Source organism: Paraburkholderia flava, from assembly GCF_004359985.1.
Lineage (GTDB): Bacteria > Pseudomonadota > Gammaproteobacteria > Burkholderiales > Burkholderiaceae > Paraburkholderia > Paraburkholderia flava.
The window spans coordinates 2130709-2246051 of record NZ_SMRO01000001.1 but is presented as its reverse complement, the minus strand read 5'-3'; the positions used below and the strand labels follow the sequence as shown (position 1 = coordinate 2246051).

Here is a 115343-nt window from a genome sequence, read left to right as displayed (position 1 = left end):
CGGCCGCAACGCTTAGCGTGGTCGCTCTGGAGGTGCCGGTTTGGGCGATGTTCGTCGGCTGGATTGCATTCTTTACGCGCGGGCTGAATCTGAAGCAGGGCGCCATCAACCTCGCCTGCGTGCTGATCGGTGTAGGCCTCGGCATCGGTGCAGCACACGCGATGTCGGCGCTGACACCGCATCTGGGCAGCTATGCGATCAGCGCAGTCGTGTTCGCCATCACGGTCATCGTGTTATCGCTCGCGAAAGCACCGATCTTCAATAACCTGCTCGGCGTCTTCCTGGGTCTCGTGGCTTACTTCGCGATGCATCAACCGCCGTCGTTCGAGATCTTCGGAACGCTGGCCATCGCTACGACGCTGGGTGCAATCGCCGCTTTTATGGCCCATGCGTTGCAAAAACGCATTAACCAGAAAGCCGCGCATTAATGCTTGATGCACTGATGCACGACCGGCGATATGAGGAGCACATCGCATGTATGCCATGTGCTCCTCTCGCTGCGAGTTAACCCCGCTCGACAATAAACGCCGACATCGCAGCCGACAGTGTCCGCGCCTGTTCGCGCAAACTCCCCGACGCCGACGCAACCCCCTTCACGTTTTCGACGTTGCCCGCGAGCGCCACGTCCATTTCCTCGACGCCCTGGCTGAAGCGGTCCACATCGTGACTCTGCGCTTCGCTGGCGGAACTGATCCGCTCGATCAGTCGCGCGACATCCTCGACATGCCCGACGACCGCCTGCATCGTGTCGCCCGCACGCGTCGCGAGCACCGAGCCCAGTTCGACCCGCTGCAACGAATCCGCGATCAGTTGCCGGATCTCGCGCGCGGCAGTCGCGCTTCTTTGCGCAAGCGTGCGCACTTCGTCGGCGACGACGGCAAAGCCGCGTCCCTCGTTCCCCGCGCGCGCCGCCTCGACCGACGCGTTCAACGCGAGAATGTTGGTCTGAAACGCGATCCCTTCGATCGTCGAGATCATCTCACCCATCCGATGCACGGCCACATCGATCTCGCCCATCTTGCTAACCACTTCGCTGACGGCCTCGCCGCTCTGCTGCGCGACGGCGGACGTCTTCCGCGATAGCGAATTGGCTGTTGCAGCGTGTCCGGCGTTTTCGCGAATCCGCTGCGCGATCTGCGCCATCGTCACGCTCGTCGCCTTCAGGCCATCCGCCTGTGCGGCGATCTGTTCCAGCAAGGTCTGGTTGCCGGTCGCGATATGCTCCGACGACGAGGTCATCCGGTCGGTCGTGTGGGTGATTTCGCGCAGCGCGTGGTGAATCGCGTCGAGCGTCCCCTTGAACGTGCGGCTGCTCGCGCCTTCAAGCGTGATCTGCGGCAACCGCAGATCGAACTTCCCTGCTTCGCGCGACAGGCTTTCTCCAAGCAGCGCGAGTTCGATGCCGGCCTGCGCATCGGCTCGCATGTGCCGCGCGATGTAGATCAACAACCCGGCCTGAGCGACCACGTACGCCGCATGAATCAGCACGGTCGACAACGCCGGCTGCGTGAAGCAGAACACGCCGAACCCCGCGAGCTGCAGATAGTTGAACGTCAGATGGTGCACTGCGATCACGACTGCGGCAAACGCGATCGGTCGCCAGTCGCGGTACGCGAGCAGAAAAGACAACAGCACGAAGATGCCAAAGTGCAGTTCGGTCAATCCATGAGCTTGATGAATCTGTAGCGCTGAGAAGGTCATCAAACTGGCGGCAAGAAACAGCCGCGTCAACAGCGTGCCCGGGCGCCACCACACCAGCGCCGACGCGACGAGCGCGGTCGGCAGCCCGATCCACTGCACGGCCTCCCAGTTGTAGTCGCGGATCGCGAGCACGCATGAGATGCCGAACAGGCACCACACGACGGCGATCATCAGCCGGTCCGCTTTTGCATAGATGCCATGCAACAACTCGTTGCTCGAATTCATGTCGACCCTCGTTCTCTCGTATGTCGTTATCGTCAGGCGGACGGTGCGCCTGCAATTTTTTCGACTGCCATTGCCCGTTTACGGCAATTTCGCCCGTCGACTTTAGAAGTCGCCGCTCTAGTACCGCGTCCGTAAAAACACACACGACCACCGTGCGGAATGCATAGACGCGCGTGTACGCGCGTAAACAAATAGTTAAAGCAGATGGAACAGTGATGGCACGACGGCGGGAATGATCTTTAGAGAAGCATCGGCGATCATCGTTTGAATGTTCCCACCCACCTGGAGATCTTCGATGACCGTAGCAAAAAAACCGCGCGTTGCACTCGTTACCGGTGCGTCGCGCGGTATCGGCGCCACCATCGCGCGTCGTCTGGTACGCGACGGCTTTGCGGTCGCAGTGAACTACGCGGCCAGCTCGTCGGAAGCGGACGAACTCGTGACCGAGTTGACGCGCAACGGCGGCAAGGCGATCGCGGTGCGTGCCGACGTGTCGAAGAGCGACGAGGTTGGCCCACTGTACGAAACGGTCGAGCAGCAGCTCGGCAACATCGACGTCGTCGTCAACAACGCCGGCATCCTGAAGACGGCGCCGCTCGCACAGACCAGCGACGAACTATTCGCTCAGACGTTCGCGATCAACGTCGGCGGCGTGTTCAACATGCTGCGCGAAGCCGCGACGCGCGTGAACGAAGGCGGCCGGATCATCAATCTGTCGAGCACCACGCTCGCGCTGAATCTGCCCGGCTATGCGGTCTACAACGGCACGAAAGCCGCAGTCGAAGCGTTCTCGCGCGTATTCGCGAAGGAACTGCGCGGCCGTCGCATCACGGTGAACTGCGTGGCGCCCGGGCCGGTCGCGACCGAACTGTTTCTCAACGGCAAGACCGACGAACAGATCAGGCAATTCGCGCAGATGCCGCCGCTCGAACGACTCGGTCAGCCCGAGGACATCTCGGGCGCGGTCGCTTTTCTCGCTGGGCCGGATGGAGCGTGGATCAACGGCCAGGTGCTGCGCGCGAACGGCGGTGTCGCATGAGTTGAGGTTGTCGATCAAACGAAATTCAGACAGACGCCAACGCACAAAGGAAAACAACAGCATGAGCAAAGTCATTCTTATCACCGGTGCTTCGAGCGGATTCGGCCGCCTGACTGCGGAAGCCCTCGCGAAAGCCGGACACATCGTTTATGCGTCGATGCGCAACACGACTGGCCGCAATGCGGCAAACGTCGCGGAGATGATGGAATTCGCGCGGACGCATAACGTCGATCTGCGCGTCGTCGAGCTGGACGTGCAGTCGCAGGAATCCGCCGATGCCGCCGCGCAGCACGTGATGAGCGAAGCGGGCCATATCGACGTGCTCGTCCACAACGCCGGTCACATGGCATTCGGTCCTGCCGAAGCATTCACGCCGGAACAATACGCCCATCTCTACGACGTCAACGTGCTCAGCACGCAGCGCGTGAACCGCGCGGTGCTGCCGTATCTGCGCCGTCAGGGACAGGGCTTGCTGCTGTGGGTATCGAGCAGCAGTTCGGCCGGCGGCACACCGCCTTACCTCGCACCGTATTTCGCGGCCAAGGCCGCGATGGATGCGCTCGCGGTGCAATACGCACGTGAGGTGTCGCGCTGGGGCATCGAGACGTCGATCGTCGTGCCCGGTGCGTTCACGAGCGGCACCAATCATTTCGCGCATTCGGGATCGCCGGCCGATACCGCACGGGTCGCCGAATACGAAGCGGGTCCGTACAAGGACTTCGGCAAGCAGGTGCTCGAAGCATTCGCGGCCATCGTGCCGCCCGATGCCGATGTCGCGACGGTAAGCGACGCGATCGTCAGGATCGTCGATACGCCGTTTGGGCAGCGGCCGTTCCGCGTGCATGTGGACCCGACGCAGGACGGTGCCGACGTCGGCTTCACCGTGCTCGACCGGATGCGCACCGACATGCTGCATCGCGTGGGTCTGAGCGATCTGCTCAAGCCGCGCGTTCTGAAATAGCCGGGGCGAACCGGTTCGCACGACATCGAAGCTTAACGTTCAATACGAGGTGAACGTCGAAAAGTTGTGCAGCGGCGTATGTGATGGCGGCACAGACCGGGCGTGATTCGCTTGGGCTGTGATGCCGGATTGAAACAGGAGCATGCAACCTGCTCCGTGAATGAGCTGTGATGCCGCGGCTTTTGAATAAAGCGGCAATAAGACCGAATAAAAAACGCAACCCATCCTGCCAGAACAGGCACATACGGACCCTGCACAAACAGGAGACGCTCAGATGCAGACATATGAGCACGAAGATTCACAACTCCATTCCGCTCCACGAGGAAACCATTCCCGAAGCGCCTGGCGCGTGGCCGCTGCTGGGTCACATGGTGCCGATGCTGCGCCGGCCGCTCGCATTCCTACCCGCCATTGCCGCGCATGGCGACATCGTCAAGGTGCGGTTCGGGCGAATGCCGGTGTACGTGGTCACGCATCCGGGTGCGGTGCGCGAAGTGCTCGTGCCGGGCGATCGCGACTACAAGCGCGGGCGCATCTTCGAGAAACTGGAACCCGCGCTGGGTAAAGGCATCGCGACGGTGTCCGGCGACGAGCACCGTCGTCAGCGCAGATTGCTGCAACCGGTTTTCACGCGTGAGCGGATTGCGCAGTACGCCGCAATCATGCGAACCGCCGCCGAAGAAACCGTCGCCACGTGGCGCGACGGTGATGTGCTCGCCGTCGACGAAGCGATGAACGATCTCGCGTTGACCGCGCTCACACGCAGCCTGTTCCGGCTCACCGTGCAGGCCGACACCGCCGATGCAATCAAGCAGGGCATGCAGGCGCTCACACGCGGACTGCTGTTGCGCACCGTGTTGCCGAGCGCATGGGAACGCGTGCCGACGCCTGGCAATCTGCGTTTCGATCGCGCGATGGCACGCATGCATCGGGCCATCGACAACGTCATTGCCGCCTATCGCGAGGCCAGCGAGGATCGCGGCGACGTGCTGTCCGCGCTGCTCGCGGTACGCGACGACGACGGCTCGGCGTTGTCCGATGAAGAAATCCACGCACAGGTGATGACGCTCGCGCTGACCGGCATCGAAGCGCCCGGTGCGGCGCTCGGCTGGGTGATGTACGAGATCGGGCGTAACCCGGAAGTCGCGAGCAGGGTCTACGCGGAGATCGATGCGGTGCTCGGCGAACGCGCGCCGCAGTACGAAGACCTGCCTGCGCTCGAGTACCTGAGCCGCGTGATTACCGAAGTGCTGCGCCTGCGCACGCCGCTCGTGTTCACGCGACGCACGCTGAGCGCGGTACGCGTCGGCCGCTACACGATTCCTGCCGATTCGGAAGTGATCTACAGCCCGTACCTGATGCATCACGACGCACGCTGGTTCGACGACCCGCTGCGTTTCGATCCCGACCGCTGGCTGCCGGAGAACCGGCAGAGCATGGATTGGGAAAACTTCGTCATGTCGAGCGCGATGGTGTCGTGTGGGCGACGTTTGCGAAAGACACGCCGGATTTCGAAACGTATTTCGACGACGCCCTGCCAGGAATCGATCGTCTGTTTGCGCGCAAGGTCCGCGTGCTCGGCTACCAGCGGCAGATGCTGCCGTGCAACTGGAAGTTGTATATCGAGAACCTGCGCGATCCGTACCACGCCACGCTGTTGCACACGTTCTACGTGACGTTCGGCCTGCTGCGTGCCGGCAATTCGTTCAGCCTCGGCACCGCTGCGGGCGGTGCGCATTCGATCACGGTGACGCAGAACACCGGTCAACAGAGCAAGGACACCACCGGGGAAATTCAACGCTTTGGCGATCGTCTGACGCTCGAGGACATGGCGACCGTGGTGCCTGTTCCCGAGTTCGCGGACGGTAAGGTCGGAGGCGGCACGCCGCATCCGGGCATCGTCATGCATCAACAGGCCAACAGCCTCGCGATCCGTCATCTCGTTCCGAAAGGACCGGGACATACCGAACTGATCTGGACATTCTTCGGCTATGAGGACGACAGCGACGAGATGAAGCTGCGCCGGATCAAGCATGCGAATCTGTTTGGGCCAGCCGGCCTCGTTTCCGTCGACGACAGCGAGGTGCCGAAGTTCGTCCAGAAGACTGCCATGAGCTACCAGGAGAACGAAGGCTATTTCGAACTGGGCGGCCGCGATACGGGGGACGTCGAGCATATGCTCAGCGAGAGCCAGATTCGTGCGTTCTATGAGTTTTATAGAGGCGTGATGGCGGTGTAGCGGGAGCGGCCATCCTCCGAACCTATTATTGACATAAATGTCTAAAATCGGTAGCGTTGCACTACCCGACATATCCGCTAACCGCCCTTTCTATTTTTCCGATCCCATGGCACGCACTCGCGAATTCGATGAAGAGGAAGCCTTCGAGAAGGCCCTCGAAGTTTTCTGGCTCAAGGGTTTTCGCGGCACCACGATGCTGGATCTGGCGGAGGCAACGGGCGTTCAGCGCGGGTCGCTGTACCACGCGTATGGCGACAAGGAAGAAGTGTTCGTGCAGGCATTCGAGCGATACGCAGCGGCCTTTCTTGCTAGCGTGACCAAGGCGCTCACCCAACCCGATCTGACCGACGCGTTAAATGCCTTCTTCGACGTATCGATTCGCACGATCACAAAGGGCACCCCGGCGCGAGGATGCCTGTCCACGAGAACGGCTTTCGACCTCGACGCCGCTTCACCACGCGTCACGGAATCGCTCAAGGCGCTGCTCGACAAACTGTCGGCCATCATAATGATCACGCTCGATACCGACGAGAGAAAAGCCCAGCTCAGCGTGTCCCCGAAAGAAGCGACGAGTCTGATCGTCGCGATGACGCGTGGGCTCGGTGTGCTCGAACGCGTGTATGCCGACAAAAAGGCGCTGCGAAATACCGCGTCGGCACTGGTCAAGGCACTCGTGCGCGCTTGACGTCGCCACGCGAATCGCCGTCAACGAACGAGGCGGTCCAGTTGCCGCTGATCGAGCCCGTGCTCTTCGTAATGAGCACGGGCCGCCGCGAGCTTCGTGAACACATCCTCATAGCCCGTGATCCGGTCGCCATCCAGGTAGATATAGCCGGCGACCGAATGAAACCACGTGATCATCTCTGTCACGTCGCGAGGCACGACGAGCGTGTGAATCTCGCCCGGCGGTTCCATCACGAATGAGCCCTCGGTATACATCTCCTTGTGCTCCATGTAGAACCAGCGCCCCTTGAGTACGTGCGCATGAACGGCGCCCAGATGCCGGTGACACGACAGCACACCCGACTTGCGCACGCGCAGCAGATTGACCCAATACCCCTGCGTCACACCGAAACAAAGCGGCAGAAACTCCACGCCTTCAGCCTGCCGGATCCACATCGACTCATCGATTTCGCGAACGTCCTGGAAAAAGATATCCGGCTGCGCGTCCGGCGGCAGAGGATCGCGTGCTGGCTGGACGCCCAGCGGGTTATCGAAGTCTCGCGAATACTGCTGCATGGTTGTCTCCTGGGGCTTTGTCTCTTACGTCTTTTATTTCTCAAGACCGTCTTCGATTGTTCGGACGGTTTCCAGCCGGCGTCCGGGACCACCTTCATCCCAGGCGCCGCAACCCGGATCAGCTGCCGAAATAAATCGACTTGAGACCGGGGATGTCATCCGTGGCCCCTTGCCCACGCGCGCCGGATGCCGACGAACCCGCAGCACGGCCACCTACTCCGCTTGCCTTCGGTGCCTCCACGGACTGCACGCTGCCGTTCGCGACACGGCTTTCCGCTTCCATCAGTTTCGTCGGGTAGGACGCTTCGGTATCGCCGCGATAGCCGGCCTGTTGAAGTTCGGTCAATTCGGCGCGAACCTGGGCGCGCGTGATGGTGCTGTGCGATTGAGCAAACGCGATGGCCGGGGCCAACGCAAGTGCCACGACGGAAACTACGAGTCTGGTTTTCATGATGAGTACCTTTCCAAAGAGTTAAGTGCTGACGTCTGGCGATCAATCCATGTGCCGTTCGTCGTGATTCCAGTGTAGGTAGCGATGCGTCGATGTTTAAGGGCTTTGACGGACAGTGACTCTTTCAGCCGGTGCGGGTAATCGATGACCGGCATGCCCGGGGTACCACTCATGCATTTATTTCTTGACACTACTGTCAAATATTGAGAGCATGCACGCATGCCGGATAGATTCCGGTGCCTAGCAGGGACGTCTACCATGGACACCATTCAAAACATGCGACTGTTTGTTCGCGTCGTCGAAGCCGGTACATTCACGGCGGTCGCGAACGAAAACGACATGACCACCGCACAGATCTCGCGCGCGGTGTCGTCGCTGGAGAAGCAGTTGCAGGCAACACTGCTGCGCCGGACCACGCGTCATCTGGCGCCGACAGAGGCCGGCGCGCGCTATTACGAGCGTGCGCGGTCCATTCTCGCGGACGTCGACCACGCGCACGCGGAAGCACGCAGCACGGTCACCACGGCAAGCGGGCATCTGCGCGTGCATTCGTCGCCGGGGCTTGCTCAACGGTTCGTGACCGCAGCGCTCGTCGACTATCAGGCCAGTCACCCTGAGGTATCGGTCGAACTCAGCATCGCGCAGGGTGTGCCGAGTCTCGTCGAGGACGGTTTCGACGTGTCGCTGATGTGCGCGTCACAACTGCCCGATTCCAGCTACGTTGCGAGTACGCTCGGGACCACGCATTCGGTGCTCGTCGCATCGCCGGCCTATCTGGCGAAGAACGGTGTGCCCGCTCTGCCCGAGGATCTTGCGGGTCACGTGTTGTTGCGGTTCGCGAGCCCTGTCGCGCCGGCAAACGAATGGCACCTCGAAAGCGCCGATGGCGCAACGGTCGTGCCCGTCGACGCGTCGCCGTTTCAGGCCAATACGCCCGATGCGCTCGCGCATGCGCTGCGGTCAGGCCTCGGCATAGGCGCACTTGCCGTGTACAACGCGCTCGACGATCTGCGCAGCGGAGCGCTCGTCAGAGTGTTGCCGCAATACGCGCTGCGCGCATTCAACGTGTATGCGGTGCATGCGCCTGGCCGCTACCCTGACACCAAGGTCCGTACGTTGATCGAGCACCTGCGTCTCGCGGTTCCCGCGGGTCTCGCCGCCATGCAGCGCGATCTCGATGCGATGAACTCGGTGCAGTCGCTCGCACCCGCGAAGACCGGGGTACTCCGCGCGGACGGGTCGAGGCCGCTGCTCCGTGCAGTCGAGCGCAACGGCACTTACAGTGCAATAACTCATTAGGTGACGCCGATGTTCAGAATCCCCAGGCGTTACGGTCATTTTGTATTTGGAACGGTTCAGTCCGGAATCACGTGCGCCGTGGCGTCCGCGATCGCAAACGCACACTTCATTGCCGATGGAACATTCGCGTCGCACTGGCTGAGCGCCTATCTTTTCTCGTGGCTCGTGATGCTGCCGGTTGTCGTGTTCGCAGCACCCTTGATCCGTCGACTCGCCGACCGGATGACGAGCTGATCGTGCATTGCTCCGTTCGGAGCGGAATGCAGCGGCCTGTCTGCACGCGGGGCAACCGATATGGTGCTCGACAGGGAGTGGGGTTTATCGAAAACGGGGAGCGACTGCGTGCTCAAAAACGAGCGTTCGAACAGCAGTAGACAGGCAGTGTTCGGTCTGCAGAATATTGGAGGTTGCGTCCCCGAGGGAAGAGGACGCGCGGACGCGCAACCGGTTTGCCTCAGACCAGGCACCTGTCGTCAACAGGTTATTTCGCCGCCGATGCTGCCGACGCCGCGCCATCACCAAAAATCGACCGGTAATACGCAACGCCGCTATCGAGATGCGCGCCGAATCCAAAACCTTTAGCCAGCATCGACTGCATCTCGCTGCGCTCGATGCGCATCACGTAGCTTTGTTCGGTCGTGACCAGCTCGCAAGGCTCGCCGTGCGCCTCCGTCGTGCTGAACCACTTGCCTGGATCGGCGTGTCCGCTCTTGAATGCGCGGCCGGCATGTTGCACCTGCCAGCCGCCGTCGAGTAATACCCAGTACGCGTCGTCGGAAACGGTAGCACCGCATTTCGCCACCACCGCTCCGGGGTCGGCCGACCACTCGCGTGAATGGTCAATCACCCACTGCAGCTGATCCGTGGCCAGTGCGGTGAAGAACGGCGTATGCCGCAGCAAGTGCAGGTATGTCGTGGAAGGTTTCATCGTCAGCTTCTGTGAGGCGTCCGGCTCGCGGCTGCCTTCGCATGCGGTTAGCCCAAGCGCTGCGACCAGCGCCAGCGCGGAAATCCGGAGCCTGCGGCTCCATCGGACCGCGCCCGTCTGAACTGGAGCCGTTTTCATACGCCGCCCTCGCCCGACTGCCGGCCGAATGCTTCGTATAGCCAACGACCTGTCACGATGCTGCAAAAAACCGGTTGCGTTGCCGCGTCCATCGCCGACTCCTTTCTGAAGAAAGAACATGCAGCCATGGTCGCCGATCCGTCCGCAAAAATCATCCCCGGTTCTTTGCCATCACCATTCCATCAGCGTCAACTATTCGGCCGGGATCAACCACCCGGCGCGCAAATAGTTAGATGAATCGCCTTCAGAGAGTGCCTGCGCTTTCCCTCACAGCCATCAAACTCCGATGCACCTCCAGCGCGTTCCGCTCGACCCAATTGTGCTGCAACAGTCCGTCTTCGCGTACGTGCAGTACCGCGGTTCCGGTCATGTCGATGGGTGACTGGCATGGCTCAAAACCCATGAAGCCATTGTTTTTCCCCGTCACACGCCACCGGCTCACAACCCGGTCACCCGTTTCGTTCTGAAAGCTCTCGACGACATGAAACTCAAAGTCGTCGATGCTCGCCAGAAAAGCGGCCACCCACTTCTTGAAGTTGCCACGCGAACGGATTTCCACACCACCCGACGTAATGCAAAAGTCTTCCGCAACCAGATGGTCGACCGCGTCGGGGTTGCGCGATTGCCATACTTCTCGCCAGAAGTTCTCGACGATCTTCACTGAATTTTGCTTGTCCATGCTCACACTCCAATAGGTTCGATCAGATCAATACCGCTGCGGCTCGATGGGTTTAATCCGCACCTGGAAGCCGGTACGTTCATTTTCTGCCCTTGCAAACAAGAAGACCAGCGACTAATATTTATTGAATCCAGCTGTTTCCCTTCTTAATCAAAATGACGCTCGACCTCGATCTTCTACGTGCATTCATCGCCGTTGCCGAAGCGGGCAGCTTTACGGCGGCCGCGGATGTCGTCGGTCGTTCGCAATCGGCCGTCAGCCAGAAAGTGCTGCGTCTCGAAGAGAGCCTGGGGCTTCAGGTGCTGGAGCGCACAAGCCGATCGTTGAGCGTCACGCCGGATGGTGAACGCGTGCTGGTCGCCGGGCGACGTCTGCTCGCGCAATACGATGCGTTCATGCAGGAACTACGCAATCCTGAGCCGCTGGAAACGCTACGCTTAGGTGTCTCCGAGAATCTGGTCCAGACGCAGTTGCCTTTGCTGCTTGCGCGAGTGCGTGAACGCTATCCGAATCTGCAGCTCGAGCTGACCACTGCGTCGAGTCAGGATCTGTTTGCAAACCACGAAGCGGGATTGCTGGACCTGGTGCTGGCGAAGAGGAAGCGCGAAGGTTCGGCGCATCGTGGCCGGGTCATCTGGAGAGAGCCGCTGGTGTGGCTGGCGGCAAGCGGCTTTCGTAGCGACGCGAAGCGGCCCGCCAGGCTCGTGATGATGCGTCCGCCCTGCGGGTACCGCGAAGTGATGACCGAAACGCTGGACGCGGCCCGCCGCGAATGGACGACTGCGTGTACCGCGAGCAACCTGGTCGGCGTTCAGGCCGCGGTCGCGGGCGGTTTAGGCGTGACCGTGCTGGGCAGGTCTTTTCTGCAGGACGGTATGAAAATCCTGCCGACGTCCGCACAATGGCCCGCGCTGCCTGCGTCGGAAGTCGCGGTCATCGGCGAGGATTCTGTCGCGCAGCATATCGTGCAGCCGTTGATTGCATTGTTCGTCGAGGTCCTGACGGAGAGTTCCACGTCCGCGCTGGATGTGACAGCGGGCAACCGATAGCAACGGAAAGCTCAGGGGACCCGTTCAAATCCAGGCGACGCAAAGCCGCTCGTCACCGTGCCTGTCAGCGAAGCGCCCGTGCATGTCCATGTCGTACGGTCATACGAGTAGTTCGTCTTGATCCAGCGATTGCCGACGTTGTCGCCGCCCGGCACACGGAACTCCCAGCCGTTCTCGACCGTATAGTGCGCGTTGTCGGGGCCGTCCGATGCAACGTCTTTCGCATCGACGATTCTCTGACGCGTCGCGCCGCCGTCGATCGGTACGGGATCGCTCTTCGCGCCTTTGACGTCGTCCGCATGCATCTGCCGTAGTGAGTCGACGCACGCCGCGAAGCTCGAGAACGTTTTCTCCGGCAGCGGCCTGGGTGGCAACTGGCCGCTTGCATGAGCGCGTGTTACGAACAGAACCACAACGATCAACGTCGATTGCGCTACCACGCCCGCGATCCTGCGCAGCGTGGAAGAATTCCGGATGCCCTTCTTCAGCCTGAGGCTTCCGCGTTCGATCGTTATCGTCAGACTATCCATTTTGAGTGAATTGAACGTGCATGCCAGCCGACAGTCAGAAGCTTCACTTGATCGACCTCGGCGGCGTTAAACGGCACGCGATAGAATCGCGCCGGATTGTTCGCCGCTCCGCCACGACAGGCGAACCGGACCACATTGCAATGCGGCCTGCCCGATAGACGATCGAAAGGTGCGGGTACTGAACGAGCCGAACTAGAATGATAAAGTGCGTCCCCATGACGGAGGGTTTGTGATGCGCGAGAGCAAGCGCCAGCAGGTCGTGGAAAAAGCCACCGAGCTGTTTTCCAGGTATGGCTTCCACCCGGTGGGCGTGGACTGGATCATCGACGATTCGGGCGTCGCGAGAATGACGCTGTACCGGCATTTCACCGGCAAGGACGATCTTGTCCGCGAGGTACTGGAACAGCGCTATCACTTCATCATCGGCAGCATGGAGCAGAGTCTCGAAGGCGTCACCGATCCGGTCAAACAGGTGAAGGGACTCTTCGACTGGTATGGCAACTGGTTCAGAACGCCCGAATTCGCGGGATGTCTGTTTGAGCGCGCACTCGCGGAATTCGGCACAAGCTACCCGAAGATTTCCGAAGTTGCGATTCGCTACCGCGAGAAAATCGTCAGCTGGATCGCGGAGATTCTGCGAGACGTCTTACCGGAACCGGCAGCCAAACGTTTAGCGGATGTATGCATGATGCTGCTCGATGGCGCGACCGTCGAAGCGCGGGCATTCAACGACGCGTCCGCGGCTGCGAAGGCATGGCAAGCGGTTGAGGCGATGCTCGCACAGGCGACGGTGAAGGCCGCTTAAGCGACCTCAAGCGCACGTCGTTAAAGCACTTACGGAATCTTTCGATCATTCGGGCGAGCAGGTTGCCCTGCCCGCCTCGCACCAGAATCAGTTCGGCAACCACCACGGAAGCGCACTCACGCGCGGTCCACAATAGCGCGAGTTGCCAAGGCACGATGCCAGCGCCTGATCGCCAAACCACTTCTGCGTGTCCAGGTTGTAATGCACGCTGCCGTCTCCGCCGCCTAGCGCACCGCCCTGGAAAATACCGAAGCCCGGCCCCTGGCCATTCCAGTCAGGCGACTTCGATGCATCCGCGAAACTGAAGGTACGGGGATCCGCATCGACGAATCCCTCGAACACCTTTTGCATCGACGCCAGCGCGTTCGGGTTATAAGGCGCAACCGCACCGCTGACGTTGTCATAAGCCGTCGACAGCGGCTTCACGATCATCACCGGGAATTTCGTTCCCACTGCCGCAAAGAAACTGCTGAAGAGGTGCGCATAGTTCTGCGGCGCGCGCTGGATCGTCGGCGCATTACCTGAAGAATTTAGCGGCGCAGCCTCGGCCTCCCATTGATTCCACTGCAACCCCAGGATGCGCGGTTTCTTGCCGCTCGCGAGAATCTGCTTGAGCCCGAGGTACATCATCCGGCGAGCGAACGGGGCTAGCGCGTAAGTCGGTATCTGGGACGCGTTCAGCATCGGCTGCCAGAGATTGACGCCATGCACGGTCCAGCCGCAGCAACCGCTGAACGCATCGTCGGCAGCGTCGACGCCCTGGCTGCCCCAGCCGATGTGGATGATGTACAGGTCGGGCAACCGTTCACCGGCATTGATCGCGGACTGCCATGCGTAGGCCGCGAAATTGGCCGCATTACCGCTGCCGCCGTAGTAGCCAAGATTCATGTCCGCCGACGTGCTGTCCGACCAGTTCACCCACGTCACGTGCTTGATCGTCGAGATCGGTTGGGTGAACGGCGCACCCGTGCCGTCCGCGTTGCCGGCGATGTTGCCCCATCCGTCGTTACGGATGCCCCAGACGTTAGGTGCCGGCATTCCGCCCGTGCTTGCGCCCGTGTTCGATGCGCCGGTCAACACAAGGTCTGGCGGCAGGCCATTAAGGCCCGCGCTATTGCTCTGCCCCATCACGAACAGCACGGCAACTTCATCGTGGTGGAAGCGTTGCCCTCGCTCCGAGGCCGTCGACGCGGTGTCGTTCGACTGGACTAACGAGTCGGCCGCAAACGATGTCTGTGCAAAACTCGTGGCCAACACCAACGGCAGTGCAATCCGCATCAAGAGATTCTTCATGCGTGTCTCCATGGATCGTCAAAGATCGTTTATGAAGCGATGCCGGCGATAACGCGGGCATCGCTTCGCCGTAGATCGATTACTGTTTGACCGCCTGACCTAACCCGTCGATGTCGGGACCGTAGTTACCGGACAGCACCGAGAACTTGACGGTGTTCATGCCGGCTTTAAGCGGGACCGTCAGTTGAACGCTCGACAGGATCGGGAAATCCCACGTCCCTTCGCCCGGGAACTGGACCGGAATCAGCGGACCGCCGTTGATGCTGACGTTCAATGCACGCGGCGAACCGCCGCCATCGTCCGCGCTGATGTAGACGACGGGGAGCGTGTACTGGCCATCGGATGCCGCAACGATGCCGTTGAACTGCAGGCTCGAATCCGAGTTCGTGAGATTGCCGACCTTGTTGTTGCCGCTGCAGATGTTGCATGCCGCGATGGACGCGTCCTGAATCACGTTGGCGGCGCTTTCCGCTTCATAGGCGACCGGCGGCAATGCGAGCTGCGGAGCGGCAAGCAAGGTCACCTTGTCGATTTCAGGCGCGCTGCGGCCCTTGCCCGGAAGCACGAAGGTCAGCTTGTTGCTCCCCGGAGTGAACGGCATGTACAGCGTGATCGTGCCTTGCGTGTTTCTCGGCGTCACCGGAAGCGTGATCGTCGTCAGGACGCTCTCGTTGAGAATCAGCGAGACCTTCAACGCGGACGTTCCCGTGTTGCGGTAGTTGACGTCGATGTATCCGCCCGTCGTCGCAGTCAACGTATAGCGGGCAACTCCATCCGCCTGCTTCATCGGTTTCGCTTTCTGGATCTTCGACGCGTCGTCCGTGCCGGCGATCGTCAGCATCACGGAACCGCCGGCCGGCACATTGGCCGCCGTGTAGCCGGACGTCGGTGAGCCGAGATCCGTGTGCGCCCAGACATCGCGCACGCGAGCCGAAGCGGACGGGTCCAGTCCGAGGTCTTTCCAGTTCACCGTGATCGCTGCGGCGGTCCCTGTCGTGTTGAGCAGAACCACTGCACGACGACCCTGACCCGACAGCAGTTTGGCCCATACACCCAGGCCATTCTGCGGTACCGCGACGCGAATCGCCTGCAGGCCGCGTGCGTCCTGATCGATCGCGAGCACTTCGGGATTGGTCAGCGTCGCCATCGTGTCCGCGCTAACGGGGGTCGTGAAATCGGTGCCGAGGATCAGCGGTGCGCCGGAAATCGCCCACAAGCTCATATGCGTGCGATCCTGCGCAGCCGTCAGACCGAACCCTGCGAGCATCATGTCCGCATCGTTGTAGACGCCCGTGTGCTGCGCTTCCGGAAAGTAGTTGCCGTAGAAGTTCTGGTTCACGATCCGCGAGAAGTCGGGCGTGCTCTGATGGCCCGGCGTGCCGGTGTCGTACGTGATGTCCTCAGTCGTTCTCCACAGGTCCGCGATTTGCCCCCAGTCGTACGAGCGACCCGTCTTGTCGCTATGGAAACTGTTCGGGTTGATGCTGTAGACGATGCGTCGATTCACCGCCGCACCTGCGCTGTTCAGCGCATCGCGCATCTTCTGGAAGCCCGCGACCTGATCGTCGAGCGTGCCGTCCGGCGTGCACCAGTCGTACTTCACGTAATCGACGTCCCACGATGCGAATGTTTTGGCATCCTGCACTTCGTGTCCGAGACTGCCCATCGGCGTCGTGTGACCGGCATACAGGTTATTGCGCTGCGCGCAGGTTTCGAACGAAGGGACTTCGTAGATGCCGAATTTCAGGCCGCGTGCGTGAACATAGGCGGCCAGTGCTTTTATGCCGCTGGGGAAGCGCACGGGGTCGGCGACCAGGTTGCCTTGCGGATCGCGCGACGGCGCAAACCAGCAATCGTCGACGTTGATATAGCTGTAGCCCGCTTTCATCAGCGGACCGTCTTTCTTCAAACCACCGGAGATCGCATTCGCGGCCGTTTTCACCAGGTCTTCGGTGATGTTGCAGCCGTATGCGTTCCATGACGCCCAGCCCATCGGCGGGAGCGCGATCGACTGTTGAGCCGCAGTTTGCGTTGAAGGCGTTTGAGACGACGATGCGTCTGCTGCATTTGCCTCGGCGTGCAGGACGCTCGCGGCTTCGGATGAATTCTGATCGCCGCCGCACGCGGACAGACCGAACATCATCATCGCGCTGACGAATAACAGAACCACCTGTGTACGACCCAGGATCTTCATGATTTTCCTTGGTGAAAACTTGGTGAGAAATGAAAATCGGGACTTCGGGGTTAACTGCCGGACAGCGCCGGGTTGCGGCGCTGCCGTGTTTCGTTTTGCTTCGGGCGGTGAGCCCGTGGATTGCCTGGCTGACCGGTTTATCCGGTAGCGGTCGCTCAATACCCTGGCTGGAGATTGCCGTCGAATCTCATCGTGCTGCCCGCCTGCATCGCGACGGTCCGCGTGCGGTTGCCGTATTGCAGCGTCGTGCGCGTCCCGCCGACGCTCGTGAGTTTCACCGACGACAACGATCCACGGCTCCACTTGAGATCCACCGTAAAGCCGCCCTTCGCGCGCAATCCCTTCACGCTTCCGGTGCCCCATTGCGTGGGCAATGCGGGCAGCACCGTGATGCGATCCATCCGGCTTTGCAGCAGCATTTCGAGTATCGCGGCCGGACCGCCGAAGTTCGCGTCGATCTGGAATGCAGACGAATTACTCGACAACGCGTACGCGTCGAACATGTTCGCGAACGTGCCGCTGACGCCATCGTTACCCGCCGAGTAACGCAACAGCTTCGGGATCATCGAGTAGCTGGTCGCGGCGTCGTGGAAGTGTGCCCAGCATGCAATGCGCCACGCGAGGCCCCATCCGAACGAATCGAAACCGCGCGCGGTCAGCAGCGCTTTCACACCAGCCACGAGCTTCGGATCGCTGTCGAGCGTGATGCGCTCGCCTTCGAACCATCCGATCAGCGGCGACAGATGCCGGTGTCCCGTCTCGCCGACGACGCTGTCGCTCATCCACTCCTGAAGCTGCCCGGTCGTGGGGCTCACCTTCGGCAGATAGAGCTGCGATTTCATCGTCGCAATCGTCCGCGCAAAGTCTGCGTCCTTGCCGAGCAACTGGCTCGCCGTGAGGTAGTTCGTGAACAGATCCCACACGAGTTCCTGCGCGTACGTGATGCCGAGCTGCTGATGCGGTCCCTGCTCCGGCGACCAGTCCTTGTCGTCGACGAGCAGACCCGTTGCAGGATCGCGGATCAAACGCACCTGCCAGAATTCGCACGCGGACTTGATGACCGGATAGATCCTCGCCAGATACGCGCGGTCGAGTGTGAACTCGTAGTGATTCCACAGCGTGCGGCAATACCACGCGCTTGCCGGCGGACTCCAGTCCCAACCGAGCGAACCGTAGATGCCCGTCGAAATCGCCACCGTCCAGCCCGCGACGTTGCCGCTGGAATTGCTGTAATTCGCGTTCGCGGCATCGTTGAAGTGATTCTTCGTCGACTGCACCCACGACGGCAGTTGCCCGGTCACGTAATCGACGAACGGTTGCTGGCACTCCGGCAACCCGGCCCGGTCGGCGAGCCAGTAGTTCATCTGGATGTTGATGTCGGTGTGGTAATCGGCCATCCACGGCGGGTTGTTCGTCGTGCTCCACAAGCCTTGCAGATTCGCCGGCAACGAGCCGCGCGACGACGAGATCGTCAGGTAGCGTCCGAACTGCACGTACATCGCTTCGAGTTCGGGATCGGCTGCGGATGGGTTCACCTGGCGCTGCAGCAAACGCTCGGGAATCGTCAGTGCGTTTTGCGAATCGCTCGATCTGCCGAAATCGAGATCCATGCGATCGAACAGCGAACGGTAATCGCGCACATGGCGCTCGAGCAGCGCGCCGTAGCGTCGCTCCGCAGCGCTTTTCGCGTCGGCGATGGCCGACTCGCGCGGATTGATACCGGTCAGATAGTTGTCGACGTAGCGGCCGTTGTAGTCGGTGCGCGCGGCGACGATGATCGTGACCGCCGGGCAATTCCGCAGCGTGATCTGCGCATTGCCCGCGCCGAGCGACGCGCTGCCTGCGTCCGGAACAACCAGCACGTAGGCCGAATACAGTTCTCCACTGCCGCCGACCGCGCCCGAAAACGACAGTGCCTGATTCGACTCGCCGACGGTTTGCGTGCCCTGCCCGTCGAACAGCGAAACGGTGCCGTTATACGCACCGCCATGCGACGACGTCAGACGGATCACGATCACGTTGTCGGGAAAACTGCTGAAAATCTCGCGCTTGTAGGTCTTGCCGCCGACGCGGTACTGCGTGCGCACAACCGAATTGCTGATGTCGAGCGAGCGCCTGTAATTCGTCGCGCCCGCATGCGCGGGCAGATCGATGTAGAGCCTGCCCAGCGACAGATACGTACCCATGCCGCTCGTCGTGTAGGCCGGATCGACGATGTCTCGCGTGCCCGACCACAGCGTGATTTCGTTCAGGTAAAGCACTTCGCGTTCGCTCGCCCCGCCCGCCATCGCGCCCAGTCGGCCGTTCCCGACCGGCAGCCCCTGGAACAGGATGCTGGACTCTACCGCAGGCGAGTCGTACTTGAACAGCAACGCCCGATCGGCCGAAACGAGCGCGTCGGACTGCGCGGAAGAGATCGCCGAATCGAACGCTTCGGACTGGATGGCGGAGAAGTCGCCGGTCGCACCGGCTGGAGAAAGAGAGGCTGCACCGGCACGGCCTGCAACCGGAATGATGGCGGCGGCGCCACCGAGTTTAAGCAGCTTGCGACGCTTTTGATTGACGGAAATCTTCATCGTGTCTCCTGCGATTGAGTTTATGCACAATCCACCTATGAACATTTCGTTCAAATATGCATTTGCAAGGATTGGTCAGACATTAGGTTTTTCCCTTGGTACGGCAGCGCAGATAGTGGGATGGGCAGCGTTTCGCGATGTGCGCTTTTGATGAAAATAGTTAGGAAGCCATATTTTTATAAAAACGCCGCTTTTAATTGATACGGATACCTTATCTATCTATTCAATGCGATTTACCGCGGACATCTCCAAGGATTCCAATACGAAGGAAATTCGCATCACGGTGCGCAGCAAGACCGCTCTGAACCTGAAACTTCAAAACAGCCCATCGATTCCCCTGTCTTCGATCCTGGCGATCGGCATGCAAACACAGCGGCCTCACTGCCGATACGCGCTCGCTTCATTTCTCAACAAATCTCAAAATCAAGCCGTTACCCTGTCTCTCAACAATTCACAGATGTTCACATTTCTCCCGCTATTCCCTGTTTCCATTGCACCTAGGGGCCGGGTAACGCGTCCTGGTCGAACATGAAAAATGAGATAATCGGCGGCAAAAATCACCTATTCAGCATCAGGGGTCGGTATTTTCGTCATGTTGTAGCGATGGGCCACGACTATCTAGCGGACTGAAGCCCGCGAAGCCAGGAGTACGAGGACCGGAACGACCATGCGCAGGGAACCTACGCCGTTGCACAAGCTTTATGCGGAGCATCACGGCTGGCTCGTCGGCTGGCTGCGCAGGCGCCTGGGCAACTCGGACCAGGCAGCGGATCTCGCTCAGGACACGTTCGTCAAACTGGTCGGCGAGCGCGACACCCCGCCGCTCGAGCAGCCGAGAGCGTATCTGGCCACCATTGCCCGCCGGTTGCTGATCGACCAGGCGCGGCGTCAGACGCTCGAACAGATTTATCTGGAGACGTTGGCAGCGCAGCCGGTCCACCACGCGCCGTCCGAAGAAGCCAGGGCGCTGGTGCTCGAAAGTCTGCGGCAGATCGACGCGATACTTCAGAAGCTCTCGGAGCCGGTGCGCGCCGCTTTCCTGATGTCCCAGCTCGACGGTCTGACTTACGAAGAGATCGCCGGACGACTCTCCGTGTCCACGCGGACCATCAAACGTTATATGGCCACCGCATTCGAAGAATGCCTTTGCGCGATGTACGAAGTATGAGCAACGATAAACTCGACCCCCAGCTATTCCGGCAGGCAGCGCAACTGCTGACGCGCCTCCATTCCGGATCCGCCACTGACGCAGACCACGCCGCGTTCTCGCGCTGGCAAACGCAAAGCGATGCGCACCGACGCGTCGGGGAACTGGCGCAACAGTTACGTCGCCAGTTCGAAGGGGTTCCGCAGGGGCTGAGCAACGCGCTGCGGCGCGACCAGGATGTGTTGAAGACACGGCGCCAGGTCGTCAGGGCCTTGTCGATGCTGGCCGTCCTCGGTCCGACTGCATGGCTCGCGAGCAGGATGCCGTGGCAAGTATGGAGCGCCGATTACCGGACGGCCACCGGCGCGCAGCGCGACGTCCGGCTCGCGGACGGCACGCATCTGATCCTGAACACCGGTAGCGCAGTCGACGTCGTGTCGAGCACGTCGATGCAGAAGGTCGTGTTGCGCGAAGGCGAGGTTATGGTGCTCCCGGCGAGCACCGGACAAACGACGCTGTCAGTGCAGACCGTCGAAGGATCGGTCGGATCCACAGGCGCGCAGTTCAGCGTGCGTCAACTGTCGGGGCTGACGCGAGTCGCGGCATTCATCGGCGATGTGCTGCTGTCGCCCGCTTCGGGTACTCCCTCTCGACTCCGGCAAGGACAGTGCTGCACCTTCACACGCGACACCGTCACCGCGCCGCAAGCCGTCAACGAACATGACGCGCTCTGGACACGCGGACTGATCTACGCCGACAACATGCGACTCGCGGACCTGATCGCGGAACTCTCGCGCTATCGCAGTGGCGTATTGCGCTGCGCAGACGATGTTGCCAATCTGCGCGTGTCGGGCATCTACCAGGTCTCGAACACCGACGCGACACTCGCATTGATCGAGCGTGCGTACCCGGTGCATGTCCAGTCGATCACGCCGTACTGGACGAGCGTCGAAGCACGCGGCAGCGGTGCCGACGACTCGCCGAAGCCGGCTGCCACCCAACACAATACGTAGCAGCGATGAAGCGGTATCGTCGCGGCCGACCGGCTCACATCGCTACGGAGCGCGTGATGCGTGGTCGCACGATCGCAATTCATCTTGCAGTCTGTCTGCTGTTTGCCCACACGCGTGCACACGCGGATCCACCACCCACCGCCGCTACACCCGCAGCAGATACGCACGTCCTGACATTCGACATCCCGGCCGGCCCCCTCGACAGCGTGCTTGCCCGCTTCGCCACCGAAGCGGGCGTATCGCTGTCGTTCGCGCCGTCGGACGTACAGGGCAAGCGCAGCGAAGGTGTTCACGGAACCTATACGGCAGCGAATGCGCTGACCGCGCTCCTGCACAACACCGGGCTCAGCGAAACCGCCCAAACCGCGAAGGGTTATCAGTTGCTGCTCTCTCCGGTTACGTCGCCGGGCCCGCGCTCGCCGGACGCGGTAACGGAGGCGATCGTGCTTCCTCCGGTCAAGGTGTCGGGTACGGCGCCTCCTGCGGATGAATTTGCGGCCACGTCGTCGTCGACGGCGACGCGCACCGCGACGCCGCTTTTCTATACGCCGCAGTCGGTTGCCGTCGTCACGCCGGCGCTGATAAAAAGCGAGCAGCTTCAGTCAATCGACGACGCGCTGCGCGACATCAGCGGCCTCACCAGCTTCATCTCGAGTGGAGCATCCCTGCAAGATAGAACACCGTATATCCGCGGTTTCGCTGCCACGGTGATGTTGAACGGTATGCCGACGACCTCAGCCGATGCGGCACTCAACCTGCCGGTCGCGGCACTGTCGAGTATCGAGGTGGTCAAGGGGGCGAACTCGCTCATCGGGGGCTCGACCTTGCCAGGCGGTCTGCTGAATGTGACGACCAAGCAACCGCAGAGCACGCCGGTTCACGAACTGACGATGCAGGCCGGCTCGTATGGAGACTGGCTAAGCTCGCTCGATCTCGCCGGCCCGATCGGCAATAGCGGACAACTGACCTACAGGTTTGTGGTGTCCGGAGAAAATGCAGCGCGCGACTTCTTCGGACAGAGAGGGGGGAGCAATGTTTATGTTGCTCCGTCGGTGGCCTACGACAACGGCAAAACGCGACTGGTCGTCGGCTTCCAGCAACACGCGTACAACGAACCGCTGGCGCCGTACACGGTGCTCCTTCCGTCGGGTCCACTGGCATTGAACTCGCAGCCCGTCACTCCCGCGGGTCGCGTCTACAGTAACGACACGTCGTTCAGCTACGACCTCACGCAGAAGTTGGGCGACGCGCTGACCTTTCACAGTCAGGCCAGGTACAACGCAGAAAAGAACTACGGCCCCGATGCCTGGGTTCTGCTCGACGTCGAATCGTTATCGCCGCTGACGGGCCGCTATCAGCCCATCCAGTTCCGGATTCAGACCGACAATCTCACGTTGGACAACAACCTGAAGGCCACGCTTTCCACCGGGCCAGTCAAGCAAACGCTGGTATTCGGCATGGCGTACAACAGAACCGTCCAGGTGTTCAATCAAAACAGCGGCGCCGACCAGTTCGAGCCGATCCCGTGGCAAACCGCGCCGCCTCCGACGACCCCGATTACCGACGTCGCCTCCGATACGACCACCGTTTCGAACACGCTCTATCTGCAGGATCAGATCGTGTGGAACGCGCTGCACGTAACGGTCGGCATCGACCGAAGCTCGCAATGGGGCACCGGCCAGCAGCATCAGAGCGCCTGGTCGCCAAGTGCCGGCATTCTTTATCAGCTCACGGACAGTGTCGCCGCGTATGCAAATGTTCAGAAGAGCTTTTATGCGCAGCCTGTGCTTGATGTGACAGGCCACGTCGCACCGCCGGAAACTGGGCGGTCCGTCGAAACAGGTCTGAAGTTCGACGCTCCGGATGCACGCTACGCCGGGACGGTCGCGCTGTTCCGTATCGCCGCCTCCAACGTTGCGATATCCGATCCGACGAATCCGGTTTTCTACGAGTTCATCCCGTCGGGTTATGTCACCCGAGGGATCGAGGTGGATGCGACAGCGCGCCTGGTCCCGGGGTGGAAACTGTCCGCGAGCTACACGTTTACGCTGTCGTCGAATCCGCCGGGCACGAATACCCTGCAGGTGCCCAAACATGCGTTCAGTCTCTGGACCACCTACGATCTGCAGTCGGAAGGCTGGCATGGCTGGGGCGCAGGGCTCGGCATCCGGGCACGGTCGTCCTATGCGACAGAGGACAGCGCCGGCAATGCATTGTCGATCGCCGGCCAGCTCCGTACCGATGCAAGCATCTACTATCACGCGCGCGACTGGTCGATGACGCTGGGCGTGAAGAACGTATTCGATCGCCGGCTGTACGGCGATTTCGCGCAGGGGCAATTCACTGAGGTGCAGCCGACGCGCCTGTTCTATCTGACCGGCGTCTACGACTTCTGACAATTGGCGGCGATGCTTGCGCGACGACCGCGATACTGCTGATTCGTTCTCTCTACTGATACGTCATCGTGAACGTCATGATGGCGTTCGCCGTACCAGGCGTTACCGCCGCTGCCGTCTGGTAGTACGCGGCCTTCAATGAGATCGTGTAGGAGCGACTGATCGTCTTGTCGTAGCCGCTCAGTTGATATTGCGTATCGAACTTGAGTGCAGCGTTGCTGCTGTCCATCAGCTTTAGACCGATACCCGTCGCGGTGGATGCCGCGGTCAACGCAATGACGCCGTTGGCTGTATCGATCACACCGCCTGGTGCGTCGAATTCGTACTGTATTTTTTTCATGTTTGCCGGGCAGTCATCGAGCGCCACGTTGAAGCTGACGGGACTCGTTGAAGAACCTTTGCCGGTGAAGGCCGATGTCTTGTACGAACCCATCGATACCGTCAGGTCGTGTGTCGAGCAGGCCAGACCCACGAAGGTCGTGGGGGTCAAGCTGAACTGCTTTTTGGCGATATCACCCTGAACGAAAGCTGCGCCGATCAAAGGCTGAATAACCGCGGCCGCCTGGAAAAGAACGCCTCCGGATGTCGTGCCGCCTGTAATCGGGCCCGTCTTCACGAAAGCCACCGATGCTGTACCGCCATTTCGAGCACCGCGTCCCATGCTGGCGCACATCGAGTCGACCTGCAATGGACTCGTTGAAGTCGATCGGTTATGGCCCAGGTCCATCGGTCCGCTCAAGCCGCACCTATCGGCGTACGAGCTGACGCTGATTGCCACTCCGACGCCGGCGACGTTGGTATTAAAAACGGTGTACGTGGTCTTCGCATCGGATATGGTCATACTCGACGGCGTAAGATTCGTCGCCACGAATCCGACTCCGGTAGAAAATCCGAAGAGCGAGAAACAGGTGTAGTAATTGGTGACCAGCGGCGTGCTTACCCACTTACCGATAATGGTGCCCACCCTGGCATCGCGCGGCACAGTCAACTGGGTGGGCATAGTGATCGTGTACGCATCCGGACCTGCGTCCTGGCAGACACCCAAGGTCTGCGCGGACGCATGCCCCCACAGCACCAGCAACATCACGCCCGTTGCCATCCTCACCAGATACCGCAACCCGCTCCGTCTCATTCTCCATTGAAGCCTACGCATCTTCGTCGCCCTCCGCGTGCACGCCAATGCCGTCGCAGCGCTGCCGACGGGCCCATCCTGCCAACTGCGATAGCTGGCCGCGAGCGCACTTCGTAACGGTAGATGCCGAGATAGTCGGTGCTTACCGCCTCACGGTCCCGCTATTGATATGTCATCGTGAAAGTCACAATCGCGTTCGCCGCGCCGGGCGTCACCGACGTAGCGGTCTGGTAGTAAGCCGCCTGGAGCGGAATCGTGTACGTACCGCCCTTCGAGCTGTCGTAGTTGCTCAGCGGATATTGCGTATCGAACTTGAGTGCGGCGCTGCTGTTGTCCATCAGTTTCAGACCGATGCCCGTCGCGGCAGATGTCCCGCCGGTCAACGCGATCACGCCATTGGTCGAATCGATGACGCCACCCGGCGCGTCGAACTGATACTGGATTTTCGTCATACCCGCCGGGCAGCTATTGAGCGTCAAGTTGAAACTCACGGGATTGGTCGCAGAGCCCATGCCGGTGAACGCAGACGACTTGTATGTGCCCATCAATACGGTCACGTCGGGCGTCGTGCAGGCGGCTGCGATCACATTGGTTTGACTCATCGAGAACGAAAGCAGACCCGTCGGCAGCAGCGAGTACATCGCGCCCACACCACTAGCCGACGTCCCCATCGCTGCCCCCTGGAACAGCACGCCGCCCGCGATGGTACCGGCCGTGACCGGTCCAGTCTTGACAAGCGCTATCTGAACCTTTGCTCCGAGCGACATTTGCTGTCCGCTCGATATCCCTCCGTTGCACCCACTGCCTACGCCTACCCATGGACTCGGCACAGTTACATCCGGATTGGCAGGGGAGAGACCGAACCAGCTATTAAAGTTGCACTGCGTCTCGTAATCGCTCACCGCGATCGCAATTCCGACGCCGGCAACGTTCGTATTCCAGACCGTGACAAGGGGACCACCCGGCGCAACTACCCCTATACCGGATTTCGTCAGCGACAACGGCTTGAATACGAGGCCCGCAGCCCTGTCGGTCGTGACCGTGCAGTTGAAGTAATTCATGGCCTGGGAAGTCACCCAGGGTGTCAATACCGTACCGACAGGCACATCGCGCGGCACCGTGGTCGAGGCAGGCATCGAAATGGGTATTGTCTGCGCGGCGCCTGAGCAACTGACGCTCTGAGCGAGCGCAGTGTGCGAGCCGAGGCCGCACACACCGATCAACAACGCCATGATCCATACCGGCAGACGGCGCACGCCGCGACTCCGGATCCAGCCGGTCAGCATCGCAAATGCGTGCATCATCGTTTCCATATCACGTTTGGTTTGAATGGCGATCACGCCGTTGTCGCGGTGCGAACCGGTCCATGCCTGGGCACAATCGATCAGTTCTGGCATGTCGCCCCCGCATCGGTCCAGGCTTGTTTGTTGTCGTCGTGTTTGCGCGTGGGCAGCCTGTACGACAGCACGCAGCTTTCGGCCGCCGTCTCGCCCCAGCTCACGTGCAGCGTGCCCGTATCGGACTTCACGCCGCGCAGTACGATGCGACCCGCCTGAGCGACAGTGCCGACGTTCTGGCCGGCGCCGTCGACGACCTGTGCGCCAAAAGGCACCGGCGCGCCATCGCCCATCCGCGCGCGCAGGATCACTGCACGGCCGCCGCCCTCGGTCTCGAACTTCAGGCGCACCACCGCGCCTGCCGTTGGGGCGATGTGCTGCGACGTCGATTTCAGTTCGACGCTCATCGGCAGTCCCTTCGGATCGATCTCGACTTCATTCGTGGAGAACGGCGTCAGGTTCGACACGATCGCGTGCCCCCAAGGGTCGACCCGCAAGCCACTGCTGTTGGTCACGCGCGCGCCGTCCGCATCCTTCGCTTCGATGATCGCGATGGTGTCGCCCATGCTCGGCGTCAACGCCACGCCACCGCCGTAAGCCACGATGCCGCCCGCAAGCCCGCCGCCATACTGCGTATAGCCGGTGCTCCTCGAGACGTTCCCCGTGACTGTCGCAACCGGCGACAGGTATGAGACGTTGCCGCCGAGGTTGGTCGTCGCGTTGCCGTTCCCGCTGGCGCGTCCCGCGTTCACACCGTAGGAAAGCGCATTGTCGGCGCCGAATGTGCCCGTCATCGATTCCTGCATGAGCGCCGTGCCGTCGGAGTCGTGTTGCACGCTCGTCGACGAGTAGACCGTGTGCGAGCCGAGATTCAGCGGGATGCCGACGTTCAGCATCACCCGGTTGTCCCAGTTGTGCTGGGTCAGATCGTATTGACGCGAGATCGACACGCCGTAGTTCACGCGCCGGAAGCTGTTGTTGTAGCCAGCCTGAAATTGCGTGTCCCGGCCTGAGCGATTCCAGTAATCCTGTGTCGATCCCGACAGATAAAAAGAGCCGAAGCCGTCCGGCAGGCTCTGGTTTACCGTCACTTGCAACTGACCGCGCTGGATGCCGTTGGACATGAAGTCGCTCATCCCGCGCGACGCCAGATCGCGCAGCACCATCGCGTCGCGCAGCCCCAGGTAGCCGCTGCTCGAATAACGGTACGCGGCCACCGTGATGTTGGTATCGGTGGGCGCGAGCAGCTTGCTGTAGGACAGCCGCACGCTTTGACCCGTGCGGTTCGACTGGTTCTGCAGCCTCGTGCTGGCCTCAGTGACATCAAGACCGAAGGCCCCATAGCTCGTGTTGAGCGCAGCGCCGACGATGCCGGCCATATAGCCGTCGGCTGCAACGATCCCGCCGTAACCCGTCACCATGTTCGTCAGGCCGCGCTGTATGGTGGCTTCGAACAGTTTCGGTCGCGCACGCACCTGCGGATCGCGGTACTGCCCGACGGTCACACTAAAGCGCGTGATACCGGGACGTAGCGCGTTCACCGCGGCCGCATACGGCACCTGCGACACATGCTTGCTGCCGTCGGCTTCGGTTACGGTCACTTCCAGATTGCCGCCGTATCCGGTCGGGTAGAGATCGTTGATCTCGAACGGGCCGGCCGCCACGTTGGTTTCGTAAATGATGTTGCCGTTCTGGCGGACCTGCACCAACGCGTTGCTATTGGCGATACCACGGACCGTCGGCGCGTAACCACGTTGCGACTCGGGATACATCCGGTCGTCGGTGGCCAGTTGTATGCCGCGAAAACCCAGGGTGTCGAACAACGTGCCATCCGTAGAGGCATCGCCGATCACCAGCTGGCTTTTAAGCCGCGCGATGGAACGCTGCAAACTGGTCCGCAGGTCCTGGTAATGTGTGCCGCTCTGCGCGTCGTGCGTCAGATTGCCGTTATGGCGAAAACGCCAGGGGCCCAGGTTCATCCCTGCGGTCAGTCCGACATAGCCCTGCGTGGACGATGGCCCCTGGGCTTCGGCGTGATAGATGTTTGCGGTGTATTGCAACAGCGCCGCCGGGACGCCTTCGTTCCAGTACCTCGGGTCGACATAACCGCGTGCCTGGCGGCTCATTGCCGCTTGCGGCACGCTGATATCCAGACGCAACTCGCCGCTATCGAACGATGCTGTCGCGTCAGGAATAAGCTGCGGTAATGGTGCGCAGGCATCGCCGGATGCCGGACCCGTCGCGAGTAGCGTGCTCGCCTGCGTTGACAGCTTTCCGAGATCGACGCCGATTCGCTCGAGCATTGCGCGATCGAAGCAAGGCTGCACGTTACGCGTGCCGGGGCCGATCTGCTTGAGTGTGATGTCGGTTCGACCGAGCCATGCACTGTTGACATACAGATCCGATCGAAACGTGCCCGGCAAGAGCGGATTGCCCTTGTTATAGCGGCTCACGTCGATGTGCGGGGCGCCTGGCCGCTGCAGGAACAGATCGTTGAACTCCACTTCCGCGACCTGGGTTGTACTCGATGCGTCCGCTGCATACGCGCCGGCGCTCGCAAAAAAACATAACGCGGCGAGACTGCATGGGCGTAGTCGCACGGAAAAGGAGAAAGAGAATTTCTGTTGCATCGTCGTAGTACCGTGGCCGGATTTTGGGCAAACCCTCCCCCTGCCGAATCCGTGGATTGAGCGTGAAGGCCCTTCAGGAATTGCCTGCCGTTGCAGGCGTGCGTTTTACCGGTGACTACCGGCAGTGACCGGTGCTATCGGGCGGCTATTGAGTTGCAACGGACATCACTTCGAAGAAGCAGCCGTTCCCTGCCGCAATGAGACATCGCCGTTGACCGGACCACCGTAATCGTTCAATGCGGTGTAGTGCACAGTCGCTCCGTCCGCGCTGGTCACGTCGCCCTTTAGCGGGAATGTGACGGTCTCATGAGGTCCTACCATTGCGCCGTCGTCGAAGGTCGCGACTTTTTCGCCGGCATGTACCTCGATCAAGATGAGCGATACGTGATACGGCGTCGGATTACTCACCTCGATCGCCGGTTCATTGCCAGATTTCTTCAACTGCCAGCCAAGCTTTTCAGGTGCATCGTCCGCCTGCCCCTGAAGACCCGAAGGCCGGAAGAAAAGTTTGATGCGCGAGCGGAACGCAAGCTGCAGATGATTGACATCGCTTTCATCCACGCCTGGCTTCGGCGGCACCTCCAGCACGTTGAGCCAGAAGACCGACTCCTTGTCCTTAGGCAACGGCTCGCCCGTATAGATGATGCGTAGCGTCTGCCCTTTGGCTGGATCGATCCGCGAAATGGGCGGTGAAATGGTGAAGGGCACGCTGGATGTCGATGGCGACGCCTTCGGGTCGCCTGCATCGATCCATGCTTGAACCAGTGACGGAGATTTGCCTTCGTTCGACAGTTTCAATGTCGTCTCCGGCTCCCCCGCGCTATAGATCACACGTGTACCCGCTATCACAACGGATGCATTCGCAGGAGCAGGATATGCACCGACAATCCAGGCGACAGCACACCCGACCGTAACGAGACTTTTAAAGACGTTTCTAAAATTCATGACGATGACTCTGCATGGGCCGGCGGATCGGTACTCCGTGAAGCAGGCTCACGCCCCACCTCGCCGGCCCTGTCGATGCCGGGTAAAACTTATTGATAGGAAATCGTGTACATCACGCTCGAGTTCGCCGTGCCTGCCGTTGCCGCACCCGTCGCGATGTATTGCGCGTAGTAGTTCAGCGTCGCGCTACCCCCGGTAATCGGAACCGGCTTCGAGTTCTGCGATGCATCCGCCGCGCCTGCCTTGATCGGCGAGGTATCCGAGTTCAGCAGCGAGATCTCGACGTTGGTGGCGACGTTCTTGGGAACGGTGCCTGCGGCGTTGCTGGTATTGCTGCTGTCCAGAATCAGGTTGCCGGTCTGGATATCCGTCGTCGTGCCCGGTTCGAAATACGTGTGGACGTTGCCCGTTGCAGGCGTACAGTTGGTCAGCGCAATGCTGAACGACGTGCGGCCCGCGGTCTGACCGGAAGTAGCAAGCGTGCTCGACGAAACGGTCGGGAGCGTGACGGTGAAATTTTTGGCGCCCGTGCCATTGCCATTGATCGTGCAGGTCTGCGCGCTCACGGCACCGTTGAACGTAATCGTGCCGTCGCCGTTCGTCGCAGCAGCGGCGACTTGCGAAATAGCCGCCGAACCGATCAGGACAAGTGTGGAAAGAAGCTTGGTGTTCATAGCGATTATCTTTTAACCTGGTTAATTTGAATTACGAAATAAAGGCAAGATCGACGATCTTTCCCGTCCAATAACCGTCAACATACTGGCGGCTCTTCATAGCCCTATCTGGCCGAGCCCCATGCCTGTTTTTCGTTCAATTTGGACGTATGTATCGTAGCTTTCGCTTACCATTCAATTGAGAAGAATCGTTACATCGCATCGAATTTTTAATTCGGATAACTATATTTATATTGCCGTTCTTCGCGACTATGAAAATTCGTCGCGCATGACGAATATCCGCGCATGCGGATCGGTTTTTATTAAATGGGATAACAGGAAAGAAAACCGGAAGAGACAGGTGAGCCGGCACAATCGGCGCACACGCGCCGTGGTGTCAGGGCTCGTAACCTGACACCACGCGTCAACAAACTTCGGATCAACGCGATGAGATAAAACCTTCAGGCGGCCTGCTTCTGATAATCGCCTTGCTCCGGCTTTTCAGCCTCTGCATTTCCTGCGGTCAGCCTATACCCATGGGTATAGACCGAATTCAGACGCATGCCATTTTCGGGATTAAGCGCGAGCTTTCTGCGGATTCGCGAGATATGCGTGTCCATCGCTCTCGACGAACCGTCATACGCATGCCCCCACGCCAGTCCCGCGATGACGTCCCGCGAAATTACGCGTCCGACATTGCGAAACAGGATCGCCGAGAGGTCGAATTCCTTCTCGGTCAGGTCGACCGGCTGACCACGCAGGTAGATGACACGGCCCGTAAAATCGAGCGTGTAGTGACCCACCGAGAGTTCGTCCTGAGTCTTCTTCGCGGCATTCTTTCGCCGCAACAGCGCACCGACGCGCGCGGCGAGTTCGCGATGCCGGAACGGCTTCGTCACGTAATCGTCGGCGCCCGCGTCGAATGCTTCGACGATGTCGGCCTCGAGTATCCGCGACGTGAAGAAAAGCACGGAAGGCTGAGCGCCCAGATTGGCGCGGATCCAGCGCAGAATGTCGAGCCCGCTCACGCCCGGCAGCTTCCAGTCGAGAATGATCAGATCGACCGGGTTCCTCTGCAGGAAGCCGATGACCTTCGTACCATCCGCGACCCTCGACAATTCGACGCCGAGGTCTGCCAGTGCCAGCGCCGCGGCGTCGGCGTTAGGGGCGTCATCTTCTACCAGTAGGACTTTCATTCGATTCTCTCGTTATCAAGACACGTTATTAATGATGGAAAAACGTAGTCGGGCCGACCGACGAAATACCCTTGCGCATAGACCGCCGTATGGCTCGCGAGCCAGTCCAGCTGCTCACCGGTTTCGACGCCTTCCACCACGGTTCTCAGTTGAAAGTCCTCGAGCATCGCGAACGCGCCGCGCATCACGCGCGCCGTGCGCCCCGGATCGCCGGACGACTGGCCCAGCAGAAACTCTCGCGCCAGCTTGACCGAATCGACATGCGCCGACGCGAGCACCGCCAGCGACGAGTAGCCGGTACCGAAATCGTCGAGTGCGAGCCGTACACCCATGTCGCGGATCGGCGCGGTGAATTCACGCGTCACGACCAACGCCAGCGTCTCCTCGCTTTCGACGAGTTCCAGTTCAAGCGAAGACGGCTGGATGTTGTAGCGACGCGTGACCCCGTCGATCTCCGTTCGCAACCGGTCGTCGAGGAGCTGGGACGGCAGCACATTGATCGCGACGGACGGAATTTCCTGACCCGCATCGCGTTGCGCGCGAAGCTCGCGACACGCGACGTCGAGCACCAGCGCCGACATCCGGTGTGCGACGCTCCGGTCGCTCAGCGCGCGCTCGAACGCGCCGGGAAATAGCAATCCGTAGTGCGGGTGCTGCCATCGCAACAGACACTCGACGCTATCCAGCGCCCCCGACTGAGCGTGCACGATCGGCTGAAACGCCACGTGGAACTGTCCGTGGTCCAGTCCCACGTGCACCTCGTCGACGAGTTCGGCATCCAGCCGCTCCGCGACCTCCGCCGTTGCCGTTAGTGCTCCCCGACTCCTGACCCTCTTCTGCATGACATTCACCGTTCGTCCTGACCATCCGGAAGCCTTTCCGGGACATGGGTATTGCTCGCTGTACATAGGTAGGACGCGGTTGTCGCCGAAAGGGGACACAAATCGTCAAAGATTTTTGGGATCGCCGGATTGGCCGCGTTGGGATGGCCGTGAAGCGCCCACAGACAAGGCTCACCACGCGGACGGCTCGCTATCGCGCCCCCGCTAAAGACATTCATCAGACGCTTCGCCGCCACCCGCCCCCACAGCCAACCCACACCATTTGTTCCTGCCGCGCATTTCTGTTTGTCCCCTCCGGGTATTCGAGCTTCCCGCCGACGCGACTAGATTGACGTTCATCGGCATCGCCGGCGTCCGGTGGCAAACCCACCGGCCCATTGCCCGGCGAGCGAGCCGAAGCCAATCATTCGAGGTTCATCATGAGCACATCGCAAAAAGTCGTTATCGTCACGGGCGCATCGCAAGGCATCGGCGCTGAACTGGTCAAGGCGTTCCGTCAGCGCGACTATCGGGTCGTCGCCACCGCGCGCAGCATCGCGCCGTCGGACGATCCGAACGTCGTCGCCGTCCCCGGCGACATCGCCGATCCGGCCACCGCACGTCGCGTCGTCGCGGAAGCAGTCGAGCGTTTCGGTCGCGTCGATACGCTCGTCAACAACGCGGGCATCTTCATCGCGAAGCCCTTCACGAGCTACACCGCCGAGGACTACGCGGCGATCGTCGGCGTCAACGTCACGGGTTTCTTCAACATCACGCAGCTCGCCGTCGCCGAAATGGAAAAGCATTCGAGCGGCCACGTCGTCAGCATCTCGACGAGCCTGACCGATCACGCCATCGACGGCGTCCCGTCGGTCCTCGCATCGCTGACCAAGGGCGGCCTGAATGCCGCGACGAAGTCCCTCGCGATCGAATACGCGAAGCGCGGCATCCGCGCGAATGCGGTGTCGCCCGGCATCATCAAGTCGCCGATGCATCCGCAGGAAACGCACGACGCGCTCGGCGCGCTTCATCCGATGGGTCACATGGGCGAAATGAGCGACATCGTGAACGCGGTGATGTATCTGGACTCGGCGCCTTTCGTGACCGGAGAAATCCTGCACGTCGACGGCGGCCAGAGCGCGGGGCACTGAGCGCTCATTGATCGCTCATCCGCCCTCTTGCCAAACCGCTCGCCGGCCGGCCAACGGGCGACCGATTCCAGCAACGCGAGCGCCGGCCGCCTCGGCGCTTCGCGTGAGCCAACCAGCCATCGTCCTAAAGGAGAACATCATGCCCATCGTCACGATCCAGGTTACCCGCGAGGGCACCCGCCCCGACGCCACCTCGGTCACCGCCGAAGAAAAAGCGCAGTTGATCAAAGGCGTGAGCCAGGTGCTGCTCGACGTGTTGAACAAGCCACTCGAAGCCACGTTCGTCGTCATCGAGGAAGTCGACAAGCAGAACTGGGGCTGGGGCGGACTACCGGTAGACGAATACCGAAAGCAGCTCAGCGCGAAATCCGCCTGAGGCCGCCGATATCTCCGCACCACCCTGCTATGCTTCCCCGACACGATCCACCGCGCGCCCTCACGCGCGAGCGATCGAATTCATGCAACACGCCGGATAGTCGGGAAGCCATGCAGCGTCAATTTGAAGATCTCCTGCTCGGCAGCATCGAGCTGTTCTGCCTCGCCGCCGAAGCGGAGAGCTTCACGGTCGCCGCGACCGCCGCGAGCGTGACGCCCGCGGCGGTCAGCCGGGCGGTCGCGAAACTCGAACAGCGTCTCGGCGTGCGGCTGTTCGTACGCACGACGCGGCAGATCCGCTTGACCGACGAAGGCCGTCGATACTTCGAGCAATGCCGGCTCGCGCTCGGCCAGCTTGTCGATGCGGAACGCGAAGCCACCGGCCAGCAGGCGACACCGACCGGCGTCCTGCGGATCAGCATGCCGACGCCGTACGGCCACTACCGCGTGCTGCCGCTACTCGCCGAATTCCGCGCGCGCTATCCCGGCGTCGCGGTCGAGACGCATCTGAGCAACCGCAACATCGACTTCGCCGAAGAAGGCTTCGACCTCGCGATCCGCGGCCGTGCGCCGCGCGACTCCAGCCTGATCGCGCGCAAGCTCGAAGACGCCGAGCTGGTCGTCGTCGCGGCGCCGGAATATCTGCGCCGCGCCGGCCGCCCCAAAACGCCGGACGATCTCGCCCAGCACGAGTGCGTCCAGTTCGAACTGCCGAGCAGCGGCCGCCCGGTCCCGTGGCTGTTCCGCCTAAGCGGCGACGAAACCGAAGTCGTGACGCACCGCACCTATGGCGCGTCCGGCGACGTACTCGCCGGCGTCACGCTTGCACGGCACGGCGCGGGCCTGTTCCAGACCTACCGGTTCGTCGTCGAGAAAGACCTCGCGCAGGGCTCGCTCGAGGAACTGCTCATCCCCTACGGCGGCTGCTCGCGACCGTTCGTGCTGCTGTATCCGCATAGCCGGCATCTGTCGTCGCGTGTGCGCAGCTTCGTCGACTTCCTGGTCGAGCAGCTCGCGCGCTAGCGCCATCCGATTTTTTTCTCCCTCCAGCGACGGATTTCCCCGCACCCCGCGTTTAACCCCGAAACAGCGAGAAAGCGGCGCACATCCCGCGCCGCCCGCTCATTCAGGGAGTGCAGATGAAATCCTTTGCCATCAAGCGGTTACTGCTGGGTGCGGCAGTCGCGCTCGCGGCGTCGAGTGCATTCGCGCAGGTCATCGTCACCGCGCCGCCGCCGCTGCGCGCCGAAGTCCTGCCTGCGCCGCGTGCCGGCTACGTGTGGGATCGCGGCCACTGGCGCTGGGCCGGCGGACGTTACGTGTGGGTGCCGGGCCACTGGCAGGCGGTACGGGTCGGCTATCACTGGGTGCCGGGTCACTGGGTGCAGCGCGGACCGAACTGGTTCTGGGTCCGGGGGCACTGGGCATGAGCGACATCACTGTATGCGCGCCCGTCTGGAGGACTCTCCGATGAAATTCGCGAAACTACTGATAGCGATGCTCGTCACGGCGACGCTCGCCGGCTGCATCGTCGTGCCCGCGCGTCCCGCGTATTACCGGCCGGCTCCGGTCGTCGTATATTGAGCACGTCGCACCATGCAGGCGAGACTACGTCTGCCCCGCGACGGACTGGGAGCCACCGCACGTGAACGACGTTCAGCCCGCACGGGCGACGCAAGCGGCACAGGCAACATATGGCATACGCGACCGGCGGATGCCGTCGCGCGCGTCGACGGGCCGTGTGCGTTGAGCGGCCCGGACGCGCACGATCCCGACGCCGAGCTGGTCGAGCGCGTCGCCCAACGGGACCCGGCAGCCGTGCGCACGATCGTGTCGCGCAAGCTGCCGCGCCTCGTCGCGCTCGCGACGCGCATGCTCGGCGACCGGATGGAAGCCGAGGACGTCGCGCAGGAAGTCTTCATGCGAATCTGGAAACACGCGCCGAGCTGGCGGCCGGGCGAAGCCCGCTTCGATACGTGGCTGCACCGCGTCGCATTGAATCTCTGCTACGACCGGCTGCGCCGTCATCGCGAGGAACCGGTCGACGAAATGCCCGAGCAGGCAGACCCGCAAGCCGCCCCCGACGTGCAGCTCGAAGCACAGGCGAACGCCGCACGGGTGCGTGCCGCGCTCGCGACGCTGCCCGCGCGGCAACGCGAAGCACTCGTGCTCAACTATTATCAGGAGCTTTCCAACCTCGAGGCCGCAGCGTCGATGGGCATTACCGTCGACGCACTCGAAAGCCTGCTGGCCCGCGCACGCCGTAACCTGCGCGCGCAGCTGGACGGCCGCAGCAAGGACACGCCATGACACCCGAGAGATTTCGAGCCATCGTCGACGCCTACGGCGCCGATTCCCGTCGCTGGCCGGCCGATGAACGGCACGCGGCCACCGAATGGGCCGCGCAGCATCGCGACGAAGCCGACGCGCTATGCGCGCAGGCTGCCGAACTCGACGCGTGGATGTCGAGCGATGTCGTGCCGTCGCCGGACGCCGACCTGCAACGGCGCATCGTCGCATCGGCACCCAAGCCGAAGATGCCGCGCGCGCAGATCTGGTGGTCCGGCGTCGCGTTCGCGGGCGTCGGTGCGATCGGCGGTCTCGCAGGCGCACTCGCGGTGTCGTTCTTCGTGCTGTCGGGCACGCCCTCCGCGGCTCACGAGGTGTCGTACCTGACCACGAGCTTCGGCGGATCCGTCGCGGACTGGACTGGAGCAGCGAATGAATAGCCGGTCGTGGAAAATCATCGTCAGCGTATCGATCCTGCTGAACGTGTTCCTGCTCGGCGGTATCGCGGGCGGGGCGTATCGCTGGTTCGCGACGCACGAACGCCAGGCCGCCGTCGCCGCCGCGCAGAAGAACGCGCTGCGTTTTGCCGCATCGGATCTGTCGCCGGAGCGGCAGTCGGAATTCGCCGATGCGCTGAAGGAAGCACGCCGCAATGCCCGGCTGTTCGCACGCGACGCGCGCGAAGGCCGGCGCGACGTGCTCGAGTTGCTCGCCGCGCCGCAGCTCGACCGTCCGGCGCTCGACGCCGCACTCGCCCGCACGCGTGAAGCCGACAGCGCGGTGCGCGCGCACGTCGAAACCGGCGTGGCCGATTTCGCCGCATCGCTCACGACCGACGAGCGCCAGCGCTTCGCGCAGAGCCTGCGCGAACACGGTCAATGGCGGCTGCCGCGAGCCCAGTGGCCTGCACCTAAGCCATCGAACCAGTAACCGCTCACGCACATGCACGCCCACTCGCATCGATACAACAAAAACTGAAGATCCCGCGACGGATTTCCCGACGGCCCGCGTTTAACGTCCATACGTCAACACGCAACGCAAGCCGGAAGGAGCAGGTATGGTCATGACCCCTGCGGCGATCGCGCTGAACCGCTTCGGGCTCGGCGCACGACCCGACGATTCGCCGCCACACGATCCACGAGCCTGGCTCGTCGCGCAGTTCGACGCGTGGCAGCCGCTGCCGTCCGCGTGGGCCGCGCAGCCGACCAGCCTCGCGCTCGCCGCCGATGCGGCTGCACAACGTCAACAGGCAAACGTAGGCGGAGCGGCTTCGATCACGCCATCACCGTCATCGTCGATCCCAGGAACGGCCGCAAGCACGAACCCGGTCCAGACCGCACGCCGCGCGCTGATGCAAAAGCTGCGCGTCGAAGCACGCGACACCTACCGCGCGGCCGTCGATGCGCGGCTCACGAGCGCACTCGTCACGCCGACGCCGTTCATCGAACGGCTCGTGCATTTCTGGGCGAATCATTTCGCGGTATCGGTCGACAAGGGGCAGGTCGCGACGTTCGCCGGCGCGTTCGAAGTCGAAGCGATCCGCCCGCACGTGCTCGGCCGTTTCGAAGACATGCTGGTCGCCGTCGAACGTCATCCGGCAATGCAGCTGTTTCTCGACCAGACCCGTTCGATCGGCCCGGACAGCATGGCCGCGCTGCGCGCCGCGCAACGCAACCCCGAACAGAAACGCGGACTCAATGAAAACCTCGCGCGCGAAATCATGGAGCTGCATACGCTCGGTGTGCGCAGCGGCTACACGCAGGACGACGTCACCGAATTCGCGCGTGCGCTGACCGGCTGGAGCATCGCCGCCGCACGCGGCCCGCGTGCCGACGCAGCGCCGCCCGGCAGCTTCGTGTTTCGCGCGCCGCTGCACGAGCCGGGCACGCGCACGGTACTGGGTCGTCAGTACGATCAGCCGGGCGAAGAACAGGCGCTCGCGATCCTGAGCGATCTCGCGCACTCGCGCGCCTGCGCGATGCACATCGCGGACAAGCTCACGCGTCACTTCGTCTCCGATACACCGCCGCGCGCGGTCGTCGCGCGTGTCGCGGATGCGTTCGAGCGCAGCGGCGGCGATCTGCCGACCGTGTATCGCGCGCTCATCGATTCGCCCGAAGCGTGGTCGCCCGCGCCGGCCAAGTTCAAGACGCCGTGGGAATGGGCCGTGTCGTCGATGCGCGGGCTCGGCTGGCGCGACATCGGCAATCTGCAGGCCGCGCCGCTGCTCACGCAACTCGGCGAGCCGATCTGGCGGCCGGGCTCGCCGGCCGGCTACGACGACATCGCCGCGAGCTGGGCCGCGCCCGATGCGCTCGTGCGCCGCGTCGAACTCGCGCAGCGGCTCGCCGCCCGCACCGGCGACGCGCTCGATCCGCACACACTCGGCGATGCACTGCTGCCCGGCTCGCTCAGCGAAACGACACGCAGCGCGGTCATGCGTGCGGAGAGCACGACGACCGCGCTCGCGCTGCTGATCGTGTCGCCTGACTTTCAACGCAGATAAGTCCAACGGAGACAGGCATGATCTCTCGCCGTGGTTTCATCCGCTGCGCCGCTGCCGGCGCAGGCGCGATACTCGTATCGCCGCACATCGCGTTCGCGGCCGCGCGCACCGAACGTCGCTTCGTCTTCGTGATCCAGCGCGGCGCCGCCGACGGTCTGAACATCGTCGTGCCGTATGCAGAGCCCGCGTATGCAACGTTGCGCGGCGCGCTCGCCATCGATACCTCCGCCGCGACCAAACTCGACGGCACGTTCGCGCTGCATCCGTCGCTTGCCGAGACCGCGAAGCTATATGCCGCGAAGCAGGCGCTGTTCGTTCACGCGGTCGCGTCGCCGTATCGCGACCGCTCGCATTTCGATGGCCAGAACGTGCTCGAAACCGGCGGCCTGCGACCGTACAGCGTGAAGGACGGCTGGCTCAACCGGCTCGCGCAGTTGCTGCCGCCCGCACGCGATACCGCGATCGCCTTCGCGCCCACGGTACCGATGGCGCTGCGCGGTGGCGCGAACGTCGCATCGTATGCGCCGTCCGCGCTGCCCGCCGCACCCGACGATCTGCTGATGCGCGTCTCGCAGCTCTACAACGAGGATGCGCAGTTGCGTCCGTTGTGGGAATCGGCGATGACCGCGCGCGGGCTCGCGACCGATGCCGGTGCGCGTCAGGATCCGGCGAGCGTCGGCCGGCTCGCGGCGAGTTTTCTGGCACGCGACGACGGTCCGCGCATCGCGATGATCGAGACCGGTGGCTGGGACACGCACAGCGCGCAGAACCCGCGCCTCGCCGCGCAACTGAAGGCACTCGACACGATGCTCGCCGCACTACGCGACGGACTCGGCGCGCATTGGGACAACACGACCGTGCTGGTCGCGACCGAGTTCGGCCGCATGGCGGCGGCGAACGGCACCGGCGGCACCGATCACGGCACCGGCTCGGTGGCGATGCTGATCGGCGGCGCAGTCGCGGGTGGTCGCGTGGTCGCCGACTGGCCGGGTCTGCGCAACGCCGATCTCTACGAAGCACGCGATCTGAAACCGACGGCCGCACTCGACGCGCTGATCGCCGGCGCCGCGAGCGAAAGCCTGCGACTCGATCCGCAGCGCACGGCTGCAGCGTTGTTCGGCACGACGAATACGCCGCGCGCGATTGCGGGGCTCGTGCGGACTTGAGTGCGCCTGCGAGTAAATCAATCGCTCGCGGCCACACACAACATCATTCAACCAGGGAGAGTAGCGATGAAGATTCGATCGGGATGGAAAACGGTGTCGTTGATATCGTCGGCGTCATTGATATCGGTGGGGGCACTCATCACGGCATCCGCAATGTTGCTGAGTGCGTGCGTCGTCGAGCCGGTGCGGCCGCCGCAACCGGAAGCGCGTGTCGAAGTGGTGCCGGCCGCGCCCGCGCCGGGCTATCACTGGGTCAAGGGACACTACCGGTGGGAAGGCAATCACTGGCAGTGGATGCCTGGCCACTGGGCGCCTGGGTATTGACACGTCCGCACCGCGCGATATCCGCATGAGCGCGGGTATCGCCCTCTAACGCATCGCACGCACATGACTGACGCCGCTATCGCGGCGGCTCACGCCTGCTTGCAGAGACGTCGTAACACCTACGACGACGCAACCGTTGCAGCAGGTCCCACCGCCCGTGCAGCAGCCAGCGTCTTCAACCACGCCATCGTCATCGCGGGCTGCGTGACCGGCAACATGTGACCGCCGTCGACGAGTTGCAATGTCGCGTGACCCAGTTTGTGCGTCAGTGCCTCGCCGTGATACCGCCAGTCGAGAATGCGGTCGCCGCGGCCGTACAGCACGTCGACGGGCATACGCAGCGTCGCGTAACGACGCTCGAGGCCAGGAAGGTCGCCTTCCACTGCCGCCATATCGGACGACGCCGCACGAAAACTGGCGGGCCGCAGACTGAACAGTCCGCCGCCCTTCATCGCGAAGTCTTTCGGTACCGTCTCGGGCTCGAACACGACCTTCACGATCGCGGGGCCGCGCAGGATGCCAAGCGGTATCGCGAGAGTCACCGACACGATGCGGCGAACCCACGATGACCCAATCGCAAGCGAGCTGAACACGCCGGGAGGCGCCGCGAGCATGTGAGTCAGCGGCGCGATCAACGCGAGACGACCGACCGATCGCGGATGATTCACACCGAGCGCCAGCGCGATCGCCCCGCCGAGCGAATGGCCGACGATCATCGGTTCGTGCAGTCCGAGCGCTTCGATGAACCGGGCGATGGTCTGCGCCTGCGCGGCGATACCGGCCGACGACCCCGCGCCGCGCGTCGAATGACCTGAACCCGGCCGGTCCAGAACGATCACGCGATGCGTCTGCTCGAGTTCCTGGAACGGCAGGTACGCGAAGTTGCGCAGCAGTCCGTTCAAGCCGTGAATGAAGAGAATCGCCGGGCCGTTGCCGTTACCGCGTTCGACGTAGTGAATCCGGTCCGCGCCGATATCGATGAACTTGCCTTGTGCGGGCAGCGCCCGTTCGATGCGGCCCGCCACCCATGCCGAAAAAATCATGAGTCCGGCAACGACGGCAACCAGCACCGCGCCGACCACGACGACACACCACATCGCAAACGTCATGATTGCACCTCTGCAGCCTGCTCTGGATTGTCCACCGGGCGGTCACGCCGCTCGAACCGCATCGCGCCGTCGCTCAGCGTGCCGAACTTCAGCGACGCGAGATCGAGCAGATAGTTCTGATGATACTTCCACGGCCTATGCAACCCTTGCCGCGGCAGCATGCCCGCGGCACGCTGAATGTAGCCCGACGTCAGATCGACGGCGGGTAGCGTGCCGGTCTCGTCGTCGCCGGGACGCGGAACGCAGCTGTCGTAACCGTGCGACTTCATGTGATTGATCAACCGGCACACGTATTGCGCGATCAGCTCGGCCTTCAGGGTCCACGATGCATTCGTATAACCGAACGACGACGCCAGATTCGGTACGCCGCTGTACATCATGCCCTTGTACGAAATGGTGTCGGCAAGCGAGACCGTGCGCCCGTCGACGGAAATCGTCGCGCCGCCCAGCATCTTGAGCTTCAGTCCGGTCGCGGTGATCACGATATCCGCGTCGAGATGCTGGCCGCTGCGCAACTGCACACCCGTTTCGGTAAAACGCTCGATCTCGTCGGTCACGATCGACGCGAGCCCTGCCCGTACCCTCTTGAACAGGTCGCCGTTCGGCACGAGACACAGCCGCTGGTCCCACGGCTTGTATTTCGGCGTCATGTGCGTCCCGACGTCGAAGTCGGGGCCCAGTTGCCGCGCCGCCGCGTTGATGATCAGCCGCTTCGTTTCTTCCGGCTTGCGACGCGCACGGTGGTACAGATAAGTCGTCAACAGCACGTTCTTCGCGCGGATCGTGCGATGCGCGAGTTTCGCGGGCAGCCAGCGACGCAGACGGTCCGCCAGCTTGTCGCGTGCGGGCAGCGAGAAGATGTACGTCGGCGAACGCTGCAACATGGTCACGTGCGCGGCCGAAGCGGCCATCGCCGGCACCAGCGTCACCGCCGTCGCGCCGCTGCCGATCACGACGACCCGCTTGTCCGTGTACGCGAGATCGTCGGGCCAGTGCTGCGGGTGGACCACCGTCCCCTTAAACCGCTCCATGTCGGCCCAGCGCGGTGCATACGCTTCGTCGTAGTCGTAGTAGCCGCTGCACATGTAGAGGAACGAACAGGTGTAGCGGAGTTCCTCCGTCTGGCCGTCGCCGCCCCCGTCTACATCGACGCGTTGCACGCGCACGGTCCAGCACGCCGCCGACGAGTCCCAGTCCGCACCGACCACCCGATGACCAAAACGGATCGACGAATCGACGCCGCATGCGTGCGCGGTGTCCTTGATGTAGTCGAGGATCGCGCCGCCGTCGGCAATCGCCTTGTCGCCGGTCCACGGACGGAAGCTGTAGCCGAGCGTGAACATGTCCGAGTCGGAGCGTACGCCCGGATAGCGGAACAGGTCCCACGTGCCGCCCATCGTCGTGCGGCTTTCGAGAATCGCAAAGCGGGCCGACGGACAGCGGGTCTGCAGATAATGCGCGGCAGCCACGCCCGACAGCCCCGCCCCGACGATCAGCACGTCGTAGTCGACCGGTTTCGTCGAGTTCGTCGAGCGGTTCGCTGTGCGCTGCCGTTCGTCGTTCGACGAAGCCGTATGTGCGAGAGTAGCCGGCGTCATGCGATGTCCTTGCGGGAAGAGAGAACCGTAGAAGAAGAAGCCGCGCGTTTGCGGCGACTCATCATCTTGCGATGAAAGCGCAACACATAGCGCTGGTAGCCGGAACCCAACAGGCGCGCGATAAGGTCGACGCGCTTCGCGTCCTGACCGATCAGCACGCGGCGTGCATTGCGTTCGACGCCCGCCAGAATCTGGCGGGCCGCATCGTCGGGCTGTGTCCCATTGATCAGCCGGTTGGCCTGGCGCCGGTGCGCGTCCGCATCCTGTCCGGTCAGCGCCTTGATGCTGTCGTCGACGCGCGATGCGGTCGCAATATTGGTCGCGACGCCGCCCGGATGAACACAGGTCACACTGACTGGAGCGCCCTCGATTTCAAGCTCCATCCGCAACGCCTCGGTATAGCCGCGCACGGCGAACTTGCTCGCGTTGTAGGTGCTTTGCGTCGGCATCGCGATCAGACCGAACAGGCTCGACGTATTGATCACATGACCGTCGCCGGATGCACGCAGATAAGGCAGGAACGCCTGAGTGCCGTGCACCACTCCCCAGAAGTTGATGCCCATGATCCATTCGAAGTCTTCGATCTTCGCGGTCTCTGCGGGTACGGCCAGTGCGACACCCGCGTTGTTGAAAATCAGGTTGATGCGTCCATGTGTTTCGGCCGCCTGCGCGGCCCATGCGAATACGGCGGCGCGATCCGCGACGTCGAGCCGCTGGGTCGTGACGCGCACACCGTACGCGACGCACGCATGCATCGTTTCGACGAGCCCGATCTCGTTGATGTCGCTCAACGCCAGTTCGCAACCGCGCCGCGCCAGTTCGATCGCGAGACTCCGGCCCATGCCCGACCCCGCACCGGTCAGCGCCGCAACTTTTCCTTTAAAGCCCTTCATGTCGGTCCCTCTGGTCGATTCCGCCCGCAAGCATCGGCGTCGAACGACAACGCCATTGCGGCACATGGTGCGGCGGCCCCAGCAATCCCCCAATGGCGCAACGGGACAATTGCATTAGTATTTGGGCCAAAGGGTCTTCTCTACGGGTATTTCCTGATGAGCTTCTGGGACTTCACGCATGGCCCCGCGCGCAGCCGGTCGCTGGTCGACTACGGGCGGCAGCAGGGCCTGTCCGCGACCGATCTGCTGGCCGGCACCGGGATCTCGCCGGCGCAGCTCGACGACCCGAACGCCGAACTGTTCGCGGAACAGGAGTTGCGGCTGATCCGCAACCTGCTGAAACTCACCGGCGCGCCGCCGCAACTCGGCATCAAGCTGGGACTGGCCGCCCGTTTTTCCGTCTATGGTGTGTGGGGGCTGGGGTTGATCAGCAGTGCGACGATGCGCGACGCGATGCGGCTCGCGCTGCGCTTTCTCCCACTGACGTTCGCGTTCACCACGATCTCGTATCACGAGGAAGGCGACCTCGGCGTGATCACGTTCGTCGAGCCGGACCTCGACCGCGAACTGACGCGCTTCATCGTCGAAGGCGATATGGCGGGCGCCGCGATGCTGCTCGCCGAAGTCGCCGGACCGGATTTCGTCATCGAGCGGATGACGTTCAAGGCGAAGCCGACCCACGCCGACAGGGCGCGCCGTATATTCGGCGCGCTTCCCCGTTACGGCGCGCCGTCGAACAGTCTGGCCTTCCCGCTCGCCTATCTCGACCGCAAGCTGCCACAGGCGAACCCCATTACCGCCGCGCAGTGCGAACAGATGTGCGCGGATCTGATCGCGCGTCGGCGGGCGCGACCGGACCTCACGACGATCGTCCGGCAATATCTGATCGCGCCTGGCGGACCCGTTCCCGATCTCGCGTCGATGGCGCGGATCGTCAACGTCAGCGAGCGCACGCTGAAACGCCGGCTCAAGGACGAAGGCACGTCGTTCAGAACATTGCTCGCGGAGTCGCGCCGCACGATCGCGGAGGACCTGCTGAAAGATCGCACACTGAGCCTCGCGGACATCGCCGCGCAGCTCGGTTTCAGCGACGCGTCGACGTTTTCGCAGGCGTTCAAACGCTGGCAGGGTGTCGCGCCTAACGTCTACCGGCAGCGCACTGCGACACGCGTTCGCATCGACTGAAACCGCGGGCGTGCTTCGCGTGATGCGCGTTGACTTCGCTACGCGACGACTTCGACGGATGAGGCCACGTTATCGTCTGGAGACGCTCCGACGTCGTTTCTCAGCGAAATTGCACCATGCCTCTCCGCGCTCCCGTACTACGTCCTGCCGCTGCTCCATCCGCTCCGCCACCGGAAACACGCCGCCCCTCCGTACCCGGACCCATTGCCACGGCAGCGACAGCATCGCCTCGTGGTTCGATCAGCGAAGGACCGTTCGGACCGATCTCCGATCGACGACGCTCGTCGGTCGTGTCGATCGCTTCGGCGGCGTCGTCTTCGGCCACGTTGAGCGACGGGAAAATCGCACGCATCGAGGCGAGTGCGAGGGCGGAAGCGCAACGCAAGCTGACGCCCGTCGAACAAAAGATCAGCACTGAATTCGTGCTGGGCGATCACCTCAAGTCGATCGGCGCCGCCGCGAAAGCGATGGGCGTCGCGGTCAGCTTCCGGCTGGCCGGCCCGGAGACGCTCAAGCGTCTCGCCAACGGCGCGCCCGCCAAGGGACACGACATCCTCGAGAAGAGCATCAAGCCCAGCAAGCTCGAAGAAGTCTACGGCGCGGCGAATGCGCCCACACGTCTCAAGCAGATGCAGGACAACAATATCGATGGATTCGTCGGCCATTGGGGCGACAACGGCCTACTCGGTCTGTACATGACGCCGGACGCCGCAAAGAACCCGAACCTCGCCCCCTTCCTGGAGAAAACGCCCGACGGCAAGCTCTACTATCCGGTCGATCACAACAACCTCGCGGAAAGCCTCAAACCGCTGCGGCAGCACGAGCCCGACTGGGAGAAAAAAACCTACACCGGAGACTACGACCTGCACGACATGATCAATCTCCAGGGCAACCGGAGTCCGATCCTCGCGGGCAGCGACGACGAACTGCGAACCCGGCAGGCGATCAACACGGCGGTCGCGGCAACGGACCCCAACCGTCCACTCGATACACCGGAGATGGCGGTCGTTCAGCACGGACCGCAATACAACTACGTGGCGTACATGAAGGCCATCGAGAACAAGAAACCGGACGACAAAATCTCCAAACCGTCCCTTCCCGTGGCGATGTGCAATCGTGGAGAGTGGAGCATCATCTCGACGGAAAAGGAACTCACCGCGTTCTACAAACGCGTCGGCGTGAATATCAAGGACGACTGGGATGCAGGGGACACCGGCTCGCGTCGGCCGTCGCTTGCGGGATCCAGCAGCGATCAGTCGCCGGTTGGTTCGAGGCGCCCTTCGATGCAAGCGGATGGCCGCCGCGCGTCGCTGCCATTGAATCGCCTCGCGCGCCCCAATCCAGCGCACGCACAAACGCCGGTGTCCGTGCCGACTCCTATACCTGTGTCTGCGTCTGAGCCCCCGGTCGAGTTTTCCAATCCATTCGACGGTTCGTCGAACGCTCTTCAGGCGCAGCACCGCTGGATGCCGGGCGACCCTTTCGGCTCCAACGCGCCGGCACAGAGCGCTCCTCTGCGCCGTGGCTCAGCGCAGGTGGACCCGTTCGCGAGTTTTGTTCCAAGCTCGCTGAGCCAGATTGCCGCCACTCGCGAAGAAGAATCCCCGCACAACTCCGACCCGGCCCCTGCGTGAACCCGGCACACGCGGCGACGATTCGCTTGAGCCGCTTACCGCTACGCCGAATACATCCCCTCCGGCCCGTTGCGCAACGTCCGCGCGACGATCCGCAAACCGTCGCGCAGACTCTCTACCGTGCGCGCACCGCTCATGCTGATCCGCACCGCGTGCGGCGCCGAGCCGCGACCGATCACAAAGCTGTCCGCAGTCTTCACGAGCACGCCGGCCTGCCGCAGCGCCGCCGCGAATTCGGCCGCGCGCCACGGCTCTGCGAGCGGCAGCCATAAGTGCGCGCTCGCAGGATCGGTGCGATACGGAATGCCCTTGAGTTCGGTCTCGGCGAGCGCGTGTTGCGCGGCGATGCATTCGCGCTGCAACGCGATCAACCGTTCGATCTCGCCACCGTCGATCCATCGCGCGACGATCTCGGCCGCGAGCGGCGCGGTCATCCAGCAGTCGCTGCGAATCACCGCGACGATCTTGCCGACCCAATCCTGCGGCGCCTGGATATAGCCGATCCGCAGCCCCGGCGCGACCGCCTTCGAGAAACCGCTGATCGCGATCCCGTGCTCGGGCAGCAGCGCGGCGATCGGTTGCGGCGGACGATCGAGCAGCGCCGCCGGCACGAGGTCTTCGATCACCATCAGGTTGTGACGCGACGCGATCGCGGCGATCGCGTGACGCCGCGTGTCGCTCATCGTCGCGGTGGTCGGGTTGTGCAGCGTCGGCACGCAGAAGAGCGCGCGCGGCGCGAGCAGTGTGCATGCGCGTTCGAGCGCGGCGGGCACGAGCCCTTCGTCGTCGATCTCGATGCCGACCAGGTTGAGCCGCAGTTGCCGCGCCAGCGCGAGGATGCCGGGATAGCTGAGTGCTTCGGCGAAGATGGTGTCGCCGGGTCGCAGCACGGCGCGCAGCACACACGCGAGCGCATGCTGCGCGCCCTGCGTGACGAGCACGCGCTCGGCCGGTGCTGCGCTGCCCATCCGCGCGAACCACTGCGCACCCGCCTCGCGATGCGAGCGGCGTCCCGCCTCCGGCTGGTACTGCAGCAGTTCGCTCGCGAGGCGTTCGTCGGCGGCGATGTCGCGCAACGTTGCACCGAGTGCGCGCGCCTCCTGGGTCGAGACGGGCACGTTCTGGCCGAGATCGATCGGACGTGGTGTGCCCGCGTGCGGCAGCGCAGTCGATGGGTCGTCCGTGTGCCGGCCGGCTCGCCGCTCGAAGGGCTCTGCCAGCGGCGGCGTGCCGCGATCGAATTCCGCGACATACGTGCCGTCGCCGACGCGCGCGATCGCGAGACCGCTGCGCTCGAGCTCCGCATACGCGCGGCTGACCGTGCCTGTCGTCACGTTGAGTTCCCGTGCGAGCACGCGATGCGCGGGCAGCTTCTCGCCGGGCGGCAACTGGCCGTTGCAGATCGCCTGCGCGTAGGCCTGCGAGATCGCGCGGTATTTCGGCTCGTCGCTGCGCGTGAGTTTCGGCAGCCAGGTGTTCATCGGTGTCTCCTGCTTGTTCTTGCTTGCGCTGTCGCCATCGACGGCATCGCATCCGGACCCGCGATTGATATGCGCATTATGGGTGCCCAATCCCCCGAATTGAAGGCATTCATTTACTTCGATTGACTGCATTGAGTCGGTGTAATTGACCCTCTAGCATCGGTGGACGCCTCGACAGGCTTGGAGACAAACGGCGGCACGGCGCGCCAGATAACCATGAAAAACCGCATCGAACGCATCGCGATCAGTCATCACCGGCTCGAACTCGACCCGCCGTTTCCGGCGTCGTGGGACAGTCAGCCGCGTCGTCGCTTTCCCGCGACGATCGTGCGCGTCGAAGACAGCGAAGGCCGCGTCGGCATCGGCTCCGGCGACGCGATGTACGGCTTCGACGACTACCGGCATCTGTTCATCGGCACCGATCCGCTCGACCTCGCACGCCACTCCGCCGTGCTCGACAACCTCAGTTTTCATGCGGGCCGTCTGTGGCCGCTCGACGTCGCGCTGTGGGACCTCGCCGGCAAGATTCGCGGCGAGTCGTGCTGGCGCATCGCCGGTGGCCGTGCGCAGAAGGTGCGCGCGTATGCGTCGTCCGGGGTGCATCGTTCGCCCGACGATGCCGCACGCTGGGCCGAACACGTCGCCGCGCGCGGTTTCCCTGCGTTGAAGCTGCGCTTCGGTCGCCCAAAACTCGCCGACGATCTCGCCGTCCTCGCCGCCGTTCGCGCAGCAGTCGGCCATGCCGTCGACATCATGGTCGACTGCAACCAGGGCTGGCGCATGCCGTGGGACACGCAGCCCGCGTGGCAAGCCGACGACGCACTCGCCGTGATCCGCGAACTGGAAAAGTACGACGTCTACTGGGTTGAGGAGCCGCTGCATCGCGGCGACTACGCAGGCCATCGACAACTGCGCGCGCAGACCGGCATCCGCATCGCGGGCGGCGAGCTGACGCGCGACCGCCACGAATTCCAGGCGCTGCTCGATCAGGAGTGTCTCGACGTGTATCAGCCCGACGTCGTCTGCACGCTCGGTCTCGAAGGCAGCCGCAAACTCGCCGCCGACGTCGAAGCGCACGGCAAGGTTTTCACGCCGCATACGTGGGGCAACGGCATCGGGCTCGTCGCGAACCTGCACGTTGCAGCGGGCGCCTCGAATGCACCGTTCGTCGAGTACCCGTACGACCCGCCCGAATGGACTGCCGAACGTCGCGACTTTCCGCTGACGCATCCGATCGACGTCGACGCCGACGGCTGGATCGATCTCGGCGACGCGCCGGGCCTCGGCATCGCACTCGACGAAGACGTGCTCGCAGCGACGCTAGCCGAAGGCAGCCGCTACGACTGATGGTTTTACCGGCGCGCACGTCGCGTGCGAACCGGCGCAGTACAACGCATCCATACGATCAAAACAAAGGAGACAACGTCATGCGCAGCATCTCTCATCTCGTCCGCACGGCGCGCGTCGCGCTGCCGCTCGCGGTCGCGGCACTCGTCGCGCTACCCGCGCACGCGGCTGGCACCTGGTGCAGCCAGGGCAAGCCCGTCCGCTTCGCGGGCGTCACGTGGGAAAGCGGCAACTTCACCAGCGAAGTGCTGCGTTTCGTGCTGAAGAACGGCTACGGCTGTGAGACGGATACGATCCCCGGCAGCACCGCCGCGACCGAAACAGCGCTGTCGCGCAACGATCTGCAGGTCTGGTCGGAGCAATGGACCGGCCGCTCCGAAATCATCGCCGGCGCGGTGAAGAACGGCACGGTGAAGCTCGTCGGCGACACGCTGCCGGGCGGTACGAAGGAAGGCTGGTACGTGCCCGACTATGTGATCCACGGCGATCCGAAGCGCGGCATCAAGGCGTCGGCGCCGGGACTCGCGTCGGTAAGCGATCTGCCGAAGTACAAGGCGCTCTTCGTCGACGACGAGGAACCGGATCGCGGCCGCTTCCTGAACTGCCCGTCGGGCTGGGACTGCGAACGCGTGAACACGCGCCTGCTGAAACTGCTGAAGCTCGACGACAGCTACACGAACTTCCGCCCCGGCACCGGCGCCGCACTCGACGCCGCGATCGCGTCCGCGTACGAACGCGGCAAACCGATCCTCACGTACTACTGGGAACCGGCCGCGCTGATGGCGAAGTACAAATTCGTCCAGCTGAAGATGCCGCCGTTCAGCGACGCCTGCTGGAAGACACTCCGCGACGCGAACGCGACGCAGCCGTGCGCGTCGTCGTACCTGGTGTCGCATCTGAAGATCGGCGTGTCGACGCCGTTCTACCAGGCCGAGCCCGACGTGATGGCGTTCTTCTCGAAGGTCAGTTTTCCGATCGACTTTCTCGACAGCACGATTCTCGACATGACCTCGCACAAGGTCGACGCGCAAACCGAGGCCGCGCAATTCCTGAAGCAACATCCGGAAATGTGGAAGCCGTGGGTCCCCGCTGACGTCGCGGCAAAAGTACAAAAAGCGCTCGGCGCCTGATATCCGCCTGATACCCATTAACAAAAAACCCGGGCCGCCGGTAGCGGCCCATCGCATCGGAGGAGACAGCAGTGAAGAAAATGAATCTGGTCGCGGCGTTGCCGTTCGTCATCGCGGCGGGTGCCGCGCACGCGCAAAGCAGCGTCACGCTCTACGGCATCATCGATCTCGGGATCGACTACGCGAACAACGTCGAAGGCGGCAGCAACGGGCAGCTCACGCCCGGCAGCGGCGGCCGGCTCGTGCAGATGCAAAGCGGCGTGCCGGCGGGTAGCCGCTGGGGCCTCAAGGGCGCCGAAGATCTGGGCAACGGCTATCAGGCGATCTTCCGCCTCGAAAGCGGCTTCAACGCGGCGACCGGCGGACTCGGCGGCGGGCTCGCGTTCTCGCGCAATGCGTACGTCGGCGTGAAGTCGGACAAGTACGGTCAGTTGACGTTCGGCAAGCAGTGGGACGCATCCGTCGATCTGGTCGAGCCGTTCTCGCTGAACGGACAGTACGGCGGCTGGTACTTCTCGCATCCGAACGACATGGACAACCTGGACAACGGTTTCCCCATCAACAACGCGGTGAAGTACGTGAGCCCGACGATCGCGGGTTTCGTGTTCGAAGGCCACTATTCGCTCGGCGGCACGGCCGGCGCGTTCTCGACGAATTCGTCGTACAGCGCAGCCGCGCAGTACACGTTCAGCGCGTTCAGCGCGGGCGTCGGCTACCTGCGCGTGACCAACCCGATCACCGCGGTCGCCGGCTACGGCAGCGGCGGCAGCTTCGTCAACGCGGTGTACGGCAATGCGCTCGCGAACGCGCGCTATCAGGGTGTGCTGTCGGCCGGCGCGTCGTACACGCTCGGCAGTCTCAAGCTGATGGCCGACTACTCGAACGTGAACTTCGCCGCGCAGGGAGGCACGCACGACCTGCACTTCCAGAACTACGAAGTGTCGGCGACCTACCAGGCGACGCCGTCGCTGGCGCTCGGCGCGGGCTACACGTTCACGACCGGTCTCGATCACGCGAGCGATACCGAGCCGAAGTACCACCAGGTCAATGCGATCGCGCAGTACTCGCTGTCGAAGCGCACGTCCGTCTATGCGATGGGTTCTTACCAGCGCGCAGCCGGAGCGGCACAGAATGCGCAGATCGCGGGCTTCAACCCGTCGAGCTCGCAAAGCCAGGTCGTGACGCGGGTCGGTATCACGCATTCGTTCTGATGTTGCGGTCGAGCTTTATCGCTTAATCTGTTGCAGGAAGCGTCGCGCTCTCGTGCGCGACGCCGTATCGAAAGGATTGACCGTCATGCGCCGCCTTCCGTCCCTGTCGGCCCTGCGCTCGTTCGAAGAAGCGAGCCGCACCCTGAGCTTCACGAAAGCGGCACAGACGCTGCACGTCACGCAAGGCGCGATCAGTCGGCAGATCCGTCTGCTCGAGGAATACCTCGGCACCCCGCTTTTCATGCGCCATCACCACCGGTTGGAGATCACGCCGGCCGGCAAGCGGTTATTGCCCACGTTGCAGGCCGCATTCGACAGCATCGCGCACACACTCGACACGATCCGCAACGACCCGTCGAACAATCTGCTGAGCGTCAATGCAGCGCCGACGCTCGCGACGCGCTGGCTCACGCCGCGTCTGCGCGATTTTCAGCAGCGTTTTCCGGAGCTGCATATCTCGGTCACGAACGAATACGGCGCGCTGCACGGCGCCGAGCGCAACGAGGATTGCCAGATCCGTTTCGGTCTTGAGCCGCTACCCGGTGGACAAAGCACGCTGCTGATGCGCGAGCGTCACGTGCTGGTCGGCGCGGCGCGCGAATTCGCGCACGCCCCCGCCGATCCTGCCGCGTTGCGCGACGTGCTCGTTCATCATCCGTGGTTGTACATACTCGACATCGACCGGCGTCTGCTGGTGTGGGATGCGTGGCTCGACAAAGCGGCGCTTGGCGCGGATATCGCGCCGCGTGGCGAGCTGGAATTCAGCACGCTCGATCAGGTGATTCACGCGGCTGTCGCCGGGTTGGGGATCGCGGTCGCGGACCGGCACATGATCGAGCAGGAACTCGCGAACGGTAGTCTCGTTCAGTTGAGTCCGCTGGAAGTGGATGGGCCTTATGGGTACTGGCTCGATGTGCGGCCTGAAGTGCTTGATACCGCACGGGTGCAGCACTTTAGTCGGTGGTTGATAGAGAACCACGTCGATCCGGATGTTGAAGGTCGCGCCGCAAGTTAACCTGCGCGGCGCGACGCATGCACGATGGGCGCGTTACCCCAACCCACCCATCATCATGTACTTCATCTCGACATACTCATCGATCCCGTACTTCGACCCTTCACGCCCCAGCCCTGATTCCTTAACGCCACCAAACGGCGCGACCTCGGTCGACACGATGCCTTCGTTGATACCGACCATCCCGCTTTCGAGCGCACCGGCCACGCGCCATACACGACCGATATCGCGCGCGTAGAAGTACGCGGACAACCCGAACTCGGTGTCATTAGCGAGACGAATCGCTTCATCTTCGGTATCGAACCGAAACACCGCCGCGACCGGGCCGAACGTCTCTTCGTTCGCGAGCTTCATCTGAGCGTTCGCATCGACGATCACCGTAGGCTCGTAGAACGTGCCGCCAAGCGCATGCCCTCGCCCGCCGCAGACGATCTTGCCGCCCTGCTCAAGCGCATCGGCGACATGATCTTCGACCTTCGCAAGCGCCGCACGATTGATCAACGGCCCTTGGGTCGCCCCGCTCTCGAGTCCGTTGGAAACCTTCAACCGCCCGACCGCCGCGACCAGCTTCTCGACAAACGCGTCATGCACCGACGCCTGCACGAAGAACCGATTCACGCACACGCAGGTCTGCCCGGTATTGCGGAACTTCGACGCCATCGCGCCTTCGACCGCCGCATCGAGATCCGCGTCGTCGAACACGATGAACGGCGCGTTGCCGCCGAGTTCGAGCGAGACCTTCTTCACCGTGTCGGCGGCCTGGCGCATCAACAGCTTGCCGGTGCGCGTCGAGCCTGTGAACGAAATCTTGCGCACGTCGCGCGATTCCATCAACGCACCGCCGATCGCTGGTGCATCGCCCGACACGACGTTGAACGCGCCCGCAGGAATGCCCGCTTCCGCCGCGAGCGCGGCGAGGGCGAGCGCCGACAGCGGAGTTTCCTCAGACGGTTTGAGTACCATCGTGCAACCGGCTGCGAGCGCAGGACCGGCCTTGCGCGTGACCATCGCGAGCGGGAAATTCCACGGCGTGATCGCGCCGACCACACCGATCGGTTCCTTCGTCACGACGATCCGCTGACCCGGCTTCGGTGCCGGAATCACATCGCCGTACACGCGCCGCGCCTCTTCCGCGAACCACGTCAGAAAGCTCGCCGCGTAGACGACTTCGCCCATCGCCTCGGCGAGCGGCTTGCCCTGCTCGCGCGTCATGATCAGCGCGAGATCCTTCTGATGTTCGAGCATCAGCTCGCCCCAGCGACGCACCTTCGCGCCGCGCTCGGCCGCGGTGCACGCACGCCACGCGACGAACGCGCGCGTGGCCGCTGCGATCGCGCGTCGCGTGTCGTCGGCACCGGCCCGCGCGACCTGCGCAAGCGTTTCACCGTTCGCCGGATCGACGACCGCGTACGTATCGGCGGCATCGGACCACGCACCGTCGATAAAGCTCGCGGTGCGCCACAGTTGCGGATTGCGCAGGCCGTCGATCATGCCGCGATCTCCAGCACGCGAGCCGCGCGCGCCACACGCGGAATGCGTGCGCTCACGTAATCGTTGATCACGTCGCACGGCGTGTAGTTGCGTTCGAGTTCGTACAGTTCGTCAGCAGTGAGATGCGTGTCGAGCGCAGTCAGCGCGCCGTCGAACTGCTCGACCGAGTCGGCACCGACCAGCATCGACGTGATGCCTTTGCGGCCCAGCACCCACGCCTGCGCGATCTGCGCACACGACACGCCGCGCGCATGCGCGACGTCCGCGACCGAGTGCGCGATATCGCGCGACGCCGCATCGTCGTACATCTGCCCGGTGAAGAAATCGGTCTGGTTACGCACCGACTTCGGATCGCCCGACAGCAACCCGCGCGCGAGCGGACTGAACACCGACACGCCGATCCCCTGATCGATACAGAACGGGATCATCTCGCGCTCTTCCTCGCGATACGCGCAGTTCAGCTGCAGCTGCATGTTGACCGGTCGCGCGAAGCCGTAGCGCTCGCACACCTGCAGGATCTTCGCGAACTGCCACGTAAACATCGTCGACACACCGATGTAACGCGCCTTGCCCGCGCGCACGATGTCGTTCAACGCGTCCATCGTTTCTTCGACCGGCGTGTTCACGTCGAAGTAATGCAGCATGTAGACGTCGACGTAATCGGTCTGCAGACGCCGCAGCGAACCGTCGATCGCTTCCATCACGTGCTTGCGCGAATGGCCCTGGTTATTCGGACCGTTGCCGATCGGATAACCGACCTTGGTCGTCAGCACGAGTTCGTCGCGCTTCGCGATGCGCTTCACGATGCGCCCCACCACTTCTTCGCCGACACCCGTCGAATAGAAATCCGCGAGGTCGATGAAGTTCACGCCCGCTTCGAGCGCGCGCGCGACGATCGGCTCGCTTTGCTGCTCATTGAAAATCCACGGCTTCCAGTCGGGCGTACCCATGTTCATCGTGCCGAGGCACAGCCGCGACACCTTGAGCCCCGAGCGGCCCAGTTGCACGTATTCCATCGTGTTCCCCTGATTCGGTTGGCAACGCGTCACGCGGTGCCACGGTTCGCTAAGCGGCCTTGGCCTTCGGCGTATAGAACGGATTGCTGATCGCATCGCGCACGGCAGCCAGCTTGTCGAGCGCCGGCAGGCCGTTCATCGCGGCGTGAATCGCCGTGCGGCACGCGGTGTAGTTGTTCTCGTACACGGCGTCGAGGTCGTCGCACGACCAGTTCACCCAGTTCGCGGTGACGATGCACCATTCGTTTTCGGCTTCGGGCGGCAGCGTGCCGTCGAGCATCGCCTCGGTGACCGCCTTCGCGATCGCGGCCTGCGATGCGCCCCACGTCGCGTTGCCGTGCAGGTCGCCACGGATGTCGGCCTTGTTCACGTACAGCGTCATCGGCTTGACCGGCAGGTTCGGTTGCGCGACGACCATGAACGGCACGTGTCCCTGCGACGGCGACGACAGGCTGTTCGTAAACGCCTGGCCGACCGGGCCGCTGCGCGGTCCGATCATGATGTTGATGTGCGCGGCGTTCACGCCGGGGCCGGCGAACCCTTCACCGATATAGACTTCCATCGCTTTCATTTCCTGCTCCGTCTCCGTGTTGTTCAGGCGGCATGCGCCGCGGCAGATATCGCGTCGAATTGAAGCACGGCGTTTGCGCAGTCGAAAGCTATGAAAACTCATGGGGGCATGATGCGTTTTCATCCCCGCGTGAAAGTCATGCGACGGCATGAGATCAGGTAATGCGTCGATGATTATTTGTGCCTTTTGCTACCGACGACACGATCGGTACACTTAGTCGCGCAAGCAAATAGAACGCAGCGCGGCGACACGAGACACGCCGCAGCGCACAACACGAGACAACGCGGCAACCCTATGCGACGAAGCCGGAGCACCGGCCGCCGCCTGCCGCTTACAGGAGGAGAACAGTCAATGGGACGTCCGAGGTTCGCCGGCATCCGCTCAACAATCGCACGCTCACTCGTCGCGCTGGCCTGTGCCGCCGCGGCAACCGGCAGCTACGCCGCGCCGGCCTGGTGCGGCGCCGGCAAGACCGTGAAGTTCGCGCAGATCACGTGGGAAAGCGGCGCGCTGATGACCGAGATGGTCCGCACGGTGCTCGAGAAAGGCTACGGCTGCAAAACGGAACTCGTCACGGGTGCAACCGCCGCGACCGAAACCGCGCTCGCGCGCGGCGATCTGCAGATCTGGGCCGAACACTGGACGGGCCGCAGCCCGATCGTCGCGCGTGCGTTGCAGCAAGGCAGCGTGAAACTCGTCGGCGAACTGATTCCGGGCGGCGACCGTGAAGGCTGGTACGTGCCCGACTATGTGATCAACGGCGACGCGAAACGCGGCATCAAGCCGCTCGCGCCGCAACTGCATTCGATCACGCAACTGCCGCAATACAAGTCCCTGTTCACCGACGACGAAGAGCCCGATCGCGGCCGCTTCTACAACTGCCCGAGCGGCTGGGACTGCGAGCGTTTCAACACGCGGTTGTTCGACGCGTACAAGCTCGGCAACGACTATACGAACTTCCATCCGGGCACCGGCGCCGGTCTCGATGCGGCGATCGCGTCCGCGTACGAGCGCGGCAAGCCGATCCTGTTCTACTACTGGGAACCGGCTGGACTGATGGCGAAATACCATTTCATCCGGCTCGACGGCGCGCCGTATTCGGATGCATGCTGGAAGACCATCGCCGAACCGAACGCCACGCCGTGTGCGTCTGCGTTCAAGGTGTCGCATCTGACGGTCGCCGTGTCGACGCCGTTCTTCGATGCCGAACCCGATGCGGTCGCGTTCTTCCGCAAGGTCAGCGTGCCGCTCGAACTCGACGAACAGCTGGTCGCACAGATGCACGAGCGCAAGCTCGATGCGTCGACGGTGGCGAAAACGTTCTTCGAGCAGCATCCGGAAGTCTGGAAGCAGTGGGTCGATCCTGCCGTCGCGGCACGTGTGCAGGCTGCATTGCATTCGTGATCAAGCGGCACAGCAGCATCCGTCGATAGCACCCGCATCATCGCAACAGAAAGAGGTTCAACATGCATTCGCTTTTTCTTCGCCTGTCGATCGCAGACTGGGTCAACGACTGGGTCAACGCGTTCGTGCAGCGCTACGGCGACGCGTTCCACAACTTCAGCGTGCTGATGCTGCGTCACGTGCTGGTCCCGCTCGAAGGTCTGCTGCGCGCGATGCCGCCGTGGGTCGTGCTCGCGGCGGTCGGGCTGCTCGCGTGGCATGCGTCGCGACGCATCGGCGTCGCGGTGCTGTTTATCGCGCTGCTGTATCTGATCGGCTGCTTCGGTCTGTGGGACAAGCTGATGCAGACGTTCGCGCTGATGCTCGTCGCGACCGTGGTGTCGGTGGCGCTCGGCGTGCCGCTCGGCATTCTTGCTGCGGGTAGCGCGGGGTTGCGTCGTGTGCTGCTGCCGATCCTCGACATCATGCAGACGCTACCGAGCTTCGTGTACCTGATTCCGGTGCTGATGCTGTTCGGTCTCGGCAAGGTGCCGGCGATTTTTGCGACCGTGATTTATGCGTTGCCGCCGCTGATTCGTCTGACCGATCTCGGTATCCGTCACGTGGACGGCGAGATCGTCGAAGCGGCGCGCGCGTTCGGCACGACGCGCACACAGTTGCTGTTCAACGTGCAGTTGCCGCTCGCACGACCGAGCATCATGGCCGGCATCAACCAGACGACGATGATGGCGCTGTCGATGGTCGTGATCGCGTCGATGATCGGCTCGCGCGGACTCGGCGAGGACGTGCTCGCGGGCATCCAGACACTCGACGTCGGCAAGGGCACGCAGGCGGGCATCGCGATCGTGATTCTCGCGATCGTGATCGACCGGATCAGCCAGGGCTACGGCCAGGACCGCCGCACGCGGCGTCTTAAAAGCCGTTATGCACAGCCGTCGCGGATTCCGTTCCGTCGCGCGCGTGCTGCTGCGGCTTCGAACGTTGCCGCCGGCAGCAGCAACGACAACGCCACGGCCAACCCCGAACTCGCGAAGCAAGGCGCGAAGTAACTCACGCGCCCGAACGTCATAGCAAAGAGGAACCCGTCATGAGCGGCATCGAAGTCAAAAACGTGTACAAACTGTTTGGACCGCCGCACGCAGCACGCGACGCGCTCGCGATGCTGAAGAGCGGTTCAGGCAAAGCCGATGTGCTCGAACGCACGCGCTGCAACGTCGGGCTGAACGACGTCAGCCTGTCGATCGGCTCCGGACAGATTTTCGTGATCATGGGTCTGTCGGGCTCGGGCAAGTCGACGCTCGTGCGCCACTTCAACCGGCTGATCGAACCGACGGTCGGCGAGATTCTGATCGGTGGCCGCGACGTATTGAAGCTCGACGCAGGTGGACTGCGCGAGCTGCGCCGCTTCGGCGTCAGCATGGTGTTCCAGAGCTTCGGATTGCTGCCGCATCAGACCGTGCTCGACAACGCCGCGTACGCGCTCATCACGCGCGGCGAGAAAAAAGCGAAGGCGCAGGAACAGGCGAATCTGTGGCTCGAGAAAGTCGGCCTGCACGGCTACGCGAATCACTATCCGGATGAACTGTCGGGCGGCATGCGGCAGCGCGTGGGACTCGCGCGTGCGCTCGCCGCCGACACCGATGTGATCCTGATGGACGAAGCGTTCTCCGCGCTCGACCCGCTGATCCGCGCCGAGATGCAGGATCAGTTGCTGAACCTGCAGGCGATGCTGAACAAGACGATCGTCTTCATCACGCACGACCTCGACGAAGCGCTGCGGATCGGCAACCAGATCGCAATCCTGCGCGACGGCGCGCTCGTGCAATGCGGTACGCCGGACGACATCCTGCATCGTCCGGCCGATGACTACGTGCGGCGCTTTGTCGAACGGCGGGCGGGTACTCCGCACTAGGCATCGAGCGCCGGGCGCAGCCTGCGCTTTGCCCGGCGGGTTGACCGTCGGGTTGACCGTCGGGTTGCCCGTCGGGTTGCCCGTTATACTCTCGCCTTTTCACCCAGCGCCGCATGACCGCAGCGCTGCCGCGAGGAGGCGACCGTGAAGCGAAAGATGCCCGCCCTGAACGCGCTGAAAGCCTTCGAGGCGGCCGGCACGAGCGGTAGCTTTACGCGCGCCGCCGAACAGCTGAACGTCACGCAAAGCGCGGTGAGCCGCCAGGTGCGGCAACTCGAGGAACAGCTGGGCGAAGCGCTGCTCGAACGCCATCATCACCGGCTCGAACTGACCGCCGCAGGCCGCGCGCTGCTGCATACACTGCAGCAATCGTTCGATCGCATCGAACTGACCGTGCGGGCGATCCAGCAGAAGAGCGATCTGAACCGGCTGCGCGTCAACGTCCCGCCGACCTTCGCGAGCCGCTGGCTCGTGCCGCGACTCGGCAAACTGCGCGAACGCCATCCGTCGCTCGAACTGAGCCTCACCACCCGCCTGCAGGACAGCCTCGCCGATTCGACCGCGCTCGACTGCGCGATCCGTTTCGGCGACGGCGAATGGGAGGGACTCGAAAGCTCGCTGCTGATGCATGAGCAGCACGTCGCGGTGTGTTCGCCGGTGCTGGTCGAAGGCGATGCCGCGAACGGCGGCACGCTCGACCTCACGCGCCACACGCTGCTGCACGTGCTGTCCGGCGACAACCAGCGCTACCTCACGTGGCGACACTGGCTCGACGCCGCACGCATCGAGGGCGTCGATACGGCGGGCGGCTACGAATTCGATCTGCTCGATCACGCGATCCGCGCGGCCGTCGAAGGGCTCGGCGTGACGATCGCGGATCGTCATATGATCAGCCGTGAACTCGCGAGCCGGCAGCTCGTGCAGGTGCTCGACGTGCACGTCGATGGGCGGCAGTCGTACTGGTTTGTCGTGCGGCCGGAGCAGAAGGGTTCAAAGCCGCTGCAGCAGTTCAGAAAGTGGTTGATGGAGGAGATGGCTGAGGAAGAAAGCTGAAGGCCCCATCCTCCGCCCGTTCCCCTACCCTCTGGCCGGCACCTTCCCCAGCAACGGCCCCAACCCCTCCGCATAAGTCAGATGCGAGATCACCGCATCGCGGAGCTTTTGATACGGCAACCCGGCCAGTATCGCCGTCTGCATCGCCGCCATCACCTCGCCGGCTTCGGCGCCGATCATCGTGAAGCCGAGGATGCGGTCGTCGTCCGCACTGACCAGTACTTTCATGAAGCCTTGCGACTCGTCGGTTGCGAGCGTACGTAGCACGTTGTTCATCGGCAGCTTCGCAATGCGCACCGCGATGCCCTTCTGCTGCGCTTCGCGTTCGCTCAGACCCACGTGCGCGAGCGGCGGCTCGGTGAACATCGTGTATGGGATCAACCGGTCGCTTGTCTTGCGATCTCCGCCGGCCATGTTGTCGCGCACGATCCTGAAGTCGTCGACCGACACGTGCGTGAACTGCGGACTACCCGCCGCTTCGCCGATCGCCCACACGCCAGGCACAACCGTTTGCAGCCGCTCGTTCACGCGGATAAAGCCGCGCTCGTTCAACTCGATGCCGGCTGCTTCGAGCCCGATACCCGCCGTATTCGGCACACGTCCCACTGCGACGAGAAGATCGCTGCCTTCGATCGTCTGCTCGCCCGCGCTCGTGCGCAGCGCGACGCGGACGCCCGATCCCGACCGCCCTTCGACGCTTACCGTTTGCGCGCCGAGGATCACGTCGATGTCTTCGCCACGCAGAATGCGCAACATCTCTTCGGCGACGTCGTCGTCTTCGCGGGCCATCAAACGCTCGCCGCGATCGATGATCGTCACGCGACTGCCGAAGCGGCGATAGGTCTGCGCCATTTCGATGCCGATGTAACCGCCGCCGAGCACGATCAAATGTGCGGGTACGTAGCCTAGTTCGAGCGAGCCGATGTGGGTCAGTGGTTCGGCCGCGCGCAGTCCGGGAACGTCGGGAATCGCCGCATGCGTGCCCACATTGACTATCACCTGATCGCCGCTCAGCGTCCGCGTGCCGCCGTCGTTGAGTTCGACTTCGATGGTCTTCGGTCCGACGAACCGGCCGCTGCCCATGATCAGTTCGGCGCCGCTCGCCGCGTACGCATCGATATGTGCCTTCGCTTCGCGCTCGACCATGTCGCGCTTGCGGGCGCGTACCTTTTCCATATCGACGATCACCGGGCCTGTGACCGCGCCGAAGTTCGCGGCGTTGCGCGTCATGTGTGCGACGCGGGCGCTCCAGATTTCGTTCTTGCTCGGCAGACAGGCGACGGCCGGGCACGAACCGCCCACCCATTGCCGCTCGACGACGGCCACGCGTTGGCCGGATCGCCCAAGATGCCAGGCGAGAAGTTTGCCACCCTGGCCGCTGCCAAGGATCACGGTATCGAAATGTTCAGCGTGGGACATGGGTTGCTCCAACATGGGTTGCTCCAATCGGATAACGGTCGGGTGACCAGGTTCGGTACGGCCGCCGCGTGTCGCGAGACGGCCTGTGTGCGTCGCGATGTTTCGGTTACTTGACCGGAGGGAAATCGATGTCCGTATCGTTGATACGGTTGAACGTATTCGTGAAGATCGTCAGCGCGACGGCCAGCGAAATCTCCGCGAGTTGCGTATCGGTGTAGCCGGCCGCGCGAATCGCGGCGAATTCGCTGTCGCCGATCGTGCCGCTCGTCGTCTGCAGATTCAGCACGAAGCGCACGAGCGCATCGCGCTTCGCATCGCCGGTGGGCTGTCCCGCGCGAATCTGTTTGAGCGCGTCCGCCGACAGGCCGGTCATCTTGCCGAGCATCACGTGCGCCGCGACGCAGTACTCACAGCCGGTCCGTTCGCTGACCAGCACCTTGATGGTTTCGAGATCCTGTTTGCTCAGGCTGCCGGATGCCAGTGTGCCTTCGGCGGCCAGCACGGTGGACAACGTCGACGGGGCCACGTGACCGACCGCAGCGAAGAGATTCGGTACGGTGCCGCCGGCGATTTTCTTGACCTGCGCGTAGACGTCGGCGGTGGCGCCGGTGGCAGTGGCGATTGCGGGAACGGTGATGCGGCTCATGGTGGAACTCCTTCAGTGGTGGTGGTTAGGAACCTCCACTTTAGGTGTCTCGTTTGATCTTTACGATGCCATATATTGTCGATATTATGCTCAAAAGTATCAAACCACCGTGCCCATCGATATGGATCTGCTGAGTCGACTGCTGTCGTTGATACCCGTCACCGGGCGGCTCGAGTTGCGCTGTCTTTTCGGCGCGCCCTGGAAAATCGATCAGGCTGTTTCCGGCGTGCGAGAGATTCCATATCACGTGCTGCTGTCCGGCGAGGCGATTCTCGAAGACATCAATGGACCACCCGAGCGGTTGACGGCCGGCGACATCATTCTGTTTCCCGCCGGTAACGCGCACTACATCCACGACGGCAGCGGCACAACGGCGGGGCCGGAAACGCGACGGCCGAAGGCATCGCTGATCGTGTACGAAAACGAAGGAGCCGGCGAGACAGTGGATTTTCTGTGCGGGCGGTTCCTGCTCGGCGCAGTGCCGGACCGGCTGTTGCGCGACCATCTGCCAGGTCGCCTTGTGGTCCACAGTGCGTTGCCCAAACCGGAGGCCGATGCTGAAGCGCCGGCGCGGACCGTGGCGCGTACGCGGTTGCATCGCCTGATTCAATTGATGTACGAAGAAGCGAACGATCCGGGGCCCGGCAGCGAGATGTTCGTCAATCATCTGTCGGCGGCGCTGTTCGCGCTGACGTTGCGTTTCGCGACTGAGGGCACGCAGCCGCCGCATGGTCTGCTTGCGCTATCGCGGAAGCCTCGTCTGCAACCGGCCATCGACGTGATGTTCGAGGCACCCGGCGAACCGTGGACGCTGGATCAGTTATCGGCGCGCTGCCATATGTCGCGCGCGACGTTCATCCGGCAGTTTCAGGAAGCGATCGGCCGCTCTGCCGCCGATGTGCTGACCGAGGTTCGCATGACCCTCGCGGGTCGCATGCTGTTGAACACCGAAACGCCCGTCGCCGAGATCGGCGAGTCGGTGGGCTATCAATCGATGGCTGCGTTTCAGCGTGTGTTCAAGCGGCAGATCGGCGTGTCGCCGGCGCGGTGGCGTGCGTCGGGTGGGAATTTGCAGCGGGGGTAGTGCGACGCACGCCCGTATCGAATCCACGAGCGCACGTCGCATCACATCACGCTCACCACTTCCAGCCAACGCCTGCGTTGAATCCGACGTCGTGCCCGGTCGTCGAGACGCCTGCGCCGTATCCCCATCGACCGTTGCCCGACAATCCCTTGAACGTGAACGCGATCGCACCGTAGCCTTCGTAGCCGCCCATTCCGACACCGAGCGTCTGCTCGCCGGCGTTGAGCGTCGGCAGATAGGTGCCGGACATCGCCATGGCCATCGCGATCCCGGAGTACGCATGACGGGCCACGTCGTTGATATTGCCCTGCACGCCCTGCAACTGCGACAGGTTGACCGCATCGGTCGGCGCGACGCCGGGCGCGACGTTCGTGATGCGGCGCTCGTTGCCCGGCGAGCCGACCGAGACCGTGTTCGCCTGATCGGCCACCGAGCCCGCGCCCAGCGCGACCGAATTCGCGGCGGTCGCCTGTGCGTTTGCGCCGAGCGCGACCGAGTTGTCGCCTGACGCCAGCGAGTTCGCGCCGACTGCGGTCGCCGGATCGGCGATCGCCTGCGCCTGATAGCCGATCGCGACCGAACCGTCGAATTGCGCAGTAGAGCGGAAACCGATCGCCGTGCTGTTCGAGTCCTGCGCAAGCGACTGCGAACCGTACGCGGTTGCGCCGGTAGCCGTCTTCGTCGTGGTCGCGCCGTTGACGCCGGCGATCGTACCCGCGCTCGCACACAACCCGGTCGCCGTGCTGTCCACGCCGTTCGCGACGCCGCAGCCGGCCGCCTGAATGGTCTGCGTCGCGGTGTTGCCCGTGCCGCGCCCCTGCGTGGTGGCGTTGCCGTTAGTCGCGACACCGCCCGTCAGCGTGGCGCCGAGTGCCGCACCATGCGCGGCTGCGGCCGTGGATGCATCGTTTAGCGGGGCAAGCGAAGTCGACAGACTCGCGGCCACCGCGCCGCCACCGCCTCCTCCCGCACCGCTCGCCACCGAGCTGCCGATCGTGCTCAGGCTGGTGGACAGCGACGTCATGCCGGTCGACAACGAGGTCATGCCCGTGGACAGCGAGCCGATGCTCGACGATGTCGCCGTGGACAGGCTGACCACGGACGAACTCAATCCCGTCGACAGCGAACCGATGCTCGTCGAACTCGACGTGGACAACGACGTGATGCCGGTCGAAGTCGACGTCGAGAGGCTTCCCACGTTGCTATTCGTCGTGCTCAGACCGGTCGACAGCGAATTGATCGCGAACGTCACCGACGACGACAGCGAAGACAGTTGACCCACGTTGACCGCATCGGTCGGATTCGAGCCGGCGGCGACGTTGGTCAGGCGAACCGGCGCGTTGGCGCCGACGCCGCCGAGCGTGATGCTCGTGTGCGAGGGGTCGTCGTACTGAACGGAATTGGCGACGCCCGTCGACAGTGCGCTGATTCCGGTCGACAGCGAGCCGAGGCTGGAAGACGTGGTCGTCGACAGGCTGCTGACTGCGCTGCCGGTGGTGCTGAGGCCGGTGGACAGCGAGCCGACGTCGGTGGTGAGTGTGCCGAGTGCGGTCGACGTCGAGGTGGACAGGCTGCCGATGTTGCTGGTGGTCGTGCTGAGGCCTGTTGAGAGCGAGGCGACGTTGCTGTTGGTTGTGCTCAGGCCTGTTGAGAGTGATGTGACGTTGCTGGTTGTGGTGCTCAGGCCGGTGGACGTCGACGTCGACAGGCTGCCGAGGTTGCTTGCGGTTGTGCTCAGACCCGTCGATAGAGAGGTGACGTTGCTGGTCGTCGTGCTCAGGCCGGTGGAGAGGGACGTGAGGCCCGTCGATGTCGACGTCGACAAACTCGTGACGCTGCTACCTGTCGTGCTAAGACCGGTCGAGAGTGAGCCGATGCCGGTGGAGGTCGACGTCGACAAACTGCCCACGGTGCTGCTGGTCGTACTCAGTCCCGTCGAAAGCGAAGTGATGTTGCTGGTCGTAGTGCTCAGGCCTGTCGATAGTGAACCGATGCTCGTCGAGGTTGATGTCGACAACGATGCGATACCGGTCGACGCTGAGGTCGACAAACTGCCTACGCTACTGGTGGTCGTGCTCAACCCCGTTGAAAGCGACGTGAAGTTGCTGGTCGTTGTGCTCAGACCAGTCGACAGTGAACCGACACTCGTCGAGGTTGATGTCGACAACGATGCGATACCGGTCGACGCTGAGGTCGACAAACTACCTACGTTGCTGCTGGTCGTGCTCAGCCCCGTTGAAAGCGACGTGACGTTGCTGTTCGACGTGCTCAGCCCCGTCGACAGCGAACCGATGCTGGTGGAAGTCGACATCGACAGGCTACCGAGGTTGCTTGCGGTCGTGCTCAGGCCGGTGGATAAAGAAGTAACGTTACTGGTCGTCGTGCTCAGGCCTGTAGAGAGGGACGTGACGCCTGTCGATGTCGAAGTCGACAGGCTCGCGATGCTGCTACCTGTCGTGCTCAGCCCGGTCGACAACGAGGTGACGTTACTGGTCGCGGTGCTCAAGCCTGTGGAGAGCGACGTGATGCCGGTAGACGTCGAGGTCGACAGTGATGCGATGCCGGTCGATGCCGACGTTGAGAGACTGCCTACGTTGCTATTGGTCGTACTCAACCCAGTTGAAAGCGAGGTGACGTTGCTGGTCGTAGTGCTCAGACCAGTCGACAGGCTCCCGATGTTGCTTACGGTTGTACTCAGGCCACTCGACAGAGATGTGATGCCGCTGGTCGTGGTGCTAAGGCCCGTCGATAGCGAACCAATGCCGGTCGAGGCCGACGTCGACAGTGACGCGATGCCTGTCGATGCTGAAGTCGACAGACTGCCCACGTTGCTACTGGTTGTACTCAACCCCGTCGAAAGCGATGTGACGTTGCTGTTCGACGTGCTCAAGCCTGTCGACAGTGAACTGACGCCCGTGGAGGTCGACGTAGACAACGAACTAAGACTCGTAGAAACCGAACTTGAAACCGAAGTCAACTGACCGACGTTGACCGCATCCGTCGCAGCTGTACCCGCCGCAAGATTGGTGATCCGGTTGCTGTTGACCGAGACCAGTCCACTCAGCGATATCCCGCTCGGCCCATACAGCGTGATCGTGCCGGTAGCCGCATTGGCGTTACCGCCAACGAACAGGTAGGCGGAAGAGCCTGCTAACCCTCCGTCCGCGGTGCCGTTCTCCGAAATAATGACGCCACTCCGAGTGGAGCAATTCCCTTCATCCGAGCTCCAGTCGGTCGCGATACCCCAGTTGTACGACGTTCCCTCGGAAGAACTCCCCGCCTGCCCCGCCGTCCCCGTGCAATTGCCGATCGCCCCGGCCCATGCCGCGTCGGTCAGCACGCCCATTGCAAAGACAGCCATGACACCCTGAGCGATCCCCCTGACCAGTCCCGCTTTCACGCTCGCCGAAAACAGCGGAGTCGCGGCCGATGCCGTCGCCCGGCTTTTCTCCTTTCCCCGGCTCTTCGCAGCCTCGCTTACCACGCAATACCGGCCCACGCCTCTGTTCCAGATGACGCGATAAATTCTGTTCATGATCGGAGTCCTCGGTTTGTTATCCGTATAAAAAGCGCGGAAAAACAGATCGACGGAACTCGCCTCACCGTCGTTTTCCCGGCAATACATAAAACGCAGACGAACGGGATCAACGGCGTCCGGATTCATACCGGAAACTCATTGAAATCCAGGTCGATTAAATAGAGAAGAAGACGAAAGAATCGCGCCATTTCTCTGGAGCGAGAGGCACGGAACAATGGCCGCTGGGCAGTGCGACGACGTTAGCTACACGACTCCGCCGATGGCCGAAAGCGCGTGTCATCGGCTCGCCTTAATCGGACAACCCCACGATCGACGGGCACATGCTTACGTCACCGCAATACGACATGAATGCAATGAAAGCCTAACGCCTCTTGATTGACTTATTCACATATCTTCAAATTCTTTACGCTTACATCAGTCCGCCAAATTTATCCGCAGCAAAGATTTTGAGCAATCAGATATTTCTGAATTTTTATTAAGCATACTGAATAGATATATTCGTAACATTGAGAAACATTTCCCCGAATAATTACGGAGCCATTTCGCTGCGTGACGGAATGGTATGGATGCGCGTGGTTCGGGCGCCCGGAACGGCAGCGGCAACGATCGATGGGGAGTACAACGGGACGTCGCCGCGATGGACGTCGAGCAGGAAGACAGACGCCGTTCACCGTGCGACGCACGGCACAACGGGCAGGTGATGGCGATTCAACTTCAAAAACAGCACAGCAAACCGGTCGATGCGCGATCCTCGTCACGCATCGACAAAACAAACTTCAACGCGTCGCTCAGGACGAAACCGCCGCCGCTCGCGTCACGGCCCCGTCACGATCGAGCGACACAGCAGCCGCCGTCACCGGCCGTGCGGTCTCTCCTTGTTGTGCATCCTCCAGGATCATCGCCGCGCCCTTCTCCGCGACCATCATCGTCGGCGCATTCGTATTGCCGGACGTGATGTTCGGAAAGATCGACGCGTCGACGACGCGCAGTCCATCGATCCCATGCACCCGCAACCGCGCATCGACGACAGACGTGCGCGGGTCCGGACCCATCGCGCAGGTGCCGCACAGGTGATAGATCGACCCGCTCTGCTCGCGAAAATAGCGCAGCATGTCCGCGTCATCGACGACCTCTGCAGCCGGTGTCACTTCTTCGACCGTGACCTGCTGAAGCGCCTGCGCCTGCATCAGCTCACGCACCAGACGGCTACCCTGCACGACTTCGTCGCGATCCTTCTGCGTCGACAGGTAGTTGCCGCGAATCAGCGGTGCGTCCTCGACGCGGTTCGACGCGATCTCGACCGAGCCACGGCTCGTCGGCCGGCACGGATTGAACGCGACCAGAAAACCGGAGTACGGCTCGGGCGTCAGCGACGCGCGGCTCGACTTCGGAATCCGGTACGACAGCGGATTGAAGTAGATCTGCATGTTCGGCTGTGATCCGGCAGCGGAGCCCGTGCGGAAGAAACCGCCCGACTGGTTCACGCTCATCGCGAACGGTCCCGTGCGGCGCAGCAGATACTGCAACCCGAGCTTCAGCTTGCCGGTCCAGCTGCCGAACTCGTCGTTCAGCGTGCGTATGCGCGCGCGGTAGTAGAAGCTCACGCACAGATGGTCCTGCAAGTTTTGCCCAACCGCCGGTAGATCGTGCACGACATCGACGCCATGCTTCGCGAGCAACGCGCGCGGACCGACGCCCGACAGTTGCAGCAGCTTCGGCGTATCGACTGCACCGGCCGCGACGATCACTTCGCGTGTAGCGTGAAATGTCCGCTTCACGCCGCGCTGCACGATCTCGACGCCGGTTGCACGACCACCGTCGAATAGCACACGGGTTGCATGCGCGTCGTGTTCGATCGTCAGGTTGTCGCGATGGCCCGCGCGATGCAGGTACGCGACGCTGCTCGAATCGCGGCGTCCGTTGCGCGTATTCACATCGTAGATGCCGACGCCTTCGAGCCGCGCGCCATTGAAATCGTCGTTGCGCGCATAGCCAAGCTGTTCGCAGCCTTCGATAAAGCTGCGGCAGATCGGATGCTCGCCACCCTTCATCGGCGTGATGCGCACGGGGCCGTCGGCACCGTGATACTCGGTGTCGCCGAGCGGATGCGATTCGAGCTTGCGAAAATACGGCAGCACGTCGCGATACGACCAGCCCGGATTGCCGGCGGCAGCCCAGTCGTCGAAATCGCCTGCGGCGCCGCGCACGTAGATCATTGCGTTGATCGACCCGGAGCCGCCCTGCACCTTGCCGCGTGGACAGTAGATCGAGCGGTCCGCGAGTTCCGGCTCGGGCTCGCTGTAGTACATCCAGTTCCAGGTCTTGTGGTAGTACAGCTTCGCGAAGCCGACCGGAATTTTGAACCAGAACGATTTGTCCGGGCCGCCCGCTTCCAGCAGCAGCACCGAATAGCGTCCCGACGCCGACAGCCGCTCGGCGAGAATGCAGCCGGCGGAACCCGCGCCGACGATCACGTAGTCGTAGTTCATCCGCATCCCCTTGTGCCTAGCCGCGCGCCGGCGACGTGTCCTTGACGTCGGCGGGCTGCGCCTGCATCTGCAGATGCAGGCGCTTGCCGGTGTACGGCGAATGCGCGCGCACGACGTCCATGTCGAGTTCGACGCCGAGACCCGGCGCCTTCGACGGAATGATGTAGCCGTCTTCCCATTGAATCGGCTGCTTGAGAATCTGCGCGTGAAAACCATCCCACGTGCCGATGCTTTCCTGGATCAGGAAGTTCGGTGTGCACACCGCGAGCTGGATGCTCGCGGCCGCGCCGATCGGTCCGTTGTACAGATGCGGCGCGATCTGCGCGTAGTAGACCTCCGCGAGACTCGCGATCTTCTTCGCTTCGAGCAGCCCACCGACGCGCCCGACGTTCATCTGCAGGATCGACGCCGCGCGTGAATCTAGCAGCTTGAAGAATTCGTACTTGGTGGTGAGGCGTTCGCCGGCCGCAATCGGAATGCTGGTGTGCGCGGCGACTTGCGCCATCGCCTGTTCCTGGCCCGGCGGCACCGGCTCTTCGAACCACAGCGGATCGAACTTTTCGAGCCGCTTCGCGAGCCGGATCGCCGACGATGGCACCATCTGTCCATGCGTGCCGAACAGCAGATCGCAACGCGAGCCGACCGCTTCGCGCACGCTGCGGCAGAAGCGCTCGCAACGGTCGAGCACTTCAAGCGACAGCTGATGACCCGAATACGCGGTGTACGGTCCCGCCGGATCGAACTTCACCGCCGTGAAACCGAGCTTCGCGTTCTGCGCTGCGCATTCGGCTGCGAGGTCGGCGTCGTCGTAGTCGTATTCGCCGTCGCGGTTCTTCGGATACAGATACGTGTACGAGCGCAGACGTTCGTTGACGACGCCGCCCAGCAGTTCGTACACCGGCTTGTTGCAAGCCTTGCCGACGATGTCCCAGCACGCCATCTCCAGGCCGCTGACGATACCCATCATCGTCAGGTCGGGGCGTTGCGTGAAGCCGCTCGAATACGCTTCGCGCCACAGGCGCTCGACGTGATGCGGATCGCGATCGAGCAGGTAGCGTTCGAACGCATCCTCGATTGCAGGGACCATCACGTCCGGGTGAAACGTCGCGGCGTAAACCTCGCCGACGCCTTCGATCCCGCAGTCCGTCTGCAGCGTGACGAAAATCCAGTACATGCCGCCGAGATGCGGCGGCGGGACGGCGACGACGTGCGTCTGAAGAGAAACGACTTTCATGTTCTATGCAGGTTTCGAGTTCGAATGTTTCATGCGAGCCAGCGCGAGCGCAGCGACGCAGCCCAGCGCGCCGACCGACGCCACGTAGGCGAAATAGATCTGGTAGCCCATCAATCCGGCGAAACGCTGCGTGACGTAGCCGTTCACGAGCGGCAGGAAGATGTCCGATGAATAGCCGATCAACGACACGAGGCCGATCGCGAGGCCGGTGATGCGCATCGGTAGCGCGCAGTAATCGAGCAGCGTCCAGTAGAGCCCGCGGATCGCATATGTCATCGCGCCGACGAACAGCACGACGAACGCGAGCAGTCCGACGCTGCGCGCAGCCGGCAGCACGATCAGCGCGACGAGTCCGAGCACCGCAGCGAACATCGCGACGATCAGCACGCGCAGATTCGAGAAGCGGTCGCCGAGATAGCCGCCGCCGATGCCGCCGAGCGGACGCATCCACAGCTTCGCGGTCGTCACGACGCCGGCCGCGACGACGCTCAGATGCAGGTCGCCTTGTTGCAGGTACGCGGAGAAACTGTAGGTCGCCCAGAAGATCTGATAGCCGCAGAACACCACCGCCGCGACGAGCCACAGTTGCGGAATCGACGCGAGGAATGCGAGGTCGCGCCACAACTGCCCCCGGTTCTCGCGTGCGGTTTCTTTTATGTCTGCGGGCGCAGCAGGATCGCGGAAGAAACTCATCAGCGCGCCGAGGCCGATGCAGGTGAACGAGTACAGATAGATCACGTGACGCAGGCCGATCGCAGGCGTACGTCCCGATGCCGCCGCCGATGCGAACAGCGCAAGCGCGATGGTGGCGAGCAATGCCTCGACGAGGCCACGTCCGCCGTCGAGCAGACCGAAGAAGCGGCCCTGCTCGTTCGGCCCCGCGATCATCCGCACGCGCTTCAACACCGACGCCCAGAACGTGAGCCCCGTCGTGATGCCCCAGCAGCAGAAGATCACGAGCAGTACGTGAAACGACGGCGCCGTCGAATACCACAGCCCGAGTGCGCCGGTCGCGACGAGTGAGAAGCAGATCAACAGACGCGGCGCGACGCGATCCGCGAGCCAGCCGCTCGGCAGATAGCTGACGAAGAACACGATGCCAAGCACCGAGTACAGATAACCGAGCTGCGCGTTGTCGATGCCGAACACGTCGAGCATCGTCGTTTGATAGACCTGACGCAGGTAGAGGATCGGGTAGATTGCGCCGGCGGCTAGCACTAGCAGAAGCAATTGCGCGTAGCGGTGCGAGGCGGTCGAGGTTGGGGCGTCGGCGATGCGCGGCATGCCGTCGTTTAAGAGGGATTCCTGCAACTGTGTCTCCTTCACGGATCGCTGCGGCGTAGGTACACCGCAGGCCGTCGGTATTGCTATGGTGTGTTGTGGTGAATCAAAAGACGTCGAGGGACGCCGCAAACGCACACATCAAAACGGCATCACCACCAGCCGCGTCTGCGTGAACTCAAGCATCCCGTGCTTACCATCATCGCCACCGAGCCCAGACCGTTTCCAGCCCGCATGAAACCCTTGATACGGATCGGCGGGCGTGCGGTTCACGTACAGCTCGCCGGCTTCGATCTCGTTCGCGACGCGCATCGCCGTGCGATAGTTTTCGGTGTAGAGCACCGACGACAGACCGAACTGATGATCGTTGGCCATCCGCAGCGCGTCGTCGATCGTGTCGTATGCGATCACCGGCAGTACCGGTCCGAAGATCTCTTCCTGGACGATCTCCATCTGCTGACGGCAATTGCTGAGCAAAGTCGGCGGATAGAAGAAGCCGGGGCCCGTGGGCAACTCGCCGCCAGTCTCGATCGTCGCGCCCTCTTCGACCGCGCGCTGCACCATCCGGTGCACCGAGTCGCGTGCCGCTGCGTTGACGAGCGGACCCATCCGCGTGTCGTCGAGCGCGCGATCGCCGATGCGTAGCGCAGCCATCCGCTCCTTCAGCAACGCGACGAAGCGATCGTGCACGCCGCGCTGCACGTACACGCGTTCGATCGCCGTGCACAGCTGGCCGCAGTGGGTGGTCTTCGAACGGACGAGCGCGTCGGCAGCGGCTTCGAGATTCGCATCCGGCTCGATGATCGCCGGCGTCTTGCCGCCGAGTTCCAGCGACGGCTTCGCGATGTTTTCCTTGCAGTAGTCGAGCACCTTGCGGCCTGCGCCGACGCTGCCCGTCAGCGTAATCATGCCGACCGACGGCTGCGTGCACAGCACGGCGGCGGTGTCGTGATCCATCGCGAGCACATTCAGCACGCCTGCGGGTAGAACGGCCTGCTGCGCGGCGAGCGCGATCTCGAATGCGGAGCACGGCGTGTTGTTGCTCGGCCGTACGACAACAGTGTTGCCCGCGATCAGCGCAGGCGCGATCTTGCGCAGCAACGTGTAGATCGGGAAATTGAACGGAATCAGACACGCGACGACGCCGATCGGCTCGCGCATCAGAAACAGGTTTTCGTTCGGGCTGTCGCTCGGAATGATTTCGCCTTCGATGCGTCGTGCCCACTGCGCGTGATAGCGCAGGATCTCGGCTGCGTAGCGCGCTTCGGCGCTCGCGTCGGCGACGCTCTTGCCGGACTCGGCCGCGAGCGCGACGCCGATCTGCACCGCACGCTCGACGATCGCATCGGCGAAGCGGTTCAGATGCGCGGCGCGCTCGGCGGCCGGCAGCTTGCGCCACGCACGCTGCGCGGTCGCGGCGACTGCCACGGCACGCTCGACGTCGGCGCGGCTCGCGGCACTGACGTGCCCGACGGCTTCTTCGGTGGCGGGGTTGTAGACGGCGATCCGCTCGCCGCTGGACGGCACGAACTGCCCGTCGATGAAATTTCGATCTGAACGCATGGTCTCGCTGCCGACTCGTCGAACGATGCCCGCCTGGCTTGAACGGACTTGCGGCGCGATGCCGCGGGGATGTGCGGCAGTATTGTTCGGCGGGTGGGGCCGCACAAACGATTAAAAGTCGGGCGGAGCATGAGGAAAACGCATGCTTGAAAACGGGAAGATGGCGGATCGCGTGATATGGATCCGGCGCGCGGTGTGGCCGGTTTACCGGCTTCGACTGGAAGTGGGGGGAAAGCGGAGATGCGATGCCGTCCATTCGCGGACAGCGCACGCGGTATCGGACCACTCGAACGGTGCTCCGATACCGCGTTTCGAGTACTACATTAAGGCAGCGTCACCCACGCAGCGTCAGCATCGACGACAATCGCCGCCGCCGCGAACCGATACGCCATCAACGCAGCAAACCCGCGCCGCCCATCGATCGAAGCCGGCGCGCTCGTGAAGCCATGCTTAGCGATCAACGCAGCCTCGATCGCATCGGCGGCAGCCTTGCCGATCTCGATCGGTTCCATCGCTTCGCCCGCATTGCGCGCAAGACCGGCAGCCTGGGTCGCTGCAACGCCGAGCGCGTGCTGCGTACGCGCTTCATCGAGCCCGAGCAGTCGCGCAACCGCAAGCACCGCACCGAGCACGCCCAACGACGACGCGACGTTCCAGCGCGCACGATACTCACTGCTGTCGACGGCGCGCTGCACGCGCGCAGCCGCTTCGATACCGATCGCGGCCGCGGCGGCGATATCCTTTTCCGTCGCGGAGAGTCGATCGCCGAGCGTCACTGCAGCAGCGACGATAGCCGCCGATGAAGAAGCAGGCGCATCGCCGGCCAGCAGTGCGCCGAGCGTCCAGGCCTGCACACGTGCATCGTGTTGCGAGCCCTGCGTGCGCAGCAGCCGCGCGACGTCCTGCTGCGCGTCGCCTGCGTTCGCGGTGCGCGTGCGTGCATGCGCGACTGCACGTCGCGCGGACTCGAGTGCAGCGGCCGCATGCTCGGGCGCCGGACCCAGCGCGAATTTCACCAGCGCATCGGAAACAGCGGAATGGGCAACGGTGTCATGCATGATTCAATTCCTTCGAAGGGAGACAGAGTTCGAACAGAGCGCAGGGATCGGCGGCCGTTTCCAGAGCGTGCACAGCAGCGGCGATCTTGTCGGTCGTGCCGTCGCCCAGTTGCGGGTCGATCAGCAGGCGCACCTTGTCCATCAGTTCGGTGGCGGTCAGCGGTCGCGCGAAGCTGCCGCGTGCGTGCTCGACGTGATGAGAAACCGTGCTGCCGTTCGCGAGCCGTGCTTCGATGAACACTTCGTCGCGATTCACCGACGTGTCCGGCACGAGCTTCGTCTTCGCGCGCACCGTCGATACATCCGCCTGCACGACGCGCGCGTCCTCGTACTGCGCGAGGCCGACGCGCTTGTCGCACAGTGCGGCAGCGACGCCGTGGATCGCGCTAAAGCGTGCCTGCAGTCCGTCCTTCGGCTGCGGATTGCCCATCAGTTCGGGCACGAGTGGATGGCAGCGCAGCGTGATCGATTCGATCGATGCAGCGTCGTCGATCTTCTCGGACAGCGCGAGCCCCGCATCGATTGCCGGGTGCGCGACGATCCCGCACGGGTACGGCTTGTACGTGTTCGACAGCAGTTCCCAACGCTCGCCCATCGCACCGTTCATCAAGTCGAAATCGACTTTCGTCGACAGCGAATGCGAATAGCCGCCTGCCGCTTCGAACACGTCGTCGACTGCGCGCTGTCCCTGCTGCGCGAGCCGCGCGGCAGCGATGCCGTTCGACGCAGCCTTGCCCGGGTGATACGGCTTGGTCATCGTGCCGAACGCTTCGCGCTGGCCGACGAACATCGACGCGGCAATCGACACCGCCTGCGCGAGCGTCGCCTCGTCGAGACCGAGCAGCAACGAAGCCGCAACCGCGCAGCCGATCACACCACACGTACCCGTGATGTGCCAGCCGCGATCGTAGTGCTCCGGCGAGATCGACACGCCGACCCGCAATTGCGCTTCGCAACCGAGCGCGAATGCAGTGAGCGTCTGCGCGCCGGTCGGTTGCGTCGACGGTGCGAGCGCGCTCAGCACGGCAAGTACCGATGCGGCCGGATGGATCACGGTCGCAAGATGGGTGTCGTCGAAATCGTCGAGGTGGCCCGCGAAGCCGGTCGCGAGCGCCGCGAAATGCACATCGACGAGTTCAGTGCGGCCGAGCACCGGCACGGCCGGCTCGGCACCGAGATCGCGAGCGGCAGCGAGGATCGCGTCGACACCTTGATGTTTCGATGCGCCGATCGACGTGCCGATCACGTTGATCAGGGAACGGCGTGCCTCGGCGGCCACTTCGGCGGACAGCGGCCGTTGGGCCAGCGTATGGAGGCCGTGCGCGAAGGCGGCGGCAATGGAACTCATTGGGACAACTCCTCAAGACGAATGCCGTTGGTGCGAGGACCGAACGCCCCCACCATCACGACGATGACGAACATGGCCGATGAAATCAGCACGAACACAGCCGGGACACCGAAATGCTTGAGCAAGGCGGCGACCCAGAAACCGACGAAGATGGAACTGACGCGGCTCCAGCTGAACACGAAGCCGACCGCGCGGGCGCGGATTCGCGTCGGATAGAGTTCTGCCTGATACGTGTGGAAGATGCCGATCAGCCAGTTGTTCGCGATCGTCACGGCACAACCGAACAGCAGGATCGGCACCGGCTCGCGGACGAAGCCGAACAGCGTGCCTGCAACCGCCACCACGATCGCGCAGCCGACCAGCTGCCACTTGCGCTGGAAACGCTCCGCGCAGTACATCGCGCCGACCGCACCGAGCGGCGTCGCGAACGCGATCACCATCGTGTACAGCAGCGAATGCGTAAGCGTGATGCCCTTCGTGTAGAGCAGCACCGGCACCCATGAACCGAAGCCGTACACGCCGAAGGTCTGGAAGAAGTTGAAGCACGACAGCATCACAGTGCGCTTGAAGTACTGCCCCTTCCACATCTCGCCGAACGACACGTTGCCGGATGCCGGCGGCTCAGCGGCATGCACTGCGGGCGGCGCGAGCGGCTTGCCCGTTTCGGCGATCACGCGTTGCTCGATCGCATCGACGATCGCGCGGGCTTCTTCATGCCGGCCTTTGCTTTCGAGCCAGCGCGGCGACTCGGGCAGTCCGCGGCGCATGACCCAGATCAGGATCGCGCCCGCCGAGCCGATGATCATCACCCAGCGCCAGCCTTCGAGACCGAACAGCACGTGCGGCACCAGCAGGTACGACAGCACCGCGACGACCGGCACCGACGTGAGGATCACGAGAATGCTGAACGCCATGTAGCGGCCACGCGTGTGGTGCGGCGTCAGTTCGGAGATGTAGGTGTCGACAGTGATCAACTGCACGCCGATACCGATGCCCGCGATGAAGCGCCAGAAGTCCATCGCGAGCGGTCCGTTCTGGAACGCCGCGATGAACGTCGCCACTGAATAGATGAGCATCGCGCAGGTGAACACCGCGCGCCGGCCGAGCCGGTCCGTGATGCCGCCCAGCGCAACGGTGCCGATGAACATCCCCGCGAAGAACGCGCCGAGAAAGCTCGCGAAGCCGTTCACGTCGAACAGGCCATCCGTCGTCGCGCGATACAGACCGCTGTGGATCAGCCCGAGCGCGATGTACGCCGCCATGAACATTTCATAGAACTCGAACCAGCCGCCGGTCGCGATGCGCGCGACCAGGCCGCTGAAATAGCGGGTCGGCGGTAATCGGTCCAGCCGCGCCGACACGCTCGCGCCGGTGCGGGCGTGGCCGGCAATTTCCTTCTCGATAAACATGACGTCTCCTGAGTAGCCAATGGGTGTTCTTTGTCTTAGTGTCGACACTTTGGCAAAGTGTATTCGATATATCTCACTTGAAACAAGGTTAACCGCGCAAAATGTCGACAGTTTGACGTTGGGCGTCGGCTGCTTCCGGATCGGTCGCGAGGCGCCTGCTAGAATCCGCGACCGGAATGGGCGGCATGCACCGGCACAAATGCGTCGGCACCGAGGGAGAGGAATGGACGGATATGGTGAAGAAGCGGAAGGCGATGCGAACGACGCGTCGCCGGTCGCGGAAATCGTGGACTGGGTTGCGCGCGGCATCATCGAAGGGCGGCTCGCGCCAGGCGACGACCTGAATTCGGTCGATCTCGCGAAGCGCTTCAAGGTCAGCCGCACGCCGGTGCGCGAGGCGCTGTTCGTGCTGAGCCGCGAAGGGCTCGTCGACTGGTCGCCGAGACGGCGGCCGCGTGTGTCGGCGGTGAGTCTGAAGTCGGTGCGCGAGCTGTATCAGCTGCGCGCGGTGCTGTATGCGCAGGTGTCGCTCGCGATCGCCGACTGCGCGACCGACGCCGACATCGCGGCGCTATGGCAAGCGCACCAACGTCTCGCCGATGCGGCGGCGAAGCACGACGTCGACGGCTACTTCTGGGCCAACGTCGCGTTCCGTGACGAAGAGCTGCGCGTCTGCGGCAACGCGATCTTCAAGGAAGTGCTCGACTCGATGCGGATGCGGACCAATCGCCTGCGGCATTTGAGCACATCGCTACCGGGGCGGATCGAGCGTTCGTGCGCCGATCATCAACGGCTTTGCGAAGCCTACGCGGAGCGCGACGGCACGCTGGCCGCGGCGCTCAACCGTTCGATCGTGCTGAGCGCGCTGAAAGCGATCGAAGCATCGTGGCAGGGGCCCGTCTGACAGGCACCTTGCAAAGGGCCTGCTGCGCGTCGCGCGGTGTGCTTCCCTGCTAACATCCCGTGGATCGGCAGTCCCTGCTTCACTCCGCGCGCGGCCGGTGTGGCCTGTATGGCCTGTATGTCTAACCCGCCGCCCGCGCCGCCACTTTTCGATTCGTCATGTTCCTGCTTCGTCTGCTCGATCCGTGGGAGCCTTCATTCGGGCTCGTCGTCGTCTTCATTGTCACAGCCGTGCTGTACGCACGCGGCGCGCGGCGCGCGCATGTCGGTCCGGTTCGGCAGGCCGCGTTCTGGACCGGGCTCGCACTGTTCTACATCTCGCTGCACACGCGGCTCGACTACTACGCGGAACATCAGTTCTTCATGCACCGGTTGCAGCATCTGGTGCTGCACCACCTCGCCCCGCTGATCATGATGTCCGCCTATCCGGGCAGCGCGTTGCGTGCGGGGTTGCCGTTGCGCTGGCGTCAGAAGCTGCGGCGCGCGCAACGCAGCGGACCCGCGCGCGCGGTCGCCGCTGTCGTGCTGCACCCGACTTTCATTTCGCTGGCGTTCGTGGTGTCGGTGGTGTTCTGGCTGATTCCGCCGGTGCAGTTCGTCGCGATGCTCGACTGGCGCATCTATACGTTCATGAACTGGTCGGTCGCGGTGAGCGGACTGCTGTACTGGTGGATGCTGCTCGACCACCGGCCGAGTCCGCCGAGCCGCGCGCGACCCGGTCTGCGCGTGCTGTCGCCGGTAATCACGATGACGCCGCAGATTCTCGTCGGCGCGATCATCACGTTTTCGTCGCAGGATCTTTATCCGGTGTTCACGCTGTGCGGCCGCGCGTTTACGTCGTTACCGCCTGCGCTCGATCAGAGTCTGGGCGGGCTGATCATGTGGGTGCCGGCCGCCGTCATCGAGTCGATCGGCGCGATGATGGCGCTGCGCCACATGATGCGGCTGTCCGCCATGCCGCAGCGCGTGCCGCCGAAACCGCGACGCGTACCGAAGCGCGCGCGGCCTGCGCTGCAGAAGTAGCGAACGTCGTTGTTGAAACGTCGCGAACGGTGGCGGCACCGTTCGCCGCGCGGCCCGTTGCGCGTGTCCGCACGCGTGCCTCACGGATATGCGAATATCAGAGGTTGTTTCGATCGCCTGGCCGGTGCGCCTCCGACATCCCCGCTCGCACGCCGACCGCTTCCCTCACTCCCATTCGACGAGGATCACGATGAACTCACGCTGGATCGACATCAAGAGCGACGACGGACAAACCTTCTCCGGTTACCTGTCGCTGCCACCCACCGGTAACGGCCCGGCCATCGTGCTGGTCCAGGAGATCTGGGGCGTCAACGAACACATCCGCGCCGTGGCCGATCAATATGCGCTCGCCGGCTACGTCGTGCTAGCGCCGGACGTGTTCTGGCGCCTGCAACCGCGCGTCGAACTGACGTACAACGAAGCCGACACGGGCACCGCGTTCGGCCTGTACCAGAAGCTGGATTTCGTGAAAGCCGCCGACGACGTCGCAAGCGCGATCAAGACGCTGCGCACGCTGCCGGAAGTGACGGGCAAGACGGGCGTGGTCGGCTTCTGCCTGGGCGGCCAGCTCGCGTATCGCTCGGCTGCGCTGACGAAAGCGGATGCGGCGGTCGCGTACTACGGCGGCGGCATCGATCAGTATCTCGACGTCGCGAAGGACGTCACGATGCCAATCGTGTTCCACTACGCGCTGCAGGATCAGCACATTCCGCAGACCGCGGTTGCGGCCGTCAAGGAAGCGTTCGCGGGCAAGTCCAACGCGACGTTCTTCGACTATCCGAACACCGATCACGGCTTCAACTGCTGGGGTCGTCCTCAGATGTATAACCAGCATGCGGCTGCGCTGGCGCATGGCCGGACGCTCGAGTTTCTGGCGCAGCATCTGTAAGTTCGACGGATGAACGGCGGGAGCGGGTCGCACACCGCTCCCGCCTGTCATGCACATCATCAACATCGACATTCTGCATGTGGGCGGTCTTTCTGACGACCCGGCCACGCGACGTCGCAGGTTTCGGCGACCTCACGTTCCGGTGACGAGATCGAGGTCACCTGAGCGATCACCTTGCGACCGGCCGGACCTGCCCAACTCCCACACGCGTTATCCTTGCAGTCCCGACCGGCATCGCGCCGGCATCCCGATCGCCTTCATCATGTTCGAGCTTTCCACCCAGAATCCGTCGCTGTCCAAAGCCGACCACTACGCCGAACTCGTCGCGCAAGCCCGTTCGCTGCTCGCCGACGAGCACGATCTGATCGCCAACGCGGCGAACTTTTCGTCGCTGGTATTTCATTCGCTGCCCGATCTGAACTGGGCCGGCTTCTATTTCCACGACGGTCACGAACTGGTGGTCGGTCCGTTTCAGGGCAAGCCCGCGTGTGTGCGTATCGCACTGGGCCGCGGTGTGTGCGGCACGGCTGCGCAAAGCCGCACGACGCAGCTGGTGCGCGACGTGCACGCGTTCCCCGGTCACATCGCGTGTGACTCCGCATCGCAATCGGAAGTCGTGGTGCCGCTGGTCGCAGCCGATGGCACGCTCGTGGGCGTGTGGGACGTCGATAGTCCCCTGTTGAATCGCTTCGACGAAGACGACGCACGCGGCATGGAAGCGTTATGCGCCGTGTTCATCGAGCTCGCGTGGCCGCACGCCGCAGCAGGCGACGTGCGCGCGAAATAGAACTACGCGAGCTAGACGCGTTACACCAGCAGATCTTCGTAGAACGCGCCGAACGGACGCTCCCGATGCGCGATCTGGATTTCGAGTATCCACAATCCTTCGGCGGGACGCGAATCGTAGTCGCCGAGCTTGCCGGCCTTGTGAATCGCGTGCGGGAAGTCGCTCACGCGATGTCCCTTGATGTCGACGTTCAACCGCCAGCCCGCCGCTTCGGCGCGCGCCGCTGCGTAGTCGTATAGCGCCTTGCCGCCGGCGCCGGTCGTGCGCCAGTGATGCTCGACTTCATCGAACACGGTCTTGCACGCCTTCGCGCACGCGTGCATCTCCGCATCGTCGCCGACCACGTACGTGGTGCCCGCATCGCCTTCGTGACCGTCCCACACCACGCCGATATCGATGAAGAAAATATCGTTCGCGGCCAGCACCGGATCGCTCGTCGAGCGCTCCTTGAACGTGCGCAGCGTGTTCTCGCCAAACCGGACCAGCACCGGATGCCAGATCCGCTCCATGCCGATGCCCGCGAGCACCTCCTTGCCGACCGCGTTAGCCTCGGACTCGAGCATGCCCGGCTTGATGCGCTCGGCGATTGCATCGACTGCTTTCCACGTCATCGTGCGTGCGTACTTCATCGTATCCAGCGAGAAACGCTGGCCCACCGCTTCCTGTGCCACTTCGTTCACGTTCAATCCTCCAGTGATCAGGCGTCGATGTTACCGCGTGCGTGCCGGATGCGTTGCAGTCGTTGCTGCCGATGCGGCACACGGTTTGCGGGGTAATGTGTTTCATCGTCACCGGAGCCCATCATGCAGCCTCGCGAATCGAAACCGAAAGAAGACCCGCCCAACGAAGGGGTCGATGCCGGCAAGCAGCCAATACCGCGCAGCAACGAGCACCCGAAGCAGACCGCCGAAGTACCGCTCGGCACCGGCGATCATGCCGAGCCGCCGGGCGGCGGCGGACGTCCCGCGCAACGTCGCGAGAAGTGATCGGGCGACGGACATCGATACGGTGTGCTCGCATCGCATGCGCTCGCCGCGCGATACGCGCGAGCGCAGGCGAGCGCGAGACAGCTGATCGTTATCGATAGCGCTCGCGGTACAGCGCATACCACTGCCAACCGGCATGCGGACAGATAGCTGGGCCGGCACTTATGCATCGCCCGTACTCCGACTGCATGCTCAAAATTGCCGCACATTCCCGCACGCAGGATTTTTGCCGTTCGTAGAATGAACCCAGCCGCGTCGACCGCGCGGCCATTGCCATTCATTCCTCGACGGAGCGCACCATGGTATCGAGTCGTGACGAAGTAACCCGGATGATCGTCGCCGCAAAAGTGGCGAAGGGCCTGAAGTGGGCCGACGTCGCCGAGAAGATCGGCCAAAGCAAGGAATGGACGACGGCCGCGTGCCTCGGCCAGATGACCTTCAGCAAGAGCGAGGCCGAAACGGCGGGCGAAATCTTCGGGCTGTCCGACGAGGCCGTTGCGTGGCTGCAGATAGTCCCGTACAAGGGCTCGCTACCCAGTGCGGTGCCGACCGACCCGCTGATCTATCGCTGGTACGAGATCGTCAACGTGTACGGCACGACGATCAAGGAGCTGATTCACGAGGAATTCGGCGACGGGATCATGAGTGCGATCGACTTCTCGATGGACATCCAGCGCGAAGCCGATCCGAAAGGCGATCGCGTCAAGGTCATGCTGTCCGGCAAGTTCCTGCCGTACAAGCGCTACTGACACCTGACGCGTCGCCAGGCAACGATCAATCGATTAATCGCCGTACACGTCGAAGTCGAAATACTTGTCCGCGATGCGCTTGTAGGTCCCGTCCTTGATCATCGCGGCAATCGCGCCGTCGAGTTTCTCCTTCAGATCGGTATCCTCCTTGCGCAGCCCGATCGCGGTGCCGGGTCCGAAGATCGCGCTGTCGTCGAGCGTCGGACCGGCGAATGCATACGGCGCACCACGCGACGTATCGAGAAAGCCGCGCTCGGCCTGCACCGCGTTTTGCAGCGACGCGTCGAGTCGTCCGGCGAGCAGATCCACGTAGACCTGGTCCTGATCCGCATACGACACGATATTCACGCCCTTCGTGCCCCAGTGGGTCTTCGCGTAGGTCTCCTGCATCGAGCCCTGCTCCACGCCGACAGATTTGCCGGCGAGCGAACTCGCGGTCGGTTCGATGTTCGAGCCTTTCTTCGCGACGAGGCGCGTCGGCACATGGAACAGCTTCGCGGAGAACGCGATCTGTTTGACGCGCGCGGGCGTCATCGACATCGTCGACAGCACGCCGTCGAACTTGCGTGCCTTCAGGCCGGGAATCATGCCGTCGAATGCGTTCTCGACCCACACGCACTTCGCGTTCAGGCGCCGGCACAGTTCATTGCCGACATCGATATCGAAGCCGACCAGCTTGCCGTCAGCGGACTTCGATTCGAACGGCGGATAGCTCGGATCGACGCCGAAACGGATCGTCGACCAGTCCTTCGCGTGAGCCGTACCCATCGTAGCCATCGTGCCCGTCGTGACCAGCAGCACGCCCAGCACTGCCCCCAGCCATCTCTTCCATGTCGTTTTCGTTTTCATCTCGTGCTCTTCCCGACTCTCCGTGACAACGTTGAAGCCGCGCGCACGAACCGCGCGCGCATGCAGAAGGCATTATCGACGATCGGGCGGGAAGAAAGAACGGACTAGAACGGACCGCGGCTCTTTAATTGCTGGTACTGCTGCTTGAGCACATCGATGCGCTCGCGATACGCGGTGGCGAGGCAACTGCGCGACGCGCCGCAGCGGCCGCGACGCTGCAGCCAGTCGTGCTGCGCGTCCTGCATGTCGCCGCGCGTGCCCATCGCGACGAGCCCGGTCAGCATTTCGAAGCGGACCGCCATCTCGACGTCCTGCTCGCTCAACGCACGCGACGCGCAGATCGCGCGCTCGTCGGGCTGTTTCGCCTTCGTGCAGTCGAAGCTCGCGGCCCACGCCGCGCCGCCCGGCAGCACGTAGAGCATGACCGCGCACAGCGCGACGGCAACACGACGATGGCGGCATGAATTGGTACCGCTTCCGGTATCGCTTCGGAACGAATGCATACGCATGGCAACTCCGGGAGAAAAACGTGCGAGTGAGACAGGATCTGCGACGCCGGGTTCGCCATGGCAGACGCGGGACGTGAAGCGTGGAACACGGATTGCTGAACCACCATCAGGCTCAGGGAAAAAAATGGCAACGATACTGCTCGTCGAAGACGACCTCAATTTGCTCCGTGCGATGGAAACGCTGTTGAAAGGCGAAGGTTACCGCGTGCGGACTGCGCCCAACGGCGCACTCGCGATGCGCTCGGCGCGCAGCGAGCGTCCCGACGTCGTCGTGTCGGACTGGATGATGCCGGGCATGGACGGCGTCGCGCTGGTGAACGCGTTGAAATCCGTACCGCAGCTCGCCGACATTCCCGTCGTGATGACGTCCGCGATCGCGTCGCCGCCGGGCGTGCCGATCCAGGGCTTTCTGCGCAAACCGTTTCCGATCGCGAAACTGCTCGACATGGTCCATCGGGTGCTCAAGCCCTAACGGGTAACAATCAGGGGTAACGATCAGGACAACGGTCGAGATTCACCTCGATTTCGCCCCGGCTTCGCACGGCGCGAACCGTTTCTACGCGCCTTCGCGCGCCTTTTCTCTCTTTTCCCCAATTTTCCCGAACACCTGGGACAACTCCCGAGTTCATGCCGATCCCGCACGGGCTCAGGCCCGGCACGCCCGTGCCCATATAGGGGGCATATCCGACACTGAATTGTCATCGGCACGACACACGTCCCGACCAGGATCGTAACTCCCTGCGACCCTCACCGAGAGACCAAGGCCATGCCGGAACTTTCGTATCCCCAGTCGAGTGCCTCAACCGGTCGCCGTAGTATCGGCCTGCTGATCTTCCTGGTCGTGATCGCTGTTGGAGCGATTTATTGCGCGACCCATCTGATCGACGACCTCGCACCCGTGCGGCAATCGTCGATCCTGCCGTATCTGCTACTCGGTATCGCACTGCTGATCGCGCTCGGCTTCGAGTTCGTGAACGGCTTCCACGACACCGCGAACGCGGTCGCCACCGTGATCTACACGCATTCGTTGACGCCGAACCTCGCGGTCGTGTGGTCCGGTGCGTGGAATTTTCTGGGCGTGCTGACGTCGACCGGCGCGGTCGCGTTCGGCATCCTGCAACTGCTGCCCGTCGAGCTGATTCTTCAGGTCGGCAGCAGCGCGGGCTTCTCGATGGTCTTCGCACTGCTGATCGCCGCGATCATCTGGAATCTGGGCACGTGGTACTTCGGCCTGCCGTCGTCGAGCTCGCACACGCTGATCGGTTCGATCATCGGTGTCGGTCTGATGAACCAGATGCTGCACGGCTCGTCGGGCACGAGCGGCGTCGACTGGAGCCAGGCGCTCGGCGTCGGCAAGTCGCTGCTGTTCTCGCCGATCGTCGGCTTCCTGCTCGCCGCACTGCTGCTGCTCGTGCTGAAGGCGGTCATCCGGGTGCCCGCGCTGTACGCGGAGCCGACCGGCAACAAGCCGCCGCCGTTCTGGATTCGCTGCCTGCTGATCCTCACGTGTACGGGCGTGTCGTTCGCGCACGGTTCGAACGACGGTCAGAAGGGCATGGGCCTCATCATGCTGATCCTGATCGGCACGGTGCCCACCGCGTACGCGCTGAACAAGGCCGTGACGCCCGCCGAAACGCAGACCTTCATCGCCGTCGCACAGCAGGCCGCAAGCGCGCTGAGTCACTACACGAACGGCGCACCGCCGTCGACGAACGCGCGCCACGACGTCGAGACCTACGTGCAGACGCGTCAGCTGACGCCGGCCACACTGCCCGCGCTGCAGCAGCTGACGACGCAGATCAGCCAGCAGGTCGGTGCGTCGGGCTCGATGGCAAACGTGCCGCAGGACACCGTCGACAACGTGCGCAACAACATGTACGTCGCGTCGGAAGCGATCCGCCTGATCGACAAGGCGAAGCAGCCCGCGTTCTCGACGGAAGACCAGGCCGCGATCGACAACTTCAAGAAGCAGACCGACCACGCGACCAAGTTCATCCCGACGTGGGTGAAGGTGGCCGTCGCGATCGCGCTGGGCCTCGGCACGATGGTCGGCTGGAAGCGGATCGTCGTGACGGTCGGCGAGAAGATCGGCAAGCAGCATCTGACCTACGGCCAGGGCGCATCGGCGGAACTGGTCGCGATGGTGACGATCGGCGCAGCGGACATGTACGGCCTGCCGGTATCGACGACGCACGTGCTGTCGTCGGGTGTCGCGGGCACGATGGCCGCGAACGGCTCGGGTCTGCAATGGAACACGGTGCGCAGCCTGGTGCTCGCCTGGGTGCTGACGCTGCCGGTGTCGATCGGACTGGCGGCTGGGCTGTACTGGGTGTTCCGTCAGGTGTTCTGATTGCCTGATGGCCGTTGCCGGTTGTGAGACCGGCAACGCATCACCAACGCATTACCGGTTGAAGAGACTTCAGCGCAATTGAAGGTGCTTCAGCGATTGGGCAGCGCGGTTCGGCCGCGCTGCTTTTTTTTGGCCTGATTTTATGAAGCATCGCGACGAAAAGCGTCCCGCCAAAACAAACCGGCCCGCTATGAAGCGGGCCGGCATCGAACATCGGTAGAAAGATCGGTAGAAAAAAGCGCGATCAGTAGAGATCAGGAACGATCATCGACGACGGCACCGGCTGGCGGATGTACTCCGCGTGGTGCACGCGCTCCGGCAGCGACACCGTCGAATGCTCGACCTCGGTGTACGGCACCTGGCTCAGCAGATGGTGGATGCAGTTCAGGCGCGCGCGCTTCTTGTCGACGGCCTGCACGACCCACCACGGCGCTTCCGGAATGTGCGAGCGCTGCAGCATCACTTCCTTCGCGTGCGTGTATGCCTCCCAGCGACGACGGCTTTCCAGATCCATCGGGCTCAGCTTCCACTGCTTCAACGGATCCTGAATGCGCGCCTGGAAGCGGATTTCCTGCTCTTCGTCGGTGATCGAAAACCAGTACTTCAGGATCTGCACGCCGCTGCGCACGAGCATTTTTTCGAACTCGGGCACCGAGCGGAAAAACTCTTCGTATTCGTCATCGTTGCAAAAGCCCATCACGCGCTCGACGCCCGCGCGGTTGTACCAGCTACGATCGAACAGCACCATCTCGCCGCCGGCCGGAAGATGCGTCGCATAGCGCTGGAAGTACCACTGCGTACGTTCGCGGTTGCTCGGCGCCGGCAGCGCAACGACCCGGCACACACGCGGATTGAGCCGCTGCGTGATGCGCTTGATCGCGCCGCCCTTGCCCGCTGCATCGCGTCCTTCAAAGATCACGACCATCCGGTGACCGGTGTGCACGATCCAGTCCTGCAGCTTGACGAGTTCGCCCTGCAGCCGGAACAACTCGCGGAAATATTGCTTGCGCGATTCGCGGGCCTCGGGTGTGAGCGCGGACGAGCCGTCGAGCAGACGGTCGTCCACTTCCATCTCGAGTTCTTCGTCGTACGCATCGACGAGATCTTCCTCGAAGCGGCGACGCCGCTCGTCCAGCAGTGCATCGGGTGTCGGATCCTGCTCGTTCATCTCGATTCTCCTCGGCGACGGAAAGGGAAACGCGCCATATGCGGCGCAGCGTCAACCAACGATTATCTTAACGGGTAGTGTCAGCCGTATTACTTTTCTGCTCGGGGCGGGCACGGACGGAACGCATTTCGCGAATGCGAAAATGCGGGAAAACCCGCCGCATCAGCCTTCCGATGCCCGACGCGGCGAGACGCGCAAACTCATCGCCACATCGTCCACCGAGCGGCCACGCAGACGAAAGCGGTCCGCGGTACGCCCCGTCTCGACAAAACCAAACGATCGGTACAACGAAATCGCCACGTCGTTCTCGCTGAACACGTGCAGATCGATCCATTCGATCCCGCTATCTGCGACGAAATCGATCGCGTGCACCATCAGCGCGCGACCAAGCCCCTGCCCGCAAAACGCCCGCTCGCATCCGATCCCGAGCGTGGTGCGATGCATCTCCGAAGGAATCGTCGAACCCGTGAGATCGAGATGCGCGATCGGTCGGCCGTCAGCGTCGTCGACGATCCACGCACGCGCCCATCCCGGCGACTTCACCGGCAATGCAAAACGTTTTTCGTAACGACTGCGGCCTTCGGGTGACGACGCGCCGGGCCACGTTTCGAGCGGCGAAAATAACGGCATACCGTCGCGCCCCGACTCCGCGAACAGGCGTTCGAGGTGATCGGCCCAGCGATCGAAATGCTGCGACGTGACTTCAGCAATGAGCGGCATCGGGAGAGCACCAGCGGATGAGCGTGCGTGTCATTCTACGTGGCCCATGTGCCCCGATGTGATTCGCCGCGCTGTCTGCTTCGCCCTGGCAAAGCAGACACATGCGACATGCGATGCTCGCGTGACTTCACGCCTTACTTGGCCCCCGCACGCAACCGCTGCACTTCCGCTTCCAGCTCGGCAATGCGCTGGTCGCGTTCCTCGAGTGCCGCAGCGACATCCGCCGCTTCGAACCGACGCGGAATGTGCTGCGGACAGTTCGCGTCCCACGCGCTCACCGTAAACACAATCGCACGTTCCGCCCGTGCCTTGTAATTCGCCGGCATCAGCGATGTCACGAGCGCGTCGTCGTCTTCCACCACACGCGCTTCGCCCCAGATCTTCATCCGCCGACGCAACGCGTAATCCATCAGAAACAGATGCGCCTTCGGGTTATCCGCCAGGTTGCCCATCGTGATGTATTGCTGATTGCCGGCGAAATCCGCGAACGCAATCGTGCGATCGCCGATCACGTGCAGGAAACCGGCGGGGCCGCCGCGATGCTGGATGTACGGCTGCCCGTCGCCGCTTGCGGTCGCGAGAAATACGCTCGTCTGCCGCGCGATGAATGCCGTGAGGTCCGGCGTGATACGCGTCTCCCAGCCGTGCGCCTGTTCCATCCGTGCGTAGCCATCACGCGAGCCGAGACGCTGCTGCATCGACTTGACTGTCGGTGTGAACGCCACGTCGCTGGGAAACATCAGGGTATCTGTCATCACAGTTCTCCTCGCGGAGCACAGCTGCGTTCAGGCAGTGTGCCGCGTATGCATCACCGGGAAATCGATATCGGTCCGGGCAACCAGGTTGAGATAGTTCGTCCACACGTTCAGCGCGACGTGCTGCACGATTTCGACGATCTGCGCGTCGTCGTAGCCAGCCGAGCGGACTGCATCGAGATCGGCGTCGGGCACACGACCGCGCTGCTGCGCAACCGCGAGCGCGAAGCGCACCGCCGCTTCCGCCTTTGCATCGCTCGAGTGCCCGTCGCGGCTCGCGGCGATCTCCGCGTCGTCGAGTTTTGCAAGATGCTTCGCGAGATACGCGTGAGCAGACAGGCAGTAATCGCAGCCGTTGAATTCTGCGATCGCGACGGCGATCCGCTGACGCGTCTGCAACGACAGGGTGCCTTTGCCGAGCGCACCGAACAGACCCATGTGCCCTTCGAGCGCCGCCGGGTTGACGCCGATCAGACGAAACAGATTCGGCACGGTGCCGAGTTGCTTCTCGACGGCTTCGAGCAGCGGGCGAGACGCAGCCGGCGCGTCGGCGATCGTGGCGGGTACGGGAATGCGGGACATGGCTGTTTCCTTTGAAATGAACGGTAGAAATGAAGCGCGGTTGCGATGTGTCCAACAATACGCACTTCCATTTTCAAAGAGAATCCAGCAGTATCGAGAATCATCCTCCCGCCAAACGAGATAGTTCGATGGATCGACTCGAATCGATGTCTGTGCTGATCGCTGTCGTCGAGGCGGGCAGTTTCTCGGCGGCCGCGCGGCGTCTCGGCATGCCGCTCGCGACGGTCAGCCGCAAGATCGGCGAACTGGAAGCGCATCTGAAGACGCGTCTGCTGCATCGGACGACGCGTCAACTCGCGCTGACGGAAACCGGTCAGTCGTATCTCGCCGCATGCCGGCGCATTCTCGAAGACCTGGGCGAAGCGGAACGCGCGGCGACCGGCGAATACGCGTCGCCGAGAGGCGAGCTCGTGGTCACGGCGCCGGTCGTGTTCGGACGTCTGCATGTCGTGCCGGTGATCGCCGAGTTTCTCGCCGCGTACCCGGAGATCGACATCCGGCTCATGCTGGCGGATCGCTTCATGCATCTGATGGACGAGCACGTCGACGTCGCGGTCCGCATCGGCACGCTGCCCGACAGCACGCTGGTCGCGATGGGTGTCGGCACGATCCGTCGCGTGATGTGCGCGAGTCCCGCGTATCTCGCCGAACATCGTGTGCCGACGAAACCCGCCGATTTAACCGCGCATCGATGCATCACGTTCGAGGGCATCGAGTCCGCTCGCGTGTGGGCCTTCGGGTCGGGCAAGTCGGCAATCGAGGTGCCGATTCATTCGCGGCTCGTCGTCAATACTGCGGATGCCGCGATCGCCGCGACGCTGTTAGGCGTCGGGATCACGCGCGTGCTGTCGTACCAGATCGCGGACGCCGTGCGCGACAAGACGCTGCGCGTCGTGCTCGAACGGTTCGAACCCGAGCCGTTGCCGATCCACCTCGTGCATCGCGGACAGGCACCGTTGCCGCTGAAACTGCGCGCGTTTCTCGACTTCGTGACGCCGCGCTTGCGTCTGCGCATGGACCACGAAGGACAGGCACGGAAACGTCGCGCGCCGGGGTAACGCAGACGTCTGCCCCCTCACGCGTCACTCAAACGCGTCTTCAGAAAATCGATGAACAGTCGCGCCCGCGCCGGCAGCAAGCGCGTTTCGGTAATCGCGTGCACCTGGACCGGTGCGAGGCTCCATTCGGGCAGCACGCGAATGAGCCGCCCCGACTCGACGTCTTCGCGCGCGATCACGTTGTCCAGCACCGCAATGCCGACATCCTCCAGCGCCAGCGCACGGCTCAGCCCCACGTTGTTCATCGAGAAGCGCGTCGATATCGCAACGGCGACCGTCTCGTCGCCCCGATAGAACGTCCTCGCGCCATCGGCCGGCCGCGCCGCGCCCTGCACGCCGCAGACCACATGCCGGTCCAGATCGTTCGGATGGTTGAGCGGCGCAGCGCGCTTCAGGTACGTCGGCGACGCGTACAGATAGCGCGGCAGCACGGCGATCGGCCGCGCGACGAGCATCGATGGCGCAGTGGGCGGCGGCCCGATGCGAATCACGAGATCGAACGGATCCGCCTGTAGATCGATGCGGCGCGGCGTCAGGTCAAACTCGAACGCGATCAGCGGATACGCCGCCGCGAACTCCGCGATGAGCGGTGCGAAATAGCGGGTAGCGAGATCGACCGGCATCGATACGCGCAGCGTGCCGGTCGGACGCTCGGCCACTTCGAGCAACGACTCGTGCGCGATCCGCGCTTCTTCGACGATGCTTTGGCAGCGCTTGAAATAGACCTCGCCCGCATCGGTCAGCTCGACCTTGCGCGTCGAGCGATTCAGGAGCCGCAGGCCGATCGTTTTTTCGAGCGTTGCGATGTGCCGCGACAGCGTCGAGTTCGGCATGTCGAGCGCGTCCGCCGCCCGACGAAAACTCCGCGTTCGCGCGACCTCCACGAACAGCCGCATGTAGCTCAGTAGTTCCACGTCGATTGCTCCACTGATGGATCAGTGTATTCAATTGTAGATCTTTATCCCTTCCACGGATCAGTTCATTCTGTCGATACTCACTCACCACTCAAGGAATCGACATGAACCCGCTGAACGAAACCGTACGCATCGGCCAACACACACTGCGCAACCGCCTCGTGATGGCACCGATGACCCGCTCCCGCGCCGACGACAAAACCGGTGTTCCTTCCCCGCTCACCGAGCAGTACTACGCACAGCGCGCAAACGCCGGACTGATCGTTACCGAAGGCGTGTTCCCGTCGGCGATGGGCAAGGGTTACGTCCGGACGCCGGGCATCCATTCAGCCGCGCAGATCGACGGCTGGAAGCGCGTCGCCGACGCGGTCCACGCGCAAGGCGGCCTGATCTTCATGCAGTTGATGCACACCGGACGCATCTCGCACCCGAGCATGCTGCCCGACGGCGCGACGCCTATCGCACCGTCGGCGATCGCGGCCGAAGGCCAGGTCTTCACCGCGGCCGGGCCGCGGGACTTCGTCGTGCCGCGCGCGCTCGAAACCAGCGAGATCGCCGGCATCGTCGACGACTACCGCCGCGCGACACGTCACGCGTTGCAGGCGGGTTTCGACGGCGTCGAGCTGCATGCGGCGTCGGGTTATCTGCCGGAACAGTTCCTGTCGTCGGGGACCAACCAGCGCACCGATGCGTACGGCGGCTCGCTCGAAAATCGCACGCGCTTTATCGTCGAAGTATTGACTGCGATGATCGACGAAGCGGGCAGCGCTCGCGTCGGTATCAAGATCGCGCCGGAAATGGGCTTCAACAGCGTGATCGACGCGACGCCACAGGAAACGTTCCAGTACCTCGTGCAGCGGATCAGCCCGCTGAAGCTCGCGTATCTGCATCTGATGCGAACGGGCAGCGCATTCGACTACCGCTCGCTGCTGCGCCCGCTGTTCGATGGTCCGCTGCTGCAAGGCGGCGGGCTCGATCGCGACAGCGCCGCCGCGCTGGTCGCCGAACGCAAGGCCGACGCCACCGTGTTCGGCAGCCTGTATCTCGCGAATCCGGATCTGCCGGAGCGCTTTGCGGCCGGTGCGCCGCTCAACGCACCGCAGCGCGACACCTTCTACTCGGACGGTCCGCAGGGCTATATCGACTATCCGGCGATGGAACACGCGTAATGCAGCAGCTGTAGTAGCGTCCTTGCAGCAGCAAAAAATGGCAGACGCGAAGCGGACGATCACAACGATCGTCCGCTATGATTTCGCGATACCCGCCGGACTGCCGCACCATCACTCAAGGACGCTGCAATGACGATTCGACGAAGCGGTCACCGATATCGCGACGTAAGCACGGGCAAGACGCTCGACGTCTGGTTTCCGTTGGCGGACACCCCGCGCAAACGCAGCTGCCTCGCCGAGAAAGTCGGCGTGATTGCGGGCGACATCGTGGACGTAACGATCGAGTCGCTCGACGCACCGCCCGCGTCCACCGAAGAAGCGTATCTGCGCCTGCATCTGCTGTCGGAGCGCACCGTCAAACCGAACGAGATCAATCTCGACGGTATCTTCGGTCTGCTGCCCATCATCGCGTGGACGTCGGCGGGGCCGGTATTGCCGGCCAACGTCGACGATCTGCGCGAACGCGTGGCCGCCGACTATCACCATCTCACCGTGCCATCGGTCGATCGCTTTCCGCGCATGACGGACTACGTCGTGCCCGAAGGCGTGCGCATCGCGGATGCGGACCGCGTCCGGCTCGGCGCGCACCTCGCGTCGGGCACGACGGTGATGCACGAGGGTTTCGTGAACTTCAACGCGGGGACGCTCGGCGAAGCGATGGTCGAAGGCCGCGTGACGCCGGGCGTGACCGTCGGCAAGAACTCCGATGTCGGCGCAGGCTCGTCGATCATGGGCACGCTGTCGGGTGGCGGCAAGCAACGGAACGCGATCGGCGAGCGCAGCCTGCTCGGCGCGAATGCGGGCATCGGGATTTCGCTCGGCGACGAATGCATCGTCGAAGCCGGTCTCTACGTAACGGCGGGGACGAAAGTGAAGCTGCCCGACGGTACCATTGTCGCGGCGAGGCAGTTGTCCGGACAGTCGGGCCTGCTGTTTCGCCGGAACAGTCAGAGCGGCGCGGTGGAAGTCCTGTACACCGATGCGTCGCGCTGGGGTGGCCTGAACGCCAGCCTGCACGGCAACGGCTAACCGCAGGCTGACCGCATCGCACAGAGACGGAGACAACCCAGGAGGATCGAGAACCATGAACGACCAGCGTAACGTAGCGCCGGAAAGCACCGCAGCACGCGTCGCGTTGTGGCGTGCACTGCACGCCGAAGTCGATGCGGCTCCGCACGTACTGGAAGACCGGATCGGTCTGCAGTTGCTCGCGCCGGGCGAAGACTGGCGTGCGCGCGGCGACATGAATCCGGAGTTCACGCGACCGTTCCGCGCATCGATCGTCGCACGTGCGCGCTTTATCGAAGACCTGGTCATCGAGCACGCTGCCCAGGGGCTGGAGCAGTACGTGATTCTCGGCGCCGGCCTCGACAGCTTTGCGCAGCGGCGGCCAGAGATCGCATCGCGTCTGAAGATTTTTGAGGTCGATCAACCCGATCCGCAGGAGTGGAAACGGCGGCGGCTGATTGAACTCGGCTTCGGTGTGCCTGACGGGCTGCGCTTCGTGCCGGTCGATTTCGAAGCAGGCGATGTCTGGCTCGACAAACTCGTCGTCGCCGGCTTCGACACCAGCAAGCCGGCGATCGTCGTGTCTACGGGCGTGAGCATGTATCTGTCGAAGGAGGCGAACGCCGCCGCGTTGCGCGAAGTCGCGTCGCTGGCCTCGGGCTCGATACTCGCGATGACCTTCCTGCTTCCGCTCGAACTCGCCGATCCCGAAGTGCGCCCCGGCCTCGAGATGGCGGAGAAAGGTGCGCGTGCGAGTGGCACACCCTTCATCAGCTTTTTCACACCGCCCGATATTCTCGAGCTCGCGCGCGAAGCCGGTTTTTCGGAAGCACGTCATGTGTCGGCAGCGGATCTGACGCAGCGCTACTTCGCGGGCAGAAGCGACGGTCTCCGGCCGCCCGCGAATGCGGAAGAATTGCTGATAGCGAATACATGACACCAGGCTTTGCAGAATCGCAAGGACACGCTCACATGGACAAAACCGATCTTCAACAGATCTACCGGGGCTACATCGCGTGCCTGAATCGCCAGGACTGGCCGCTACTCGGACAGTTCGTCGCCGACGACGTGATGTACAACGACAAGCGGATCGGTTTGTCGGGCTATCGCGAGATGCTGGAGAAGGATTTTCACGAGGTGCCCGATCTCTACTTCGAGGTCCAGCTGCTCGTGTCGGAGCCGCCGGTTATCGCGAGCCGTCTGCGATTCGACTGCACACCCAGACACACGTTTCTCAGCCTCCCCGTCGACGGCAAGAAAGTCTCGTTCACCGAAAACGTGTTCTACGAATTTCGCGAAGGGAAGATCCAGCAGGTGTGGTCGATCATCGACATGGCCGCGATCGCCTCGCAGCTGTAGCCGCGTAATCGCGCAATCGCGTGGTCGCGCGCGCGATCTCGTTGCCCGTACTCAAGGAAACCAGCCGATGCAAAGACCCGATTTCATCAAACATTGGACCGAGCTGGAGAACCCCGAGGCCAGCACTTACAGCGGCGATTCCGAGAAGATGGATTTCGACGCGCCGTTGTCGGCGGCACTGGGCATCACTCGAATCGGCATTCATCACACGAGGTTGTTGCCCGGCCGGCGTACCTCCTATCCGCATGCCGAAAGCACCGAGCAGGAATTCGTCTACGTGCTGCACGGCAAGCCCGACGTGTGGATCGACGGCGTGCTGCATCCGCTAGTCGAAGGCGATTCGGTCGCGTTTCCGGCAGGCACCGGCATCTGCCACACGTTTCTGAACAACACGCAGGAAGAAGTCAGACTGATGGTGATCGGCGAACGTCCGCGCGACGACAACCGCATCAAATATCCGCTGAACCCGGCGCGCGAACTCAACCGACCCGATCGCTGGGTGGACTGGCCGGAAAGACCGATCGGCGATCACGACGGGATGCCGGATAAAAATTCGAACGACTAGACACGACGCGGCATGCTCACCGGCATGCCGCGTCGCCTCCATCACTGACGGATAACGTCAGAAGTTCGCGTGCAGGTTCACGAACGCGCTCAACGACTCGCCGACAAACGCACCCGCCGCATTCGCCGCGACGAAGTAACGACGATCGGTCAGGTTGTGCACGTTCAGGTCGACACCCCAGCGCCGCGACTCATAACCGACTGCCGCATTCGCAATCACGTACGACGGAATCGAGTTCGCATTCGTGATGTCGCTGTAGGTCTTCGCGACGTAGTTGATGCCTGCGCCCACGTGGAACCCAGGAATCCCCGCGATCGAGAAATCGTAGCTCGACCAGAGGTTCGCGATGTAGGCCGGCGCACCTTGCGGACGATTGCCCACCGACGTGATCCCCTGCGGGTTGTCGGTGATGACCGGATCCTGCGCGGTGACGTTCGCGACGACATGCCAGTGATTCGTGATCGAAGCATCGATCGATGCTTCGGCGCCGCGCGTCTTCTGACTGTCGAACAGCACCGACTCGACGCCGTTGACCGTCGTCGCCGTCGCGACGTTGTCGCGCTTCACGTCGAACAGCGCCGTGTTGATGATGTAGCGATCGTCGAGCAGCGAGAACTTGACGCCCACCTCGTACTGCAACGCCGACTCCGGCGCACCGATACCGTTCTGCACGTTCTCCGAGTTGAAGTTCGCGAGATGGCTCTTCGAGATGCCGAAGTACGGCGTCATCCAGGGCGTCAGCTTGTACAGCACGCCGACGTTCCAGCTGACCGGCGCATCGTTGCGCGTGTCGGTCACGCCGGCGAGCAGCGGTTGACCGCCGGTGCCGAAGCTGCCCGGCACCGTCACGTTCGGCGTCAGCGACGTATCCCACCAGTCGCGGCGAACGCCTGCACGGACCTTGAGCCGGTCGGTGACGTCGATCTGATCGGTAGCATAAATGCTGTAGTAGTTCGCGACCATGTGGTCGTTGTCGCACGAATGCTTCGCGTCGCACAGGAAGTTCAGCGCACCCAGCGACGTTTCCGGCGGCACCGGATTGAACGCATCGGGGATGTTCGGCAGGTCGGCGGTATCGCGATCGGTGTTCATCACCAGATGCTGATATTCGAAGCCCGTTAGCAGCGTATGGCCGACGCTGCCGGTCGCGAACTTCCACACCGGTTCGAGCTGATAGTCGAACGTGTTGTCGCTGTCGTCTTGCTGGCGGATCTGCCGGCCGACCACTTCACCGCCGCTGACCTTCGTGCTCGTGCTGTCGCCGTTGGTCAGCACGTCGAGCGAACGATGCAGGTACGACACGCGGTTGTTGATCGTCAGGAAATCGCTGATGCGCCATTCGTCGGAGAGCGTCGGGCGCACGTAGGTCTGATGCGCGAACGCGAACGGCGACGAGAACTTCGCGTCGCGCGACACGTTCGTCAGCGGCGAGCCGTGGAAGTAGACGATGCCGTACGAGTCCGGAGTCTGGTGCGAGTCGCGCAGATCCAGCGAGAACTCGATCTTGTGCTGGCCAAGCTGCCATTGCAGATCGGGTCTGACTTCGTAGTCACGTCCGCTCAGGTCGCGGAATCCGTCGGTGCGCGACACCGTCGCGTCGACGCGATAGTTCAGGCCCGAGATGCCGGTCGGCCCGGTGACATACGCGCTGGTGTCGATCGTGCCGAACGACCCGGCCTGCACGCTACCGCCGTAATGAAATTCCGACGACGGCTGGTAGTGCACGAGATTGATCGTGCCGCCCGGCGGCCCGCTGCCGAACAGCGCGGACCCCGGACCTTCGAGGATCTCGATCCGCTCGACGCCATTCAGCGAATGCGAAATGCCGCTGAGTTCGTCGCCGTCGGAAAAGCCGTCCTCATAGACCTGCGCGTTCAGGCCGCGAATCAGGAAGTGGTCGTAGTAGCCCTTCGAATCCTGACCGCCGTAGTTGATCCCGCTCGCGTTGGCGATCGCGTCGTGCAGCGTCGTACCGCCCTGCTCGGACACCAGTTGACGCGGAATGACCTGGACATTCGCGGGCAGATCTTCGAGCTTCGTACCGGTCTTGCTCGATGCAGTGCGCTGATGCGGATCGTTGACCGTGTTGCTTTCGACCAGCGGTCCGTAGCCGTTCTGCGCGGTGCCTTCGACGTGAATCGCCGGCAGCGTCGTGCCGGTCGATGCGGGGCTCGTCGCGCCAGGCGATTGTTCCGATGTTTGCGCCCAACCCGTTTGCGCGCACACCGCGCCCAGACAGATCGCGGCGATACGCGCGTCGAATCCCCCTCGTCTGCTCACACGCACAACGCGCGTGGCACACGCAGCGCGGCGCGCTTTCTTGACTTTCATTGCCATTCCCCATTTTTGGAAGTGTTGCAGCACGAGCCGATGAACGGCACGCGCGCAACGACACACGCATTGCTCCGCGTGGCTGTTTTAAAAAACACTTTTCTGTGGGGATTGGCCGGGTGCGATCGCTACGTGGCGAACGCGGTTTGACGGCGCATCGGGCGAAGCTGTCGCAACGCCCGACGATGCAAACGCGGTGTGCCAGCGCTTTATTCCATCGAGGCGACAAAAAATTTCATCTGGACTGTTTGTCTTGCGATTGGCTTTCGGGTTGCCCGCAAGTTTCTTTCGAGGGTGTCGCCCACGTTGCAAGAAGCGGCTTCTTGAAGAAGCTTCGCGCGCACCCGGCGATGGGGCCTTGAGCACGATGGCCGCAAGAGGCCTGTTGAGAAACGCACAGCGACACGCACACATTGCAGTGAGAAATGTCGATCTCTCACTGCATCATGCTGTCGCTGCGGAACCGTCCCTACGAATTTGCCAAACTGCTCTGTTGGCTGCGCCAGGATCAAAAGACGCTACGAATCCCTACCCGCCCAACCGCCTGCTTCTGATTCCCCGACGGATTGAACCCGGCGATCTGCGCAACCTGCGCATCCCCCGCGGCCTTCTGAAATACACCCAGCACATAGACCGACGTCCGTTTCGAAAGCGCGTACTCAGCCGTCAGGTTGAACTGGTTGTATTTGGGCTGTCCGTTCGTGGCGTGGTCACGGCCCGTGGTGTAGGTATAACCCGCGCCGATGGTGATCGCAGGCGTGGGATTGAACAGGCCCGACAGCTCGTAGTTCTGGAACGTTGCGTCATGCCCCGCGCTACCCTGCTGAAAAGTCGTATTCGTGAAGTCCGCGAGCACGCGCAGCGATTCCACTACCCGATACGACACCCCTACGCCAAATACCTTCTGCGCGCGGGCGTTGGCGAGGAAGTTTCCGTAGACGGCATTCGTGAAACCCGGATAGTTCTGGTAACCCTGCGTCGATACCTCTGGATCGTTGATACGCAGATAGCCGACGCCCGCACTGAACGATCCTGCCGCGTAGGTCGCCCCGGCACTGTATGTCGTGTTGTCGGAAAACTTGCCGGCGATCCCGCCGGGCGCATAGAGTCCGCCAAACGTGAAGCCGCCGATCGTCGGGCTGCGGTACTTGATCGCGTTGGAAATGGGGAAGCCGTTGTCGGTGTTATCCATATCGTTCGGATGCGCGAAGTAGTAGCCGCCGATGTTGCCGTTCAGCGTAAAAGGCTCGACGAAATCGACGATCGAATCCCATTGACGCCCGAACGTCACCGTACCTGCCCGCTGGCTTTGCAAGCCCACGTAGGCATTGCGTGAAAACGCGAGTCCGCTGCCGAGCCGTCCCGAGTTGAGATCGAAACCGCTTTCGAGACGGAACACCGCGGCAAGGCCGCCGCCGAGATCTTCGGTGCCCCGCACGCCCCATCGACTGCCTGCCGTCACACCCGAAGCAAGCTGAACGAGATGAGCGCCCTGCACGTTGCTGACCACGTCGACGCCGTCTTCGACGATCCCGTACAACGTAACCGAGCTCTGCGCATGGACGGGCGATACGGCGACCATGACTGGAATAACCGCTGCAATTTTTTTCATCATATGAACGCCTGCTTTAGAGGGTGGGGAAATAGATCGGCTTCCAGAAAAAGCACTGCGGTCACCAGGTTGAGGCTCTGGCCGAAAAAATTCATCCGACCGTGATTTTGAGTGAACGCGGCAAATTCTCTTATTTTTATTTCGGATACCTATATTTATAGAATTCAGATAACTTTCTATTTATATCTTGGTTGGTCAGGCGTGGTTCAACAGAACCCTGGCTACCAGTCCAAACGCAATCACTCCGGCAATCACCGCAAAACCTTGCTGCAACCTCGAACTACTCAAGTGCGTTGCGAATCTGCGCCCAATGAGCATCGCGCCCACTGCGCCCGCTGCGAACGGAATCGCAATGGACCAGTTCATATGCCGTTGCAGCGCTGCCGACACCACGCCGCTCACCGAGACGAGCGCGACGACTCCGAGCGAAGACGCGACGATGGTCTGCATCGGCAGATCGGTCGACCGCTTCAGCGCGGGCACGATCACGAAGCCGCCGCCCACGCCCAGCAATCCCGACAGAAAACCCGCTACCGCGCCCCACATCGCCAGGACGCGCGCGCACGGCAGCGTCCAGATCAGGCGGCCGCAGGCGGTATCGAGATGGCAACGCACGGATGGCGCGGACGCAGAAGCCTCATGCGATCCGCTTGCCCGTCGATACATCTGAACCGCCACATAGGCGAGCACCCCGGCAAACAACACCGTGAGCGGTGTGTTCGGCACGTGCCGCGCGGCCCACAACCCTGCAGGCACCATCAGCATGCCGGCGGCTGCAATCAAACCTGCCGCGCGATATCTGACGATGCCCGCCCTGAGTCCGAGGCAAGCACCGAGCACCGCGGACGATGCCACCGCGAGCAGACCGATAGGCGCAGCCTCGACCACGGAAAGCCGCAAGCCGAACATCAGCAGCGGCACAGCGATGATCGAGCCGCCCGCGCCGGTCAATGCAAGCGTGGCACCGACACACGCACCGAGCGCGATGCTGGTCAACGCGATGAACGACAGCGCGCTCATGCTTGCGGCTTCGTCGAACCGGCGAGCCATTCGCGGCCCTTCAACAAGCCGTTCCAGTAAAGCCACGGAAGGAGACGGGCCTTCAGATGCCACATCAAAGCGCGCGGCACGGTCGGATCGAGCGGGAAGGTCGGCAGCAACTTGCCGCCGTAGCCGAACTCGGCCAGCACGACCTTGCCTTTCTCGACCGTCAATGGACATGCACCGTACCCGTCATAACGCGCGGGTAACGGTTGGGCATCTATCGCGGCCAGCAGATTCTCCGCGACGACCACGATCTGTTTGCGAACGGCCGCGGCCGTTTTGGCGCTGGGTGCCGAACACGCATCGCCAAGCGCAAAAACGTCCGGGTAACGCGGATGCACGAGCGTCTCGTGATCGACCTCGCACCACCCTGCCTTATCCGCGAGCACACTCTCGCTGACAACCGCCGGCGGAAGTTGAGGCGGGACGACATGCAACATGTCGAACGGCTTGTCGATACGCGCTACGCCGCCGGCCGCGTTTTTCACGCTAAACGAAGCGACTTTGCGGGCACCGTCCACGCTCACCAGATTCGAACCGAACGCCAGCGACGCGTGATAGCGCTCGATGTACTTCATCAACGACGGGACGAACGCCGCCACCCCGAAGAGCGCCTCTCCGGCAAGATTGAACTCGACATCGATCTGCTCGAGCACGCTCGTCCTGAGCCAGTGATCGCAGGACAGGTAGAGCGCCTTTTGCGGCGCCCCCGCACATTTGATCGGCATGGCCGGCTGCGTAAAGATCGCGTTGCCGCGCTTTAACTCGCTGACCAGCTTCCACGTGTACGGCGCCAGATCGAACCGGTAATTCGACGTCACACCGTTCTTGCCCAGCGTCTCTTCCAGTCCTTCGATTTTTTCCCACGCGAGCCGCAAACCGGGGCAGACGATGAGCCTGCGGTAACCCACTGCACGCCCATCGTCGAGCCGCACGACATGTCGTTCCGGCTCGATCGCGCTGGCGCTCGCCCGTAGCCAGTGCGCGTTGTCGGGCATCACCGACGACATCGGTCGCACCGTGTCGTCGATATCGAATGCGCCGCCGCCGACCAGCGTCCACGCCGGTTGATAGAAGTGCCGCTCCGCGGGTTCGACGATCGCGATACGCAATCCGGGCCGGCGACGCAGCAAACTCGCCGTCACGCCGATACCCGCAGCGCCGCCACCGATCACCACTATGTCGAACGTTTCCGCGTTCCCTGAAGATGCTGCATTCGTCGTCATCGCGATACCTGTTACCTGTGCTTCCAGATGGGTTGTCTCTATCTGCCGGCTGCGTCAAAACGTATCAAAACGTATTGAGCGGCAGCTTCAGATAGCGCACACCGTTTTCTCCAGCCGGTGGCAAAACGCCGGCATGGATGTTCAGTTGAATGGACGGGATGATCAGCGCGGGCTGGCCAAGCGTCGCATCGCGCGCGTTGCGCATCGCGACGAACGCGTCCACCGTGATGCCGTCGCGGACATGAATGTTCGCCGCCCGCTGCTCGGCCACCGTGGTTTCCCAACGCGCTTCGCGGCCATCGGGCGGATAGTCGTGACAGGCGAACAGACGCGTCTGCGAAGGCAGGCTCAACAATCTGCCGATCGATTCGTACAGCGTGCCGGCATCGCCGCCCGGAAAATCGCAGCGCGCGGTGCCGACATCCGGCATGAACAACGTGTCGCCCATGAATGCGAGGCCGTCGAATACATAGGCCACGTCGGCCGGCGTGTGACCGGGCACATGCATCACGCGGCCGGTCAGCGCGCCGACCTGAAACGCTTCGCCGTCGGCGAACAGATGATCGAAGAACCCCGCCTCCGTCCGTGCGGAAGAATCGAGATCGAAGATCCGTTCGAACACGGCCTGCACCGAGCCGATACACTCGCCGATCCCGATCGCGCCGCCGAGTTTTCCCCGCAGATACGCTGCCGCGGATACGTGATCGGCATGCGCATGCGTTTCCAGCAACCACTGAACCTGCAGGTTTCGCTCCGCGACGAAGCGGACCACACGATCCGCGGAATGCGTCGCGATGCGCCCGGCATGCGGTTCATAGTCGAGCACCGAATCGATGATCGCGCAGGGGGAACCCACGTCTTCGTACACCACATAGGTGATGGTCGATGTCTGCGGATCGTGGAATGCTTCGACGCATGGCTTCATGCCTGACTCCCGAATGAATGGCTATCGACGCGCATCAGCCGGGATACGTATGCAGCAGCGCGGCAGCTGCACGGAAATCCGGCGTGAGCGGCCGGTCACGCTCCAGGAACGCAACCTTGCCGCGCAGCGCGGTGTAGAGACTCATGGTAGCCGGCGAAAGCGTGAAGTCGGGTTGTTGTTGCCTGCGCAGATCGACGGCTTGACTCGCATGAATCAACTCGATACCCAGCAGCGTAAAACTGTTGTCGATCTGCTGCTGCACGCGTTCGACCACGCGCGGCGCGTTGGTCGCGATGTCCTCGATATCGCCGGCAACCGGCAGATAGTCCATCGACACCGGCATCGCGAGTTCCTTGTTCTCTTCGGCGAGCGCCACCGGCGGCTTTTCCATCGCGCCGAACGCGTGCACGGTCTGTGCCGTGCCGAGGAAGCGCGACAGGCCGCTGCGTACCGGATCGTTCAGCTTGATGATGCGCTGCGCCGACGCGAGCGAGTTATGCCCGAGCACCAGTCCCAGTTCTTCGAACGACAGCACCCACGGCAGCGGTTCGAAGTTCGCGCTCGGCAGCACCGCGCCGGTCACGCCGTTCGCATCGACATAACCGTGGCGATCCTGCCAGCGCGCCGAGTGCGCCTTGACGTTCACCGCGACGCCGGGGTTGTCATCGGACGAATTGAGCTGGATCGCGAGCAGTGCCTGCGCGCTCGCATATGCGCGCTCTTCTTCGCCGATCAGATACACCCCGTCGCGATAGCTCAACGGATCCTGCAGCGCACGCTTGTCGTCGCGATTCCAGATGCTGCTGCCGGCCAGCAGTGTGCGCAGTTCGTCACCCGCTCGCACGGTCGCCGGGAACGGGCGCAACGCGAGCGTGTCCTGCAGCAACGGCGACACATTGCCGTTGAACGCCTGCAGACTCAATGCGTAGACCAGCTTCGACACCTTCAGCAGGCGGCCCATGTCGTTGAGCGCCAGCGCCGCCATTCCCGCCGAATACGCGTTCGAACTCAGGATCGCGAGCGCGTCCTTGCCGTACGGCTGGATCGGTTTGATACCGGTAGAGGCGAGTGCTTCGGACGCAGGAATCTTGCGACCCTGGTAGTAAACGTCGCCTTCACCGAGCATCGCGAGACCGACGTGACTCAGAATCGTGATGTCCGCCTCGCCGAGCGAACCGCCCGACGGCATCGCCGGCGTCACGCCGCGATTCAGGAACTGCACATAGGTATCGACGATGCTGGTTTGCACACCGGCACCGCCGTTGAGCATCGCGTTCAGACGGGCTGCCATCGCGGCGCGTGCGGTACGCACGTCCATGTCAGGGCCGACACTGCCCGAATGCGCGTGAATCAGACCGACGTTGAAGCGCCCCGACGCATCGATGATTTCCTGCGTCAGTTTGCCCTTCGCGTCGACCATCGAGCGATCCTTGTTCTCGCCGACGCCGGTCGTCAGTCCGTAGATCTGCTGGCCGGCCTGCGCGGCTTCCAGCAGCACCGCATGCGCAGCTTCGACGCGCTTCATCGCCACCGGCGCAACGCTGATGGTTTCGCCGTCGGCGATACGGGCGATGATTTCCGGCGTGGCGGAATGACCGTCGAGCACGACATCGGCAAATGAGAAAGAGGCATGGGCCAGCGCGGCTACAACGAGCGCGCAGCGGATGGGTCGCAACATGATTCGGGATCCTTGTTTGTTTATAGTTCGACTTGACGACGGAGCCATACGAGGGAGATCAACGCAACGACACTGGCGGCCATGACGTACCACGCGGGCGCGAAGACATTCCCCGTGCTCTCGGTCAACCACGTCAGGATGGCGGGGGCGAAGCCGCCGAAAATCGTCACCGCCGCGTTATACGAAAGCGACATGCCGGTCGAGCGCACGCGCGTGGGGAACAACTCGGACAGCGCGGATGGGGCCACGCCGGTGAACAGCGCGACCATCACGCAGAACAGCACCTGAACCACGATCAGCGCAAACAGCGTATGCGTGGCCTGTAGCCACACCAGCAACGGATAGACGCCGATCAGCATCGACGCGGCGCCCCAGGTCAGCACCGTGCGCCGTCCGAAGCGGTCGGACCATGCGCCGGCATAGACGCAGGTCACCGCCATGAAGCAGTTGCCGATCAACGCCGCGAGGAATGCCTGCTTACCCGGAAAGTGCAGCGTGCGCTGCACGTAGATCGGCATGAAGATGATCAACACATACACGCACACCGCCCACAGCACCGAGAAGCCAAAGCCGGTTGCCAGTGCCTGCGGATAGTCGCGCACCACCTGCAGCAGCGGCGTTCTGGCGGCCTGATGCGCACGATGCTGACGATCCATTTCCGCTTCGAACTGCGGCGTCTCGTGCAGCGTTTTGCGCAGCCACAAGCCGACCGGTGCAATCGCGAGTCCGAGGATGAACGGCACGCGCCAGCCCCATTCGCCGATCTGCTCGCGGCTCAACAGCAACGTGACAGCTGTCGCGACTAACGCTCCGAGGATGTTCGAAATCGCCATGCTCGCCTGCAGCCACGACGCGTATTTGCCCTTCCTGTCCGGCGGCGCATGTTCGATCAGGAACGCGGCCGCCCCACCCACTTCGCCGCCGGCAGAGAAGCCTTGCAGCATGCGTCCGCAGACGATCAGCAACGGCGCGCCGAACCCAATCGCGGTATAAGGCGGGGCAAACGCGATGATCGCCGTACCCAGTGCCATCACCAGAATCGTGACGGTCAACGCAGCCTTGCGGCCCACGCGGTCGCCGTAGACCCCGAGCACGAGCGCGCCTAACGGACGCACCACGAAGCCGAGCCCGAAGGCAAGAAACGCCTCGAGCAATTCGGCACCGGCATCGCCGTGGCTAAAGAAGTTCTGCGCGATATACACCGCGAAAAACGCATACACCGAAAAGTCGTACCACTCCAGCGCATTGCCGATGGACGCGGCCAGTACCGCGCGGCGTCCGGTCTGCTGCGCACCGGGCGCGACTGGAACATCGGCGGCGTCGCTCGCCGCGATGGGGCTCGTATGGGACATGGGATCAGATCCGGATGTAGGCAAGAGACTTGCGTTCGGCTTCATCGAGCGCCTCGGGATAGCCTGCATCGGCGTAGCGCATCACGCCCATCGACGTGTCGTTGGTCATCGACAGTTGCAGGCGTTCGTCGGCCTGTGCGGTGCCGTCCGCGACCACGGTCACGCCCGCGCTTGTCATATAGCCGCTGTAGCCGCCGCCGCCGGAGTGAATCGCGACGAGGTCCGCCATCGACGAGCAGTTAACCATCGCATTGAGCAGCGGCCAGTCGGCGATCGCGTCCGAGCCGTCGCGCAGGTTCTCGGTCATGATGTTCGGATGCGCCATCGCACCGGCGTCGAGATGGTCACGCGTGAAGGCCACCGGCCCGCTGAGCACGCCTTCGCGCACCATCCGGTTGACCGCGAGCGCGAGTTCGGTGCGCTCGCCATGGCCGAGCCACGCGATGCGCGCGGGCAAACCTTCGAACGGCACGTATTGACGCGCGAGCCGGATCCAGTTGACGACGATCGCGTTGTCCGCGAAATGCTCGATCAGGTAGTCGTCGATCTTGCGGATGTCGTCGGCGTCGTTCGACAACGCGATCCAGCGGAACGGCCCGATCGCGCGACAGAACAACGGACGCAGAAACGCTTCGGTAAACACCGGAATCTCGAACGCGCGCTCGACGCCGCCGTCCTTCGCATGCGTGCGAATCAGATTGCCGTTGTCGAACACGATCGCGCCGCGATCCTTGAACCCGAGCATCGCGTTCACATGACGCACGATCGACGCGCGGCTCGCGTTCATCAGCGCGGGGATGTCGGTCGTGCGCAGCGCGCGCACCTGGTCGAGCGTGTGGCCGATCGGCACGTAGCCGTAGACGAGATCGTGCGCGGCGGTCTGATCGGTGACGATGTCCGGGATCACGTCGCGCGCGAGAATCTCCGCGTAGATCTCCGCGGCATTGCCGAGCAGGCCGACCGACAGCGGCTCCCGCGTCGCCTGCGCGTCGCGGATCATCGCGAGCGCTTCGTCGAGATCGCGGGCCTGCTTCTCCAGAAAGCCGATCTTGATGCGCTTGTCGATACGCTCTTGATCGACTTCGACCGTCAGGATCGCTGCACCCGCCATGCGGCCCGCGAGCGGTTGCGCGCCGCCCATGCCGCCCATGCCCGCAGTCAGGATGAAGCGTCCGCGCAGATCGTTATCGAAGTGCCGTTCGGCGATCCGCGAGAAGATTTCATAGGTGCCCTGGATCACCCCTTGCGAGCCGATGTATTGCCAGTCGCCTGCTGTGAGTCCGCCCCAGCAGATCAGGTTTCTCTGTTCGAGGTCGTAGAAATTCTCCGCCTTCGCCCACTGGCCGACCAGGTTGCAGTTCGCCATGATGACGAGCGGCGCGCGCGCATGGGTGCGCAGCAGGCCAATGGGTTTGCCGGACTGCACGACCAGCGTCTGATCTTCGGTCATGGTCTTCAGCGCGTGGACGATCGCATCGTGCGACGGCCAGTCGCGTGCGGCGCGTCCGAGCGCGGCGTAGACGATCAGTTGCGCGGGGTCCTCGCCCACGGCCAGTACGTTTTCCAGCAGACGCAGCAATGCTTCCTGTCGCCAGCCTTTGCAGCGCAGCGTCGTACCGGAAGCGACGTTGAATTCGCGTTTCATGTTCGGTGGTTCCTTGAACTTAGTCGGCGAGTGCGTACGCGGACAGGTCGATACCCAGCGCTTTCTCGACCGGCGGATAGACGGCGGGATCGCTCACCGACGACGACAGCGGCAACTGCTTCTTGTGCACATGGAGCACCAGAATCTCCATGCCCTCCTTCAGATTGCCGGCGCTGATCGGGCGCCCGTCCGTATCGAGCGTGGTAATCACATCGGGATAACTGGCGATGCGCACGCCGTGTGCATCGTCGACTGCCATGTGTTCGTTCATCACGTGGATCAGACAGCGCTGCGCGCCGGTGCCGATCTCCACGACGCCGACGTCGAACGCTTCGTCGGTGTACTTCAGCGTGTTGCGCACCACCTTGCCGCTACCGATGATCGAGCCTTGCGTGACCTTGCAGATCGCGTCGACGACGGCGGAAGGTCCCTTCGATTCCGCCGCGATGATCGCTTCGCCGAGCGCCAGCGCGCGGCTGATGCCGCCGAGCGCCGCGTGTTGGCGCACGTAGGAAGCGCGCACAGGATTGCGGCAACTGGCGATGAATCCACCGGACATGTCGGAGGCTTTGCGCAGCACCGGCGACACTTTCGCGGTCGCGCCGCGCACCACGAGTTCCATGTACGCATGCTTCGCGCGGTTGCCGCCGGCAGCGGCCTGGATCATCGGTTGAGGGCTCGAAGCGAGACCGAGCGAGCCCATGTCGCCGGTCGGATGCGCGCGGATATCGCCGACCGCGTCGACGACTTTGGTGCCGAGCAGCGCGGACGGCAGCCAGCCGTTGAGCGTGCTCGACATGCCGTTCTGGCCGATGATCAAGCCCGCGATCGACGCGCCGAGCGCGTCCTGCACGAGCTGCACGGCCTTCACGTAGTCGGCGCCGAGCATCTCCCATTCGGTGAGGCCGCCGGGCGCGCCGATCGCAGCAGCGGTCGCGATCCATGCGTCGTCGGCCAGCTCGTCGATCGATACCAGTTCGGGGCGACCGATCGTGACCGCGAGCGTCCCCAGTTCGCGACCGTGCGCGGCCCAGCCGCCACCGCCGCAGGCGAACACCGAGCCGCCTTTCACGGCCGCTTCAACGTCCTGCAGATTCAGGATGCGCCCCATGTCTTTCCCCATCGTTCGTTAAGAAGTGCTCGACGCCGCGCACGCTGCCGGCCGTTTTGCGGGCCAGGTGCAGTGCCGTGTAGCGATCGAATGGGGTGAGTCTAGGGAATCAATTTTTTAACGCGGTATTGCTTTTTTATGGCGGGAACATAACGCGATGTTATGAGGCGGGTATACGCGGATAGGCCGGATGCGTCGACAATCAGAGCTCGGTATGCAGCGTTTCGAGCGTCGCGATGAACGCCTGCGCCGTGCGCGACAACGGTTCCAGCACTGCGTGAATCACGCTGACCGGCGCGGCGACCGCCGGCTCGACCGGCCGCACGACCATGTTCGACCACGCCGGACCACCGATCGTCAGCTCGTCGATCAGCGCGATGCCGACGCCGGCCTGAACCAGCGCGCAAGCCACGTGAGCCTGCTGGACTTCGGTCTTGATACGCAGCGTGCAGTCGGCGTCGACGAACATCTTGCGCACCAGTTGTCCGAAGGGAATATCGCTGCCGTAGCCGATGAACGGCTGATCGACGAGGTCGCGTACATGCAGCGTCTCGCGTTGCGCGAGAGGATGGCCGACCGGCAGCGCAGCGACGATACGATTTTCGTGGATCGTGCGGATCTGGACGTTCGGATGCGTCTCCTGCATGAACGCGATGCCCAGGTCGACCTGCTGCGTCAACACCGCCTGCAGCAGGATGTTCGGCAGCAGCGTGTGCAGGATGATGCGCACATCCGGAAAGCGCTCATAGAACAACGCGATCGCGCGCGGGATCAGCGACTGCCCGAGGTTCGGGCTGCATGCGATGCGCAGATGGCCGATGCGGTTTTCGATCAGATCGTCGGCCACTTCGTTGACGCGCTGCACGCCCTGATAGACCACGTTCACTTCGGTGAACAGGCGCCGCGCTTCGGGCGTCGGATAAAGCCGCCCCTTGATCCGCTCGAACAGCGACAGCCCGAGCCGTTGCTCCGCGTAGGAAATCAGCCGCGATACCGCGGGCTGCGACACGTGCAGGAGCTTGGCCGCGCCGCTGATCGACCCCGTCAGCATGATGGCGCGAAACACTTCGATTTGCCGCAGATTCAGTCTCAAATGATTAACCTGATGTTATGTGGACCGGATAAATAAGCATAAGACATTTTGGAATGCCGCTGCCTACACTTGCCCGAATTCAGGTGACACCGAAGCGCGAACGCGCGGGAGACGGAGGCAAGATGAGCGATTTCGATCTGGTGGTGCGCGGCAATATCGTCGACGCGGAACGTGTCGTGATGGACGGCTGGCTCGCGGTGCGCGACGGTCGCGTGGCGCTGCGCGGCGACGGACCGCCGCCGGCCGCGAAGGATTTCGTCGATGCGCGCGGGCAATGGGTGATGCCGGGTGTGATCGACGGCCAGGTGCATTCCGGCAGTCAGGCGAATCAGGAAGGTCTGGGGCATGCGTCGCGTGCGGCGGCGGCGGGCGGCGTGACCGTGATGGTCGACATGCCCTATGACGACCCCGAACCGGTTGCGTCGCGTGCGCAACTGGAGGCGAAGATCGCCGAGGTCGAGCGCGACTGCCATGTGGACGTCGCGTTGTTCGGCACGCTCAACGACCGGCATGGGCTGCAGGCAGCAGCCGGCCTGATAGACGGTGGCGTGTGCGCGTTCAAGTTCTCGACCTTCGAAGCCACGCCCGGACGTTTTCCGCGCGTCGAAGAAGATGACCTGTACGAGGCATTCCGGTTGATCGCGCCGTCGGGTCTCGTGTGCGGCGTGCACAACCAGATGCAGGATCTGACGCGCAAGAACGTGAGCCGGATGATCGACGCCGGAGATACCGGCTGGGACGCGTTCATGCGCGCGCATACGCCGTTGATCGAAAATCTCGCGACCGCATTGATCTACGAGATCGGCGCCGAGACCGGTGCGCGGGCTCATGCGGTACACGTGTCGACGTCGCGGGGCTTCGAGCTGTGCGCGATGTATCGCAACGCAGGGCATCAGGCGACCATCGAAACGTGCGTGCAGTATCTGATGCTCAATCACGAAGAGCATACGAAGCGCTTCGGCGCGAAAACCAAGCACTATCCGCCGATCCGGCCGAAGGCGGAAACCGAACTGCTGTGGAGTCATATCGCCAACGACGCGTGTACCTTCGTCTCGTCCGACCACGTGAGCTGGGGACTCGAACGCAAGGGCAATCCAAACGTGTTCCGGAATTCATCGGGCGGTCCGGGACTGGAGACGCTGTTGCCCGCGTTCTGGACCGGCTGCGAAAACCACGGCATTGCACCGACGATGGTCGCGAAGCAGCTGGCCCGCAATCCCGCGCGCCACTTCCTGCTGCACGATCGCAAAGGCACGTTCGACACGGGCGCCGACGCCGACATCGCGATTCTCACGCCCGAACGTTATGCGTTCGATCCGTCGCATAGCCTCGCCGCCGTGCAATGGAGTTCGTTCGAAGGCATGGAGTTCAACGTGCGCGTCGCGGCGACTTACTGCCGCGGACAACAGGTGTTCGACGGTGCACGCATCGTGAACCAGAAAGGCGACGGACGTTTCCTGCGCCCCGCTTCCTTCAACCGCGCCGGCATGTTGCCGGCAGCCTCGTGAGCCCATTCGCCGCCATGTCCAGCATTCCTTTTCCGCCGCTCAATGCCGAGCGTTTGAACGCGCGTGTCGAGCGTCTCAGTCAACTCACGCGCCCCGATGTTCCGTGGACACGCCGGGCGTTTTCGCCGTTGTTCGAAGAAGCTCGCGTCTGGCTGCGCAGCGAGTTCGAGGCGGCCGGTTTGCGTGTTTCGCAGGATGCCGGCGGCAATCTGATCGGCCGGCGCGAAGGTTCCGGGCGCGCGAGCAAGCCGATCGTGACCGGCTCGCATTGCGACACGGTGGTGGGCGGTGGACGCTTTGACGGGATCATCGGCGTGCTCGCCGGTATCGAGGTCGCGCATACGCTGCACGAGCAAGGGATCACGCTCGATCATCCGTTCGAGGTCATCGATTTTCTGTCCGAGGAACCGAGCGACTACGGGATTTCATGCGTCGGCAGCCGCGCGTTTTCGGGCGGGCTCGACGCGGGCATGCTGGCTTCGAAAAATGCGGACGGCGAAACACTCGCGCAAGCGTTGCGGCGCATCGGCGGCGACCCCGATGCGCTGACCCACGCATTGCGCAAACCGGACAGCACCGCGGCCTTTATCGAGTTGCATATCGAGCAGGGGCCGGTACTCGAAAGCCGGCAATTGCCGATCGGCGTGGTCACGAATATCGTCGGGATTCGGCGGGTGCTGATCACCGTGACGGGACAACCCGATCATGCAGGCACCACGCCAATGGACATCCGCCGCGACGCCCTGGTCGGCGCCGCGAGGTTGATCGACGGCGCGTACCGGCTTGCGTCGAAACAGAGCGGCAATCCGCATTACGTGGTCGCGACGATCGGTCGGATTGCGATGACGCCGAACGTGCCGAACGCGGTGCCGGGACATGTCGAACTGATGCTCGAGGTGCGCAGCGACAGCGATGCCATCCTCGATTGTTTTCCCGAAGACCTGATGCACAGCGTCGCGGCCGATCTCGCCGAATTGCGCGTATCGGCCAGCGCTGCACATGTCAGTCGCGCGAAACCGACGGACTGCCAGCCGCTTGTGATGGATGCTGTCGAGCGCGCCGCGGGCGCGTTGGGATACGCGAGCATGCGTCTGCCGAGCGGCGCGGGACACGACGCGGTCTATGTCGCGCCGACGGGCCCGATCGGCATGATCTTCATCCCGTGTCTGAACGGGCGCAGTCACTGCCCCGAGGAATGGATCGAGCCGCAGCAGTTGCTCGATGGCACTCGCGTTCTCTACCAGACGATTCGTGAGCTGGATGCGAGGCTGTGACGATCCAGCGAATGCGGGGTCGCGCAAACGACCCCGCATCGACAGACCAAACCGCAACGAACCCGCGCGCCGATTACCGGTTCGTCAACGCCAGATCCGCTTCCTGATACCGCCCACCCTTCACACCAAACGTGTTCAGCGCGTCGTCGATCTTGCGCAGATCGTCCGCATCGAGCACCACGTCCGCTGCACCGATGTTCTCGACGAGCCGTTCATGACGGCGTGTGCCCGGAATCGGCACGATCCACGGCACGATGAGCGTCCACGCGAGCGCGATCTGCGCCGGCGTGCAGCCCTTCGACTTCGCGATCACCGAGATCGCATCGACGAGCCGCAGATTGTTTTCGCGCGCCTCCGGCGAGAAACGCGGCTGCCGGTTGCGAAAATCGCTGGCTTCGAACGACGTGTCGGCCGTCACCGCGCCCGTCAGAAAACCGCGACCGAGTGGACTGTACGCGACGAGGCCGATGCCCAGTTCGCGGAGTGTCGGAAGCACGCTCTGCTCCAGCTCGCGCGACCATAGCGAGTATTCGGATTGCAGCACCGTGACCGGCGTCACCGCATGCGCGCGGCGAACGGTGTCCGCGCCCGCCTCCGACAAACCGAAATGCCGCACCTTGCCCGCGCGGATCAGATCGCCGACCGCGCCGGCCACGTCCTCGATCGGCACCTGCGGATCCACGCGATGCTGATAGAACACGTCGATGTGATCGGTCTTCAGCCGTTGCAGCGATTGATCCGCGACGGCCTTGATGTGCTCGGGCCGGCTGTTCAGTCCGACCGGCCACGGGCCGCCCATCGGATCGAGTTCGAAGCCGAACTTCGTCGCGATCACCACGCGGTCGCGCACCGGCGCGAGCGCTTCGCCGAGCAGTGCTTCGTTCGTCAGCGGGCCGTACACTTCGGCCGTGTCGAAGAAGGTCACGCCGCTTTCGACTGCATCGCGGATCAGCTTGATCATCGCGCCGCGCTCGCCGGCCTGTCCGTACGCCCATGTCATGCCCATGCAGCCGAGCCCGATGGCCGACACTTTCAGGTCTTTACCTAGAATCCGTTGCTTCATCGCATCCTCCAGTTGATGACGGTGCCGCGTCGGAATCGCACGCGAGTCGGCGCGTCGCGCGTGTGCCTGTGGGCATGCGCGGGCGTCGTGCGTGGTCTGTCGATTCCTCCGCCGCTTTCTGCCGTACGGCTCGTGGCGCACACGGCTTCGATACCGAACCGCCGACGCAACACCTTCGTGAAGTTGCGCGTCGGAACAGGTCTTATGGTCTATCGAAAGCGGTCGGCGATGTAGCCGGATCGTCGTTGTTTCCTGCCCGATTCTCCAGGGCTCGACGAAGGAGGATGAGAAAAATCAGACGCCGTCGGTTTCGGCGTATTCGCGGGTTTCGACGGTGCGTACGCGATCGTCGCTGCGGCGCTGCGCGACGATCGACAGCCACCAGATGCCTAGGCCGGCCACCGCGAGCAGCGCGCCGACCCAGCCCGGCGACGTCCATCCGAAGCCGCCTGCGATCGCAAGGCCGCCGAGGTACGGACCCAGTGCATTGGCCGTGTTGAATGCGGAGTGATTGAGTGCGGCGGCGAGACTCTGCGCATCTTCGGCGACGTCCATCAGACGCGTCTGCAACACAGTGCCGAGCGCGCCGCCGATGCCGATCAGAAACACGTCGATCGTCACCGCCCACACGTTGTGCGCGGCAAGCGGAAACACGAGCAGCGTCACGGCACTCCACACGAGCAGCCAGCCGGCCGTGCGCATCAACGCGCGATCGGCGAACACGGGCACGATCAGATTGCCGGCCGTCAGGCCGACGCCGAACACGCTGAGAATCAACGCCGTCGATGCAACCGATACATGCGTGACCGACGCGAGAATGTCGGCGAGATACGTATACACGGCGAACAGTCCGCCGAAACCGATCGCACCGATGCCGAGCGTCAGCCACACCTGCGGACGCGCGAGCGCGCTCAGTTCGCGCAGCGGGCTCGCGTCTTTGGCGGCGGGGGTCGACGGCGCGAAGAAGCGTACGGTGGTCATCGTCAGCAGGCCGAGCAGCGCGGCGAACCCGAAGCTCCAGCGCCAGCCGATCGCGTGGCCGAGCCAGTTCGCAAGCGGCACGCCGACGATCGTCGCGAACGTGAGCCCGAGAAACATGCGCCCTACCGCGACCGTGCGACGGCTCTCCGGCACCAGCGACGTCGCGACGAGCGCGGCGACGCCGAAGTACGCGCCATGCGGCAGACCGCTGATAAAACGGAACAGCAGCATCCAGTGGTAATTGGGCGCGAGCGCGCTCAGGCCGTTGCCGATCGCGAACAGGGCCATCAGCAGAATCAGCAACTGACGGCGGTTCACGCGCGCGCCAAGCACCGCGAGCAGCGGCGCGCCGACGACCACGCCGAGCGCATACGCGCTGATCACGTGGCCTGCTGTGGGCGCGTCGATACCAAGGCCGTCCGCGAATAGCGGCAGGATACTCATCGTCGCGAATTCGGTCGTGCCGATCGCGAATCCGCCGACGGCGAGGGCAAACAATACCAGGCCTGTCCTGCGTGCGGCGTCAATCTGTTGCATGTGCTGGCTCTGCGTTACGTAATGGCGGAAGCCGGCATTCTAAAGGTGTCCGAAGGCTTGCGTATGAAGTGGCGGTG

The 115343-nt window shown here is 63.1% G+C and carries 105 protein-coding genes and 1 pseudogene (1 of these 106 running past the window's edge); 52 read left to right on the top strand and 54 right to left on the bottom strand.

The window, feature by feature from the left end:
* Positions 1–428: the 3' portion of a DUF1097 domain-containing protein gene (locus tag E1748_RS09960; RefSeq protein WP_133646916.1), read on the top strand. It extends 64 nt beyond the left edge of the window; only the last 428 of its 492 coding nucleotides appear in the window; its start codon lies off the left edge, out of view; it ends in the stop codon at positions 426–428.
* A 76-nt stretch (positions 429–504) separates the two neighbouring features.
* Here the strand turns inward: E1748_RS09960 and E1748_RS09955 are convergent, their stop codons facing one another.
* Positions 505–1926, bottom strand: coding sequence for a methyl-accepting chemotaxis protein (locus E1748_RS09955; RefSeq protein ID WP_133646915.1), 1422 nt, complete (start codon positions 1924–1926; stop codon positions 505–507).
* Between the two features lie 295 nt (positions 1927–2221).
* Here E1748_RS09955 and E1748_RS09950 point away from each other — a divergent pair, with 295 nt between their 5' ends.
* The 5 genes from E1748_RS09950 to E1748_RS09930 all read left to right on the top strand — a co-directional run bounded on the left by E1748_RS09950 (position 2222) and on the right by E1748_RS09930 (position 6850).
* Positions 2222–2965 carry an SDR family oxidoreductase gene (locus E1748_RS09950; protein WP_133646914.1) on the top strand — a complete coding sequence of 248 codons (744 nt, stop codon included), beginning with the start codon at positions 2222–2224 and terminating at the stop codon, positions 2963–2965.
* Positions 2966–3026: 61 nt separating this feature from the next.
* Complete coding sequence (locus E1748_RS09945; RefSeq protein WP_133646913.1) at positions 3027–3926, top strand: SDR family oxidoreductase; 900 nt, start codon at positions 3027–3029, stop codon at positions 3924–3926.
* Between the two features lie 284 nt (positions 3927–4210).
* A complete protein-coding gene (locus E1748_RS09940) occupies positions 4211–5602 on the top strand; it encodes a cytochrome P450 (protein WP_166653532.1) in 1392 nt (463 codons plus the stop codon).
* A complete protein-coding gene (locus tag E1748_RS09935) occupies positions 5521–6165 on the top strand; it encodes an SRPBCC family protein (RefSeq protein WP_166653531.1) in 645 nt (214 codons plus the stop codon). Before E1748_RS09940 ends, E1748_RS09935 begins: the two co-directional genes overlap by 82 nt.
* 106 nt (positions 6166–6271) lie before the next feature.
* Positions 6272–6850 (top strand): TetR/AcrR family transcriptional regulator, encoded by a 579-nt coding sequence (locus E1748_RS09930; protein ID WP_133646910.1) that lies wholly within the window; start codon positions 6272–6274, stop codon positions 6848–6850.
* A gap of 20 nt (positions 6851–6870) precedes the next feature.
* On the opposite strand, the gene E1748_RS09925 is transcribed toward E1748_RS09930, so the two are convergent.
* On the bottom strand, positions 6871–7404 hold the full coding sequence (locus tag E1748_RS09925; protein ID WP_133646909.1) for a 2,4'-dihydroxyacetophenone dioxygenase family protein: 534 nt from the start codon (positions 7402–7404) through the stop codon (positions 6871–6873).
* 118 nt (positions 7405–7522) lie between these two features.
* Positions 7523–7855, bottom strand: coding sequence for a DUF4148 domain-containing protein (locus E1748_RS09920; protein ID WP_133646908.1), 333 nt, complete (start codon positions 7853–7855; stop codon positions 7523–7525).
* Positions 7856–8113: 258 nt separating this feature from the next.
* Here E1748_RS09920 and E1748_RS09915 point away from each other — a divergent pair, with 258 nt between their 5' ends.
* Positions 8114–9154, top strand: coding sequence for a LysR family transcriptional regulator (locus tag E1748_RS09915; RefSeq protein WP_133646907.1), 1041 nt, complete (start codon positions 8114–8116; stop codon positions 9152–9154).
* A 9-nt stretch (positions 9155–9163) separates the two neighbouring features.
* Positions 9164–9388: a DUF2798 domain-containing protein gene (locus E1748_RS09910; protein WP_133646906.1), complete on the top strand. Its 225-nt coding sequence runs from the start codon at positions 9164–9166 to the stop codon at positions 9386–9388.
* A gap of 247 nt (positions 9389–9635) precedes the next feature.
* Here E1748_RS09910 and E1748_RS09905 read toward each other — a convergent pair whose 3' ends face one another.
* Positions 9636–10082, bottom strand: a complete 447-nt coding sequence (locus tag E1748_RS09905; protein WP_240766428.1) for a hypothetical protein — start codon at positions 10080–10082, stop codon at positions 9636–9638.
* Between the two features lie 195 nt (positions 10083–10277).
* Between E1748_RS09905 and E1748_RS09900 the strand changes: the two genes are divergently transcribed.
* On the top strand, positions 10278–10457 hold the full coding sequence (locus tag E1748_RS09900) for a hypothetical protein (RefSeq protein WP_133646904.1): 180 nt from the start codon (positions 10278–10280) through the stop codon (positions 10455–10457).
* Positions 10458–10464: 7 nt separating this feature from the next.
* Here E1748_RS09900 and E1748_RS09895 read toward each other — a convergent pair whose 3' ends face one another.
* Positions 10465–10899 (bottom strand): ester cyclase, encoded by a 435-nt coding sequence (locus E1748_RS09895; protein WP_133646903.1) that lies wholly within the window; start codon positions 10897–10899, stop codon positions 10465–10467.
* Positions 10900–11054: 155 nt separating this feature from the next.
* Between E1748_RS09895 and E1748_RS09890 the strand changes: the two genes are divergently transcribed.
* Positions 11055–11948, top strand: a complete 894-nt coding sequence (locus E1748_RS09890; protein WP_133646902.1) for a LysR substrate-binding domain-containing protein — start codon at positions 11055–11057, stop codon at positions 11946–11948.
* An 11-nt stretch (positions 11949–11959) separates the two neighbouring features.
* Here E1748_RS09890 and E1748_RS09885 read toward each other — a convergent pair whose 3' ends face one another.
* Complete coding sequence (locus E1748_RS09885) at positions 11960–12478, bottom strand: hypothetical protein (protein ID WP_133646901.1); 519 nt, start codon at positions 12476–12478, stop codon at positions 11960–11962.
* 232 nt (positions 12479–12710) lie between these two features.
* On the opposite strand from E1748_RS09885, the gene E1748_RS09880 reads away from it, so the two are divergent.
* Positions 12711–13283, top strand: coding sequence for a TetR/AcrR family transcriptional regulator (locus E1748_RS09880; RefSeq protein ID WP_133646900.1), 573 nt, complete (start codon positions 12711–12713; stop codon positions 13281–13283).
* A gap of 87 nt (positions 13284–13370) precedes the next feature.
* Here the strand turns inward: E1748_RS09880 and E1748_RS09875 are convergent, their stop codons facing one another.
* From E1748_RS09875 to E1748_RS09865, 3 genes are all read right to left on the bottom strand, one after another.
* Positions 13371–14576, bottom strand: coding sequence for a hypothetical protein (locus E1748_RS09875; RefSeq protein WP_133646899.1), 1206 nt, complete (start codon positions 14574–14576; stop codon positions 13371–13373).
* Positions 14577–14655: 79 nt separating this feature from the next.
* Positions 14656–16770: an alpha-galactosidase D gene (locus tag E1748_RS09870; RefSeq protein WP_205965218.1), complete on the bottom strand. Its 2115-nt coding sequence runs from the start codon at positions 16768–16770 to the stop codon at positions 14656–14658.
* A 155-nt stretch (positions 16771–16925) separates the two neighbouring features.
* Positions 16926–19346: a glycoside hydrolase family 95 protein gene (locus E1748_RS09865; protein WP_166653530.1), complete on the bottom strand. Its 2421-nt coding sequence runs from the start codon at positions 19344–19346 to the stop codon at positions 16926–16928.
* Positions 19347–20013: 667 nt separating this feature from the next.
* Here E1748_RS09865 and E1748_RS09860 point away from each other — a divergent pair.
* From E1748_RS09860 to E1748_RS09850, 3 genes are read left to right on the top strand one after another with little or no spacing between them, the layout of a single operon-like run.
* The gene (locus tag E1748_RS09860; protein ID WP_133646897.1) at positions 20014–20514 is read left to right on the top strand and encodes a sigma-70 family RNA polymerase sigma factor; all 501 of its coding nucleotides are present in this window, start codon (positions 20014–20016) and stop codon (positions 20512–20514) included.
* A complete protein-coding gene (locus tag E1748_RS09855; RefSeq protein WP_166653529.1) occupies positions 20511–21506 on the top strand; it encodes a FecR domain-containing protein in 996 nt (331 codons plus the stop codon). Before E1748_RS09860 ends, E1748_RS09855 begins: the two co-directional genes overlap by 4 nt.
* 56 nt (positions 21507–21562) lie before the next feature.
* Positions 21563–23902: a TonB-dependent siderophore receptor gene (locus tag E1748_RS09850; protein WP_166653528.1), complete on the top strand. Its 2340-nt coding sequence runs from the start codon at positions 21563–21565 to the stop codon at positions 23900–23902.
* A 52-nt stretch (positions 23903–23954) separates the two neighbouring features.
* Here the strand turns inward: E1748_RS09850 and E1748_RS09845 are convergent, their stop codons facing one another.
* The 7 genes from E1748_RS09845 to E1748_RS09815 form a co-directional block, all read right to left on the bottom strand.
* Entirely contained in the window at positions 23955–25001 is a 1047-nt protein-coding gene (locus tag E1748_RS09845; protein ID WP_166653527.1) for a fimbrial protein, read from the bottom strand.
* 194 nt (positions 25002–25195) lie between these two features.
* The gene (locus E1748_RS09840; RefSeq protein WP_133646893.1) at positions 25196–26431 is read right to left on the bottom strand and encodes a fimbrial protein; all 1236 of its coding nucleotides are present in this window, start codon (positions 26429–26431) and stop codon (positions 25196–25198) included.
* Positions 26419–29001, bottom strand: a complete 2583-nt coding sequence (locus E1748_RS09835; RefSeq protein ID WP_133646892.1) for a fimbria/pilus outer membrane usher protein — start codon at positions 28999–29001, stop codon at positions 26419–26421. The genes E1748_RS09840 and E1748_RS09835 overlap by 13 nt, the downstream gene beginning before the upstream one ends.
* A 165-nt stretch (positions 29002–29166) precedes the next feature.
* A complete protein-coding gene (locus E1748_RS09830; protein WP_133646891.1) occupies positions 29167–29946 on the bottom strand; it encodes a fimbria/pilus periplasmic chaperone in 780 nt (259 codons plus the stop codon).
* An 89-nt stretch (positions 29947–30035) separates the two neighbouring features.
* Positions 30036–30620 (bottom strand): fimbrial protein, encoded by a 585-nt coding sequence (locus tag E1748_RS09825; protein ID WP_133646890.1) that lies wholly within the window; start codon positions 30618–30620, stop codon positions 30036–30038.
* A gap of 440 nt (positions 30621–31060) precedes the next feature.
* Positions 31061–31795: a response regulator transcription factor gene (locus E1748_RS09820; RefSeq protein ID WP_133646889.1), complete on the bottom strand. Its 735-nt coding sequence runs from the start codon at positions 31793–31795 to the stop codon at positions 31061–31063.
* Complete coding sequence (locus E1748_RS09815) at positions 31792–32637, bottom strand: EAL domain-containing protein (RefSeq protein ID WP_166653526.1); 846 nt, start codon at positions 32635–32637, stop codon at positions 31792–31794. The genes E1748_RS09820 and E1748_RS09815 overlap by 4 nt, the downstream gene beginning before the upstream one ends.
* A gap of 419 nt (positions 32638–33056) precedes the next feature.
* Between E1748_RS09815 and E1748_RS09810 the strand changes: the two genes are divergently transcribed.
* The 10 genes from E1748_RS09810 to E1748_RS09765 all read left to right on the top strand — a co-directional run bounded on the left by E1748_RS09810 (position 33057) and on the right by E1748_RS09765 (position 40427).
* Entirely contained in the window at positions 33057–33767 is a 711-nt protein-coding gene (locus tag E1748_RS09810) for an SDR family NAD(P)-dependent oxidoreductase (RefSeq protein ID WP_133646887.1), read from the top strand.
* A gap of 139 nt (positions 33768–33906) precedes the next feature.
* Positions 33907–34143, top strand: a complete 237-nt coding sequence (locus E1748_RS09805) for a tautomerase family protein (RefSeq protein ID WP_133646886.1) — start codon at positions 33907–33909, stop codon at positions 34141–34143.
* Between the two features lie 110 nt (positions 34144–34253).
* Positions 34254–35165: a LysR family transcriptional regulator gene (locus E1748_RS09800; RefSeq protein WP_133646885.1), complete on the top strand. Its 912-nt coding sequence runs from the start codon at positions 34254–34256 to the stop codon at positions 35163–35165.
* A 116-nt stretch (positions 35166–35281) separates the two neighbouring features.
* Positions 35282–35572: a YXWGXW repeat-containing protein gene (locus tag E1748_RS09795; protein ID WP_133646884.1), complete on the top strand. Its 291-nt coding sequence runs from the start codon at positions 35282–35284 to the stop codon at positions 35570–35572.
* A gap of 316 nt (positions 35573–35888) precedes the next feature.
* Positions 35889–36452, top strand: coding sequence for an RNA polymerase sigma factor (locus tag E1748_RS09790; protein ID WP_338119586.1), 564 nt, complete (start codon positions 35889–35891; stop codon positions 36450–36452).
* Positions 36449–36871 carry a hypothetical protein gene (locus tag E1748_RS09785; protein ID WP_133646882.1) on the top strand — a complete coding sequence of 141 codons (423 nt, stop codon included), beginning with the start codon at positions 36449–36451 and terminating at the stop codon, positions 36869–36871. The genes E1748_RS09790 and E1748_RS09785 overlap by 4 nt, the downstream gene beginning before the upstream one ends.
* Positions 36864–37361 (top strand): periplasmic heavy metal sensor, encoded by a 498-nt coding sequence (locus tag E1748_RS09780; RefSeq protein ID WP_133646881.1) that lies wholly within the window; start codon positions 36864–36866, stop codon positions 37359–37361. The genes E1748_RS09785 and E1748_RS09780 overlap by 8 nt, the downstream gene beginning before the upstream one ends.
* 127 nt (positions 37362–37488) lie before the next feature.
* The gene (locus tag E1748_RS09775) at positions 37489–38937 is read left to right on the top strand and encodes a DUF1800 domain-containing protein (protein WP_133646880.1); all 1449 of its coding nucleotides are present in this window, start codon (positions 37489–37491) and stop codon (positions 38935–38937) included.
* 17 nt (positions 38938–38954) lie between these two features.
* Positions 38955–40103: a DUF1501 domain-containing protein gene (locus E1748_RS09770; RefSeq protein WP_133646879.1), complete on the top strand. Its 1149-nt coding sequence runs from the start codon at positions 38955–38957 to the stop codon at positions 40101–40103.
* Positions 40104–40169: 66 nt separating this feature from the next.
* Positions 40170–40427: a YXWGXW repeat-containing protein gene (locus E1748_RS09765; protein ID WP_133646878.1), complete on the top strand. Its 258-nt coding sequence runs from the start codon at positions 40170–40172 to the stop codon at positions 40425–40427.
* A 119-nt stretch (positions 40428–40546) separates the two neighbouring features.
* Here the strand turns inward: E1748_RS09765 and E1748_RS09760 are convergent, their stop codons facing one another.
* Genes E1748_RS09760 through E1748_RS09750 form a run of 3 tightly spaced genes read right to left on the bottom strand, consistent with a single transcriptional unit; the run spans position 40547 to position 44027 of the window.
* Positions 40547–41536, bottom strand: coding sequence for an alpha/beta fold hydrolase (locus E1748_RS09760; RefSeq protein ID WP_133646877.1), 990 nt, complete (start codon positions 41534–41536; stop codon positions 40547–40549).
* A complete protein-coding gene (locus E1748_RS09755; protein ID WP_133646876.1) occupies positions 41533–43134 on the bottom strand; it encodes a flavin-containing monooxygenase in 1602 nt (533 codons plus the stop codon). Before E1748_RS09755 ends, E1748_RS09760 begins: the two co-directional genes overlap by 4 nt.
* On the bottom strand, positions 43131–44027 hold the full coding sequence (locus tag E1748_RS09750) for an SDR family NAD(P)-dependent oxidoreductase (RefSeq protein WP_133646875.1): 897 nt from the start codon (positions 44025–44027) through the stop codon (positions 43131–43133). The genes E1748_RS09755 and E1748_RS09750 overlap by 4 nt, the downstream gene beginning before the upstream one ends.
* A 156-nt stretch (positions 44028–44183) precedes the next feature.
* On the opposite strand from E1748_RS09750, the gene E1748_RS09745 reads away from it, so the two are divergent.
* Entirely contained in the window at positions 44184–45212 is a 1029-nt protein-coding gene (locus E1748_RS09745; RefSeq protein WP_133646874.1) for an AraC family transcriptional regulator, read from the top strand.
* 290 nt (positions 45213–45502) lie between these two features.
* A complete protein-coding gene (locus E1748_RS31625; protein WP_205965217.1) occupies positions 45503–46846 on the top strand; it encodes a hypothetical protein in 1344 nt (447 codons plus the stop codon).
* Between the two features lie 41 nt (positions 46847–46887).
* On the opposite strand, the gene E1748_RS09735 is transcribed toward E1748_RS31625, so the two are convergent.
* Positions 46888–48327, bottom strand: a complete 1440-nt coding sequence (locus E1748_RS09735) for an aminotransferase-like domain-containing protein (RefSeq protein WP_133646873.1) — start codon at positions 48325–48327, stop codon at positions 46888–46890.
* Between the two features lie 216 nt (positions 48328–48543).
* Between E1748_RS09735 and E1748_RS09730 the strand changes: the two genes are divergently transcribed.
* The 4 genes from E1748_RS09730 to E1748_RS09715 all read left to right on the top strand — a co-directional run bounded on the left by E1748_RS09730 (position 48544) and on the right by E1748_RS09715 (position 53030).
* Positions 48544–49674: a mandelate racemase/muconate lactonizing enzyme family protein gene (locus E1748_RS09730; RefSeq protein ID WP_133646872.1), complete on the top strand. Its 1131-nt coding sequence runs from the start codon at positions 48544–48546 to the stop codon at positions 49672–49674.
* Positions 49675–49754: 80 nt separating this feature from the next.
* Positions 49755–50804: a glycine betaine ABC transporter substrate-binding protein gene (locus E1748_RS09725; protein WP_133646871.1), complete on the top strand. Its 1050-nt coding sequence runs from the start codon at positions 49755–49757 to the stop codon at positions 50802–50804.
* A gap of 80 nt (positions 50805–50884) precedes the next feature.
* Positions 50885–52015: a porin gene (locus E1748_RS09720; RefSeq protein ID WP_133647324.1), complete on the top strand. Its 1131-nt coding sequence runs from the start codon at positions 50885–50887 to the stop codon at positions 52013–52015.
* 85 nt (positions 52016–52100) lie between these two features.
* Positions 52101–53030 carry a LysR substrate-binding domain-containing protein gene (locus E1748_RS09715; RefSeq protein WP_133646870.1) on the top strand — a complete coding sequence of 310 codons (930 nt, stop codon included), beginning with the start codon at positions 52101–52103 and terminating at the stop codon, positions 53028–53030.
* Positions 53031–53063: 33 nt separating this feature from the next.
* Here E1748_RS09715 and E1748_RS09710 read toward each other — a convergent pair whose 3' ends face one another.
* From E1748_RS09710 to fae, 3 genes are read right to left on the bottom strand one after another with little or no spacing between them, the layout of a single operon-like run.
* On the bottom strand, positions 53064–54518 hold the full coding sequence (locus E1748_RS09710) for an NAD-dependent succinate-semialdehyde dehydrogenase (RefSeq protein ID WP_133646869.1): 1455 nt from the start codon (positions 54516–54518) through the stop codon (positions 53064–53066).
* Entirely contained in the window at positions 54515–55534 is a 1020-nt protein-coding gene (locus tag E1748_RS09705; RefSeq protein WP_133646868.1) for an aldo/keto reductase, read from the bottom strand. Before E1748_RS09705 ends, E1748_RS09710 begins: the two co-directional genes overlap by 4 nt.
* A gap of 49 nt (positions 55535–55583) precedes the next feature.
* Positions 55584–56105, bottom strand: a complete 522-nt coding sequence (fae, locus tag E1748_RS09700) for a formaldehyde-activating enzyme (RefSeq protein ID WP_133646867.1) — start codon at positions 56103–56105, stop codon at positions 55584–55586.
* Positions 56106–56456: 351 nt separating this feature from the next.
* On the opposite strand from fae, the gene E1748_RS09695 reads away from it, so the two are divergent.
* From E1748_RS09695 to E1748_RS09680, 4 genes are all read left to right on the top strand, one after another.
* On the top strand, positions 56457–57509 hold the full coding sequence (locus tag E1748_RS09695; protein WP_133646866.1) for an ABC transporter substrate-binding protein: 1053 nt from the start codon (positions 56457–56459) through the stop codon (positions 57507–57509).
* 62 nt (positions 57510–57571) lie between these two features.
* A complete protein-coding gene (locus E1748_RS09690; protein WP_133646865.1) occupies positions 57572–58558 on the top strand; it encodes an ABC transporter permease in 987 nt (328 codons plus the stop codon).
* Positions 58559–58596: 38 nt separating this feature from the next.
* Positions 58597–59421, top strand: coding sequence for a quaternary amine ABC transporter ATP-binding protein (locus E1748_RS09685; protein ID WP_133646864.1), 825 nt, complete (start codon positions 58597–58599; stop codon positions 59419–59421).
* A 156-nt stretch (positions 59422–59577) separates the two neighbouring features.
* Complete coding sequence (locus tag E1748_RS09680) at positions 59578–60474, top strand: LysR substrate-binding domain-containing protein (protein ID WP_133647323.1); 897 nt, start codon at positions 59578–59580, stop codon at positions 60472–60474.
* Positions 60475–60498: 24 nt separating this feature from the next.
* Here E1748_RS09680 and E1748_RS09675 read toward each other — a convergent pair whose 3' ends face one another.
* Together E1748_RS09675 and E1748_RS09670 are read right to left on the bottom strand one after the other, a co-directional pair.
* A complete protein-coding gene (locus tag E1748_RS09675; RefSeq protein ID WP_133646863.1) occupies positions 60499–61893 on the bottom strand; it encodes a mercuric reductase in 1395 nt (464 codons plus the stop codon).
* 106 nt (positions 61894–61999) lie between these two features.
* Positions 62000–62539: a carboxymuconolactone decarboxylase family protein gene (locus E1748_RS09670; protein WP_133646862.1), complete on the bottom strand. Its 540-nt coding sequence runs from the start codon at positions 62537–62539 to the stop codon at positions 62000–62002.
* Between the two features lie 121 nt (positions 62540–62660).
* Between E1748_RS09670 and E1748_RS09665 the strand changes: the two genes are divergently transcribed.
* Entirely contained in the window at positions 62661–63623 is a 963-nt protein-coding gene (locus E1748_RS09665; RefSeq protein WP_133647322.1) for a cupin domain-containing protein, read from the top strand.
* A 52-nt stretch (positions 63624–63675) separates the two neighbouring features.
* Here E1748_RS09665 and E1748_RS32150 read toward each other — a convergent pair whose 3' ends face one another.
* Entirely contained in the window at positions 63676–64668 is a 993-nt protein-coding gene (locus E1748_RS32150) for a YadA family autotransporter adhesin (protein ID WP_240766535.1), read from the bottom strand.
* Here E1748_RS32150 and E1748_RS32145 point away from each other — a divergent pair.
* Complete coding sequence (locus E1748_RS32145) at positions 64667–64900, top strand: hypothetical protein (RefSeq protein WP_240766541.1); 234 nt, start codon at positions 64667–64669, stop codon at positions 64898–64900. The genes E1748_RS32150 and E1748_RS32145 overlap by 2 nt on opposite strands.
* Here the strand turns inward: E1748_RS32145 and E1748_RS32140 are convergent.
* The 8 genes and pseudogenes from E1748_RS32140 to E1748_RS09625 all read right to left on the bottom strand — a co-directional run.
* Positions 64888–67158, bottom strand: a pseudogene (locus tag E1748_RS32140) (ESPR-type extended signal peptide-containing protein); the annotation flags it as partial. The gene E1748_RS32145 and the pseudogene E1748_RS32140 sit on opposite strands and share 13 nt — an antisense overlap.
* Positions 67159–67949: 791 nt before the next feature.
* Entirely contained in the window at positions 67950–69650 is a 1701-nt protein-coding gene (locus E1748_RS09655; protein ID WP_133646860.1) for a GMC family oxidoreductase, read from the bottom strand.
* 16 nt (positions 69651–69666) lie between these two features.
* Positions 69667–70884, bottom strand: a complete 1218-nt coding sequence (locus tag E1748_RS09650) for a mandelate racemase/muconate lactonizing enzyme family protein (protein WP_133646859.1) — start codon at positions 70882–70884, stop codon at positions 69667–69669.
* 3 nt (positions 70885–70887) lie between these two features.
* Entirely contained in the window at positions 70888–72168 is a 1281-nt protein-coding gene (locus tag E1748_RS09645; RefSeq protein WP_133647321.1) for an MFS transporter, read from the bottom strand.
* A 138-nt stretch (positions 72169–72306) separates the two neighbouring features.
* A complete protein-coding gene (aldA, locus tag E1748_RS09640; RefSeq protein ID WP_133646858.1) occupies positions 72307–73728 on the bottom strand; it encodes an aldehyde dehydrogenase in 1422 nt (473 codons plus the stop codon).
* 323 nt (positions 73729–74051) lie between these two features.
* The gene (locus E1748_RS09635) at positions 74052–74786 is read right to left on the bottom strand and encodes an MmgE/PrpD family protein (RefSeq protein ID WP_133646857.1); all 735 of its coding nucleotides are present in this window, start codon (positions 74784–74786) and stop codon (positions 74052–74054) included.
* Positions 74779–76134: an MmgE/PrpD family protein gene (locus tag E1748_RS09630; protein WP_133646856.1), complete on the bottom strand. Its 1356-nt coding sequence runs from the start codon at positions 76132–76134 to the stop codon at positions 74779–74781. The genes E1748_RS09635 and E1748_RS09630 overlap by 8 nt, the downstream gene beginning before the upstream one ends.
* Entirely contained in the window at positions 76131–77543 is a 1413-nt protein-coding gene (locus tag E1748_RS09625; protein WP_133646855.1) for an MFS transporter, read from the bottom strand. Before E1748_RS09625 ends, E1748_RS09630 begins: the two co-directional genes overlap by 4 nt.
* A gap of 223 nt (positions 77544–77766) precedes the next feature.
* Between E1748_RS09625 and E1748_RS09620 the strand changes: the two genes are divergently transcribed.
* The 4 genes from E1748_RS09620 (at position 77767) to E1748_RS09605 (ending at position 81145) form a co-directional block, all read left to right on the top strand.
* Positions 77767–78447, top strand: a complete 681-nt coding sequence (locus E1748_RS09620; RefSeq protein WP_133646854.1) for a GntR family transcriptional regulator — start codon at positions 77767–77769, stop codon at positions 78445–78447.
* Between the two features lie 158 nt (positions 78448–78605).
* Positions 78606–79469, top strand: coding sequence for a cytochrome c oxidase assembly protein (locus tag E1748_RS09615; RefSeq protein ID WP_133646853.1), 864 nt, complete (start codon positions 78606–78608; stop codon positions 79467–79469).
* Between the two features lie 190 nt (positions 79470–79659).
* Entirely contained in the window at positions 79660–80358 is a 699-nt protein-coding gene (locus tag E1748_RS09610) for a dienelactone hydrolase family protein (protein ID WP_133646852.1), read from the top strand.
* A 262-nt stretch (positions 80359–80620) separates the two neighbouring features.
* Positions 80621–81145 carry a GAF domain-containing protein gene (locus tag E1748_RS09605; protein WP_133646851.1) on the top strand — a complete coding sequence of 175 codons (525 nt, stop codon included), beginning with the start codon at positions 80621–80623 and terminating at the stop codon, positions 81143–81145.
* A 20-nt stretch (positions 81146–81165) separates the two neighbouring features.
* Here E1748_RS09605 and E1748_RS09600 read toward each other — a convergent pair whose 3' ends face one another.
* Positions 81166–81825 (bottom strand): M24 family metallopeptidase, encoded by a 660-nt coding sequence (locus E1748_RS09600; protein WP_133646850.1) that lies wholly within the window; start codon positions 81823–81825, stop codon positions 81166–81168.
* A gap of 123 nt (positions 81826–81948) precedes the next feature.
* On the opposite strand from E1748_RS09600, the gene E1748_RS09595 reads away from it, so the two are divergent.
* Both E1748_RS09595 and cynS read left to right on the top strand, forming a co-directional pair.
* A complete protein-coding gene (locus tag E1748_RS09595) occupies positions 81949–82131 on the top strand; it encodes a hypothetical protein (protein WP_133646849.1) in 183 nt (60 codons plus the stop codon).
* A 299-nt stretch (positions 82132–82430) separates the two neighbouring features.
* Complete coding sequence (gene cynS / locus E1748_RS09590; RefSeq protein ID WP_133646848.1) at positions 82431–82880, top strand: cyanase; 450 nt, start codon at positions 82431–82433, stop codon at positions 82878–82880.
* Positions 82881–82913: 33 nt separating this feature from the next.
* On the opposite strand, the gene E1748_RS09585 is transcribed toward cynS, so the two are convergent.
* Entirely contained in the window at positions 82914–83729 is an 816-nt protein-coding gene (locus tag E1748_RS09585; protein ID WP_133646847.1) for an ABC transporter substrate-binding protein, read from the bottom strand.
* A gap of 104 nt (positions 83730–83833) precedes the next feature.
* Complete coding sequence (locus E1748_RS09580; RefSeq protein ID WP_205965216.1) at positions 83834–84232, bottom strand: lysozyme inhibitor LprI family protein; 399 nt, start codon at positions 84230–84232, stop codon at positions 83834–83836.
* Positions 84233–84362: 130 nt separating this feature from the next.
* On the opposite strand from E1748_RS09580, the gene E1748_RS09575 reads away from it, so the two are divergent.
* Together E1748_RS09575 and E1748_RS09570 are read left to right on the top strand one after the other, a co-directional pair.
* A complete protein-coding gene (locus E1748_RS09575; protein ID WP_133646846.1) occupies positions 84363–84710 on the top strand; it encodes a response regulator in 348 nt (115 codons plus the stop codon).
* Between the two features lie 294 nt (positions 84711–85004).
* Entirely contained in the window at positions 85005–86588 is a 1584-nt protein-coding gene (locus E1748_RS09570; protein ID WP_133646845.1) for an inorganic phosphate transporter, read from the top strand.
* A 244-nt stretch (positions 86589–86832) separates the two neighbouring features.
* On the opposite strand, the gene ppk2 is transcribed toward E1748_RS09570, so the two are convergent.
* The 4 genes from ppk2 to E1748_RS09550 form a co-directional block, all read right to left on the bottom strand.
* Positions 86833–87756: a polyphosphate kinase 2 gene (ppk2, locus tag E1748_RS09565; protein ID WP_133646844.1), complete on the bottom strand. Its 924-nt coding sequence runs from the start codon at positions 87754–87756 to the stop codon at positions 86833–86835.
* A gap of 162 nt (positions 87757–87918) precedes the next feature.
* Entirely contained in the window at positions 87919–88476 is a 558-nt protein-coding gene (locus E1748_RS09560; RefSeq protein WP_133646843.1) for a GNAT family N-acetyltransferase, read from the bottom strand.
* 134 nt (positions 88477–88610) lie between these two features.
* Positions 88611–89231, bottom strand: a complete 621-nt coding sequence (locus E1748_RS09555) for a pyridoxamine 5'-phosphate oxidase family protein (RefSeq protein ID WP_133646842.1) — start codon at positions 89229–89231, stop codon at positions 88611–88613.
* 30 nt (positions 89232–89261) lie between these two features.
* A complete protein-coding gene (locus E1748_RS09550; protein ID WP_133646841.1) occupies positions 89262–89813 on the bottom strand; it encodes a carboxymuconolactone decarboxylase family protein in 552 nt (183 codons plus the stop codon).
* A gap of 128 nt (positions 89814–89941) precedes the next feature.
* On the opposite strand from E1748_RS09550, the gene E1748_RS09545 reads away from it, so the two are divergent.
* On the top strand, positions 89942–90871 hold the full coding sequence (locus E1748_RS09545; RefSeq protein ID WP_133646840.1) for a LysR family transcriptional regulator: 930 nt from the start codon (positions 89942–89944) through the stop codon (positions 90869–90871).
* A 17-nt stretch (positions 90872–90888) separates the two neighbouring features.
* Here the strand turns inward: E1748_RS09545 and E1748_RS09540 are convergent, their stop codons facing one another.
* The gene (locus tag E1748_RS09540; protein ID WP_133646839.1) at positions 90889–91785 is read right to left on the bottom strand and encodes a LysR family transcriptional regulator; all 897 of its coding nucleotides are present in this window, start codon (positions 91783–91785) and stop codon (positions 90889–90891) included.
* 104 nt (positions 91786–91889) lie between these two features.
* Between E1748_RS09540 and E1748_RS09535 the strand changes: the two genes are divergently transcribed.
* The 5 genes from E1748_RS09535 to E1748_RS09515 all read left to right on the top strand — a co-directional run bounded on the left by E1748_RS09535 (position 91890) and on the right by E1748_RS09515 (position 95886).
* A complete protein-coding gene (locus tag E1748_RS09535; protein WP_133646838.1) occupies positions 91890–92954 on the top strand; it encodes an alkene reductase in 1065 nt (354 codons plus the stop codon).
* Between the two features lie 129 nt (positions 92955–93083).
* Positions 93084–93983: a tetrahydrodipicolinate N-succinyltransferase N-terminal domain-containing protein gene (locus tag E1748_RS09530; protein WP_133646837.1), complete on the top strand. Its 900-nt coding sequence runs from the start codon at positions 93084–93086 to the stop codon at positions 93981–93983.
* Between the two features lie 55 nt (positions 93984–94038).
* Positions 94039–94899, top strand: a complete 861-nt coding sequence (locus E1748_RS09525) for a class I SAM-dependent methyltransferase (RefSeq protein ID WP_133646836.1) — start codon at positions 94039–94041, stop codon at positions 94897–94899.
* Positions 94900–94934: 35 nt separating this feature from the next.
* Positions 94935–95321 (top strand): ester cyclase, encoded by a 387-nt coding sequence (locus E1748_RS09520; protein WP_133646835.1) that lies wholly within the window; start codon positions 94935–94937, stop codon positions 95319–95321.
* A gap of 67 nt (positions 95322–95388) precedes the next feature.
* Complete coding sequence (locus E1748_RS09515; RefSeq protein ID WP_133646834.1) at positions 95389–95886, top strand: cupin domain-containing protein; 498 nt, start codon at positions 95389–95391, stop codon at positions 95884–95886.
* Positions 95887–95943: 57 nt separating this feature from the next.
* On the opposite strand, the gene E1748_RS09510 is transcribed toward E1748_RS09515, so the two are convergent.
* The 10 genes from E1748_RS09510 to E1748_RS09465 all read right to left on the bottom strand — a co-directional run bounded on the left by E1748_RS09510 (position 95944) and on the right by E1748_RS09465 (position 109903).
* Positions 95944–98217, bottom strand: a complete 2274-nt coding sequence (locus E1748_RS09510) for a TonB-dependent receptor (protein WP_133646833.1) — start codon at positions 98215–98217, stop codon at positions 95944–95946.
* A gap of 508 nt (positions 98218–98725) precedes the next feature.
* On the bottom strand, positions 98726–99829 hold the full coding sequence (locus E1748_RS09505) for a porin (RefSeq protein WP_133647319.1): 1104 nt from the start codon (positions 99827–99829) through the stop codon (positions 98726–98728).
* 195 nt (positions 99830–100024) lie between these two features.
* Positions 100025–100849 (bottom strand): sulfite exporter TauE/SafE family protein, encoded by an 825-nt coding sequence (locus tag E1748_RS09500; protein ID WP_133646832.1) that lies wholly within the window; start codon positions 100847–100849, stop codon positions 100025–100027.
* A complete protein-coding gene (locus E1748_RS09495) occupies positions 100846–102099 on the bottom strand; it encodes an NAD(P)/FAD-dependent oxidoreductase (protein ID WP_133646831.1) in 1254 nt (417 codons plus the stop codon). The genes E1748_RS09500 and E1748_RS09495 overlap by 4 nt, the downstream gene beginning before the upstream one ends.
* A 64-nt stretch (positions 102100–102163) precedes the next feature.
* A complete protein-coding gene (locus E1748_RS09490; RefSeq protein WP_133646830.1) occupies positions 102164–103024 on the bottom strand; it encodes an MBL fold metallo-hydrolase in 861 nt (286 codons plus the stop codon).
* 34 nt (positions 103025–103058) lie between these two features.
* Positions 103059–104702: an HAL/PAL/TAL family ammonia-lyase gene (locus E1748_RS09485; protein ID WP_133646829.1), complete on the bottom strand. Its 1644-nt coding sequence runs from the start codon at positions 104700–104702 to the stop codon at positions 103059–103061.
* A 20-nt stretch (positions 104703–104722) separates the two neighbouring features.
* Positions 104723–106054, bottom strand: coding sequence for an MFS transporter (locus E1748_RS09480; RefSeq protein ID WP_133646828.1), 1332 nt, complete (start codon positions 106052–106054; stop codon positions 104723–104725).
* A 4-nt stretch (positions 106055–106058) separates the two neighbouring features.
* Positions 106059–107699, bottom strand: a complete 1641-nt coding sequence (locus E1748_RS09475) for a urocanate hydratase (protein WP_133646827.1) — start codon at positions 107697–107699, stop codon at positions 106059–106061.
* 19 nt (positions 107700–107718) lie between these two features.
* Positions 107719–108810, bottom strand: a complete 1092-nt coding sequence (locus tag E1748_RS09470; protein ID WP_133646826.1) for a DUF917 domain-containing protein — start codon at positions 108808–108810, stop codon at positions 107719–107721.
* Positions 108811–109012: 202 nt separating this feature from the next.
* A complete protein-coding gene (locus E1748_RS09465) occupies positions 109013–109903 on the bottom strand; it encodes a LysR family transcriptional regulator (RefSeq protein ID WP_133646825.1) in 891 nt (296 codons plus the stop codon).
* 122 nt (positions 109904–110025) lie between these two features.
* Between E1748_RS09465 and E1748_RS09460 the strand changes: the two genes are divergently transcribed.
* Together E1748_RS09460 and E1748_RS09455 are read left to right on the top strand one after the other, a co-directional pair.
* Positions 110026–111411, top strand: coding sequence for a dihydroorotase (locus E1748_RS09460; protein WP_133646824.1), 1386 nt, complete (start codon positions 110026–110028; stop codon positions 111409–111411).
* Between the two features lie 14 nt (positions 111412–111425).
* Complete coding sequence (locus tag E1748_RS09455; protein ID WP_133646823.1) at positions 111426–112685, top strand: Zn-dependent hydrolase; 1260 nt, start codon at positions 111426–111428, stop codon at positions 112683–112685.
* Positions 112686–112758: 73 nt separating this feature from the next.
* Here the strand turns inward: E1748_RS09455 and E1748_RS09450 are convergent, their stop codons facing one another.
* Both E1748_RS09450 and E1748_RS09445 read right to left on the bottom strand, forming a co-directional pair.
* The gene (locus E1748_RS09450) at positions 112759–113748 is read right to left on the bottom strand and encodes an aldo/keto reductase (protein WP_133646822.1); all 990 of its coding nucleotides are present in this window, start codon (positions 113746–113748) and stop codon (positions 112759–112761) included.
* Positions 113749–114042: 294 nt separating this feature from the next.
* The gene (locus tag E1748_RS09445; protein WP_133646821.1) at positions 114043–115266 is read right to left on the bottom strand and encodes an MFS transporter; all 1224 of its coding nucleotides are present in this window, start codon (positions 115264–115266) and stop codon (positions 114043–114045) included.
* Positions 115267–115343: the final 77 nt, after the last annotated feature.

Bases quoted from the DNA above. Each gene is read 5' to 3' on its own strand.
- E1748_RS09955 (WP_133646915.1), bottom strand. From the start codon at position 1,926: ATGAATTCGAGCAACGAGTTGTTGCATGGCATCTATGCAAAAGCGGAC.
- E1748_RS09950 (WP_133646914.1), top strand. From the start codon at position 2,222: ATGACCGTAGCAAAAAAACCGCGCGTTGCACTCGTTACCGGTGCGTCG.
- E1748_RS09945 (WP_133646913.1), top strand. From the start codon at position 3,027: ATGAGCAAAGTCATTCTTATCACCGGTGCTTCGAGCGGATTCGGCCGC.
- E1748_RS09940 (WP_166653532.1), top strand. From the start codon at position 4,211: ATGAGCACGAAGATTCACAACTCCATTCCGCTCCACGAGGAAACCATT.
- E1748_RS09935 (WP_166653531.1), top strand. From the start codon at position 5,521: ATGCTGCCGTGCAACTGGAAGTTGTATATCGAGAACCTGCGCGATCCG.
- E1748_RS09930 (WP_133646910.1), top strand. From the start codon at position 6,272: ATGGCACGCACTCGCGAATTCGATGAAGAGGAAGCCTTCGAGAAGGCC.
- E1748_RS09925 (WP_133646909.1), bottom strand. From the start codon at position 7,404: ATGCAGCAGTATTCGCGAGACTTCGATAACCCGCTGGGCGTCCAGCCA.
- E1748_RS09920 (WP_133646908.1), bottom strand. From the start codon at position 7,855: ATGAAAACCAGACTCGTAGTTTCCGTCGTGGCACTTGCGTTGGCCCCG.
- E1748_RS09915 (WP_133646907.1), top strand. From the start codon at position 8,114: ATGGACACCATTCAAAACATGCGACTGTTTGTTCGCGTCGTCGAAGCC.
- E1748_RS09910 (WP_133646906.1), top strand. From the start codon at position 9,164: ATGTTCAGAATCCCCAGGCGTTACGGTCATTTTGTATTTGGAACGGTT.
- E1748_RS09905 (WP_240766428.1), bottom strand. From the start codon at position 10,082: ATGAAACCTTCCACGACATACCTGCACTTGCTGCGGCATACGCCGTTC.
- E1748_RS09900 (WP_133646904.1), top strand. From the start codon at position 10,278: ATGCTGCAAAAAACCGGTTGCGTTGCCGCGTCCATCGCCGACTCCTTT.
- E1748_RS09895 (WP_133646903.1), bottom strand. From the start codon at position 10,899: ATGGACAAGCAAAATTCAGTGAAGATCGTCGAGAACTTCTGGCGAGAA.
- E1748_RS09890 (WP_133646902.1), top strand. From the start codon at position 11,055: ATGACGCTCGACCTCGATCTTCTACGTGCATTCATCGCCGTTGCCGAA.
- E1748_RS09885 (WP_133646901.1), bottom strand. From the start codon at position 12,478: ATGGATAGTCTGACGATAACGATCGAACGCGGAAGCCTCAGGCTGAAG.
- E1748_RS09880 (WP_133646900.1), top strand. From the start codon at position 12,711: ATGCGCGAGAGCAAGCGCCAGCAGGTCGTGGAAAAAGCCACCGAGCTG.
- E1748_RS09875 (WP_133646899.1), bottom strand. From the start codon at position 14,576: ATGAAGAATCTCTTGATGCGGATTGCACTGCCGTTGGTGTTGGCCACG.
- E1748_RS09870 (WP_205965218.1), bottom strand. From the start codon at position 16,770: ATGAAGATCCTGGGTCGTACACAGGTGGTTCTGTTATTCGTCAGCGCG.
- E1748_RS09865 (WP_166653530.1), bottom strand. From the start codon at position 19,346: ATGAAGATTTCCGTCAATCAAAAGCGTCGCAAGCTGCTTAAACTCGGT.
- E1748_RS09860 (WP_133646897.1), top strand. From the start codon at position 20,014: ATGCGCAGGGAACCTACGCCGTTGCACAAGCTTTATGCGGAGCATCAC.
- E1748_RS09855 (WP_166653529.1), top strand. From the start codon at position 20,511: ATGAGCAACGATAAACTCGACCCCCAGCTATTCCGGCAGGCAGCGCAA.
- E1748_RS09850 (WP_166653528.1), top strand. From the start codon at position 21,563: ATGCGTGGTCGCACGATCGCAATTCATCTTGCAGTCTGTCTGCTGTTT.
- E1748_RS09845 (WP_166653527.1), bottom strand. From the start codon at position 25,001: ATGGCAACGGGCGTGATGTTGCTGGTGCTGTGGGGGCATGCGTCCGCG.
- E1748_RS09840 (WP_133646893.1), bottom strand. From the start codon at position 26,431: ATGCCAGAACTGATCGATTGTGCCCAGGCATGGACCGGTTCGCACCGC.
- E1748_RS09835 (WP_133646892.1), bottom strand. From the start codon at position 29,001: ATGCAACAGAAATTCTCTTTCTCCTTTTCCGTGCGACTACGCCCATGC.
- E1748_RS09830 (WP_133646891.1), bottom strand. From the start codon at position 29,946: ATGAATTTTAGAAACGTCTTTAAAAGTCTCGTTACGGTCGGGTGTGCT.
- E1748_RS09825 (WP_133646890.1), bottom strand. From the start codon at position 30,620: ATGAACACCAAGCTTCTTTCCACACTTGTCCTGATCGGTTCGGCGGCT.
- E1748_RS09820 (WP_133646889.1), bottom strand. From the start codon at position 31,795: ATGAAAGTCCTACTGGTAGAAGATGACGCCCCTAACGCCGACGCCGCG.
- E1748_RS09815 (WP_166653526.1), bottom strand. From the start codon at position 32,637: ATGCAGAAGAGGGTCAGGAGTCGGGGAGCACTAACGGCAACGGCGGAG.
- E1748_RS09810 (WP_133646887.1), top strand. From the start codon at position 33,057: ATGAGCACATCGCAAAAAGTCGTTATCGTCACGGGCGCATCGCAAGGC.
- E1748_RS09805 (WP_133646886.1), top strand. From the start codon at position 33,907: ATGCCCATCGTCACGATCCAGGTTACCCGCGAGGGCACCCGCCCCGAC.
- E1748_RS09800 (WP_133646885.1), top strand. From the start codon at position 34,254: ATGCAGCGTCAATTTGAAGATCTCCTGCTCGGCAGCATCGAGCTGTTC.
- E1748_RS09795 (WP_133646884.1), top strand. From the start codon at position 35,282: ATGAAATCCTTTGCCATCAAGCGGTTACTGCTGGGTGCGGCAGTCGCG.
- E1748_RS09785 (WP_133646882.1), top strand. From the start codon at position 36,449: ATGACACCCGAGAGATTTCGAGCCATCGTCGACGCCTACGGCGCCGAT.
- E1748_RS09780 (WP_133646881.1), top strand. From the start codon at position 36,864: ATGAATAGCCGGTCGTGGAAAATCATCGTCAGCGTATCGATCCTGCTG.
- E1748_RS09775 (WP_133646880.1), top strand. From the start codon at position 37,489: ATGGTCATGACCCCTGCGGCGATCGCGCTGAACCGCTTCGGGCTCGGC.
- E1748_RS09770 (WP_133646879.1), top strand. From the start codon at position 38,955: ATGATCTCTCGCCGTGGTTTCATCCGCTGCGCCGCTGCCGGCGCAGGC.
- E1748_RS09765 (WP_133646878.1), top strand. From the start codon at position 40,170: ATGAAGATTCGATCGGGATGGAAAACGGTGTCGTTGATATCGTCGGCG.
- E1748_RS09760 (WP_133646877.1), bottom strand. From the start codon at position 41,536: ATGACGTTTGCGATGTGGTGTGTCGTCGTGGTCGGCGCGGTGCTGGTT.
- E1748_RS09755 (WP_133646876.1), bottom strand. From the start codon at position 43,134: ATGACGCCGGCTACTCTCGCACATACGGCTTCGTCGAACGACGAACGG.
- E1748_RS09750 (WP_133646875.1), bottom strand. From the start codon at position 44,027: ATGAAGGGCTTTAAAGGAAAAGTTGCGGCGCTGACCGGTGCGGGGTCG.
- E1748_RS09745 (WP_133646874.1), top strand. From the start codon at position 44,184: ATGAGCTTCTGGGACTTCACGCATGGCCCCGCGCGCAGCCGGTCGCTG.
- E1748_RS09735 (WP_133646873.1), bottom strand. From the start codon at position 48,327: ATGAACACCTGGCTGCCGAAACTCACGCGCAGCGACGAGCCGAAATAC.
- E1748_RS09730 (WP_133646872.1), top strand. From the start codon at position 48,544: ATGAAAAACCGCATCGAACGCATCGCGATCAGTCATCACCGGCTCGAA.
- E1748_RS09725 (WP_133646871.1), top strand. From the start codon at position 49,755: ATGCGCAGCATCTCTCATCTCGTCCGCACGGCGCGCGTCGCGCTGCCG.
- E1748_RS09720 (WP_133647324.1), top strand. From the start codon at position 50,885: ATGAATCTGGTCGCGGCGTTGCCGTTCGTCATCGCGGCGGGTGCCGCG.
- E1748_RS09715 (WP_133646870.1), top strand. From the start codon at position 52,101: ATGCGCCGCCTTCCGTCCCTGTCGGCCCTGCGCTCGTTCGAAGAAGCG.
- E1748_RS09710 (WP_133646869.1), bottom strand. From the start codon at position 54,518: ATGATCGACGGCCTGCGCAATCCGCAACTGTGGCGCACCGCGAGCTTT.
- E1748_RS09705 (WP_133646868.1), bottom strand. From the start codon at position 55,534: ATGGAATACGTGCAACTGGGCCGCTCGGGGCTCAAGGTGTCGCGGCTG.
- fae (WP_133646867.1), bottom strand. From the start codon at position 56,105: ATGAAAGCGATGGAAGTCTATATCGGTGAAGGGTTCGCCGGCCCCGGC.
- E1748_RS09695 (WP_133646866.1), top strand. From the start codon at position 56,457: ATGGGACGTCCGAGGTTCGCCGGCATCCGCTCAACAATCGCACGCTCA.
- E1748_RS09690 (WP_133646865.1), top strand. From the start codon at position 57,572: ATGCATTCGCTTTTTCTTCGCCTGTCGATCGCAGACTGGGTCAACGAC.
- E1748_RS09685 (WP_133646864.1), top strand. From the start codon at position 58,597: ATGAGCGGCATCGAAGTCAAAAACGTGTACAAACTGTTTGGACCGCCG.
- E1748_RS09680 (WP_133647323.1), top strand. From the start codon at position 59,578: ATGCCCGCCCTGAACGCGCTGAAAGCCTTCGAGGCGGCCGGCACGAGC.
- E1748_RS09675 (WP_133646863.1), bottom strand. From the start codon at position 61,893: ATGTCCCACGCTGAACATTTCGATACCGTGATCCTTGGCAGCGGCCAG.
- E1748_RS09670 (WP_133646862.1), bottom strand. From the start codon at position 62,539: ATGAGCCGCATCACCGTTCCCGCAATCGCCACTGCCACCGGCGCCACC.
- E1748_RS09665 (WP_133647322.1), top strand. From the start codon at position 62,661: ATGGATCTGCTGAGTCGACTGCTGTCGTTGATACCCGTCACCGGGCGG.
- E1748_RS32145 (WP_240766541.1), top strand. From the start codon at position 64,667: ATGCCCGTGGACAGCGAGCCGATGCTCGACGATGTCGCCGTGGACAGG.
- E1748_RS32150 (WP_240766535.1), bottom strand. From the start codon at position 64,668: ATGACCTCGTTGTCGACCGGCATGACGTCGCTGTCCACCAGCCTGAGC.
- E1748_RS09655 (WP_133646860.1), bottom strand. From the start codon at position 69,650: ATGAACTACGACTACGTGATCGTCGGCGCGGGTTCCGCCGGCTGCATT.
- E1748_RS09650 (WP_133646859.1), bottom strand. From the start codon at position 70,884: ATGAAAGTCGTTTCTCTTCAGACGCACGTCGTCGCCGTCCCGCCGCCG.
- E1748_RS09645 (WP_133647321.1), bottom strand. From the start codon at position 72,168: ATGCCGCGCATCGCCGACGCCCCAACCTCGACCGCCTCGCACCGCTAC.
- aldA (WP_133646858.1), bottom strand. From the start codon at position 73,728: ATGCGTTCAGATCGAAATTTCATCGACGGGCAGTTCGTGCCGTCCAGC.
- E1748_RS09635 (WP_133646857.1), bottom strand. From the start codon at position 74,786: ATGCATGACACCGTTGCCCATTCCGCTGTTTCCGATGCGCTGGTGAAA.
- E1748_RS09630 (WP_133646856.1), bottom strand. From the start codon at position 76,134: ATGAGTTCCATTGCCGCCGCCTTCGCGCACGGCCTCCATACGCTGGCC.
- E1748_RS09625 (WP_133646855.1), bottom strand. From the start codon at position 77,543: ATGTTTATCGAGAAGGAAATTGCCGGCCACGCCCGCACCGGCGCGAGC.
- E1748_RS09620 (WP_133646854.1), top strand. From the start codon at position 77,767: ATGGACGGATATGGTGAAGAAGCGGAAGGCGATGCGAACGACGCGTCG.
- E1748_RS09615 (WP_133646853.1), top strand. From the start codon at position 78,606: ATGTTCCTGCTTCGTCTGCTCGATCCGTGGGAGCCTTCATTCGGGCTC.
- E1748_RS09610 (WP_133646852.1), top strand. From the start codon at position 79,660: ATGAACTCACGCTGGATCGACATCAAGAGCGACGACGGACAAACCTTC.
- E1748_RS09605 (WP_133646851.1), top strand. From the start codon at position 80,621: ATGTTCGAGCTTTCCACCCAGAATCCGTCGCTGTCCAAAGCCGACCAC.
- E1748_RS09595 (WP_133646849.1), top strand. From the start codon at position 81,949: ATGCAGCCTCGCGAATCGAAACCGAAAGAAGACCCGCCCAACGAAGGG.
- cynS (WP_133646848.1), top strand. From the start codon at position 82,431: ATGGTATCGAGTCGTGACGAAGTAACCCGGATGATCGTCGCCGCAAAA.
- E1748_RS09585 (WP_133646847.1), bottom strand. From the start codon at position 83,729: ATGAAAACGAAAACGACATGGAAGAGATGGCTGGGGGCAGTGCTGGGC.
- E1748_RS09580 (WP_205965216.1), bottom strand. From the start codon at position 84,232: ATGCATTCGTTCCGAAGCGATACCGGAAGCGGTACCAATTCATGCCGC.
- E1748_RS09575 (WP_133646846.1), top strand. From the start codon at position 84,363: ATGGCAACGATACTGCTCGTCGAAGACGACCTCAATTTGCTCCGTGCG.
- E1748_RS09570 (WP_133646845.1), top strand. From the start codon at position 85,005: ATGCCGGAACTTTCGTATCCCCAGTCGAGTGCCTCAACCGGTCGCCGT.
- ppk2 (WP_133646844.1), bottom strand. From the start codon at position 87,756: ATGAACGAGCAGGATCCGACACCCGATGCACTGCTGGACGAGCGGCGT.
- E1748_RS09560 (WP_133646843.1), bottom strand. From the start codon at position 88,476: ATGCCGCTCATTGCTGAAGTCACGTCGCAGCATTTCGATCGCTGGGCC.
- E1748_RS09555 (WP_133646842.1), bottom strand. From the start codon at position 89,231: ATGACAGATACCCTGATGTTTCCCAGCGACGTGGCGTTCACACCGACA.
- E1748_RS09550 (WP_133646841.1), bottom strand. From the start codon at position 89,813: ATGTCCCGCATTCCCGTACCCGCCACGATCGCCGACGCGCCGGCTGCG.
- E1748_RS09545 (WP_133646840.1), top strand. From the start codon at position 89,942: ATGGATCGACTCGAATCGATGTCTGTGCTGATCGCTGTCGTCGAGGCG.
- E1748_RS09535 (WP_133646838.1), top strand. From the start codon at position 91,890: ATGAACCCGCTGAACGAAACCGTACGCATCGGCCAACACACACTGCGC.
- E1748_RS09530 (WP_133646837.1), top strand. From the start codon at position 93,084: ATGACGATTCGACGAAGCGGTCACCGATATCGCGACGTAAGCACGGGC.
- E1748_RS09525 (WP_133646836.1), top strand. From the start codon at position 94,039: ATGAACGACCAGCGTAACGTAGCGCCGGAAAGCACCGCAGCACGCGTC.
- E1748_RS09520 (WP_133646835.1), top strand. From the start codon at position 94,935: ATGGACAAAACCGATCTTCAACAGATCTACCGGGGCTACATCGCGTGC.
- E1748_RS09515 (WP_133646834.1), top strand. From the start codon at position 95,389: ATGCAAAGACCCGATTTCATCAAACATTGGACCGAGCTGGAGAACCCC.
- E1748_RS09510 (WP_133646833.1), bottom strand. From the start codon at position 98,217: ATGAAAGTCAAGAAAGCGCGCCGCGCTGCGTGTGCCACGCGCGTTGTG.
- E1748_RS09505 (WP_133647319.1), bottom strand. From the start codon at position 99,829: ATGAAAAAAATTGCAGCGGTTATTCCAGTCATGGTCGCCGTATCGCCC.
- E1748_RS09500 (WP_133646832.1), bottom strand. From the start codon at position 100,849: ATGAGCGCGCTGTCGTTCATCGCGTTGACCAGCATCGCGCTCGGTGCG.
- E1748_RS09495 (WP_133646831.1), bottom strand. From the start codon at position 102,099: ATGACGACGAATGCAGCATCTTCAGGGAACGCGGAAACGTTCGACATA.
- E1748_RS09490 (WP_133646830.1), bottom strand. From the start codon at position 103,024: ATGAAGCCATGCGTCGAAGCATTCCACGATCCGCAGACATCGACCATC.
- E1748_RS09485 (WP_133646829.1), bottom strand. From the start codon at position 104,702: ATGTTGCGACCCATCCGCTGCGCGCTCGTTGTAGCCGCGCTGGCCCAT.
- E1748_RS09480 (WP_133646828.1), bottom strand. From the start codon at position 106,054: ATGTCCCATACGAGCCCCATCGCGGCGAGCGACGCCGCCGATGTTCCA.
- E1748_RS09475 (WP_133646827.1), bottom strand. From the start codon at position 107,699: ATGAAACGCGAATTCAACGTCGCTTCCGGTACGACGCTGCGCTGCAAA.
- E1748_RS09470 (WP_133646826.1), bottom strand. From the start codon at position 108,810: ATGGGGCGCATCCTGAATCTGCAGGACGTTGAAGCGGCCGTGAAAGGC.
- E1748_RS09460 (WP_133646824.1), top strand. From the start codon at position 110,026: ATGAGCGATTTCGATCTGGTGGTGCGCGGCAATATCGTCGACGCGGAA.
- E1748_RS09455 (WP_133646823.1), top strand. From the start codon at position 111,426: ATGTCCAGCATTCCTTTTCCGCCGCTCAATGCCGAGCGTTTGAACGCG.
- E1748_RS09450 (WP_133646822.1), bottom strand. From the start codon at position 113,748: ATGAAGCAACGGATTCTAGGTAAAGACCTGAAAGTGTCGGCCATCGGG.
- E1748_RS09445 (WP_133646821.1), bottom strand. From the start codon at position 115,266: ATGCAACAGATTGACGCCGCACGCAGGACAGGCCTGGTATTGTTTGCC.